Below are 115,343 nucleotides of genomic sequence, written 5' to 3'. Positions count from 1 at the left end.
CGAGCACCACGAAGTCGAGGTCCCGCCTCGCGAGGAGGCCGACCAGGCGATCGGGGCCGACGCCGCGCGCGCGGAGCGCGTGCGCCACGCGGTCGGTGATGCGGTCGAGCTCGGCGTAGGAGAGCCGCCGCCCGGCGCACACGACCGCCGGCCGATCCGGCGTCCTCGCGGCCTGCTCCCGGAAGAGGTCGTGGAAGCAGACGCCCGCCGGGACGGGGGCCGCGGTGTCGTTGCAGCCCTCGAGCAGGAAGCGCTCCTCCTCGGGCGGGAGCAGCGGGAGCTCGTCGATCGGGCGGTCGGGCTGCTCCGCGGCGGCGCCGAGGAGCACGGTGAGGTGGCCCGCCATGCGCTCGATCTCGTCGCGCGCGAAGCGGCCCTCGCGGTACTCGAGCGCGGCGGTGAGCTCGCCCGGGAGGCGGGCCACGCTGAGCCCCAGGTCGAACTTCGCCGTGCCCTCGACCGCGCCGTCGGGGGACCAGAGCACCGGCCGCCACGGCGCCCCGTCGACGTCCGACGGCGGCTCCGAGAGGCTCTCCAGCACGAAGCTCGCCTGGATCAGCCCGCCCCGATCGCCCTCCCGCCCGGCGCCGGCCTCGCGCGCCACCTCGTCGAACGGCAGCTCGGCGCGCTCCATCGCCTCGGCCATCGCGCCGCGCACGCGGCGGAGGAGCTCGCGGTACGTGGGCCTCCCGCCGAGGTCGACGCGGAGGACGACCGTGTTCGCGAAGAAGCCGACGATCCCCTGGTGCTCGGGCCGGCTCCGGTTGGCGACGACGACGCCGATGCCGAGGTCGTCCTGCCCGGTGTGGCGGTGGAGCAGCGCCGCGTAGAGCGACGCGAGGGCGACGAAGAGCGTCGCGTTCTCCGCCCGCGCGGCGGCGAGCGCCGCGTCGACGTGCCGCGACGGCAGCGAGAACCGGACGGTCCCGCCCGCGAAGGGCGACGCCGCGGCGCGCCCGCGCCCGGCGCCCAGGTCGAGCGGCGGCAGCCCCTCGAGCTTCGCCTTCCAGTAGGCCCGCTGCGCGTCCATCCGGTCGAGCGCGGCCCGCTGCGCGCGCGCGTAGTCGGCGTACCCGAGGCGCGGGCCGGGCGACGCGCCGGGGCGCCCGGCGTAGCTCGCCCCGAGATCGCGCACGAGCACCTCGATCGAGCGGCCGTCGGTCACGAGGTGGTGCTGCGCGAAGAGCAGGACGTGGTGGCGCTCCTCGAGGGAGACCAGGCACACGCGGAGCAGGGGGCCCTCCTCGAGCGCGAACGGCCGCCGCCCCCACTCCATGGCGAGCGCGCGCAGGCGCGCCTCGCGCTCCTCCGCGCTCTCCCCCTCGACGCGCGCGCGGGCGAGGGGCACCGTCACCTCCGGGAGCACGATCTGCCGGGGCTCCCCGGCGATCTCGCGGAACACGGTGCGCAGCGCCGGGTGCCGCCGCACGACGGCCGCGAGGCTCGCCTCGAGCTTCGCCTCGTCGATCGCCCCGAGGATCCGCGCGCCGAACACCACGTGGTAGAGCGGGCTCTCCGGCGCGAACCGGCAGAAGAACCACAGGCGGAGCTGGTGGGAGGAGAGCTCGACGGGCTCGCCCTCCGGCGCCGCGCCGCCCGCGGGGGCCGGCTCGGGCGCCGGCGCGTCGAGCGCCGCCGCGAGCGCGCGGGAGAGCTCCTCGACCGTCGACGCCTGCCAGAGCAGCGCCGCCGGCACCGCGACGCCGAGCAGCTCCTCGAAGCGCGCCTGCAGCTCGACGCTCGCCAGCGAGTCGAGCCCCAGCGCCATGAGCTTCGAGCCCGGCGCGACGCTCCGGACGTCCACCCGCGCGAGGCGGGCGAGCTCCTCGCGCACCACCTCGACGAGCAGGCCCGGCCGCGCGGCGGCGGGCACGGCGCGCAGCGCGAGCCGCAGCACCCGGGCCGCGTCGCCCGCCGGATCGGCCGCCGCGCCCGCCCCTGCCGCGCCCGCGCCCGCCGGCCCCTGTGCCTCCGCGGCCACGGACGCCTCCAGCACCTCGAGCGTCCCGTCGCGGAACCCCTTCGCGCACGCGTGCCGCTGGATCTTGCCGCTCGATGTCTTCGGGATCGTGCGCGGGCGGAGCAGCAGCACCGCGTGCGGCTGCACGTCGTGCTCCCGGGCTACCGCCGAGCGCAGCGCCTCCACGACGTCCTGTGGCGCGTCGTTCCCCTGCCGCGTGTCGAGCTCGGCCGCGACGCCGAGCCGCTCCTCCCCGCCGACCTCGATCGAGAACGCCGCGCAGCAGCCGCGGCGAACGCGCGGGTGGGCCGCCTCCAGCGTCCGCTCGATGTCGTCCGGGTACAGGTTGCGCCCGCGGAGGATGATGAGGTCGCGGATGCGCCCGGTGACGAACAGCTCTCCGCCCGAGAGGAAGCCGAGGTCCCCGGTCCGCAGGTAGGGCGTGGCGTCGCCCGGCAGGCGCGCGCCGAACGTGCGCGCGGTCTCCTCGGGCCTGCCCCAGTAGCCGCCCGCGACGCTCGGCCCGGCGACCCAGATCTCGCCGATCTGGCCCTCGGCGCACCGCGCGCCCCCCTCGGGCGACGCGATGACGACGCGCTCCCGGGGCGCCCCGGAGGACACGAGCCGCCGCGCCCCCGCGGCGGCCGGGTCCACCGCGCGCCACACCCCGCGCTCGAGCGCGCCGGCGTCGACGCTCGCGCGCGCGGGCGGCGCGTCGCGGAGGCCGCCGGCGACGAACAGCGTCGCCTCCGCGAGCCCGTAGCACGGGTAGAACGCCTCGCGGCGGAAGCCGCACGGCGCGAACGCGTCCGCGAACCGGTCCAGCGTGTCGGCGCGGACCGGCTCCGCGCCGTTGAACGCCACCGTCCACGAGCGGAGATCGAGCTGCGCCCGGTCCTCGCGCGTCGCCTTGCGCGCGCAGAGGTCGTACGCGAAGTTCGGCCCGCCGCTCGTCGTGGCGCGGAAGTGGGAGATCGCCCGGAGCCACCGGATCGGCCTCTCCAGGAACGCGAGCGGCGACATCAGCGTGCAGGGGAAGCCGACGAAGATCGGCTGGAGCACCTTGCCGATGAGCCCCATGTCGTGGAACAGCGGCAGCCACCCGACGCCGGACGAGCCCGCGTCGTGCTCGAAGCCCGCGAGGATGGCGCGCTCGTTGGCGAGCACGTTTTCGTGGCTCACCATCACGCCCTTGGGGCTCCCGGTCGACCCCGACGTGTACTGGAGGAACGCGAGCGTCTCGCCGGAGATCGCCGGCGCGCGCCACGCGGACGCGGCGCCCTCGTCGATCGAATCGGTGGCGATCCAGCGGAGCTCGGCCAGCTCGGGCGCCTGCTGCCGGAGCGCCTCCGCCATGGAGGCGATGAGCCCGGTGGTCAGCACGAAGCGGGCGCCGGCGTCGCGGGCGATGGCGCGGAGCCGCGGCAGGGTGCGCTCCATCTGCGCGGGGTTCGGCGGGTAGGTCGGGACCGCGACGGCGCCGGCGTAGACGCAGCCCATGAACGCCGCGATGAAGTCGAGCCCGGGCGCGTAGAGGAGCAGCGCCCGCTCGCCGGCGCCGCCGCTGGCCTGCAGCGCCGCGGCGATCCCCATCGCGCGGAGGTGGAGATCTCGATACGTCCACTCCTCGGCGCCGCCGTCCACGTCGCCGGTCGTCAGGAATCGAAACGCGAGGGCGCCGCCCTGGGCCTCCGCGCGCGTCCGGAGGACGTCGACCAGGGTCGCGCAGCGATCCAGCTCACCCAACAAGGCACCGTTCATCGAATAAAGCTCCACCGCTCCGTCGCGCTCTCCGCGAGCGCGAACGCCGTCCGCCGAACCCGTGTCACCGCGTCAGCGCGTCATGTCGAAGAAGTCGTCGATCCACACCACGTCGCCCGCCGCCTCGGCGCGCGCGTAAACCCACCTCGCCACGGCGAGATCGAGCGTCCCCATCCCGAACGGCGAGAACACGATGGTCTTCGTCCGCGGCACGGCGCATTTCCCGAGCAGCACCTCGGCGAGCGTCCCGGTGACGAACTCGCGATGACCGGACTCCTGCTCTGCGAGGTGGAGCGACGTCCCGGCGCTCATCACGTGCTCCACGCTGTCCACCACGTTGAACGACGCGCGCACGACGCTCGGCGACAGGTCGCGCAGCGACAGGTGCAGCACGACCGGCGCGTGGGAGAACCAGCCCGGGTCGTGGACGTGCGGCGCGCCGGCCGAGGTCGTGAAGACGAGGAGATCGCTCCGCCGCACCACGGCCTCGAGGTCCTCGGCCACGCGGATCGCGCGGTGCCGGGCCGGGTCGCAGAAGGCCGACCGGAACCGCTCGGCCTCGGCGGGGTTCGCGTCGAACAGCAGCACCTCCGGGATCTCCCAGCCGAGCCGCGTCAGGAACGAGACCACGTACCGGGCGATGAGCCCCGTCCCCACGACGCCCAGCGTCCTCGCGGCCCGACGCCCCGAGAGCGCCGCCGCGGCCGAGGCCGCCGAGGCCGCGGTGCGCGCCGCCGAGATGATCGAGCCCTCGAGGCACGCATACGGGTACCCGTCGTCCGCGCGGTTGAGGACGATCACCGCCGAGGCCCGGGGGATCCCTCGCTGGATGTTCGCCGGGTAGCTGGCGATCCACTTGATGCCCGACACGGGGTCATCGCCGCCGAGGTGAGCGGGGAGCGCGATGATCCGCGCGTCCGGCCGGTCTGGGAAGCGGAGGAAATAGCTGTTCGGACAGACCACCTCTCCGCGGTGGCCGGCGAGGTACACGTCCTCGACCGTCCTGACGCACGTCTCGGGATCACCTTCGATGAGGCGACGGATCACGCCGCCGGAAACCACGCCAAACCGCATCGTTCATCCCTCGGCGTGCCGAGACGCCCAGTCGGGGTTGTAGATAGTGTCCAGATAAGGGAGGCCGCGGTCCGCGCAGAGGAACAGGACCTTCGGCCGCGCGAGGCCGGTCGCCCGGCCGAAGTAACGCTGGATCGCCGCGTAGACGGTCCCCGTGGAGCCGCCGGCGAGCAGCCGGTGGCGGTCGAGGAGGGCGCGGCACGCGGCGATCGACTCGACCTCTGGCACGATCACGACATCGTCGATCAGCGCCTCCCGGAGCAGGTCGGGCACCACGCCCGCGCCGATGCCCGGGATGCGCCGCGGCCGCGGGGGGCCGCCGAAGATGACCGAGCCCTCGGCGTCCACCGCGACGATCTTGATCCCGCGGAAGTGCTCCTTGAGCCGCCGCGAGAGCCCCGCGACCGTCCCCGCCGAGCTCACGCCGACGAACACGAAATCGAGCTCCGTGAACGCCCGGCAGATCTCGTGTCCCGTCGTGTGGAAGTGCGCCATCATCCCGTCGGGGTTCCTGTACTGGTTGGGCCAGTAGGACCTCGGGAGGCGGGCGCAGATCGACTGCACGCGGGCGAGCCGCGTCTTGAGGAAACCCCCGGTGTCGTCCCGCTCTTCCACCTTGACCACCCGGGCGCAGAGCGAGCGGAGCACGTGCTCGTTCACCGTGGAGACGTGGGGATCGATCACGGGGATGAAGTCGAGCCCGAGGAGCCCCGCGTACGCGGCGAGCGCGATGGCGAAGTTCCCCGAGGACGACTCCACCACCGTGGTGCCGGGCTCGATCTCGCCGCGCTCGATCGCCCTCTTCAGGATGAAGAGCGCGGGGCGGTCCTTGATGCTCCCGACGGCGTTGCAGTACTCGAGCTTGACGAACAGATCGACGTGCTCGTGCTCGAGCCTCACGACCGGCGTCTCGCGGAGCATGCTGACGAGCGTCTCCGCCCGCGCCCGGAGGTCCTGTTCTTTACCCATGCGAGATCCGCCACCGCGAAAGCAAGCGCCAAGCGTCCACCCGTCACATCTCCAGCGGCGGCAGCGACACGAGCCGCTGCGACCAGCGCCCGTCGCCCTCCGCGGCCGCCCGCGGCGCCCCGAGCGGGCGCAGGGACACGAGCCGCTGCGACCAGAGCCCCTCGATCTCCTCCACCGCCTTCCGCGCGCGCGCGGGCTCGTCCGCGCCGGCCTCCGCGAGCAGCGCGCGGATCGAGCGCGAGCCGTCCGCGCGCATCAGCGCCTCGCCCACGTCCGGGGACACGCTCACCCGCAGGCCGGCGTCATACGTGTTGCGGAGCTCGAAGACCGTGGCGGCGCGGTCCATCGCGACGAAGCGGCGGATCTGGTCCACGCGGACGTACTTCGGGATGTGGAGCGCGAGCGTGGCGACGTCCTCCCAGGTGAAGTCGCGCTTCGTTGCGATGTAGTCGCCGATCGCGAGGTGATGGAGCCCCGTCGTCAGGAAGCTCGTCACCACGTCATGCGCGGAGTCGACGATCGGCTCCACGTTGTTGTTGAACGAGGTGTTGAGCAGCGCCGGGACGCCCGTCCTGTCCTTGAACGCCTTGAGCAGGCCGTGAAACCGCGGGTTCGCCTGCTGCGACACCGTGTGGACGCGGGCCGTGCCGTCGACGTGCGTCGTCGCCCCGAGGACGCCCCGCCGGTCCTCGCGCACCTTCAGCACGAAGATCATGAACGGGAAGCCGTCCTGCCCGGGCGGGAGCTCGAAATACTCGCGCGCGTCCTCCTCGAGGACGGACGGGGCGAACGGCCGGTACGCCTCGCGCTTCTTGACCATCGCGTTGATGAGGTCCTTGTTCGCGGCCGGCCGCGGATCGGCCAGGATGCTGCGGTGTCCGAGCGCGCGGGGGCCGAACTCGGACGCCCCCTGCGCCCAGCCGACCGCGGCCCCGGAGGCCAGGATGTCGGCGACGCGCCCGGGGAGATCCTCGACGCGCTCGTGGCTCAGGAAGCGGGACCAGGCGGAGAGCTCGGCCTCGATCTCGGCGTCCTCGCCCACGTCGCTGCCCCAGAACACGTGCGTGAGCCGCCGCCGCGACCCGAGCGCGCCCTCGGCGAGGCAGACGTGCAGCGCGGCCCCGAGCGCGCAGCCGGCGTCGTGCGCCGCCGGCTGCACGAACACGCCCTCGAACAGGCCCGAATACGCGATCTTCCCGTTCATCGTGCAGTTGTGCGCGACCCCCCCGGCGAGGCAGAGCCGGCTCTTCCCGGTCACCTCGCGCTGGTGGCGGAGCACGTGCATCACGATCGTCTCGAGCGCCTCCTGGAGCGACGCCGCGACGTCGCGGTGCTGCTGGGTGAAGGGGCCGCCCCTCCGGCGCACCTCGATCCCCTGCGCGAGCGCGCCCACGCGGTCGCGGTGGATCTCGTAGTCGCCGCCCGGCAAGAGCGTGTAGAGCGCGCTCATCTGCGCGCGGTACCGCGCGGGATCGCCGTAGGGCGCGAGCCCCATCACCTTGTACTCGTCGAACACGCCGTAGCCGAGCAGGGAGATGACCGCGACGTAGAAGTTGCCGAGCGACTTCGCCTCGGGGAACGTGGAGAGGACCTCGATCCTGTCGCCCGTGCCCACGGCCACGAGCCCGGACAGGAAGTCTCCGGACCCGTCGATCGCGACGATCAGGCTGTCGTCATAGCCCGACAGGAGGTACGTGCTCGCCGCGTGCGCCTGGTGGTGCGGGACGAAGACGATCCGGTCGCGGTCGATCCGGCGCCCCAGCCCCTCGCCGAGCTTCGCCGCGAGCAGCGTGCGCGCGTCGACCCGGGGGAGCGCGCCCCCGGTCAGGAGCCGCACCCGCCCGAGCAGGGCATTGCAGTACTCCTCGCTCGCGTAGTACGCGATGCGGTCCACCTGGTCGATGTCGACCCCGCGCCGGGCGAGGCAGAAGCGCGTCGCCTCGATCGGGAACTTGTTCGAGTGCTTGATGCGGTTCAGCCGCTCTTCCTCGACGCCCGCGACGACCTCCCCGTCCTCGACGAGCACGGCCGCGCCGTCGTGCGTGAAGTTCTTCGGGATGTCGTACATCTCCTCGTGGGCGAAGCTCAACCCGCCGGAAAGCCCGAGCGTCAGCATGTCTCCTCCTTGCCGGTCGCGCCGGTCGCGCCGATCGCGCCGTCGAGCCACGGCGACGACGCCGCGCCCTCGAACACGCCCTCTCCGAGCGCTCGCCGCCCGTGGGCGCGCTCGATGGCGGCGTTCACCTCCGGCCCGAGCGGGCCGAAGACGACCTCCTTGCTCAGGCGCTCAATCGGGTTGTCGCCCGCGAACGCGCGCGCGCCGACGATGCCGCGCGCCGCCGCGACGGTCTCCTCGGCGCACCGCGTCCCCACGTATTTCGCGGCCCCGGCGAGCTCGAAGAGCCGGGGGAGCCGCTCCGCGCGGTCCCGCGCGCTCCGGATGGTCCCCATCGCCTCGCCCGCCTCGCGGACCGCCGCGCTCGCGGCGCGATACCGGATCACGAGGCGCCCGACGTCGACGATCATGCCGTCGAGCTCGGCGAGCGGCGCGCCTTCCCGCGCGCGCACCGCGCGCAGAAACCGCCGCGCCTCCTCGATCGCCGCGGCCGCCGCCCCGAGGTAGAGCGCGGGGATCAGCGCCTGGTGCCACACCATCTCGAACAGGAGGAGCTCCATCACGCTCGGGCTCTGCCCGCCGAGCAGGAGGTCCTCCTCCGGGACGAAGAGGTCGTGGAACACGATGCGCCGCGTGTCGGAGTCGATCATCGCGTCCGGGAACAGGTAGTCTCCGATCTCCACGGCCGGGTTGCCCCGCGGCCGCGTCAGGAAGACCGCGGGCGCGCCCTCCTCGAGCGCGGTCGTGAAGATCAGGAGATCTCCCTCGGTCGCGAGCGACGTGTACGACGCGGCGCCGCTCACCACGTACCCGCCGGCGGTCTTGCGGGCCCTCGTCCCCACCGCGCCCACGCGGTCGGTGTGGACCCGGGAGTTCGTGTTGGCGACGAGCAGGCGCCCCTCGACGAGCTCGGCGAGCAGGGCCCGGCGCCGCGCGTCGAGCCGCGCGTCGTCGCCGATGGGGAACGTGGCGATCGCCGAGCTCACGTAGAAGTGGTTCTCGACCGCGAGCGCGACGGCCGGGGAGAGGCCCCCGAGCCGGTGCAGCACGTGCGCGCACGCGCGGAACAGCCCGGCCGCGTCTCCCTCGTAGACGAGCCCGAGGAACGGCAGATCCGTCGACCGGAACGCCCGGTAGAAGGCCGGGAGATCCCGCGCCGCGAGCGCCTCCTTCAGCGCGCCGGCCGCGAGCTCCGTTTGCCGATCGAGGTCGAGCCCGGGGCGCCTCTGGCGCCCGGCGCTCCTTTTCAGTTCATCCGAGCTCACCGCGCTCTTCTCCTCTCCTCATCCCTCGTGTCGTTCGCCCGCGCGGCCGCGCGGATCCGTCCGGGTGGCGGGCGCGCCTCACGGCCGCTCGGCGGGCCAGAGCCGCACGAGCCGCTCGGTCCAGAGCGCCCAGAGCTCGTCCGCGACGTCGGCCCCGGCGCCGCCGCAGAGCGCCGCGATCGAGCGCGCGCCGTCGGCCTGCGCCAGCACGTCGTACGCGGCGCCGGAGATCTTGCGGCGGAGCCCGCGATCGTGGCTCGTCCGCAGCTCCCACGCGTCGCCGACCCGCGCGCCGTCGATCCACCCGCGCGCGCGGCACACCTGGGTCGAGCGCGGGAGCTCGACCGCCATCCGGAGCCGGTCCTCGAGCGACGCGCTCCGCTTGCGGACGAGCACGTCGCCCACGAACGCGACCTCGAGGTCGCTCGTGAGCAGCAGCGCGACCACGTCGTCGACGGTCTCGGCGGGCGGCTCCGCGCCGTGATCGAGCGACGTCGTGAGCAGCGCGCCGACCCCGGTGAGCGCCTTGAACGCGGAGAGCAGCGCGAACAGCCGGGGATCCGCCTGCTCCAGCACGACCCGCGCGCGCACCGTGCCGTCCGCGTGCAGCGCCGCCGCGAGCGCCTCGCGCCGCTCCCGCCGGGCGCGGAGCGCGAAGCTCTTCCAGCGGAGCTGCTCGGCCGGGCAGGGCAGCACCAGGAGCTCCCTCGCGTCCTCCGCGAGCATCGCGACCGAGAGCGGCCGGTGCGGCGCGCGCCGCTTCAGCGCGTTCAGCGCCGCGCGCCGCCGCTCGTCCCGCGGATCCGCGACGATCACGCGGCGCCCGAGCGCGACGAGCCCCAGCTCCGAGCGCCCGTTGGCCCACCCCACGGCGGACCCCGCCGCGACGAGCCCGGCCGCCTCCCGGGCCGGCTCCGCCGACCGCTCCGCGGCCACGAACGCGCCCCAGCGCCGGAGCGCCGGGAGCACGGTGTCGGCGGTGCCGAGGTCGGTCCCGAAGGCCACGTGATCGAGCGGCGCGCGGCGCGGCGGCGCGTCGCTCGCGTGGAGCGCGGCGCCGAGCGCGCAGCCGGCGTCGTGCGCCGCGGGCTGGACGAACACCTCGTCGAACAGGCCGCTCGCGAGGATCCGCGAGTTGACGGCGCAGATCTGCGCGCCCCCGCCCGCGAGGCACAGCCGCCGGAGCCCGCTCCTCGTGCGGTGGTGGCGCAGGACGTGCAGCACGATCTCGGAGATCGCCTCTTCCAGCGCGGCGATCACGTCCCTGTGCGCCTGCTCCACCGGCTCGCCGCGCAGCCTGCCCGGCACCCCGGAGAGCGCGCCCGCGAGGTTCTGGAAGGCGAGCTCGTAGTCGCCGTCGGGGAGGAGCGTGTACACCCCGCGCATCGCGTCGCGGCGCGCGGCCGGATCGCCGTGGGGGGCGAGCTCCATCGCCTCGGCCTCCTCGAAGGGGCTGTATCCGAGGGCCCGGATCGTGCGATGACACAGCTCGCCGAGCGACTTCTCCGGTGAGAGCTCCGCGCGCGGCGTGAGGCACGACCGGCACCCCTCGTCGGAGGTCGCCGTGAAGACCCCGCCCTCGTTGTCGATCACGTAGACGAGCGCCTGCTCGAAGCCCGACATCGCGGCGGCGCTCACGGCGTGCGTCACGCCGTGCGGCACGAAGACGATCCGCGCCGGATCGAGCTCGCACCGCATCTCCCGCTGGATGGCCGCGCGCAGGAGGCCGCGCGCGTCCGGGATGCCGGCGAGCTCCGGGAACGCCTGGCGGAGGCGCCCGACGAGCAGATTGGCCACCTCCTCGCCCGAGTAATAGGCGATGCGGTCCACGTCCCCGAGCGAGACGCCCCGCTGCCTCAGGCAGGCGCGCAACGCGTCGAACGGGAACTTGTTCGTCCGGCGGACGCGGTTCAACCGCTCTTCCTCGATCGCGGCCACGACCTGCCCGTCCTCGACCAGCACGGCCGCCGCGTCATACGTGAAGTATTGCGGCGCGTCGTAACGGCAGTCGTAGACAGGATCCAAGCCTCCGGCGAGGCCCAGAGTCAGCATGCGCTCCCTCCATCCTTCCTATCGGGGACGACGGCCGTCCCGCGGCGCGCGACCGCAATCGCAAGCGCCGTTCCATCGAACGGGCGAAGTCAATCCGCCCGCGACGTTGAACGGAGGGTGATCGTTTTCTTAGGATTCGTTTAAAATCTGGAGAAACATGGAGCGATGAGGGGCCAGTGACGCGCGAATTTTCGCCGAGGCGCTCTCGATGATGTCGGATCTCTGGAGGTCCTTCGGCTTGATGCCGAGCTTTGCGAGGCGGCTGTAGACGTACGGCAACGACCGGTTCATTCGCCGCGACAGCTCGCGCGCGCTCCTCGTCTCCCTGACGCACCGCAGGAACAGGAGGTCGTCGAGGCTCTCGAGCGCCTGCGCGTCGTCCTGGAAGCGGGCCTCGGAGCCCTGGCCGCGGAGGCCTTGCTGCGCGAGCAGGTCGAGCGCGCACGCGGCCTTCCAGCTCTCCTCGACGGTCCGATCCGGACTCCGCACCAGGAAATATCGCTCCACGGCATTGCGGAGCTCGCGGACGTTGCCCCGGTAAACGGTGTTGCTCGCCAGCTCGCCGAGGTCGCTCGCCTCGCGCGCGGCGATCGGCGCCCGGTAGCGCTCGGCGATCTCCAGGGCGAGCACCCGCGCGAGGCTGCGCAGATCCTCCCGCGTGGGCGGCGGCACGACGATCGTGAGCACGCTCAGCCGGAAGAACAGGTCGGCCCGAAACGTCCTGTCGAGCCCCGCGGCGAGATCGCGGTTCGTGGCGGCGAGGATGCGGACGTCGGCGCTCTTCTCCTGGCTGCCGCCCACGGGCCAGAACGAGCCGTCCGCGAGGAAGCGCAGGAGCTTCGCCTGCGCCTCGGCCGGGAGCTCCCCGATCTCGTCGAGGAACAGGCTGCCGCCGGCGGCGAGCTCCACGAATCCGGGCCTCGAGGCGGTCGCGCCCGTGTAGGCGCCGCGCACGTGGCCGAACAGCTCGCTCTCGAACAGCGTCGGCGTCAGGGCCGCGCAGTTGACCGTGAGGACCCGCTGCTTCGCGCGCCTGCTGTGCTGGTGAATGTCGCGCGCGAGGATGTCCTTGCCCGCGCCGGTCGGCCCGACGATCAGCACGGAGCAGTCCGCGGCCGCGGCCTTCTTCGCGAGCTCGAGCGCCCTGCAACGGGCCTCGGAGCGCGCGATGAACCTCCAAGAAGTGTCCATCGAATGGTTCTCCTGATCATGAATCGCGAAAGCGTTGTCTGCCTCCGCCCGCCCGGGCGGGGCCGCAGCCACGATATCGCCTTCACCCGAGGCGCCGCCGGCCGCTCAAGGGTGAATATGAGCGCCTATCAAGTGCGATGAAGGAGGATGGCAAGATGGCAGAGGAGGGCGGGCGGTCCGGGCCGGGCGCCCGCCAGGGGAAGGCCGCTTGCGCGCCGCGATCGCGATCGCGATCGCGGCGCCGCGCTCCTCCTCGATCGCGATCTCGCTCACGCGCGCTCACGCAGGGCCGCTCGCGCGCCCCCGCGCCGGCCCTCCTCCGCGCTCGGCCCAGCTCCCCGCCGCGATCCCCTCCGCGCTTCAGGATATTTCTTCAAATCACGCTCGGGAGCGGCCGGAAGCGCCGAGGCTCCTGGCGGATCCTTTCCTGGTCGGCGCCGTGTTCGAAGTAGATTCTGCCGCGGAGGGACGCGAGGGATGACCGGAACGTCGGACGAACATCAGAAGACAGGCGGCCAGGCGGACGCCGCCGGCCAGCGGGCGACGGCGGCGCGGCTCGTCGAGGCCGCGTGCAGCGGCGCTTCGCCGCGGCTGCCGCGCGCCACGTACCGCGTGCAGCTCAACCGGGAGTTCACCTTCGAGCAGGCGCGGCGCGTGGTCGGCTACCTCGACGCGCTCGGCGTCAGCGACCTGTACACGTCGCCCTTCTTCAAGGCGCACCCCGAGAGCATGCACGGCTACGATCTCGTGGACCACAACGCGCTGAACCCCGCGATCGGCGCCCGCGAGGATCTCGACCGGCTCACGGGCGAGCTCGCGCAGCACGGCATGGGCCTCCTGCTCGACTTCGTGCCCAACCACATGGGCGTCGGCACCGCCGAGAACCTGTGGTGGAGCGACGTCCTCGAGAACGGCCCGAGCTCGCTCCACGCGCCGTACTTCGACATCGACTGGACGCCCCTCAAGACGGAGCTCCGGCACAAGGTGCTGCTCCCGGTGCTCGGCGATCACTACGGGCGCGTGCTCGAGCGCGGCGAGCTCAGGATCGAGCTCGAGAACGGCGCCTTCGTCCTCCGCTACTTCGACCATAGCTTCCCGGTGAACCCGCGGACGTACGGGATGATCATCGGTCCGCTCGTGCCCGTGCTCGTCGCCGAGCTCGGCGACGAGCACGACGCGCTCCTCGAGCTGCAGAGCATCCTGACCGGGCTCCGCAACCTGCCGCCGCGGACGGAGACGCAGCGGGCCAAGGTGATCGAGCGCCGGCGCGAGAAGCAGATCCTGAAGCGGCGCCTCGCCGCGCTCGTCCAGGACGCGCCCGAGATCGCGGCCGCGGTGGCCGAGGGGGTCGAGCGCATCAACGGCAAGGTGGGCGAGCCGCGGAGCTTCGACGCGCTCGAGGCGCTGCTCGAGGAGCAGGCCTACCGCCTGAGCTTCTGGCGCACGGCCGCCGAGGAGATCAACTACCGCAGGTTCTTCGACATCAACGACCTCGCGGCCATCCGGATGGAGCACCGGCCGGTGTTCAGCGAGGCGCACCGGCTCGTCTTCGAGCTCTGCGAGCGGGGCCAGGTCACGGGGCTGCGCATCGATCACCCCGACGGCCTCTGGGACCCGATCGGCTACTTCGAGGAGCTCCAGCGGGGCTACCTCGTCGAGCGCTGCCGCCAGCGCTTCCTCGCGGAGGCCGCCGGCGAGCAGGAGCCGCCGATCAGCGCGCGCGAGGCGCGGAGGCGCCCGTCGCTGGCCGCCCGCTTCGCCAAGCTGGAGCCGGCGATCCGCGCGGCGATCGCGGAGCGCGCGGCCGAGCCGGGCTCGCCGCTCGCGCGGCCGCTCTACGTGGTCGTCGAGAAGATCCTCGCCCGCGGCGAGACGCTGCCCGAGGTGTGGCCCATCCACGGCACGAGCGGCTACGACTTCGCCGCCGCGGTGGGCGAGCTCCTCGTCGACCCCTCGAGCGAGGGGGCGATGACCGAGATCTACGAGCGCTTCACCGGCGGCCGGATGGATTTCGAGGCGCTGGTCTACGAGAAGAAGAAGGTGATCCTGCGGACGTCCCTGGCGAGCGAGCTCAACGTGCTCACGCACGCCCTGAACCGCCTGACCGAGCGCGACCGCCGCTTCCGCGACTTCACGCTCGGCTCGCTCAACGACGCCCTGCGCGAGGTCATCGCCTGCTTCCCTGTTTACCGCACGTACATCAACGAGCGGACGCCCGACATCTCGGATCACGACCGGGTCGCGATCGGCCGCGCCGTGGCCCTCGCGCGCCGGCGCAACCCGACGATGGAGGCGTCGATCTTCACGTTCGTGCGCTCGGTCCTGATGCTCGACGGCGCGGATCTCTTCCGCGAGGAGGACCGGCACCACTTCTGCGAGTTCGTGATGAAGTTCCAGCAGCTCACCGGGCCGGTGATGGCCAAGGGGCTCGAGGACACGTCGTTTTACATCTACAACCGGCTCGTGTCGCTGAACGAGGTCGGGGGCGAGCCCGAGCGCTACGGCGCGAGCGCGCTCGCGTTCCACCGCGGCAACGTGCTGCGGCACAAGACGTGGCCGTACTCGATGCTCGCGACGTCGACGCACGACACGAAGCGGAGCGAGGACGTGCGGGCGCGGATCAGCGTGCTCTCGGAGCTGCCGTCGGCCTGGGAGGAGGCGCTCCGCCGCGCGGCCGCCGCGGCGGCGCCGCTCAAGGTCGAGGTGGAGGGCCGCCTCGCGCCGGACCCCAACGAGGAGTACTTCTTCTACCAGACGCTGCTCGGCAGCCTGCCGATCGAGTCGCTGCTGGGTCCGCCCGTCCCCCGCGCGCCCGACGGCGACGCGCTCGCGGCCTACACGGGCCGCCTCGTGGACTACATGCGCAAGGCCACGAAGGAGGCGAAGGTGAACACCTCCTGGGTCGACGCCCAGCCCGAGTACGACGCCGCGGTCGAGGCGTTCGTGCGCAAGGCGCTCGCGTCCGCGGAGGTCCTGGGGGCGCTCCTGCCGCTCGCGCGCGTGGTCGCGCACCACGGCATGTGGGCCTCGCTCTCGCAGACGCTGCTGAAGCTCACGTCGCCGGGCGTGCCCGACATCTACCAGGGCAACGAGGTGTGGGACTTCAGCCTGGTCGACCCCGACAACCGCCGCGCCGTCGACTTCGCGGCGCGCGAGGAGGCGCTCACGGCGCTCCGCGCGCGGTGGAGCGGCGGCGACGCCGCGCTCGCGCGCGAGCTCTGCGCCGGGGCACCGGACGGCCGCATCAAGCTCCTCGTCACGCACGTGGCGCTCGAGCTACGCCGGCGGCACCCGGCGCTCTTCGGGGTCGACGGCGCCTACGTGCCGCTCCGCGTGGTCGGCGAGCGCGAGGCCCACGCGGTCGCCTTCGCGCGCCGCGGCCAGGCGGACGGCCGCTCGGTCGTCGTGGTCGCGCCCCGGCTCACCGCGCGGCTGCTCGGCGGCGCCTGCGCCCCGCCGGTCGGGCGGGTGTGGGCGGGCAGCGCCGTCGAGGTGGAGCCCGGCCTCTACACGGATCTCTTCACCGGCGCGAAGATCGAGGCGGCGCCCGCGCCGCGCGGCGCGGCAGACGAGCAGGCGGAGGGAGCGCTGCTCCCGCTCGACCGCGTGCTCGTCGATTTCCCGGTCGCCCTGCTGCTCGGGGCGCCAAAGCGAGGTCAGTGACATGAGCGCGTTTCGCAGGATGGGCGCGTGGATCGAGGGCGGCGCGGTCCGCTTCCGCGTCTGGGCGCCCGATCACGAGCGGGTGGAGATCGTCACCTACGGCGAGGACGGACAGGCGATCACGGGCGCGATCGAGGCGCGCCCCGAGGGCGGCGGCTACTTCGAGGCGACCGCGCCGGGCCTCGGCGCCGGCGCGCTCTACAAGGTGCGGCTCGACGGCGAGGGGCCGTTCCCGGACCCGTACTCCCGCGCGCAGCCGCGCGGCGTCCACGGCCCGTCGGCGGTCGACGACCCATCGTTCGCGTGGACCGACGCGGGGTGGGGGGGCGTCGCGCTCGAGGACCTCGTGATCTACGAGGTGCACGTGGGCACGGCGACCCCGGAGGGGACGTTCGACGCGCTCATCGGGCGGCTCGGCGAGCTCCGGGCGCTCGGCGTCACGGCGATCGAGCTCATGCCGGTCGCGAGCTTCCCGGGCGCGCGCGGGTGGGGGTACGACGGCGTCGACCTCTTCGCGCCCGCCGCGAGCTACGGCGGCCCGGCGGGCCTCCGCCGCCTGGTCGACGCGGCCCACGGCGCGGGCCTCGGCGTGATCCTCGACTGCGTTTACAACCACCTCGGCCCCGACGGGAACTACCTCCGCGCCTACGCGAGGCGCTACTTCACCGAGCGGCACACGACGCCGTGGGGCGAGGCGGTGAACTACGACGGCGAGGGCGCCGAGCAGGTGCGCGCGCTCGCCATCACGAACGCCGAGATGTGGATCCGCGACTACCACATCGACGGCCTGCGCCTCGACGCGACCCACGCGATCCTCGACGACACCGAGCCGCACATCCTCCGGGAGATCGCCGAGCGCGCGCGCGCGGCCGGCGCGGGCCGGCGCGTCGTGGTGATCGCGGAGGACAGCCAGAACGACGCGCGCCTCGTGACGCCGGTGGAGCAGGGCGGGCACGGCCTCGACGCCGTGTGGGCCGACGATTTCCACCACGAGCTGCGCGTCTGCTTCGCCGGGGATCGCGACGGCTACTTCGAGGATCACCGGGGCACGGCCGAGGACATCGCGGCGACGATCCGCAAGGGGTGGCTCTACGAGGGGCAGGTCTCCCGGCACGCGGGCAAGCCGCGCGGGACGCCGGCCGAGCCGGTGCCGCCGCCGCGCTTCGTGCACTGCATCCAGAACCACGACCAGATCGGCAACCGCGCGCTCGGCGACCGGCTCGGCGAGCGGGTGAGCCCGGCGGCCTTCCGCGCGATGTCGGCGCTCCTGCTGGTCACGCCGTACACGCCGCTCCTGTTCATGGGCCAGGAGTGGAACGCGCGGACGCCGTTCCAGTACTTCACGGATCATCACCCCGAGCTCGGCCGGCTGGTGACCGAGGGCCGCCGCCGGGAGTTCCGGTACTTCACGTCATTCGGCGGCGCGGAGGTGCCGGATCCGCAGGACCCGGCCACCTTCCAGCGCTCGAAGCTCTCCTTTGGCGAGCGGGAGCGGCCGGAGCACGCCGGCGTGCTCGCGTGGTACCGCGCGCTGCTCGCCCTGCGCGCCGCGCACCCGGCGATGAAGGGCCGCGCGCGCCGCGATTTCTCGGTCGAGGCGCTCTCGCCCGACGCGATCCGCATCGAGCGCCGCGGCGGCGAGGCCGCGGTGGTCGTGCTCGTCGCGCTCCGGGGCGCGCTCTCCCTGGACCTCGGCGGCGCGGACGCGCGGGTGCTCGCGTTCAGCGAGGAGCCGCGGTTCGGCGGCGCGGCGTCGTCGGCCGGCGCGCCGCTCGAGCGCGGCCGCGTGGACATCGAGGGCCCGGCGGCGCTGATCCTCGAGGTGCGCCGCGCGTGACGCGCGCTATCCTGCGCGCGCTCACGCACCCGCTCTCCTTTCCTCCCTGTCCTCGCCGCTCTGTATCTGTTCTGTTCTTTTTCGAGTTCCGGCGCGATGCTGAAGCCCGTCACGTTCACGCCCATCGGCGTGGTGCGCACCCCGTTCCCCGACCGGGTGAGCGCGCCGCGCCAGCCGCACGCCGCGGCCGGCGCGGAGGGCACGATCGAGCTCGTCCCCGGCCGCGGGCTGGAGCACGCGCTCTGCGACATCGAGGGGTGGGACTACCTCTGGGTGGTCTTCTGGTTCCACCTCAACGAGGGCTGGCGCCCGAAGGTGCTGCCGCCCCGCAGCGCCGGCAAGCGGCGCGGCGTGCTGTCGACGCGCTCGCCGCACCGCCCGAACCCGATCGGCCTCAGCGTGGTCAAGCTCCTCGCGGTGGACGGGCTCTCGTTGCGCGTCGGCGGCGTGGACATGATCGACGGGACCCCGGTGCTCGATCTGAAGCCGTACGTGCCGTACGCGGACGCCTACCCGCACGCGCGCACGGGCTGGGTCGCGCCGCTCGCGCCGGGCGAGGCGCCGGCGGATCCGGAGCCCGGCTTCGAGGTGGTCTGGGCCGAGCGGGCCGCCGAGCAGGCCGCGTGGCTCCTCTCGGCGCACGGCGTCGCGCTGCGGGAGCGGGTGGACCAGGTGCTCGCGCTCGGGCCGCAGCCGCACCCCTACCGGCGCATCCGGCCCGACGGCGACGCCATGCGCCTCGCCGTGACCTCGTGGCGGGTGCGGTTCCGGGCCGACGGACGGCGCATCGAGGTGCTCTCCGTGGCGACCGGCTACCGCGAGAAGGAGCTGTGGAGCGGAGAGGGGCCCGAGCTCGCAGCGCACCGGTCGTTCGTGGAGAAGTTCGGCCGCGGCTAGCACGACTGCGGGAGGTCGCCCCGGATCAGGAGAAGAACCGCCATGGCGCCAGCGACGCCAAGAGAGAGGGGAACGGTTGTCCCTCCATCTTCCCCTTCTACTTCCCTGGTTTCTTGGCGCCCTTGGCGTCATGGCGGTTCGCCTCTCGGCCCGACTTCCGTGGGGAAGGCCATCACCGGGCGGACCCGGCGGCGCCGTCCGGTGCGAGCGCTGAGCTTTCGTGGTAAGCGCGATGGACGTGACCTGCTCGATCTGCGGATGTGACGCGGGGGAGCGCGGGATGGATCCGCAGTTCCACCGGCTCGCCGAGAGCATCCCCCAGCTGGTCTGGACCGCCCGCGGCGACGGCGCGTGCGATTACGTCAACGGCCGCTTTCGCGAGTACACCGGCCTCACGGCGGAGCAGGTGGGCGCGGGCCTCACCGCGGTCCTGCACCCGGACGACGCGGATCGTCACGCCGCGGCGTGGCGGGCCGCCCTCGAGGCGGGCGCGGCGTTCGAGCTGGAGGTCCGCCTGCGGCGGCATGACGGCGTCTACCGCTGGTTCCTCGGCAGGGCGGAGCCCATCCGGGACGGCGGCGGCCAGACGGTCCGCTGGCTCGGCACGACCACCGACATCGACGACCGGAAGCGGGCCGAGGAGGGGGCGCGGTGGCTGGGCGAGGACGTGCAGCGCTGGAAGAACGCGCTCCTGGAGCAGGTCAGCGAGGCGGCGTTCGCGTGGGAGTTCGGGGGCGGGATCGTCTATTTCAGCACCTCCGCGCAGCGGCTCTATGGCTTCTCGGAGCAGGAGGCCCTCGGGCGACGGAGCCATGAGCTCCTGTCCACGGTCTTCCCGGAGCCGCTCGCGGAGGTCCGGGCGACGCTCGAGCGCGACGGGTGCTGGGAGGGCGAGCTCTTGCACACGGCCCGCGACGGCCGGACGCTCGCCATCGAGTCCCGGATGCAGCTCGTCGAGGGGGTCGAGCCCCGGCGGCTGGTCCTGCAGACCGCGCGCGACGTCACCGTCCGCAAGCGCACCGAGGAGAGCCTCCGCCAGAGCGAGGAGCGCTTCCGCCGCGCCGTGATGGCGACGCCGTTCCCCATCATGATCCACGCCGACGACGGCGAGGTCATCAGCGTCAACCACGCGTGGACGGAGCTCAGCGGCTACACCCGCGACGAGATCCCCACGATCGCGGCGTGGCTCGACCGGGCGCACGGGGCGCAGCGGGATGCCGTCCGCCCGGGGGTGGAGTCCCTCTTTGCGCTGGAGGGCGCCTCGAGCGAGACCGAGCACGCGGTCACCACGGCGCGCGGCGAGCTCCGCACGTGGCTCTTCCGCGCGGCGCCGCTGGGAAAGGACGCGTCGGGCCGGCGGCTCGTCATCAGCATCGCCCACGACATCACCGAGAGGAAGCGCGTCGACGACGCGCTCCGCGAGAGCGAGGCGAATTTCCGGCAGCTCGCGGACGCCATGCCGCAGATCGTCTGGACGGCCCGCCCGGACGGCGCCGTCGATTACTACAACCGCAGGTGGTACGAGCTCGCCGGCGCGAAGGAGGGCGAGACGACCGGCGATGGCTGGCTCGCCTTCCTGCACGAGGACGATCTCCAGCGGGCCGCGGACGCGTGGCGCCGCTCGGTCGCGACCGGCGAGCCCTACGAGAGCGAGCACCGCTTCGGGTTCCCCGCCGCCCGCGGGCACCGCTGGTACCTGTGCCGCGCGCTGCCGGTCCGCGGGCCGTCGGGGCAGATCGTGCGGTGGTACGGCACGTGCACGGACATCCATGATCAGAAGTGCGCGGAGGCGACGCTGAAGGAGGCGGACCAGCGCAAGGACGAGTTCCTGGCGATGCTCGCCCACGAGCTGCGCAACCCGCTCGGGCCCATCTGCAACGCGGTCGAGATCCTGCAGCTCCTCGGGGCGCAGCAGCCGTCGCTCACGCGGGCGTGCGGCGTGATCGAGCGGCAGGTCTCGCACATGGCGCGGCTGGTGGACGATCTGCTCGACGTTTCCCGGGTCGCCCGCGGCCGGATCCAGCTCCGCAAGGAGCGCTGCGACCTCGCGCAGCTCGTCCGGCAGACGGCCGAGGACTACCGCAGCACGCTGGAGGCGAGCGGGATCGGGCTCGAGGTCGCGCTCCCGGACGAGCCGCTGTGGGTCCACGGCGATCCCACGCGCCTGTCGCAGGTCATCAGCAACGTGCTGCACAACGCCAACAAGTTCACCGACGCCGGCGGCCGGGTGGCGGTCAGCCTGTCGGCGACCCCGGAGGGGTCCGCCGTGATCCGCGTCCGCGACACGGGCATCGGCATGGATCCGGCGATGCTGACGCGCGTGTTCGAGCCGTTCAGCCAGGCCGATCGCAGCCTGGAGCGCAGCCGGGGCGGGCTCGGGCTGGGCCTCTCGCTCGTGAAGGGCCTCGTCGAGCTCCACGGCGGCGCGGTCTCGGCCGAGAGCGCGGGCGTCGGCCACGGGACCGAGGTGCGCCTCCACCTGCCGCTGACGCGCGGGATCGAGCCGTCGACCGGGCGCCCGGCGGCGCCCGCGTGCCCGAGGGAGCGGTCGCTGCGCATCCTGATCATCGAGGACAACGAGGACGCCGCGGAGAGCCTGCAGGCGCTGCTCACCATGCACGGTTACCGGGTACAGGTGGCCCTGTCCGGGGCCGCTGGGGTGGAGGCGGCCTGCTCGTTCCGGCCGGAGGTCATCCTGTGTGACATCGGCCTCCCCGGCGGGATGGATGGATATGGCGTGGCGCGCGCCCTGAAGGGGAATCTGGGGCTCTCCCCGTCGCTCATGATCGCCTTGACCGGTTACGGCCAGGAGGAGGATCAGCGCCGGGTGCGGGAGGCCGGCTTCGACATGCATTTCATCAAGCCCATCGATCCGCGCTCGCTCCAGAAGCTCCTCGCCTCGTTCACGACACGGGCGTGAGGCGAGCGGGGCCCGTTCCAGCAGCTCTCCTCCTTCAGCACGCTTGCAGAACGGCTGAACGCAGACAAAGCGTCCGTTGTGTCTCGCCGACAGCGCCGGGCGAGACCATCGACGTGAATGGACGTGATCTCTTCCAAGCACCGCCGTGACGAGCGGCGCCGCATCGATCCGCAGCTCCGTCAGCTCGCCGAGGCCATCCCGCAGATGGTGTGGGTCGCCGGGAGCGGCGGTTCGTGCGATTACGTCAATGGCCGCTTCCGCGAGTACACCGGCCTGACGGTGGAGCAGGCGATGGACCTCGGGCTCTCCGCCGTCGTTCACCCGGACGACGCGGCCCGCGGCGCCGCCGCGTGGCGGGCCGCCGTCGAGGGGCGCACGGCGCTCGAGCTGGAGGTTCGCCTGCGTCGGCATGACGGCGCATACCGCTGGTTCCTGGGCAGGGCCGAGCCGCTCGCGGGCGGCGGCGGCCGGGCGGCCCGCTGGCTCGGCACGGCCACGGAGCTCGGCGAGGAGAGGCGGGTCGCGGAGAGCCTGCGCGCGAGCGAGGCGCGGCTGCGGCTGGCCCTCGCGGGCGGCCAGCTCGGCATCTGGGAGTGGGATCTGGCGAGCGGGCGCGTCCTCTGGTCGCCCGAGAGCTCCGAGAACGTGGGCATCGGCGAGCAGGAGCTCGGCAGCTCGCTGGACGATTTCATGGGGCTCGTGCACCCCGATGACAGGCGGGTCGTCTGGGGGCAGGTCGAGCGCGCGCTCCGCGGGGAGGGGACCTACTACACCGAGTATCGCATCCTCGACGCCCACGGGCGGGTGCGCTGGCTCTTCGGCCGCGCGCTGGTGCAGCGCGACCGCGACGGGCGGCCGCTGCGGATGGCGGGCGTGATCGGCGACATCACCGCGCGGAAGGTCTCCGAGCTGGCCCTCCGGGAGAGTGAGGCGCGCTTCCGCAACATGGCCGAACAGTCGCCCGTCATGATCTGGGTCACGGGTCCCGACGGGCGCTGCACGTACGGGAACCGGTGCTGGTTCGAGTTCTCGGGCCAGATCCTGGAGACCGCCGTCGGCCTCGGCTGGCTCGACGTGGTGCACCCCGAGGATCGCTCGGCCACGCTGGACGCGTTCCGGCGGGCCGAGGCGCGGCGCGCGTCGTTCAAGCTGGATTACCGGCTGCGCCGGGTCGACGGGGTGTACCGCTGGTGCATCGCCTCGGGCTCCCCGCGGCTCGGCCCGGACGGCGAGTTCCTCGGCTATGTCGGCTCGGTCATCGACATCACCGAGCGCAAGGAGGCGGAGCTCCTCTTGCGGGAGAGCGAGGAGCGATTCCGTCGCGCCGTGATGGCGATCCCGTTCCCCGTCATGATTCACGCCGACGACGGCCAGGTCGTCGCCGTCAACCCCGCGTGGACGGACATCACCGGTTACACCGCCCAGGAGCTCCCCACCATCGAGGCATGGCTCGACAGGGCGCACTGGGCTGAGAAGGACATGGTCCGCGCCAGGATCAACGCCCTGTACGCGCTGGAGGAGGGCACCGCCAGGGGCGAGATCGAGGCCACGATCACCACGGCGAGCGGCGAGCACCGTACATGGTTGTTCCGCGGGGCGCCGCTCGGAAAGGACGCGGCGGGCCGGCGGCTCGTCATCAGCATCGCCCACGACATGACCGAGAGGAAGCGCGTCGACGACGCGCTCCGCGAGAGCGAGGCGAGGTTCCGGATGCTCGCCGACTCGATGCCGCTGATCGTCTGGACCGCTCGCCCGGACGGACTCATCGATTATTACAACCGCAGGTGGTACGAGCTCACCGGCGTCCAGGAGGGAGCGGCGACCGGCGAGAGCTGGATCGCCTTCCTGCACGACGACGACCGCCAGCGGTGCGTGGGGCTCTGGCGCCATTCGGTCGCGACCGGCGAGCCCTTCGACATCAAATACCGCTTCTGGGATCTCGGCGCCCGCGCTCACCGCTGGTATCTGTGCCGCGCGCTGGCCGTCCGCGGGCCCGCGGGCGAGATCGTGCGGTGGTACGGCACCTGCACGGATATCCACGATCAGCAGTGCGCGGAGGCGACGCTGAAGGAAGCGGACCAGCGCAAGGACGAGTTCCTGGCGATGCTCGGCCACGAGCTGCGCAACCCGCTCGGGCCCATCCGCAACGCGGTCGAGATCCTGCAGCGGAACGGGCTGCCGCATTCGCTCCTCTCGCGGGCGTGCGGCGTGATCGAGCGGCAGGTCTCGCACATGGCGCGGCTGGTGGACGATCTGCTCGACGTCTCGCGCGTCGCCAGCGGCCGGATCCAGCTCCGCAAGGAGCGTTGCGATCTGACGCAGCTCGTCCGGCAGACCGCCGAGGACTACCGCGCCACGCTGGAGGCGAACGGCCTCACGCTCGTCGTGGAGGCCCCGGCCGAGCCGCTCTGGGTCCACGGCGACCACACCCGCCTGTCGCAGGCCCTCAGCAACGTGCTGCACAACGCCGGCAAGTTCACCGATCCCGGCGGGCGGGTGACGGTCAGCCTGTCGGCGGCGTCGGAGGGCTCCGCCGTGATCCGCGTCCGCGACACGGGCATCGGCGTGGATCCGGCGATGCTGTCGCGCATGTTCGAGCCGTTCAGCCAGGCCGATCGCAGCCTGGAGCGCAGCCGGGGCGGGCTCGGGCTGGGCCTCGCGCTCGTGAAGGGCCTCGTCGAGCTCCACGGCGGCGCGGCCTCGGCCGAGAGCGCGGGCGTCGGCCACGGGACCGAGGTGCGCCTCAGCCTGCCGCTCTCGCGAGGGCTCGAGCCGTCTCCCGACCGCGCTGCGCCGCCGTCGGCCGTCGACGCGAGGCCGCTGCGCGTCCTGATCATCGAGGACAACGCCGACGCCGCCGAGAGCCTGCAGATGCTCCTCGCGATGGATGGCTATCAGGTCGAGGTGGCCCTGTCCGGGCCTGCCGGCGTGGAGGCGGCCCGCTCGTTCCGGCCGGAGGTCATCCTGTGCGATATCGGCCTCCCCGGCGGGATGGATGGATATGGCGTGGCGCGGGCCCTGAAGGGGAGTCTGGGCTTCGCCCCCTCGCTCATGATCGCCCTCACCGGCCACGGCCGGGAGGAGGACCGGCGCCGGTCCCGGGAGGCTGGCTTCGACATGCACATCATCAAGCCGATCGATCCGAGCTCCCTGCAGGACGTGCTGGCCTCCGTCGCCACACGGACGTGAGGCGGGCGGGGCGAGGCCCCTCTCCACCCCGCCGGCTCGCCGGGGCGATGTGGTCCGCTCGCACACCGGTGCTGGCTCGACCTTTGAAGGCACCCCGGGCCCAGCGCGGAGGATCATGGAGCGATCGGGCACGAGCTCAGCGGGGCGGGAGGGCAGGGGGCGGCGCCGCGGCGACCCCGCGCGGTGGCTCCGCCGCGCGGCCTCACGCGACCCGCACGGGCGGCCCGCCAGGATCGCGCGGATGCGCCTGGAGGTGGCCGGCCTCTTCGGCGACCCCGCGCGCGCGGCGCGCATCGAGCGGGACCTCGCCGCGATCCCCGGCGTCCTCTCGGCGCGGGCGAGCGCCCGGACCGGGCGGGTGCTCGTGCGGCTGCCCGAGTGCGCGGCGGAGGCGGCGCGCGCTGTGCTCCGCGCGCACGCCGTGCCCGGCGCCCCGCCGCCGCCCTCCGCGCGCCGCCTCGCGCTGACCGTGGCCCAGGGCGTGCGCGGCCTCCTCCGCGGCGCGCGCCGCCGCGCGGCCCCCGCGGGCGCGGCGCGTGACGAGCGCCCCGCGCGGCAGGCGCTGGCCGGGGGGCGTGCGGGGAGAGCCCACGCCGCCGCTCCCGCGCGCGTGCGGGGGGGACGCGCGGAACGCGTGGAAGAGACGGCCCACGCCGCCGAGGCGCCCGAGGTCGCCCGCTCGCTCGACGTGGACCCGGCCGTCGGCCTCGGCGCCGCCGAGGCTGAGCGTCGCCTCCGCGAGGTCGGCCCCAACGTGCTCGCGGGCGTCGCGAGCCGCTCGTCGCTCGAGATCCTCGCCGGCCAGATCGTCACGGTCCCGACCGCGCTGCTCCTCGGCGCCGCGGGCCTGTCGCTCGCGCTCGGCGACCTGCTCGACGCGAGCGCCGTTCTCCTGGTCATCGGCGCGAACGCCGCGATCGGGACCTACACCGAGTCGCGCGCCGAGGAGCTCCTGCACGCCTGGGGCGACCTCCGGGTGGAGTGGGCGCGCGTCGTGCGCGACGGGCGCGAGCAGCGGCTCGCGGCGTCGGAGATCGTGCCGGGCGACGTGCTCGCGCTCCGGGCCGGCGAGCCGATCGCCGCGGACGCGCGCGTCGTCCGGGCGCGCGACCTCGCCGCCGATGAGAGCACGCTGACCGGCGAGAGCGAGCCCGTCGAGAAGAGCCCGGCCCCGGTCGACGAGGGCGCGCCGCTCGCCGAGCGCCGCAGCATGGTGTACGCGGGCACCGTCGTCGCCTCGGGCGAGGGCGCGGCCGTGGTGGTCGCGACCGGCGGGCGGACCGAGCTCGGCGACATCCAGCGCGCCCTGTCCCGCGAGGGGGAGCGCACCCCGCCGCTCGAGCGGGAGCTCGCCTGGATCGGCCGCCGCCTCGCGGCCTTCGCGCTCGCGAGCTCGTCCGCGGTCGTGGCGGTCGGCCTCGCGCGGCGGAGGCCGCTCCGCGTCCTCGCGCGGAGCGCCGTCGCCCTCGGCGTCGCGGCCATCCCCGAGGGGTTCCCCGCCGTGGGCACCACCGCGCTGGCGCTCGCGAGCCGGCGCCTGCGGGGCCGCGGCATCGTCATCCGGCGGCTCGCCGCGGCCGAGACGCTCGGCGCGGTGACCGTCGTGTGCGCCGACAAGACCGGCACGCTCACCGAGAACCGGATGCGCGTCGCGGAGATCTTCCTCCCCGGCGAGGGGGTGCTGCGGGTCGACCGCGCCCCCGGCGGCGGCGCCGGGCCGGGGCGCGGCGTCGCGCTGCTCGGCGAGGACGGCCGCGCGGTCGAGGCCGGCGCCCCGCGCGTGCAGGCCCTCGCGCGCATCGCCGCGCTCAACGCCGACGTCGAGCTGAGCGACGTGGGCAAGGTCGTCCAGGGCAGCGGCACCGAGCGCGCGCTCGTCGAGTTCGCCCTCGCCGCCGGCTATCCCGTCTCGGCGCGGCGCGTGTCGGCGCGGCGCCTCAGCGAGGAGCGCCGCTCGGCCGAGCGGGCGTTCATGGTGACGGTCCACGACCACCCCGAGCTCGGGCACATCGAGCTCGTGAAGGGGGCGCCGGAGCAGGTGGTCGCGCGCTGCGATCTGCCCGAGGAGGCGCGGCGCGACGCGCTCTCGCTCAACGAGGCGATGGCCTCGCGCGGCCTGCGCGTCCTCGCCCTCGCGTGGCGGCGGAACGGCCGGCCCGGCAACGACGCGCCGCTCGTGCTCGCCGGGCTCGTGGGGCTGCGCGACCCGCCGCGCGCCGGCGTGAAGGCGGCGCTCGCCGCGCTCTCCCGGGCGGGCATCCGGACGCTGATGCTCACCGGCGACCAGGAGCGGACCGCGCGCGCGATCGGCGCCGAGCTCGGCATCCCGCCGGACGCGGTGCACAGCCGGGTCACGCCCGAGGCCAAGCTCGACATCGTGCGGGCGCTCCAGCGGCGCGGCGAGATCGTGGCGATGACGGGCGACGGCGTGAACGACGGGCCGGCGCTGAAGGCCGCCGACGTGGGCGTGGCCATGGGCGGGGCCGCGCGGGAGCGGCGCGGGACCGACATCGCGCGGGCGGTGGCCGACGTGGTCCTCTCGGACGACGACCTGCCGAGCCTGACCGAGGCGGTCTGCGAGGGCCGGCGGCTGCACGACAACGTCCGCCGCGCCATCGCGTACTTCGTCGCGACGAACGCGAGCGAGGTGCTCACGATGCTGGCCGGCGCCGTGGCCGGCGCCTCGCCGCTCACGCCGCTGCAGCTGCTCTGGATCAACCTGCTCACCGACGTCGCGCCCGCGCTCGCGCTCGCGCTCGAGCCGGCCGAGCCCGGCGTCATGCGTCGCCCCCCGCGCGACCCCGCCGAACGGCTGCTGAGCCCGCGCGACCACCGCGCCCTGGCCGTGGACGCGGCGCTGATGTCCGGCGCGTCGCTCACGGCGTACGCGCTGGGCGGCCGGGCCACGGCGGGGACACGGGCGTTCACCGCGCTGGTCACCGCGCAGCTGCTCCACCTCCGCGCCTGCCGCGCCTGCGCCGGCGACGACGAGCGCGCCCCGCTGCCGTCGCCGCGCGAGGACAACCCGCACGTCGTCCGCGCGCTCGCCGCGACCTCCGCGCTCCAGGCGCTCGCGCTCGGCGTCCGGCCGCTCGGCCGCCTGCTCGGGGCCGAGCGCCTCCGCGCCGGCGAGATCGCGCTCGCCGTGGCCGCGGGCGCGCTGCCCTCGCTGCTGCGCGGCCCGGGGGGGCTCTTCGAGGGGCCGGGCCGCGACATCGTGATCGTCAAGGCGACGCGCGCGGAGCACGCCGCGCGCGCTGTTCCCACGGTTTCCACGCGCAAGGGAGGCACGCCATGATGAGGTTCCACCCGCCGTCGTTCGCCCTGGGGGTCGGCTGCGCCGTCGTCCTGATGGGCCAGAAGCAGCACCTCCGCCCGGTGGTCGTCGAGATCGCGGCGCTCGGGCTCCACCTGGGCAAGCTCGGCCTGGCGCTCGTCGAGCGCCAGCGCGAGCACGTCGAGGATCTCTGGGCCGAGATCGGCGAGCGCGTCCGGCAGCGGGCGCAGCGCGAGGCCCGGCCGGCGCCGCGCACGAGCAACGGCGCCGCCGATCTCCACAGCGAGCCGCCGTCATGAGGGCGCTCCCGGTGCTCGTCGCCCACGCCCTCGAGCGGCGCGTCCGCCTGCGCGCGCCCGTGCTGGCCGGCCACCGGCGCGCGTGCGAGCGGGTGGCCGAGCAGCTCGCGGCCGAGCCGGGCTGCGACGTCGTGACGGTCCGGCCGGCCACCGGCTCGGTGATCGTCGAGCGCGACGAGGGCGGGCTCGATCCGGAGCGGCTCCGCGGCCGGCTCGCGGAGCTCGTCAGCGCCTCGCGCGACGAGGACGGCCGCCCGCTCACGGCGCCGCGCCCGGGCTGCGAGCCCGGCCCGACGCGGATCGCGCGCGCCGTGGCGCACGCCTTCGTCGCGATCAACGCCGAGGTGCGGGAGGCGATGGATCATCGCGCGGATCTCGGCACGCTCCTGCCGGTCTTCTTCGCGACGGCGGGGCTGACCGAGATCGGCGTGACGCGCCGCCTGCCTGTGCCGGCGTGGTTCAACCTGCTCTGGTGGTCGCTGCGGTCGTTCATGACGTTCAACCCGGCGGCGCTCTCGGAGGAGCAACGGAACGCGGGCGCCGGCGGGGCGGGAGAGCCGGCCGGCGGGGCGGGTGAGGCGGGAGAGCCGGCGGCCGGGGCGGGTCGGACGGCGGCCGGGGCCGGCGGGGCGAGCGAGGCGGGGCAGCCGGCCGGAGGGGCCGGCGGGGCGGGCGCGCCGCGGCGTGGGCCGTAGCGCTACTGCGGGGAGTCGGGCCGAGAGGCGAACCGCCATGACGCCAAGGGCGCCAAGAAACCAGGGAAGTAGAAGGGGAAAATGGAGGGACAACCCTTCCCCTCTCTTCTTGGCGTCGTTGGCGCCATGGCGGTTCTTCTGCTGATCCAGGGCAACTTCCCGCAGGAGTGATAGCCGCGCGGCGGGGGCAGCGAGGCTGCCTCAGATCCATCGCGCTAGAAAAGCACGCTGTCTCCGTCCGGGCGCCTCGGCTCAGGGCGGCTCGCCGCCCCGCGCCTGGCTCGACGCTCCGCCGGTCCTTGCCGGACAGGCCCCTTGCGCTTTCGGTGCTCCCGTTGGAGGTGACGTGACGAGGAGCGGCGCTGCTTCTCGCAAAGACCCGGGAAGCGATTGAACCTCGCTGGCAGCGCGCGTACTTTTGTTCCAGGATCGTCGGCCCCGGATGCAGAGGGGGGACCCGTTGATGGCGCGATGGCAATCTCTTGTGTGGCTTGGCCTGGCCGTGGCGTCGTTCGCGGTGTCGCCTGGATGTAGCTGCGGGGATGGCGGCGCCTACGTCGGGTGGAGCGTGGCGGGCGACGGCGGCGCTGGCGGAGCCTCGGGCAGCGGCGGCGAGGGGGGCGACCCTCATGGGGCCGGTGGCAGCGGGGTCGGGGGCGGGGGGCAAGGCGGGACCACGGCCCAGGGCGTCACTGCGAGCGACGTGGTCAGCGCGGGCCGGGTGGTGAAGAGCCCGAGCTATCGCATGGTGTTCACGCTCGGCCAGCCGACGCAGAACCAGGGAAAGACGACCTCACCGAGCTACCGCATGCAGGGCGGCCTGGTCGGGGCGAACGGGAGCTTGCCATGAACGGGATGGGACCGCGCGTCCTTGCGATCTGTGTCCTCCTCGCCGCCTCCGCCGGTCTCGCGCGCAGCGCGGCCGCCGCGGTGCCGACGAGGATTGCGCACCAGGGGCGGCTCTTCAGCAGTGACGGCACGCCGGTCAATGACGTGCTCGAGGTCAAGTTCACCCTCTACGACGCCGAGGACGCCGAGGACCCGATCTGGAGCGAGTCGTACGCGCTCTCGTTCGAGGACGGTTATTTCTCCACGGTGCTCGCGTTCGACGCCGACGTCGCCGAGGAGGTCTTCAACGGCTCCATTCGCTATCTCGGGATCACGGTCGGGGCCGATCCGGAGATGGAGCCTCGCGCCGCGATCGGGAGCGTCCCCTACGCGCTGGTCTCGAACAACGCTGTCGGCGACATCACGCCGACCTCCGTGACGATCGGCGACCGGATCGTCATCGACAAGGACGGCAACTGGGTGGGCAGCCCGAGCGGGATCGCGGGTCCAGCGGGGCCGCAAGGGCCGGCTGGCCCGGCGGGGCCGCAGGGAGACCAGGGTCCGCAGGGAGACCAGGGTCCGCAGGGGCCGATGGGTCCGCAGGGGCCGATGGGTCCGCAGGGGCCGATGGGTCCGCAGGGCGAGCAAGGACCGCAGGGCGAACAGGGGCCGCAGGGCGAACAGGGGCCGCAGGGCGAGCAGGGTCCGCAGGGCGAGCAGGGGCCGATGGGGCCGCAAGGGCCGTCGGGCGTCGTCCTGACGCTGGAGGTGGTGGGCAACGTCGCCCCCACCATCACCGGCAACCGCTCCGAGTTTGTCTTCGTCGGTCCATCTGGGTCGGTGACCATCACCGGGGAGCGCCAGCGCGTGACCGGATCGGCCTCCGCTCCGCTCGGCCTGGTGTCGAGCGCCCCGGACCCTCAGACAGCCGGGGTCGGCCTCTGCTACCAGCGGGCGGGGGAGGTCCCGGGCCCTCTCGTCAACTTCTTCGGAGCCGGCTTCGCGAACCACTACTTCACGACGACCCGCGTGACCTACTCGGTCTCCGGCACGACGGTGCTCTCCGAGGGCACGTGGAACGTCGGCATGTGCGTCCTGAACAACGGCCCCAGCGCGATCGCCGGCAGGCACGCGACGGCCGGCGGTAGCATCGTGAACGGCTGGTTCATCGTGACGAGGGACGACTGAGGGCGCAGGCCATCGGCCAGCGCCGCGGATCGTCTCCGCCGTTCATGACGTGGGCTCGACCGCGCGGATCGCGCCGCGCGCCCGCGCGCCCCGAGCGGGGGCGCGCGGGCCGCGCCGTCAGCGCAGCGCCACCGGGCTCCGCGCGAGGTACTCGTCGTACGAGAGGGTGCGCAGGTCCTCGATCCGCTTCGCGCGCATCGCCGCGATGACGGCGCGCGCGAGCTGGAGGTCCGTGATGAGCGGGATGCTGGCGTCGACCGCGCGCCGCCGGATCAGGTACCCGTCCGGCCGGCCGAGCTGATCGTACTCGCGGGGGATGTTGATCACGAGGTCGACCTTCCCCTCCTCGATGGCGCTCATCGCCGTCTCCCCGTCATCGGGCCGCTTCGCGAGGCTCGTGCACTCGACCCCGATCGCCCGGAGCGCCTCGGCCGTGCCCGGCGTCGCGAAGATGGGCAGCTTCAGGTGCTCGGAGATGATGCGCGCCTCGTCCGCGAACCAGTACTTGTCCTCGAGCGGGCCGAGCGACAGGAGCACGCCCTTCCTGGGGAACCGGAAGCCGGTCGCGAGCAGCGCGTGGAGGAGCGCCTCGTGCATGTCGTCGCCGAAGCAGCCCACCTCCCCGGTGCTCGCCATCTCCACGCCGAGCATCGGATCGGCCCCGACGAGGCGCGAGAAGGAGAACATCGGCGCCTTCACGCCGACGTAATCGAGGTCGAGCCCGCGGTTCTCGACCGGCTGCGACACGCCGAGCATCCTGCGCATCGCCTCGCGGACGAAGTTGTTCCCCGTCACCTTGGAGACGAAAGGGAAGCTCCGCGACGCGCGCAGGTTGCACTCGATCACCTTCACCATGTTGTGCTTGGCCAGAAACTGCATGTTGAACGGCCCGGTGATCGAGAGCGCGCGCGCCACCTGCTGGGCGATCTGCTTGATCCTGCGGATCGTGCCGATGTAGAGCGACTGCGGGGGCAGGACGAGCGTCGCGTCGCCGCTGTGGACGCCCGCGTTCTCGACGTGCTCGCTGATCGCCCAGAGGACGAGCTCCCCGCCGTCGGCGACCGCGTCGATCTCCACCTCGCGGGCGTGGCTCTCGAACTTCGACACGACCACGGGGTAGACGGGGGAGACCGCCTTGGCCCGCGCGAGGATGCGCGCGAGCTCGTTGGGCTCGTGCGCCACGCTCATGGCCGCGCCGCTCAGCACGTAGCTCGGGCGCACGAGGACGGGGAACCCGCCGAGCTTGTTCACGATCTCGCCCGCCTCGGCCGCGTCGGTGACGTGGGCCCACCGGGGCTGATCGACGTCCAGCCGGTCGAGCAGATCGCTGAACTTCTTCCGGTCCTCGGCCGCGTCGATGCTCCCCGCGCTCGTGCCGAGGATCCGCGCCCCGGCCTGGTGCAGCCGGAGCGCCAGGTTGTTCGGGACCTGCCCGCCCATGCTGACCACGATGCCGTACGGCTGCTCCCGCTCGTAGATATCGAGCACCGTCTCGAAGCTGATCTCGTCGAAGACCAGCTTGTCGCAGGTGTCGTAGTCGGTGCTGACCGTCTCCGGGTTGTAGTTCAGCATCATGGTCTCGTAGCCGAGCTCCGCGGCCGCGCGGATCGCGTTCACGCAGCACCAGTCGAACTCGACGCTCGAGCCGATGCGGTACGCGCCGGAGCCGAGCACCATGATCTTCTTCCGCCAGGACGGCGCGACGTCCGTGGCCGACGCGTGGTAGCTCGCGTAGAGGTAGTTGGTCTCGGCGGGGAACTCGGCCGCGAGCGTGTCGATCTGGGCGAGGTGCGGGACGACGCCGTACCGCTTCCTGAGCTCGCGGATCGACCCCCGCGGCGCGCTCGTCAGCGTGCCGATCATCCGGTCGCTGAACCCGAGCTGCTTCGCCTCCCGGAGCGTCGCCTCGTCGAGCGCGGGCTTCTGCGCGGCCGCGGGCCTGTCCGGCTGCGCCGGGGCGCCGACGCTGAACGTCCCGAGCTCGCGGTGCATCCGCACGATCGGCTCGATCTGGTGCAGGAACCACCGGTCGATCTTGGTGAGGTCGTGGATCTCGTCGACCGACATCCCCTCCTTGAGCGCGCGGGCGACGGCGAAGATCCGGAGCGGCGTCGCGTTCGTCAGCTCGTCGCGGAGGTCGTCGAACTTGAACGCGTCGGGGTCGAGCCCCTTCACCCCGATGTCGAGCATCCGGAGCGCCTTCTGGATGACCTCGGGGAACGTCCTGCCGATGGCCATGACCTCGCCGACGCTCTTCATCTCGCTGCCGATCCGCATCGAGGCGCCGCGGAACTTGCCGAGGTCCCAGCGCGGGACCTTGCAGACGATGTAGTCGAGCGCCGGCTCGAAGAACGCGGTCGTCCTGCGGGTGATCGCGTTGGCGATCTCCGGCATCGTGTAGCCGACGGCGATCTTCGCGGCGACGTAGGCGAGCGGGTAGCCCGTCGCCTTGCTGGCGAGGGCGCTCGACCGGGAGAGGCGCGCGTTCACCTCGATGACCCGGTAGTCGCAGCTGTGCGGGTCGAGCGCGTACTGGATGTTGCACTCGCCCACGATGCCGAGGTGGCGGATGGTCTTCAGCGCGACGGAGCGGAGGAGCTGGTACTCCTCGTCGTTCAGCGTCTGCGACGGGGCGACGACGATCGACTCCCCGGTGTGGATCCCCATCGGATCGAGGTTCTCCATGTTGCAGACGGTGATGCAGTTGTCGCGCCCGTCGCGGACGATCTCGTACTCGATCTCCTTCCAGCCGCGGAGGCACTCCTCGACGAGCACCTGGGGCACGCCGCCGTCGAAGCCGCGCCGCACGGCCTCCTCGAGGTCGCGCTCGCTCTCGACGATGCCGCTGCCCTTGCCGCCGAGCGCGTAGCCGCCGCGGAGCATCACGGGGAAGCCGATCTCGCGCGCCGCGGCGATCGCCTCGGCCGGCGTGCGGCAGGCGCGGCTCCGCGCGGTCTTCACGCCGATCTCGTCGAGCCGGTCGATGAAGAGCCGCCGGTCCTCGGTGTCGCGGATGGCCTTGATCGGCGTGCCGAGCACCCGCACGCCGTACTTGTCGAGGATCCCGGCGTCGTGGAGCTCGAGCCCGCAGTTGAGCGCGGTCTGCCCGCCGAAGGAGAGGGCGATCGCGTCGACCTCCTCCTTGACGATGATCCGCTCGACGAACTCCGGGGTGACCGCGCAGAGGTGGATGCGGTCGGCGAGCCCCTCGCTCGTCTGGATGGTGGCGATGTTGGGGTTCACGAGGACGGTGGCGATGCCCTCTTCCTTGAGGGCCTTGATCGCCTGCGACCCCGAGTAGTCGAACTCGCCTGCCTGGCCGATCTGGAGCGCGCCGGAGCCGAGCACGAGCACGCGCCGAGGTTTCTTGGGGAGATAGGCGCCGTACATGACTCAGCTCCTTCCTGTGGACGTGGTGCGGAGGTCCGCGGTCGCGGTCCCTGCCTGCGTGGACCGGGGGTTGGCGGGGCCCTTCATCGCGCCGCAGAGGCGCAAGAAGTCGTCGAAGAGGTACGCGGCGTCCTGGGGCCCGGGCGTGGCCTCGGGGTGGAACTGGACGCTGAAGAAGGGGCGCAGCCGCGAGCGGATGCCCTCGTTGGTGCCGTCGTTGATGTTGACGAACCAGGGCTCCCACTCCGCGGGCAGCGACTCGTGCCTCACCGCGTAGCCGTGGTTCTGGCTGGTCACGTAGCAGCGGCGGCTCAGGAGGTCCTGCACCGGCTGGTTCACGCCGCGGTGGCCGTACGGCAGCTTGTAGGTGTCGCCGCCGGCGGCGAGCGCGAGGATCTGGTTGCCGAGGCAGATGCCGAAGATCGGCTTGTTGTACGTGCCGAGCAGGCCGCGCACCGCGGCGACCAGCGGGCCGAGGTCCTTGGGGTCGCCGGGGCCGTTGCCGATGAGGATGCCGTCGGCGGCCTCGGCGAGCTCGGGGATGCGCGCGTGCGCGTGGTAGGGGACGCGGATGACGGAGACCCCGCGCGAGAGGAGCGAGCGGACGATGTGGTCCTTCGCGCCCGCGTCGAGCAGCAGCACCTTGAGCGGGCCGCCCTCGTACGTGATCACCTCGCGGGGCGCGACGAGGCGGAACACCTCCTCGCGCATGTCCACGGCCTCCGCCGAGCGCTTGACCCGCTCGAGGTCCATCTCGGCCGGGAACAGCCAGCCCTTCATGGTGCCGGCCTCGCGGAGCCGCCGCGTCAGCGTCCGGGTGTCGATCCCCGTGATGGCCGGGATGCCCTCGCTCGCGAGCCAGGCGCCGAGCGAGCGGACCGCGGCGTGGTGGCTGTAGCGCTCCACGTAGCTCTGGACGACGAGCCCCTGCACCTGGATCCGATCGGCCTCGTAGGGCCCGTCGATGCTGCCGGTCGGTCTCGGCGCGGGGACGCCGTAGTTGCCCACGAGCGGGTACGTCAGCGTGAGGATCTGGCCTCTGTACGAGGGATCCGTCAGCGTCTCGACATATCCCGTCATTCCGGTGTTGAAGACGACCTCGCCGCTCACCGCGCGAGGGGCGCCGAAGCACCGGCCCATCATGGTCGTGCCGTCTTCCAGTACGAGCTTCATCCGATTCGCATCCATCCTCTTTGACCGCCTGGGCCGCCGCGGCGCGGACCCTTACGCAGGAGGGGCCGTGAGCGCAGAAGACAGCGCTCTGGGCCCGTGGGGTACCAGGTCCGCGCGCGCACGCCGCGCGGCGGGGCGGCATCATGCTCGAGGCATGGCGTCCAGGCACCCCCAGATGCCAGAGCCGCTTGCTCCGGCATCCCCGTCGGCGTGGGCAGGGCGCCCGCCGTCCCGTTCTTCCACATGGTCGGGGACGCCCATTTGCCGTCCCCTCGCTCCACGTCAACCAGGAACTTGCTCCCGGAGCGCGCCGACCGCTTTTCGGTGCTGCAGCACGCAGAAGATCGGCCGACCCCGAGCGGGCTCAGCCGGGGCGGCCAGCGGGCTCAGGGGGCCGCCGCGCCGCCCGCGTCGTGCCCGGGGACCCGCCCTCGCTCGAGATAGGCCTGCTCGAGCACGAGCACGTCCATCTTCGTCCGGAGGAAGCAGTCGAGCGCTTCCTTGGGGGTGCACACGATCGGCTCGCTCGCGTTGAACGAGGTGTTGAGGAGCACGGGCGTGCCGGTCAGCCGGCCGAACTCCAGCAGGAGCGCGTGGAAGCGCGGGTTCTCCCGGGCGGTGACCGTCTGGACGCGGCCGGTGCCGTCGACGTGGATCACGGCCGGGATCTCGGCGCGGCGCTCGGGCCTGATCCGGGAGACCTTGACCATGAACGGGTCGGGCGCGGGCTGCTCGACGTAGTCGCCCATGCGCTCCAGCGGGAGCGCGGGCGCGAAGGGGCGGAACATCTCGCGGCGCTTGATCCGCTCGTTCATGATGTCCTTGATGTCCGGCCGCCGCGGATCGCAGAGGATGCTGCGGTTGCCGAGCGCGCGGGGGCCCCACTCCATCCGCCCCTGGAACCAGCCGACGATCTTGCCCTCGCCGATCGCCCGGGCGACGCGGGAGATCAGGTCCTCGTCGGCGAGCGTCTCGAACGGGACCTGCTCCCGCCGGAGCAGCGCCTCGATCGCGTCCTGCGAGAACGCCGGGCCGAAGTAGCTGTGCGTCTGGTGGAAGCGGCGCGGCCTGTCGAGCTCGTGGTGGTAGACGTAGAGCGCCGCGCCGACGGCCGTGCCCGCGTCGCCGGCCGCGGGCTGGATGAACACGTCCTCGAACAGCCCTTTCGGCTGGATCTTGCCGGCGGCCAGGCTGTTGTATGCGCAGCCGCCGGCGAGGGCGAGGCGCGACGCGCCGGTGAGGTGCTTCGCGGTCGCGAGCACCTCGAAGAAGACCTCCTCGAAGGCCGCCTGCGTCGAGGCGGCGATCGCGGTGAAGCGGTCCTCCATGCGGCTCTTCGGGCTGCGGGCGGGGCCGAGCAGGTCGACCAGGAGCCCGGAGTGGATGGCGCCGTAGCGGGGCTCGCCCTCCCAGGTCATGGAGATGCCCTTCGTGTGGTGCTGGAAGTACTCGAGCCCGAGCTCGAACGCCCCGTCCTTGACGCGCACCACCTGCCGGAGCTTGTCGAGCAGCTCCGGCTGACCGTGGGCCGCGAGCCCCATGACCTTGTACTCGTCGCCGAACTTGGGGAAGCCGAGGTACTGCGTCATCCCCGAGTAGAACAGCCCGAGCGAGTGGGGGAAGCCGACGCGCCGGAGGATCTCCAGCTTGTTGCCGCGGCCGCGGGCCCACATCGTGCTGACGAAATCGCCGAAGGCGTCGATCGACACGACGGCCGCCTCGTCGAAGCCCGAGGGGAAGAACGCGGACGCGAGGTGCGCCCGGTGGTGCTCGACGTTGTGCGACACGGCGCGGAGGCGCTTCGGATCGACGCCGAGCGCGGCGCCGAGGTGCACCTTCGGGTCGCGCGCGCCGAGCGCGCCCTTGAGGAGCCCGGCGGGGGATCGCCGCGTCATCGCGTAGAGGAGCCTGTCGCCGAGGTGCGCCCTCGGGTCGCGCCCGAGCGCGATGTGATCGATGTCCTCGACGCGCGCGCCGGCGGCCTCGAGGCAGTACTCGACCGCGAGGCGCGGGAAGCCCGCGCAGTGCTTGATCCTGCTGAACCGCTCTTCCTCCGCCGCCGCGACGAGCTGCCCGTCGACGAGCAGCGCGGCCGACGCATCCCCGTGATAGGCGTTGATCCCCAGGATGAGCATTCCAGGGCCATCTTCCGGCGCCCCCGCGCGAGGGTCAAGGCGAGCCCTCGGCGTGATCGTGAGGCAAAAACGCGCGCCGCGCCGTAATGCGCGGCCGCGGGCGGCGCGCCTGCGTAGGCGCGTGCGCACGCGCGCCGCGACCTCAGATCTCCGCGAGCCGGATGGCCTCGAGGCGATCGCCCTCGTCGACGCGGTCGCGATCGGCCGGCACGATGACGAGCGCGTCGGCCTCGGCGAAGCTCGTGACCGCGCCCGAGGCCTGGTTCGGGGCGATGCGCGCGACGAGCTCGCCGCTCGAGATCTCGAGCCGGGCGCGGAGGAACTCGGCGCGCCCGGTCTGCCGCCGCAGCGCGCCGGCGGCGCGGACGATCACGCGCGGCGGCAGCGGGGCCGCGTCGCCCTGGAGCGCGCGGAGCAGCGGCACGCCGAAGAGGGCGAAGGTGAGCGACGCCGAGGCGGGGTTGCCCGGCAGCCCGAGCACGTGCACCGCGCCGCCCCTCGCGAGCTCGGCGCGGCCGACGGCGAGCGGCTTGCCCGGCTTGATCGCGACGCGCCAGAAGTCGAGCGTCACGCCCGCGGCCTCGAGCGCGGGGCGGACCACGTCGCGGTCCCCGACGCTCACGCCCCCGACGGTCACCACGAGATCCGACCCGCGCAGCGCGGTCGCCACCGCGCCCGTGGCGCGCGCGGCGTCGTCGGGCACGAACGGCGCGACGCGCACCGCCGCGCCCGCGGCGCGCGCGGTCGCGGCGACGAAGTAGCCGTTCGACTCCGGGACCGAGCCGGCGGGCCCGGGCGAGCCGGGCGGGCGCAGCTCGTCGCCGGAGCACAGCACCGTGACCACGGGCCGGCGCGCGACGAACAGGCTCGGGCGATCGAGCGCCGCCGCGAGCGCGACCCTCCCCGGCGAGAGGCGCGCGCCCCGCCGCAGCGCGACGGCGCCCTCCGCGAGGTCGGCGCCCCGGCGCCGCACCCAGGCCCCCGCGCGCGGCGCCTCGCGCAGGGTGATCTCGTCGCCGCTCCGCGGCGCGTCCTCCTGCGGCACGATCGCGTCGGATCCGGGCGGGAGCCGCGCGCCGGTGAAGATGCGGCACGCGGTGCCCGGCTCCAGCGTCGGCAGCGGGCCGCCGGCCGCGCTCTCGCCGCGCACGGGCAGCGTGAAGGGCCCGCCGCCGGTGAGCTCGGCCGACGCGACGGCGTAGCCGTCCATCGCGCTGTAGTCGAAGGCGGGCATCGGCTCGGCCGCCACGAGGTCCTCGGCGAGCACGCGCCCGGCCGCTTCCTCGAGCGGCACCCGCTCCGGGCCGACGGGGACCGCGGTCGCGAGCAGCCGCGCGAGCGCTTCCTCGAACGGGATCATCCGCGCCGCCCCTCGCGGCCGTCGCCGCTGCGCCGCGCGTGATCGTGGTGGTGGCCGCCCTTGCCGGACGCGAGCGCGACCGCGTGCCCGAGGACGGGGCCGATGAGCTGCGCGACGGCGAGCTCCACCGCCTTCGGGCTGCCCGGGAGCGCGATCACCACGAGCCCGCGCACGACGCCCGCGGCGGCGCGCGACAGGATCGCGTTCGGGCCGATGGCGTCCCAGCTCAGGCGCCGGAACGCCTCGCCGAAGCCGTCGAGCGTCTTGTCGAACAGCGGCGCGAGCGCCTCGATGGTCCTGTCGCGCGGCGCGATCCCGGTCCCGCCGGTGGTGACGATCGCGTCGGCCGACGCCGCGCTCGCGATCTGCTCGATCGCGGCCCGCAGGAGCTCGGGCTCCTCGCGGACGACGGCGTGGGACGTCACGGTGAAGCCGGCGCGCTCCAGGAGCTCGCCGAGGAGCTTGCCGCCCTCGTCGTCGTCGAGGGTGCGGGTGTCACTGAGCGTCAGCGTGGCGACGCGCACGGGGGAGCGGCTCATGCGGCAGATTTACGCCGCCCGCCGGCGGTTGGCGAACTCTTGACGGTGGCCCCGCGGGGCCGCGGCCTCCTCCATCCCCCATCCCCGCGCGCGAGGGCCGCGGCCGCCCGGGTGCGAGGTCGGTCGCGCCGCGGGGCGCCCGCGCGACGCGCGGCCTCCGAGGCGCCGCGCCGGTGTCATCGAGGGCCGATGGCTTTCGCATCGCGGCTGCGCTAGGGGAGCGACGTGTCCGGCCCCCTGATCCCCTACATCCAGCTCCCGGAGATCCCGCTCTCGTTCCTGGAGCACATCCCGCTCCTGGGTCAGCTCATCGATCCGGCCAAGCCGCCCTCCATCAAGCCGTTCGGCGCGCTGGTGGCGCTCGGCGTCTACATCGGCTCGGTGGTCGCCACGCGGCACGCGCGCGAGCGGCGCCTCGACGAGAAGAAGATGAGCGAGTTCATCTTCTGGGTCGTGGCGGCCGGCTTCATCGGCGGGCATGTCTTCGACGCGCTCTTCTACCACCCGCAGCGGGTCGCCCGCGATCCCCTCTACCTCTTCGCGCTCTGGGATGGCCTCTCGAGCTTCGGCGGCTTCACCGGCGCCCTGCTGGGCGCGGCCGCCTGGCGCTATACCCGGCGCGAGAAGATCCTGCCCTATTGCGAGGTCGTGAACAGCGCGTTCCCGCTCGCGTGGGTGTTCGGCCGCGCCGGCTGCGCGTCGGTCCACGATCACCCGGGCCACGTCTCCGACGCGTGGTTCGCGGTCCGCTATCCGCTCGGCGACGGCACCATCGGCCGCTACGATCTCGGCCTTTACGAGTGCGTGCTGACGATCCCGCTCGCGATCGCCTTCGCCGTGCTCTGGCGCAGGAATCCGTACCGGCCGCTCGGCTTCTACACGGGGGTCATGTGCACCGCGTACGCCCCGGTGCGGTTCGGGCTCGACTTCCTGCGCGAGCGCCAGGGCACGGTCCTGGGCGGTGATCCCCGCTACGGTGGCCTCACCCCGGCGCAGTGGGCCTGCATCGGCCTGCTCGCGCTGGGCCTTTATTTCCTGCGGATGGCCGCGCGGGGCGAGCCGTCGAGCGCCGGGGTGGGCACGCTGGGCGGCGCCTCGCGCGTCGCGGACGACGACGACCCGTCCGAGGACGACGGGGCCGAGGACGACGAGGCCGAGGAGCCGCGGGCGCGTCGCGCCCGGGCCGATCGCTGAGCGTCCTGGGCTGCTCGTCGTGGGCCCGGTCGTGCGGCGCCGGCCGGCGGCGAAGGACCGATCGCGCTGACCGGGATGCCCCCGTGAACCGGTCAATGCTAGACTGCCCGGGCACCCCGAGCGCCGGCCTCGCGCCGCCGCCTGTGACGGAGCCCGGGCGCCGCGGCCGTCTCCACCGCGGATTTTCGCTCAGGCGCGGCGCCCGGGGCACGTGGACGGGGCACATGGCGGGGCAGAGGGGCGGGGGAGCAGGGGCGGGGCGCAGAGCGAAGAGCAGGGAGAGAACAGCAGGGAGTCGAGGCGTCCTCCGGCGGGCCTTCTTTTGGCTCGCCCGCCCGCGGCGGGTCACTTGACGCGCCAGGGGCGCTAGATATCGTGGGGTGGAGTTTGCACCAGAGGGTCGGCCCGCCGACCTTCGCTCGATTGAGCTCGGTTGCCCCTCCGCCGATCGGGGGGGGTCATCGAGGCGCGCTCGCGATAGGCTCCGCATCATCGATCACGGAGCGAGTGGACCAAATAAGAGGGAACGCAGGGGCCAACCCCAGGTTTTTCTACAATGGCTGAAGATTCGCGTAAGTTGTTCGTGGCGGGCTTGCCCGATTCCATCACCGAAGACGTTTTGCGGCAGCTCTTCGAGGCCACCGGCGGCAACGTCGTCGAGGTCAGTCTTCCGAAGGATCGCGCGACGGGTCGCCCGCGCGGGTTCGGCTTCGTCACGCTCTCGACGACCAGCGAAGCCAACGCTGCGCGCGAGTCGCTTGACGGTTCATTTCAGGGCGGCAAGTCGATCTCGGTCCGGCCCTTCCAGGCCGAGCCGCCGCGTCGCGAGGGGCGCCCGATGGGCCCCGGCGGTGGTGGCGCGGGTGGCCCGGGGGGCGGGGGCGGCGGGGGCGCCGGAGCGGCCGCGGCGCCGGATCGGACCCTCTACGTCGGCAACTTGCCCTATGACGCGAGCGTCGAGGAGGTCGAGGGGCTGATCGGCTCGACGGGTGCAGGGCCGGTGGTGCGGGTCCACCTGCCGATGGACCCCGACGGTCGCAAGCGCGGGTTCGGCTTCGTGACCATGGCCAGCGCGGAGGCGGCGCGCGCCGCGATCGATGCGCTCCGCGGCGTGGACGTGCGGGGTCGCCGGCTGGTTGTCAACCTCGCGCACCCGAAGGGCGAGCGTCCGGCGCGCGAGGACCGCCCGGGCGGCTTCGGGGGCGGTGGCTTCGGCGGCGGCGGCGGCGGCTTCGGCGGCGGTGGCGGTGGCGGCTTCGGCGGTGGTGGCGGCTTCGGCGGCGGCGGCGGCGGCGCGCCCCCGCCGCCCGCGCGCAAAACCTTCGACGACCGTCGGCGGCGGGGCGGCCACGACGGCGACGGCCCTCCTGGGGGCGGTGGCGGCGGCGGCGGTGGCGGCCGTCGCAACAACAAGAACTGGGATCGCGGCCGGGGTGGTGACGACTGGGATGACGAATGAGCTCTCCCGGTTGACAACTGTGTCATTTCCCGTAGGGTAGGCGCCCTCCAGACGGGCGGTCGGGCGTCGCTGGCCCGGCAATCTCTGGTGCTCCCGCCGGTTGCGGTGCCAGCGTTCCCGTGCTGACCGTACCTAGGTTCAACCAGGGCCGCGTGTGCGGCCCTGTCTTCGGAGATCTCCGATGCGCGACATCATCAAGCTCACGTGTGGCAACTGCGGCCGCGCGAACTATCACACGACGAAGAACAAGCGGACGATGACGGAGAAGTTCGTCATCAAGAAGTTCTGCCCGGCCGAGCGCAAGCACACCGAGCACAAAGAGGGCAAGATCTCGAAGGGCTAGGCCACGCCGTGCGGCTGGTCGCTGCCGCCGGGGCTCGCGCATGCGGGCCTCGGGTCAGGTTCATGTGCCCTCGCAGCGCTCGGCTTAACCTTACTCCTCTCTAGGCGATGCGATGATCTTCGACTGGCTCTACGGCCTGTTCTCGAACGATCTCGCGATCGACCTCGGCACCGCCACCACGCTCATCTACGTGAAGGGCAAGGGGATCGTGTCCTGCGAGCCCTCGGTGGTCGCCGTCCAGCGTGATGCTCGCGGCGGTAAGAAGGTGCTCGCCGTCGGCCGCGAGGCGAAGGAGATGCTCGGACGAACCCCGGGCAACATCCAGGCGGTGCGGCCGCTGCGCGACGGCGTCATCGCCGACTTCGAGATCACGGAGGCGATGCTCCGGTTCTTCATCGCGCGCGCGCACAACCGCCGCACGCTCGTCAAGCCGCGCATCATCATCTGCGTCCCGTTCGGCATCACCGAGGTCGAGAAGCGCGCCGTGAAGGAAAGCGCCGAGGGCGCCGGCGCGCGCGAGGTCTACCTGATCGAGGAGCCCATGGCGGCGGCGATCGGTGCCGGGCTGCCGATCACCGAGCCGAGCGGCAACATGGTCGTCGACATCGGCGGCGGCACGACCGAGGTCGCCGTGATCTCCCTCGCCGGCATCGTCTACTCGCAGAGCGTGCGCGTCGGCGGCGACAAGATGGACGAGTCGATCATCGCCTACATGAAGCGCAAGTACAACATGGCCATCGGCGAGCAGACGGCGGAGCGCATCAAGATCACGGTCGGCAACGCGTACCCGCTCGAGCAGCAGCTCACGATGGAGGTGAAGGGGCGCGACATGGTCGCGGGGATCCCCAAGACGGTCATCGTCAACTCCGACGAGATCCGCGACTCCCTGAGCGAGCCGACGAACGCCATCGTCGACACGGTGCTGATCGCCCTGGAGCGCACGCCGCCGGAGCTCGCGGCCGACATCGTCGACAAGGGCATCGTGCTCACCGGGGGCGGCTCGCTCCTCAAGAACCTCGACGTGCTCCTCCGCGAGGAGACGGGGCTGCCGGTCATGGTGTGCGACGACCCGATCAGCGCCGTGGTGCTCGGCAGCGGCAAGGCGCTGGACCACCTCGAGCTCCTGAAAGAGGTCACGATCAGCTGAGCGCTCGTGTCGTCCCCCGCTCGTGAGCTGGCCGGCGGGGCTCCTCGGCGGCGCGTGGCAACAGGACAGGGGTCCGCGGCCGCCGCATCAAGCTTGACAGGGGTGGCCTCGCGGCGCGCCTCGTACTACCTGGTCCGGGAGCCACCGTGAACCTGAAACGCTACCGCGACTTCGTGATCGTGCTGCTGGCGCTCGCGGTGCCGTTCTGGTTCCTGCGCGCCAGCATGCGCGACCCCAAGCAGAACACGGGGGCCGACCGGGTGATCATCGGCCTCGCGGCGCCGATCCAGTACGCGGCCGCGACGCTTGCGCGCGGCCTCTCGAACCTCTGGGGCGATTACATCTACCTGGTCGACGTCAAGGAGGACAACGCCAAGCAGGCCTCCCAGATCGCGCGCCTCAGGGAGCGGGTGAGGAAGCTGGAGGCGCTCGAGGAGGAGAACCGGCGCCTGCGCAGGCTGCTCGACCTGCGCCAGAGCCTCCGCACTGACGTCGTGAGCGCGCAGGTCATCGGCAAGAGCACCAACGACTTCTTCCGCGTCGTGCGCGTCACCCTCGATCGCGAGGCGCGGGACATCGGCCCCAACCTGCCGGTCCTCTCCGCGGACGGCGTCGTCGGCACGACGCTGAAGAGCGCGGGGGACACGGTCGACGTGCGGCTCGTCGTCGACGCGGGCAGCGGCGTCGACGTGGTCGTCGAGCGCACGGGCGCGCGCGGCTTCGTGCGCGGCACGGGCGACGAGGGCAAGTACTCCTGCAGCGTGGAGTACGTGCAGCGCACCGACGAGATCGAGGTCGGCGACCTCCTCGTCACGAGCGGCGTCGGCCGGCGCTTCCCGAAGGGGATCCCGGTCGGGACCGTGACGCAGGTCATCCGCCGCGACTTCGGCATCTACCAGCAGGTGTACGTCGCGCCGTCCGTGGACTTCTCCCGGCTCGAGGAGGTCCTCATCGTGATGACGGCGACGCCGGAGGAGGCGCCACCGCCGGCGCAGCGGAGGTGACGGGATGAGGAACTCCGCGTTCCTGGCGATGGGCGCCGGCCTCTTGATCCTGCAGTCGAACCTGTTCCGGATCATCGGCAAGCTGAACATCCCGGGCTCGACGCCGAGCCTGCTCCTGCCGCTGGTCGTGTTCATGGGGGTGCACGAGTACTCGATCGCCCGCGGGGCCGCGCTCTCGTTCCTGCTCGGCTACCTGCTCGATCTCTTCGCCGGCGCGCCCGTCGGCCTGTTCACCTTCATCACCGTCGCGACCTTCGTCGTGTCGAGGGCGGCCGGCGTGCGGCTCGCCGCGCAGACGCTCCTCACGAAGATCGCGCTGGCCTTTGTCTTCGGCCTCGTCGAGGGGGTGCTCATCGTGATCCTCACCGCCATCTTCGGGGGCGACGCGGCGCGCCCGCGCGCGCTCGCCTTGCTCGTGGCGCCGCACGCGGTCTCGACGGCGCTCTTCGCGCCGCTCGTCTTCCGGCTGGCCGAGCGCGTGCACCAGGCGACGATCAACATCCCGCGGCCCGGGGAGAGCCCGCGATGAGCCTCCTCGTCCAGCGCTCCGACGTGAGCGAGTTCCGCCGGCGCTTCCGGTGGATCGCGCTCGGCATGCTCCTCGTCTTCGTCGCGCTCATCGGGCGCCTGTTCTACCTCCAGGTCCTCGAGGCCGACGAGAACAAGGCCATCGCCCGGGAGAACATCGTGCGGCGGGTGACGCTCGCGACCACGCGCGGCATCATCCGGGACCGCAACGGCAAGGTGCTGGCCGCGAGCCGGCCGTCGTACAACGTGTACGTCGTCCCGCGGCGCCTCGACATGGAGACGACCTGGCCGAAGCTCATGGAGTACCTCGGCGTCGGGATCGAGGAGCGCGCCCGGCTGGAGGCGCACATCACCGCGATCCGCGCCGACGACGGCCCGCGCAAGAACCAGCAGATCCTGCTGAAGGAAGACATCTCGCGCGACGTCGTGGCGACCCTGGCCACGCACGACGCCGAGCTGCCGGGGGTCGAGGTGGTGCCGGTCCCGGTGCGCTACTACCCCTACGCCGAGGTCGGCTCGCACGTCATCGGCTACATGGCCGAGGTGGACGCCGAGCGGCTCGCGTCGCTCCGGAGCGTCGGCTACATCGAGGGCGACCGCATCGGCGTCACCGGGATCGAGCGCGCCTGGGAGAGCTACCTCCGCGGCACGCGCGGGTGGGAGAAGGTGCTCGTCGACGCCCGGGGACGGCGCCGGAGCGGCCAGGAGCACATCATCGAGGAGCCGCGGCGCGTCGACCCGATCCCCGGGCGCGACCTCCGGCTGACGCTCGACGCCGACATCCAGAAGGCGATCGACAAGGCGATGCGCGGCGAGCTCGCCGGCGGCGTGGCGGTCATCGACGTGCGCACCGGGAGGATCCTCGGGCTCTACTCGAAGCCCGGCTACGACCCCAACGCCCTCTCGGGCGGCTCGGGCAAGCAGGTCATCCGCGACGCCTTCCGGCGGCTCTACTCCGATCCCCTCAAGCCCGCGCTCGACAAGACGCTCTCCGGGGCGTACCCGCCGGGCTCGACGTTCAAGCCGTTCACCGCGCTGGCGGCGCTCGAGAAGGGGCTCATCGACGCCCGCCAGTCCACGCGGTGCCGGGGCGCCCTGACGTTCGGCAAGCGCACCTTCCGGTGCACCCACGTCCACGGGGCGGTCGCGCTGCAGAAGGCGATCGCCGAGTCGTGCAACGTCTACTTCTACAAGCTCGCGGCCGAGTACGGCGTCGGCATGGACGTCATCGCCGACATGGGCCAGCGCTACGGGCTCGGCGCGCGGACGGGGCTCGGCATCAACGCCGAGGCGGCCGGCAGGATGCCGACCAAGGCGTGGATGACGCTCCGGAACAAGGGCCAGTACCGCCTCGGGTTCGGCCTCAACGCGGCGATCGGCCAGGGCGCCACGACGGTCACCGTGCTCCAGCTCGCGCTCGCCTACGCGGCGCTCGCGAACGGGGGCACGCTGTACCAGCCCCAGATCGTGCGGGCCGTCGAGACGAGCGCCGGCACGGTCGTCCAGGAGTTCACGCCGCGCGTGCGCCGCCAGATCGACATCCGCCCCGAGAACCTCAGCCTCGTGCACAGGGCGATGGTCGCCGGCGTGAACGAGGCGGGCGGCACCGCGTTCAAGGCGCGCGTCGCCGGCGTCGAGATGGCGGGCAAGACCGGGACGGCGCAGGTCTCGCACCGGCTCACCCGCGGCGTCGAGGCCGAGCGGGTCTGGTATTTCAACCGCGAGCACGCCTGGTTCGCCGGCTATGCGCCGACGCGCTCGCCCGAGGTCGCCGTGGTCGTGCTCGTCGAGCACGGCGGCGCCGGCGGCAAGCACGCGGCGCCGGTGGCCTTCGAGGTGGTCCGCGCCTACCAGGAGCTCGAGAAGGAGCGGCGCGCCGGCTCGAACGAGCGATCGCGCGCGGGCATCAAGGGCGCGGGCCGCGCGTCCGCCACGACGGGGCGTACTCCATGATCCGGGGCGATTCTCTCTCGCGCGATCGCGATCATTTCGACTGGCCGCTCTTCATCGCCGCGGTCGCCGTCGCCGTGCTCGGCGTCGTCAACCTCTACAGCGCGACGAGCGTCTACTCCGGGTCGCGCGCGGAGCTCTACATCAGCCAGCTCTACTGGCTGTTCATGGGCGGCATCCTGGGCGGGATGCTGGTCGCGATCGACTACCGGCACCTGGAGCGCCTCGGCTACGTGCTCTACACGTTCGGCGTCTTCTCGCTGGCGGTCGTCTTCGTGCTCGCGCGCGACGTGCGCGGCTCCGCGCGGTGGATCGAGTTCGGCGCGTTCCGCTTCCAGCCCAGCGAGTTCATGAAGATCTTCCTGGTCATCGCGCTGGCGAAGTACCTGCACGACGACCCGCGCAACGAGGGGCGCACGCTCCGCGATCTGGCCATCCCCGCGGCGCTGACCGCGGTGCCCGCGCTCCTCGTGCTGAAGCAGCCCGATCTCGGGACGGCGACGATCATCACGCTCGTCTTCCTGACGATCGCGGCGCTCACGCGCGTGCGGTGGCGGAGCGCCGCGCTGTTCATCGTGTCGGTCGTCGTGTCGGTGCCGATCCTCTGGAGGTACGTCCTGCTCGACTACCAGCGCGCCCGCGTCGAGGTGTTCCTCCACCCCGAGGAGGACATCCTGCATCGCGGCTGGCACGCTCACCACTCGCGCGTGGCGATCGGCAACGGCGGCCTGTTCGGCAACGGCTACCTCGAGGGGACCCAGAACCAGTTCCTGTTCTTGCCGGACCAGTTCACCGACTTCCCGTTCCCGGTCTTCGCCGAGGAGTGGGGGTTCGTCGGGAGCGTGGTGCTCGTGTGCCTGTACGCGTTCCTGGCCCTGTGGGGGGTCCGCATCGCGTCGCAGGCCAAGGATCGCTTCGGCGCGGTGCTCGGCGTCGGCTGCGCGGCCATCATCTTCTGGCACGCGGTCATCAACCTCGGCATGACGTCGGGCGTGCTGCCCGTCGTCGGCGTCACGCTGCCCCTGTTCTCCTACGGCGGCTCGAGCGTCACCACGGTGATGGTCGCGATCTCGCTGCTCATGAGCGTGTCGATGCGCCGCTACTCCGGCGTCGCCTCGCTCGATCGCCTGTGACGAGCGCGCCGTCCGCGCGCCGTGCAGCTCAGAGCGCCATCTCGGCGAGGCGCGCGTCGATCGCGAAGGCGAACGCCCTGAGCGTGTCGCGCTCCGTGACCTCGCCCCCCTCGCGCGCCCTCCGGACCACGGCGCGAAACCCGAGGTAGCGGCGCCCGTCCAGGCCGAGCAGCGCCGGCACCGTCAGCGGATCGCGCGACGCTCCAGTCGCGCCCGCGAGATCCGCCGCCTTCGCGAGGATCCCTGTGACGAGCGCGTCGCAGCGCTCGAGCGCCACGGCGTACCGCTCCGCCGCGATCGCCGCCTCGATCTCCGCGACGGCCTCGCGCTCGGCGGTCGGCCACAGCGCCACGAACGAGAGGCCCGGCTGGGCGAGGTGCCTCGTCGCCGCGGACGGGTCGTCCGCGCGCGCGGTGGCCGGGGCCTCCGCGGGCGCGTTCCCTCGGCGGGCGGCGAGCCGCTGCGGCGGCGCCTCGCGGCTCTCCGGGGCCGTGGCGGCCGCGCTCGCCGGCGCGGCCGCCGCGGGGCCCGGCGGCGCTGACGCGCCGGGCGCGTCCCCTCCCTCGACGAGCGGTCCCTCGCTCGGATCGCCGAGCGTCGAGTTCGGCGGCATGGTGGGCCACGGCTTGCTGGGCGGGGCGAGCCGCGAGATCACCGCGTCGAGCGGCGCCGACGGCGGCGGCGAGGCGTCGCGGAGGGCGGTGACGAGCCCACCCTCGATGGCGTCGAAGCCGCCGAGCCCGCCGCCCCTCGCCGCGTCGGGGAGCCGGCTCTCGAAGGCGCGCAGGACGAGGGCGCTTATCTCCTCGAGCCCCTCGTAAATGCCGAGCCCGGTCCTCGCCGAGGTGGCCACCGAGAAGGCGCGCGACGGGTTCAGCATCGCGTCGAGCTCCTCGAGCGGGAGGAGATCGGGCAGATCCCGCTTGTTGTGCTGGAAAATGAGGGGGACCTGCTGGAGCTGCCGCCCCTGCTCCGCGAGGTTGTCGCGCAGGTTTTCGAGGCTTTCCACGTTGGCGTCCGCGCGGACGGCCTGCGAGTCGCTGACGAACACGATCCCGTCGGCGCCCGTGAGCACCAGCTTGCGGGTCGCGTTGAAGTAGACCTGCCCCGGCACCGTGAAGAGCTGAAGCCGCACGTTCATCCCCCGCATCTGCGGGAGCCGGACCGGCAGGAAATCGAAGTAGAGCGTCCGGTCGACCGGGGTCGCGAGGGAGACCAGCTTGCCGCGGTGCTCCGGCTTCGCCGTGGCGTGCAGGTACTCGAGCGTGGTCGTCTTGCCGCCCAGACCGGGCCCGTAATAGACGATCTTGAAGACGAGCTCGCGCGACAGTGGGTTCACCGACGCCATGGGCGTGGGGACGATACACGAAAAGGGGTCGGGGGGCGCCGGCGTGCGCGGCTGGAGGGCTCGAGCCCGCGCTCCGGAGGGCGCGCGCCGCCCGTCAGCGGCTGCCGACGAGCGGCTCGAGCTTGCCTTTCTGGCCCATGAGGACGATGAGCGCGACCGTGCCCCGCTGGGCCTGGAAGTAGTCGAGCCGCAGCCGGTGCATGCCCTCGGACAGCCGGGCCTCTCCGTCCGCGCTCTTCGCGGTGTGGACGCCGTCGTTCGTGACCACGCGCTTGTCGTCGATGTAGAGGATCGCCCCGTCGTCCGAGGTGAGCCGGAACTGGAACACGCCCTCGCTCGGCACCTTGAACTCGCCCTCGAAGCGGATCGCGAACCAGTCGTTCTGCATCAGCGCGCCCGGGAAGCCGCCCGAGAACTCCTGCGGCTTGACCTCGAACTTGTCCGTGTACAGCGCCGCGAACGGCACCAGGCCGTCGAAGCTCGGCAGCTTCTTGCTGCCCTCGGGGATCACGTACGCGAGCCCCCGGAAGGCGCCGCCCTTGCCGTTGCCGAACGCGTTCGGGGCGGTGATGCGCGGCGCGTTGCTCGCGGGCAGGCGCCACTTCGGGGGCTTGCGGGTCACAGGCTTCTCGTCGGGCTTCGCCGGCTTGCGCGTCGGGGAGGCGGTCTTCGCCGGGGGAGGTGGGGGCGGCGGCGCGGCCTCCTGGGGGGTGCTACCGCTCTGGATGGTGACGCGGCAGCCGCTGAGGAGCGACGCGGCGAGCACGCACGAGGCGAGGTGCGATGTGGTTCGGACCATGACGTCTCCTGAGAGGGAACGGACGGCGGGCCCGCCCCCCACGTGAAAGCGAGGTTGGCGCTCTTAGACGTGCCGCCGGGGCGCGGCAATCAAGGTCGCGTCACGGGCCTGCCGGGACCAGCGCTCCTTCCGGCCCCGGCCGGAGCGCCCCGGCGTCCGGGTGTGAGAGCGCCTCCAGGCGCTCCTCGCGGGCCGGCGCGTGCAGCCGCGAGCGCCCCTCGAGCGACTCGGCCGCGCGCCAGAGCGGCGAGCGCTGCGCGAGGACGAGCGCGGCGACGCAGGCGAGGACGCCGGCGAGCGCGCCGGCGTTCGCCACCCCCTCGTACCGGTGGGACCGGCCCGCGTAGAGCACCCCGAACAGCACACCGCTGAGCAGGCCCCCGATGTGCGCGGCGTTGTTGATGCGGAAGCCCGCGTTCGACGCGTTCACGACGAAGCCGAACAGGACGATGTAGAAGGCCGCCTGGAGCGCGAGGTCCTTCCAGCGCGGATCGCGGCGGCGGAGCAGCCAGCCGAGCAGGAGGCCCATCACGCCGAACACCGCGCCGCTCGCGCCCGCGGTGCACACGACCTCGGGCTGCACGAGGACGTTCCACGCGGCGCTCGTGGCGAAGCCGACCAGGCCCGTGATGACGTAGGCGATCGCGAACCGCGCCGAGCCGACGGCGGGCTCGGCGGCGCGGGCGAGCAGGCCGAGCGTCATCATGTTCATGCCGAAGTGGAGCACGCCCATGTGGACGAAGACCGCGGAGAGCAGGCGGAAGAGCTCGAACGGCTCGCCGGGCAGCAGGAGCAGCGCGCCGAAGCGGAGGTAGTTCGACATGCCCCACGGCGAGAACGGGCCGACGTCGGCGGCGTGGGCGGCCAGGATCTGCCCCACGAACACGAACGACGTGAGCCCGCCCAGGATCTTGGTCGCCAGCAGGCTCCGCCCGTCGAGGCCCGCCCTCGGGCGCTCGGCGGGGAGCGCCGCCCGCGCGAGCAGCAAGCCGCAGCGGATGCAGCGGTTGAAATCGGTGCTGTTGAGGGCGCCGCAGCGCGCGCAGTGCAGCGCGCGCCCCCGCTCGCCGGCCGGCCTCGCCATCACTGGGCGGCCCCGTGGCGCTGCCCGGCGCCGAGGGGTGCGCGGGACCTGAACGTTGTATCGCGGGTCACGGAGGGCTCCTTTCGAGGCGGACGCACGCCGTCGAGGCCAGCACAATGTGGCGGCTTTTCGCTGTAAGGTCCACGGCTTTGGCCCGTTGTCGAGGTGTGGATGCGGCAGCCCTCCCGCGCTCGGCCCTCTCTACCGCGTGGCGCCCTCCGCCGCCGCGCGCGAGCCCGTCGCCGCGGTCCCCTGGGTGTGTCACAGGCGGCGCGCCCCGTCCCGCCGCGGGCGCAGGGAGGACAGCGGTGCGATTCCTCCGACGTCCGGGTATCGTCGCCCGGGTGACGGCGGTGGCAGCGGCGAGGCCCGACCTGGAGGCGGAGCGTCTGCAGTGCGAGCGCGCGGCGCAGGGGGACCGCCTCGCGCTGGGGCAGCTGCTCCGCAAGTACGGGCCCTCGCTGTACCGGTCGGTGCTGCTGCCCCGCCTCGGCTCCGAGGCGATCGCGCAGGACGCGCTGGCCGAGACGTACGCGCGCGTGATCGAGCGGTTCTCCCAGTTCCAGTGGCAGAGCTGCGGCATCTATCCGTGGCTCCGGGTGATCGCGCTGCGCATCGCGCTCGACATGCTCCGCGCGCGCCGCCGCGAGGCGCTCTTCGAGCCCGCGGATCTGCAGCGCGAGATCGACGCCGCGGAGACGGACCTCACCGCGCACGGGGAGGTCGCGCTCTGCGAGAAGCGCGATCTGGCGGACGCGAGGGCGCGCGTCGAGGACGCGCTCGGGCGGCTCAACCCGCGCTACGCGGAGGCGATCCGGCTCCGGGTCCTCGAGGAGCGGCCCCGCGACGAGGTGGCCAGCGCGCTCGGGGTCAGCGTGGCGACGTTCGATGTCGTCCTGCACCGCGCCATGACCGCGCTGAAGAAGGCGCTCGCCGCGGGGGCCGCCGCGCCGCGGGTGGAGCCCAGGGGATGGGCGCGATGAAGCCGCGGCTCCCGGGCCAGCGCACCTCGCCGGCCGGAGACGAGGCGCCGCCGCGCCGCAGCGGACCGGATCGCGGCCCGCGGCTCGTGCCCGTCGCGCCCGTCGCGCCCGAGGTGGAGCCCGACGCGCCGGCGTCTGATGACGAGCTCCGCGCCGCGCGCGCGCTCGCCGAGGCGCTCGAGCGGGGCGAGGTCCCGCTCGCGGCCGCGCTCAGGGCGGCGGCCCGGCCTTCCGGGCTCGACCTGGCGGATCACGAGGCGCTGCTCGCGCGCGCGCTCGGCGACGAGGAGGCGCCGCCGACGAAGGCCGAGCAGCGCGCCGCCGAGCGCCTGCGGGAGGCGCTCGAGGGCCGGGCCGCGGAGCAGGGCGAGCCGGCGCGGGAGGGGGGCGCGGGCGGCGAGGGGGCGCTCGGCCAGCGCGAGGAGCTCGCCGATCTCGCGATCGCGCTCCGGGCCGCGTGGCGCCCCCGGCCGCTCGCGGAGCTCCGGGGCCGCGCGCTCGTCGAGCAGGCCCTCCGCGCCTCGTCCGGCCAGCGCGGCCGGCGCACCGCGCCGGTCACCATGGCGGCGCTCTCGGCGCTCGCCGCGGTCGCCGCGGTCGCCGCGGGCGTGGCGTTGCTCGTGGGCGAGGTGAGGGAAGAGCTCCCCTCCGCCGCGCGCGCGCCGGCGGCGCCCGCCGCGGAGGGCGCGCCGCTCCCCTCGCCGATCGCGGCGCGCTCGACCGCGGCGCTCTTCGATCCGGCCGCGCCGTTCCCCAGGGAGGGCGGTCAGACGGCGCGCATCGATCGCATCGCCGCCGCGCGCGCGGCCGACCTGCGTCAGAACCGCTACGCGGCGTGGGGGGTGCGCTGATGCGGAGCGCGCGCCTCGCCGCCGCGTGCCTCGCGCTCGTCGCGGCGGCGCACCTCGGTTGCGCCCGGGGCGATGAGCAGGGGCGCGGCGCCGGGGCCCCGGGGGATCTGGCGTGCGCCTGCGCTCCGGCGCCGGTCGTCGATCCGACGCTACTCGCGTTTCTCTCGAGGGCGCGCGCCGCGCACCACGCCGCCGACCTGGCGATCGGCGCGGGCGATCGCGCCGCAGCCGTCCGCGCGCTCGAGGGGATCATCACCGCGCCGAGGCCGCCGGGAGAGCCGCCGGAGGTCGCCGAGGTGACAGCGGACACCCACGCCCGGCTGGCGGAGCTCCGGAGCGAGGGCGGCGAGTTCGACGCCGCGGGCCGCGATATCGAGGCGGGCCTCAGGCTGGCGCCTGCGCCCTCTCATTACCAGGGGCACCTCTACGAGGTGGCGGGGGTCGTGGAGGAGCGCCGCGCGAAGGCGCTCGAAGCGCGGGGGGACCGCGAGGCCGCGGCGCGCGCCCGGAGGCGCGCGGTCGACCTGCTGGAGCGCGCGATCGCGATCCAGGATCAGGTGATCACCGAGGCCCTGAGGGGCGCCCGGCAAGGGCCGCGCTGATGCGGGCGCCCGCCGCTGGTCTGCAATTGCGACCGGCGCGCGTTCCTCGCTAGACTCGCCGGGAGGGGGCCGCTGCCCGACCCGATGACGCTCCGTGTCCCAAGGCCGAAACCCGGGTACGATCTCCGGTCGCTCCCGCTGAAACCCGCCGAGGCGTTCCTCCTCTCCCGGATCGATGGCGTCCTGACGGAGCGGGAGCTGTCCCTGGTCACCGGCATGTCGCACAGCGACACCGTCGAGGTGCTGCGCAAGCTGCACGGCTTCGGCGCGATCATCCTGGACGGAGAGCCCTCGGGCCCGCCCCCGCCGCGGGGCGCGGCCGACGCGGCTCGGCGTGGGGCCGCGCCGGAGGTGGAGAGGCCGCTGCCGCCCGGCGGCGAGCCCGTCCCGCTCGGCCGGGGCGCGCTGCAGCCGGTCGACTCCCCCCCGCTCTACGACCCCGCCGAGCTCGACGAGCCGGTCGAGCTCGCCCCGGACCGCAAGCGGCGGATCCTCGATCTCTATTACCGGCTCGAGGATCTCACCTACTACGAGCTGCTCGGCGTCTCGGACCAGGCGGACAAGAAGCAGATCAAGAGCGCCTACTACCAGCTCGCGCCGGAGTTTCACCCGGACAGCTACTTTCGCAAGCAGCTCGGCTCGTACAAGCAGAAGATCGAGGCCGTCTTCACGCGCATCACGCTGGCGCACGACACGCTGACGTCGAGGCAGCGCCGCGCCGAGTACGACGCGTACCTCGAGCAGACCCACAAGAACCGGGCGATGGCGGCGCTGATCGAGCAGACGCCCCGGGACATCGTCACGGTCTCCTCGGCGGTCGACGCCTCGGTGCGCGCCGCCGTCGCCGAGCCGCGCGACGCGGTCGCGTCGCCTGGACGCTACTCCTCGGAGCGCCCGCCGCTCGAGGCGCGGGAGCGCGCGCCCACGCCCGCGGAGCAGGCCGCGGCCTCCTCCCGGGGAGCTGCGGCGGCGCCGCGTTCGTCCCACGAAGACGGCGCGCTCGGCCACCGTTCGTCCCACGAAGACGGCGCGCTCGGCCACCGTTCGTCCCACGAAGACGGCGCGCTCGGTCACGGGGGAGCGCCGCAGCCCTCGCCGGCGTGGTCCGCGGGCGCGGGCGGTCCCGTCGCCCCCGCGGCCAGCGCCAAGGATCGGCGAGAGACGCTCGCGCGCAAGCTCACCGCGGGCCTCAGGCGTCCGCCGACGAGCGCGTCTCCGGCGGCCCCCCCGACGGCGCCCGCCGGCGCGGCCGCGGTGGCCGCGCCGAGGGCTCCGTCCGGCGTCCGCTCGCCGGACGCGACGAGGGCGGTCGAGGTGCTGAAGGCGCGGTACGACTCGGCGCGCGGCGAGGCCGTCCGGGGGCAGATCGCGCGGTACTCCGAGGCGGGCCGGATCGCGCTCCAGCGGAAGGACTACGCGAGCGCGGCCAACGCCTACCGGATCGCCGCGTCGCTCGCCCCGGAGGACGCCGAGATCCAGAAGGCGTCGGCCGAGGTGCAGCGCCTCGCGGCGGCGGCGCTGGCGGACGGTTACCTCAAGCAGGCCGACTACGAGGCGCAGAACGGGCGCTGGGTCGAGGCGGCGCTGAGCTATGCGAAGGTGTGCAGCGGCCGGCCCGACGACGCGGCCGCGCACGAGCGGGTCGCGCACGCGACGCTGCAAGCCAGGGAGAACACGCGGCGGGCGGTCGAGTTCGCGCGGCGGGCGGTCGAGCTCGCGCCCACGTCGGTGGAGTACCGGCTCACGCTCGCGCGCGCGTACGCCGCGGCGGGGCTCGAGAAGAGCGCGGCGGGCGAGTTCGACCGCGCCGCTGAGCTCGCGGGGAACGACGGCAGGCTGCGCGCCCTCGTCGCGCAGGCGCGCGAGCAGGCCAAAAAAATGGGGAAGCAAGTCTAGCGCCGCGGCCGGGCCTCGGCCCCCGCCGGGCGGGGCGCGGCCCCTTCGCAGGGGCCGCGCACGATTGGTCCGCTCGGCTCCGCGAAACGGTCTAGCATCGTGATCTCAGCGGCCGTTTGGGCCAGAGACAAGAAGAGGAGCAGCGGCATCGATGGAGCGTGTCATCGGCATTGACCTTGGCACCACGAACTCGTGTGTTGCCATCGTCGAGGAGGGCGTCCCGACCGTCATCCCGAATCGCGGTGGCTACAAGACGACGCCGTCCATGGTCGCGATCACGGAAGCCGGCAAGCGGCTCTGTGGGCACATCGCGAAGCGGCAGGCGATCACCAACGCCGAGAACACGGTCTACGCCGCGAAGCGGCTGATCGGCCGGAAGTGGTCGTCTCCGCAGGTGAAGAACGCGATCCTGACCGCCTCGTACAAGATCGTCGAGGGGCCGCACGGCGACGTCCGCATCCAGCTGCGCGACAGGACGTACTCGGTCCCCGAGATCAGCGCGATGGTCCTCCAGGAGATGAAGCTCTTCGCCGAGGACTACCTCAACGAGCCGATCTCGAAGGCGGTGATCACCGTCCCCGCCTACTTCAACGACAACCAGCGGCAGGCGACGAAGGACGCGGGCCAGATCGCGGGGCTCGACGTCATCCGCATCGTCAACGAGCCGACGGCGGCGGCGCTCGCGTACGGGTTCGGCAAGAACTTCGAGAAGACGATCGCCGTGTTCGACCTCGGCGGCGGCACGTTCGACATCTCGGTGCTCGAGATCGGCGCGGGCGGCGTCTTCAAGGTCATCGCCACCGCGGGCGACACGTTCCTCGGGGGCGAGGACTTCGACGCGCGGGTCATCGACTGGCTGGTGCAGGGGTTCAAGGAGCAGCACGACGTCGACCTGCGGCAGGACAGGATGGCGCTCCAGCGCCTGAAGGACGCGGCGGAGAAGGCGAAGTGCGAGCTGTCCAGCGTGCTCGAGACCGAGATCAACCTGCCGTTCATCATCTCCAGCGCGCGAAACGAGGCGCTCCACCTCCAGCGCACGCTCTCGCGGGAGACGCTGGAGGCCCTGTGCGAGGATCTCGTCGAGCGGTGCATCGAGATCTGCAGCCAGACGCTCGAGGACGCGCGGCTCGATCGCGACGAGATCGAGGACGTCGTGCTCGTCGGCGGCATGACGCGCATGCCGCGCGTGCAGGAGGCCGTGCGCGACTTCTTCGAACGCGAGCCGTGCAAGGGGGTGCACCCCGACGAGGTGGTCGCGCTCGGCGCGGCGGTGCAGGGCGCCGCGCTCGTTGACGAGACCAAGCAGATGATCCTGCTCGACGTCACGCCGCACGCGCTCGGCATCATGACCTTCGGCTCCATCTTCGAGGAGCTCATCCCGCAGAACACCACCGTGCCCACGAGCCGGTCGAAGATCTTCACCACCAGCCGCGACAACCAGACGGCGGTGAAGATCCTGGTCATGCAGGGCGAGCACCAGCGGGCGACCGACAACGAGCTGCTCGGCGAGTTCATCCTCACGGGCCTGCGCCGCGCCCCGAAGGGGCAGGTCGAGATCGAGGTCACGTTCGAGATCAACAGCGACGGCATCGTCTCGGTGAGCGCCAAGGATCTGGAGACGGGCCAGCTGCAGTCGATTCAGGTCACCGCGTCGAGCGGCCTCACGAAGGAGGAGGTCGGCGAGATGATGGAGGCGGCGAAGGAGTACCTCGTCGATCGCCGCGCGAGCGACCTCTTCGAGGGCGTCCGGCAGGAGGCCGAGAAGCTCATCGCCGAGATCGAGCGCATGTTCCCGCAGGTCGAGCAGATCGTGGCGTCCAGCGATTTCGGCCGCGACGCCATCGGCAAGGCCCGGGGCATCGTGGACCGCTCCCGTCAGGCCATCGGGCGCCGCGACGCGGCGGCGGTCAAGGAGCAGATGGAGGCGCTCGCGCGCACCCACCGGATGTTCAAGGGTGTCGTAGCCAGGCCGCAGGGGTGAAGGGTGGCCGCGAGGAGGGAAGACGATGCGGTCGGTGCCGCCTGACTCCAAGTCCCTGGACGCCTCCTGGGGGAGCGAGGAAGCGGATCTCGACGCGACCCAGCCGGTCGATGCGCAGGAGCTCCTCGCGCGCGCGGGGCTCCTGCGCGAGGAGCAGGGCGCGGCGGTGGACACCCCGTCTTTAAGCATCCCCCCTCCGCCGGACTCCGAGGGCAAGATCACCCTTCCGCCGCCGATCCCCGTCAGCGACTACGTGGCAAAGATGATGACCCGTCGCTCCCACTCGAGCTCCGAGATCGCCGCCCAGCGGCGCCCCCCCGAGGCGCCTCCGGAGGGGTACCCGCCCGCGCCGACGCGCCGGACCATCCCGTGGGAGCCGCCGCCTGCCGGCGGCTCCAGGCACGGCGCCTCCCCCCGGGAGACCGCGCGGCTCGGCCTCGAGTGCGACGAGCCGGGCGTCCCGTCGCGGCCCGGCGAGCGCATGGGCCTCGGAGCGCTCCTCGATCCCGAGCTCGATCTCGGGACCGAGCTCGACGAGGATCTCCTGCGCGCGCCGAGCCAGCCGTACCCACGCGGCTTCGGCGAGATCGACGTCTTCGGCAGCGCCGAGCTGGACGCGCCGGGCGCGAGCGCCCCCGCGAGCGCGCGGGGGCGCTCGCCCGGTCCGGACGCCGGCGAGCGGCTGGGCATCGATTTCCGCCTCGATCTCGGGCTCGGCCACGAGGAGCCCGCCTTCCCCATGGAAGAGCAGCCGATCACGCCGCCGCCCGGCACGCTCCGGTACGGCCTGATCGTCGAGGAGGACGAGCCCGCCTTCCGCGGCGGGACGGGCGCCCTCGCCGGCTCCACCTCGTACAGGGTCTCGGCCGGCTCGCAGGGCGCCGAGCGCGCCCCCCGGCCGTCCGGCTCGGAGCGCGCGCCCCGGCCGTCCGACTCGGAGCGCGCCCCCGCGTCCGCCGCGAGGGCCGGCGGGGGAATCCATTCCCGCGCGACCGAGCCCCAGATGAGCATCCAGGGGCCGCGGGAGCAGATGCAGCACCGCTTCGATCTGGGCGACTTCGGCGGAGCGCTCGTCATCGCGGAGGGCCTGCTCGAGGAGAACCCGAAGGACTGGATGGCGCGGCAGTACGCGGACAGCTGCGTCGAGATGCTGCGCCAGATGTACCAGGCGCGCCTCGGCGACGGCTCGCGCGTGCTCCGCCTCGCGGTGCCCCCGGACCAGATCCGCTCGCTGAGCCTCGATCACCGGGCGGGCTTTTTGCTCTCGTGCATCGACGGCTCCAGCTCGATCGACGAGATCCTCGACGTATCCGGCATGCAGACGCTCGAGGCCCTGCGGATCCTGTACGAGCTCGTGCAGGAAGGGATCGTCTGCGGCGTCTAGATCGTCTGCGGCGTCCAGAGGACCGCGGCGCGCCTTCCCGCGGCGGCTCTGCCTCGCTAGGTTGCACGGGTGCGCACGGCTCTCCAGGCCGCCCTCGGTCTCCTGCTCGCGCTGCTCGCCGGCCACGCGGGGGCGTCCCTCCTCGCGGCGGTCGAGCCCGGCGCGCCCGCCCCGCCGCCCCCCGCCGCCGCGGGCCCAAGCGAGGCGGCGCGCGCCGCGGCGGCGGTCGCGCCGCCTCAGGACGCCGAGCTCGCGGCGCACGCCGACCCGATCGCGAGCTACACGCTGCGGGTGCGCCTCGACCCGGCGCAGCACACGCTGCGCGGCGAGGGGACGCTGGTCTGGCGGAACGCGTCGCGCGCGCCGCAGCGCGAGCTCTTCGTCCACCTCTACCTGAACGGCTTCAAGAACGAGCGCACCGCCTTCCTCCGCGCGTCGATCGCGGGGTTTCGCGGCGGCGAGATCCTCTCCGATTTCGGGCACATCCAGGTGACGCGCTTCGCCGTGCGCGAGATGGGGGGCGAGGACGTGTGGCCCGGGGGGAGGCCGACGACGCCCGGCGATCCCGACGACGAGACCGACATCCGCGTGGAGCTGCCGCGGCCCGTCGCGCCCGGCGACGCGATCACCATCGACCTCGCGTGGGACGCCGACCTGCCGTCGCTCGCGCTCAGGACGGGCCACCACGGGAGCTTCCACATGGTGGGGCAGTGGTTCCCGAAGGTGGCTCGCCTCGAGCCCGACGGGACCTGGGCGCATTTCCCCTTCCATCGGCTCTCGGAGTTCTACGCCGACTTCGGGGCGTACGACGTGACCGTCGACGCCCCGGAGGGCTTCACGGTCGGGGCCACCGGCCGGCTCGTGGAGGAGGCGCGGCGGGGCGGGCGGGCGGTCCGCCGGTTCGTGCAGGAGGACGTGCACGACTTCGCGTTCGCCGCGTGGGACCGCTTCCGCGAGCTGCGCGCGACGACCGAGGACGGCGTCGCGATCCGGTGCCTGTTCCCCGAGGGGAGCGAGCGCGAGGCGGCGCTCGAGATCGACGTGGCCCGGCGCGGCCTCGCGCGCTTCGGCGCGGCGTTCGGCCGGTACCCCTACGGCACGCTGACGATCGTGCACCCGCCGGAGGGCGCCGAGGAGGCCGGCGGGATGGAGTACCCGACGCTCATCACGACCGGCGGCAGCTGGCTCTGGCCCGCGCTGGGCGTGCGCTTCGTCGAGGCGGTCACGATGCACGAGCTCGCGCACCAGTGGTTCTATGGCCTGGTCGCCACGAACGAGCACCGCCATCCGTTCCTCGACGAGGGCCTCACCACCTACGCCGAGATCGACGGGATGCGCGCGCTCTACGGCGACGGCTCGGCCGCGCGGCTGCTCGGCCTCGAGATCGATTCCGTCGCGCAGTACCGCCTCGGCGCGATCGCGTCGGGCCACGACGGCGCCGTCGCGCAGCCGGCGTCGGCGTTCGTCGACGGCCAGGACTACGCCGGGCTCGCGTACCTCCGGCCGGCGATGCTCCTCGAGACCCTCGCCGGCGTGTACGGCGAGGATCCCGTGCGCCGGGCCGTCGGCCGCTACGCGCGCGAGAACCGGTTCCGGCACCCCGGCCCCGAGGCGCTCATCGAGGCGGTGCGGCGCGAGGTCGGCGACGACGCGGCCGAGGCGCTCCGCCTCGGCCTCTTCGAGCGCGCGTGGGTCGACTACGCCGTCGCGAGCTTCCACGCGTGGCCCGCGGACGGCGAGGAGGCCGCGCGGGGCGCCGGCGGCGAGGAGGCCGCGGCCTACCGCGGTCAGGCCGTGGTGCGGCGCCGCGGCTCGCTCGCGCTCCCCGTCGACGTCGAGCTGCACAGCGAGGGCGGCGCCGTGCAGCGGGTGCGGTGGCCTGCGCGCGAGAGCGTCGCCAGGATCCCTTACGCCGGCGCGTCGCCGCTCGTCGCCGTGGTGATCGACCCCGAGCGCCGGGTGCCGCTCGACGAGGACCTCACGAACAACGCGCAGCGCAAGGACCGGGATCTGCTCGCGCCCCGCGTGCTCTCGCGGGCGAGCTTCGCCGCCGGGGTCGCGCTCACGCTCCTCGCCCCGTGAGGGAATCGATGGACGAGGGCGCGATCGAACCGAGATCGTCGACCGGCGCCGGGATCGATCCGGCGCGCGCGCGGCGCCCCGCCGTGCGGGAGCGGCTCGGCGCGGTCGCCCTCTACTTCGGCTACCGCGCCCTCGCCTCGCTCCTGCTCGCGGCCCCGCCGTCCGTCCTCGCGGCCCGGATCGTCGGCGAAGACCCGCGCGGCGACGCGCTCCTCTTCGAGCCTGGCGGGCTGATGCTCCTCGAGGCCGGGCGCGCCGCCGCGATCGCCGCCGCGCCCCTCGCGGCGCAGCTCGGCGTGGGCGCCCTGCTCGTCGCCGCGGTCGGGCTGATCCCGCTCGCGGCGCTCATCGACGCGCTGAGCCGCGCGGCGCCGGCGTCGGTACAGGCCACCTCCGGGCGCGTCGCTCGCGCCCTCGGGCCGCTCGCGCTGCTCTGGGGCGCCGCGCTCGCGGCGGAGGTCGCGGCCGCCGCGCTCGTCCTGCTCCCCGGGATGAAGCTCTGCGCGTCGCTCGCGCTCACGCCGCGCGGCCGCGACCTCGCGGCCCTCGGCGTCGCCGCGGCCGCGCTCGTGCCGGTCGCGGCCCTCGGCGTCCTCCACGATCTCGCGCGGGTTGCGGCCGTGGCCGAGCAGCGCGGCCTCCACGCCGCCGTGACGAGGGGGCTCGCCGCGCTGCTCGCGTCGCCGCTCGCGGCGGCCTGGGCGTACGCCTGGCGGGGCGCCCTCGTGGTCGTCGCGCTCGCCTGCGGGGCGTGGGGAATGCACGTCGCCGGCGTGAGCACGGGCCCGCGCGTCGCCGTCGCGTTCGGCGCAGGGCTCGCGGCGCTCGCCGTGGCGGCGCTCCTGCGCGCCTCATGGCTCGCGGCCGCCGTGCGGCTGCTCGATCGCGTCGCGCCCGCCGAGGACGCAGGCAACGACGGACGGCCCACGGCCGGGGAGGACGCCGCCCGATGACCGGCGGAGCCGCCGCGCGTTGCGACGCCCCCCCCGCACGGCGCGCGATCCCTCTGGACGCTCGAGATCCGGGGCGGACGAAAGAGGCCGCTACAGAATGGCTTGACATGGCTCAGGATCCGCGTAACGTAGCCCGCCCGTGACGAGCTCCGGCGCAGTCGCGGGGCCCGTAGCAAGCCCAGGTAGCTCAGTTGGTAGAGCAGAGGATTGAAAATCCTCGTGTGGGCGGTTCGATTCCGTCCCTGGGCACTATTCTTTCTTTTTTCCTGTCGGTGAGCAGGTGCTCGCGCTCCGTCCTCAGCGCCCCTGCGTGAACCGCTGCCTCTCGCACAACGCCGTTGTTGCCGGTGTTCCCGTGGTCCGGCGAATGCGGGGAAGCTCTGCGTCTTCCAGCAAGGCGGTCTCAACCGTTGTCGCAACGGGTCGAGCGGGCGCAACGGGTCGAGCGGGCGCAACGGGCGCAAGGACGCAGACACCGAGCGGTAGACCGTTCCGGACTGTGTTCGCGGGTTTGGCCACATGGGATGACAGTGGAACTTGGTTCCTGTGCGGTAGCGATCCTGATAAGGTGGCGGGGGGACCACTCGTTGCAACCTGAACACTCCGGAGGCGCCCCCAGGAAACGGCGCTTCCTCATGGAGGCTCCCTCATGACCGATCGTCGTGTCGACTCCTCGCGAAAGAGCTCTCCGGAAACGGCCTCCGCTTCCGACTCGGCGCCGCGGGGCCGGCCGACCGCGCAAGGTCATCAGGCGAGCACGGGGCCACGAAAAAAGAAGATCCTCGTCGTCGACGACTCGATGACTTCGCTGCTGTCGCAGCAGTTGACGCTCGGCGTCGACACCTACGACATCCTCATCGCGCGCAATGGCAAGGAGGCCATCGCGAAGGCGGTGGCGGAGCGCCCCGACCTCATCCTGATGGACGTCGTGATGCCCGCCATGGACGGCTTTCAGGCGTGCCGATGGCTACGCGCGTTCGACGCGACGAAGACCGTGCCGATCATCATGATGACCACGCGGAGCGATCAGACGAGCATCAAGGTCGGTTTTGCCAACGGGTGCACCGACTACCTCGTCAAGCCGTTCGACAGCGACACGCTGCTCAAGAAGGTCCGCACCCATCTCGGGGAATAGGCGCTCTCGACCGCATCGGCGCGCCTCGGGGCGCGCGACGGCGGCGCTCCCCCGCACACGAGGGGCCGTGTCACGCTGGCCGCGGGGGCGCCGCGCGTCATACCGGGCGGCGCGCGTGGCGCCCCGCGCGCCGGGCTGGGCTCAGGGAAAGAGGGCGGCCCAGAGGGTGATGCGGACGTCGAGGCCCGCGCAGCTGCCCAGGTTCTCCAGCGGTCGGCTGCATCCGTCGACGTCGATCGATCTACCGCGGCACTCGAACTCGTCGTCCATGCAGGCGATGGCCTCGTCGAACTGATCCTCGCAGCCCTCCTCGATTGCGGCCCTCTCGGCGTCCTCGAGGTTGTCGATGCAGTCGTCCTCGTCGTCCGGGCTGCAGGCTCCCGTGCAATCGCACTTGTCCTCGCACAACCCGGTGAGCGTGGACCCGCAGCCTGGAAGCATGGCGAGCGCGACGGCGAGCGTGAACGGGTAAGCGAGCTTCAAGGGTGTATCCTCCCAACCTTGTCGCGCAGCGCGCGAGCTACGATGTGTCGACCGTCGTAACGCGTCCGCGAAGGAGGTACAAGCCGCACGTGCGCCGCGCGCCGCGCGAGCCGTCGCCGGTCGAGCGCTGCGCGGCGCTCGCTCGCTCTCGCTCCGGTGCGCTCGGCCGCGCGCTGGCGCGTTCAATTCTGCTCAATTCCGCTCGGTGTCGGCGGCGCGCGCAGGCCAGAGTCGGCGGAAGCCGACGCCGAGGAGCGTTCCGTCGTCGCGCCGGACCAGGCCGCCGAAGCGGCACTTCTCGACCAGCGTGCCCTCCGAGAGATCGCCGCCGTCCTGGAACCGGATGCGCTGGCCCTCGAGGAGGGCGCCGAAGACGCACGCGTCGGTCGCGACCGCGCCGAGCGAGTCCGGCGCAGGGCCGTGCATCGGGGTGATGTCCGCCCGGTGCGCGCGGTGAACCAGGCCTCGACCAGCGCCATGGGAAACATCCGTGTCCTTGGAGGAAATGTGTGCCTCGGAGGTGTCAATCCACACGTCGACCACGTCGCCGCGTCGGAACAGAACCACGCCGGCCAGCGCCTTGCCCGCCGCGGTGGTGAGCGTGACGAACTCGCCGGCGCCCGGCTCGGTCGACGCGCGCCCGCCGAGGCGCTCCCGCACCGCGTCGATGGTGGGCTTCGTCACGGCGCGGGCCGAGGCGGGGGTTCCTTGATCCAGGTTGAGCAGGGGGAGCGAGAGCTTGCGCGCCATCGGACCCAGCCATTCTACGCGAACCGACGTTCGAACGCCTACTGTACCACGGTGAGCCGTTGCATGGGCTGTGCCGTCGCGAGGGGGCCTGTGCCGCAGCTCGCGCGGGCCCGCGCCTACGTCCCGGCGGGACGGCGGTCACGACCAACCGGCCGGCCCGCGCTTGCATCCCGCCGGGACGGCGTTCACGACCATCCCGGCGGGACGGCGGTCACGACAGCGACTGGATGAACCGGTGGACCTCTTCGTTGAACCGGTCCGGCTCTTCGAGGAAAGGGCAGTGGCCGCTCTCCTCGAAGACGAGGAGCCGCGCGTCGGGGAGGCGGCGAGCGAGGTACTCGCCGGCCGCGACCGGGACCAGCTTCTCGTCCCGGCCCACGACCACGAGCGACGGGACGGTGAGCCGGCCGAGGAGCGGGCGATAATCCTGCAGCGTCTGATTGAAGAGGATCGAGCCGGCGATCGACTCCTGCACGCGGGTGATCTCATCGAAGATCCACTGTCGCTCGGCGTCGCCCGGCGGACGCTTGAACATGAGAGAGATGAAGTCGCGCGCGAAGGCGTCGCGATCCGTCTGGAGCCGCGCCATCGCCTCCGCGAGCGCCGGGAGATCGAAGGCGCCGAGCGGCCAGTCAGGCCACCTGAAGTCGGAGGGCGACTGCTCGATGAGCACGGCCGCGGCCAGGCGCCCGTCCCCGAACTGCTTCACGTAATCCCAGATCACCATGCAGCCCATCGACCAGCCGACGAGCACCACCCCCTCGAGCTCGAGCCGCTCGAGGAACACGCGGAGATCGCGGGCATACGTGGCGATGGTGTGACCGGACGGCACCTCGGTCGAGCGGCCGTGCGCCCTCAGGTCGAGCGCGATCGCGCGGTACGAGGCGGAGAGATACGGAAGCTGGCGGCGGAAGAACCGCCCGCTCATCCAGACGCCGTGGAGAAACACGACCGGGCGACCCCGCCCGCGCTCCTCGAAGTAGAGCTCACAACCGCCGAGATCGAAGCGTGCCATCGAGCACCTCCCGGAGGGCCGGTTCCAGGCTTTCCGGGCGCGACGATCCCGGCGAGCGCCGGCGCCACGAGCGCAGCGCTCGCTGCGGCTAGAGGCCGATGGCGCCGCGGTACACCCATCCCGTCTTCCCCCGGAGCTCGATCTTGTACCAATCGTTCTGTCGGCCAACGAGCTTGACGCGGGTTCCACGTACGAGGCGCATCACCACCTTGCCCTCCTTGGGCTCGCCGCGGACGAGCGCGGTATCCCAGCTGACCGCGGCCAGGCCGCTCACCGCGGTCTCGCTCGTGGTGGTGCCGGCCGCCTGCTCCTGCTCGTCCTTGCCTTCCCCGGCCTTCGCGTCGGGCTCGATCTGCGCGCCCGGAGGGTAGAAGGTCGCGGTGTAAACGAGGGAATAACGGTGGTACTTGTGAGGGACGTCCTCGAGGGAGACGTTCGAGAACTCGCGCGCGGCGCACTGGAGAATGCCGCTCACCGCCGAGGCGGGCACGGTCGCCTTCCTTCCCTTGACGACCTGGACCTCTTTCTTCCCGAAGTTGAGCTCGAAGCCGATCGGGAGCTTGCCGTCGAGCCCGAGCGCCGCAGGGCACTTGGCGAGCTCCTTCAGCCGCGGCAGCGCGACCGGATCGAACTGGAGCTCTCCGCAGTCCTCGACCCGCTTGCCCTTCTTGTCCGAGCAGCGCGTGATCCGGCCAGGCCCGACCACGACCTGCTGCGCGTCCTTCGCGGCGGGCTCCGACGGCTTGGCCTCGGGCGCCGCGCTCGCGGGCGCCGCGCTCGCGGGCGGCGCCGCCGTGGCCACGGCGGTGGCCTTCTCCTTGTTATCCCCGGGGACGCTCGGGCCGATGCGCACGCCCGCGAGCCTGGGCCAGGCAATGCCGACGACGAACCCCACGAGCGCGATCACCCCGACCCGCGACCAGACCGGCTGCTCATCGCCGGGGCGGGGGATGTCGACCGTCAGCGGGCGCTGCTTCTTCGCCATGTCCGCCTTCGCCATGTCCACCACGTCGCCTAGCACAGGTGGTCCGTAAGAACGAAATAGTCCGTTCGAACCGGGCCGTTCAGCGGACTGCCCCTTCGCCCCCGAGGCCCGCAGCGTCGAGGAGCGGCCGCACCCGGGACCGGGCGATGGCGTAGATCGCGTCCACGCCGTCACGCCGGGCATAGACGACGTTCGTGCCGCGGAAGGAGTCCCCCGCGCCGATCGCGATCCGGACGGACCCGTTCGCGGGGCGCGGCGGGCTCCCACCCGCGCGCGCCGGCACCGCCCGCGGCCGGGTGAGCTCGACGACGATCTGGAGCCGCGGCGGGCTCAGGCCGTGGTGCCTCTCCGGTCTGCCCAGGGCGACGGCGCCCTCGGCGCGCAGATCGGCGAGGGCATCCCGGACGCTCGCGGCCGTGGCGATGGCGTCCGCCGGGTCGGATGCGCCCGCGACGGTGAAGCCGCGCGCCGAGCTCTCGATCACCACCGGCGCCCCGCGCCCGTCGCCGCGCGAGAGCGTCACCCGCGCGATCTCCTGGGGGGCGATCACGAAGACGTCGCGGCGGAGGAGCAGGCGCCCGGCCGCGGCCTCGAGCGCCGCCGGCGCGACGAACACCGCGGCGCTGTCGCCGGTGCGCGCGAACGAGCCCGCGCCCGCCTTCGCGCCGAGCTGGATCCGGACCGCGCGCGCGGGCGCCTGCTCCTCCGCCGCGCGGCCGGGCCCCGTCGCGGCGGCGAGCTCGGCGTCGATCGTGAGCCGAGGAGCGCCGAGCCCGTAGCTCTGGCCCGCGTCCGCGGCGACCCAGCGCTCGGCCTTGAGGTTGCCCAGCACGTCGGCGAGCTCCTCCGCGAGCCCATCGTCGACCTCGAGCCCCTCGCCGCTCGGCGCGACGAGCTGCCAGGCGCTGTCGCCCGTCCGGCGGAGCCGCTGGACCAGGCCGGCGCGCTCGATCCGCAGCGCGGTCACCCGATCGGGCTCGAAATCGAACACCTCCATCGAGCGCAGCGACACCTCGGACGGCAGGAGCGCCTCCGCGCTCGCGGCCGAGACCTCGGCGATCGCGCCGTCCTCGAGCCGGCGGACGCGCACGACGCCGCCCCGCTCGGCGCCGATCTCGAGCGTCTCGATCCGCTCCCGCGGCGCGCCGTCGCCGGGCCCCTCCGGCGGCGTCGAGAGGACACGGAGGGTGGCCCGGGGCGGGGCGAGGCCGAGCGCGACGAGGTCGCTCGCCGCGGGGAGGAGGCGCGTCGCGCGGACGTCGAGGATCGCCTGGACCAGGGCGCGGCCCGTCTCGGTCGGGACGGGGCGGTCCTCCGGCGCGCGCAGGTGCCACTCGGCGCCGGCGCGCGCGAGCTCGAGCGAGCGCTCGCCGGCCGCGAGCTTCACCTCCGCGACCTCGTCGAGCGGCGCGCCGACGAGGGCCAGGTCGATGAAGCGCGACGCCTCCACGGTGAGCGGCTCGAGCGCGCTCGCGGGCACGCAGGCGGCCGCGCGCGTGGGCTCGCGCCGCACCGCGACGACGTGGTCGGGCTTGCCCGGGCAGGGGCCGCCGAGGTCGATCACGCCGCGCTCCGCCGACGGCTCGCCCGGCAGGAGCGTCAGCGTGACCTGGGGGCCGCCGGCGGCCGCGGCCTGCTGCGCCTCCTCCTCGGTGAGGAACGCCTCGGCCTGCATCCGGCCGAGCGCCGAGAGCACGCGGTCGAGCTCCGGCGCGCTGACCCGGAGGCCGCTGCCCTCGGGCGAGCCGTCGGCGAAGCGGAAGCCGGCGCCGCGGCCGCCGCCCCAGGGGGCGCGCTCGAACCGCCGCGCGCCGCCCTCGCCGTCGAGCCAGAGCCCGGAGAGCTCGGCCGCGGGGTAGGGGACGAAGCTCCGGGAGCGGAAGCGATCGGGCGGCACGTCGAGGGCCGCGGCGAGCTGCTTCGTGACGACGAAGACGCCCCGGCCGGCGACCTCGGCGTAGACCGCGCCGGGCGGGGTCGGCGCGCTGCCGCCGAGCAGCAGCCGCTCGCGGCGCGGGCCCATCGCGAGCGCGATCGAGAGCCGGGGCGAGGCCAGGCCGAGGGCCGCCGGATCGCTCGCCTCCGCGGAGACGCGGCGCTCGGCCGTCGCGAACTCGAGCGTGCCGAGGAGCCGGTCGACCGTGGGCTCGTCGGCCGGGTGGCGCTCGCCGTCGATCTCGACGCTCCAGGGGCGCTGGCCCGCGTCGTCGACCTCGCCGCGGGTGATGCGCGCCGTCCGCCGCGCCCCGGGCGGGGCCCCCGGCTCGGCCATCGTCACGGTGATCTCGGTGATCTCGTCGGCCCGGAAGGCCTCGAGCAGGTGCTTCTTGCGGCGCTCCGCCTCGTCGGTGGACACCGCGCCGCGATCGAGCACGAAGAGCACGACGGCCGCCGCGGCGGCGAGCGCGACCAGGATCAGCGTGGTCGCGTGCCGGCGCACCGCCCTCATCGCGGCGCCTCCCCGCGCTCGGCCTCGCCCGGGCCCCGTCCGGCCGCCGCGCCGGGGCCGCCCTTCGCGGGGGGCCGGCGCTCCGTGCTGCGCCGCGAGAGGTGCACGGCCAGGCCGAGGAAGGCCGCGGCGAGCGGCATGTACACGACGACGTAGCGGAAGATCCCGGCGAGCGCGTCCTCGCTGAGGCGGAGGCCCGCGGTGAACGCGGGCTTGTCGGGGATGTCGAGCATGGGCGGGCTCGCGGCGAGCCAGGAGAGCGCGCTCTCGACGAACACGGCCGTCCCCCGGAGCTCGGGGCTCTGCCAGTTCGCGCCGTAGAGCGCGCTCGGAGAGCTGATCACCACCACGCGCGGCCCGTGCGCGGCGGTGGAGCCGCCGGGCTTCGGCAGCTCCGCGGCGTACGCGATCGTGAGCGGCCCCGGGTGGTCGCCCTCCCGCGGCCTGGGCTCGGACGGATCCCGGGCCCAGCCGAAGAAGTCGACCATGCCGAAGGCCTGGTCGCTCGTGACGAGGAGCGGCACCGGGGCCACCGGTCCGCGCCTCGTGGGCGCGAGCGAGCTCGCCACCGTGAGCACGGGGCCGAGCCCCTGGTCGGCGGCGCGGACGAGCCCCTCGGTGATCGGGTGCGGCCTCACGACGGGCGAGAAGGTCTCGCCGAAGCCCTGCGTCGAGCGGAGCCTCGGGTCGAGCTCGAACACGAAGTCCGACCGGACGTCGACCCCGGCCACGGCGAGCAGGCCGGAGAGCCCGAGGTCGACGTACCGCTGGTCGCTCTCGTCCGGCACCGGACCGAGCGCGATCAGCGCGCTGCCGCCCTCCTCGACGAACGCGCGGTAGCGGGCCACGTCGTCGGGGGGCACCGGCTGGCTCGGCTCGGCGAGGACGAGCACCCGGCAGCGGTCGAGATCGGCCTCCGGCGCGGCAGCCTGCGGCGCGGCGTCGCCCTCGCCGTGGTCGTGGTCGTGGCCGCCTCCGAGCTCCACGGCCTCGTAGTTGTTCTTGTGGAGCCGGTCCCTGAGCGCCGCGAGCCCGTCGGCGCCGCCGGCCTCGATCGATTTCTCGCCGTGGCCGCTCGCGAAGCAGACCCTGGGCCGCTCGCTGCGGAGGACGCTGCGGATGGCGCCCGTCAGGGCCTGCTCGAGCCGGGGGCGCGACCGCAGGTCGTCCTCGTCCTCGACCTCGACCAGGTCGCTCGCGGTCAGGAAATGGGGCCGGTCGCCGCGCGCGACGATGATCGCCGCGTCCGTGACGATCCGCCCGTCCTCCGTCTTGCCGGCCACGACGCCGTAGCGCTGCTGCACGGCGAGGAACTCCGCGGGGCGCCGGTCGGGGTCGGTCACCTCGACCTCGATCCGCGTCGTCTCGGCCCGGTACGCGTCGAGCAGGTGCCGCACCGAGAGCGTCAGGGGGTCGTCGGAAGAGAGCAGGACGTAGACGCGGATCGGCTCCTCGAGCGATCGCAGGGTCGACAGCGTCGCGTCGCTCAGCGTGTACAGGCCGCCCTGCGTCCAGTCCCAGCGCTTGTAGTGGCGGGCGACGAGCACGTTCACGAGCACCGCGAGCACCATCGCCGCGATGATCCCGACGCTGGCCGAGAGCTTGTCGCCGAGCGACGTGCCCGGAGGCGGCGTCCCGACCTGCGTCGACGGAGCGACCCGCGTCGACGGAGCGGCCCGCGGGGGATCGGCGTCGGCCATCAGCCCCACCTCCACGCGTCGACCGCGCGCACGGTCACGAACAGCGGCAGCGCGATCACCGTGCCGTCGAACACGAGCCGGCGTAAGTCAACGATCCCACGAGAGAAATCGTTCATCTGCGTCCACACCGAGACATGCGCGCAGAGGTCGCGCGCCGGGCCCTCCGGGAGGATGAACTCCCCGATGCCGAGCATGAACAGGCCGATCACCGCCATCGCGCTGAGGACCGCCGCCATGAGCTGGCTCTTCGTGAGCGCGCTCGTCATCGTGCCGATCGCGAGGTAGCCGGCGCCGATCGCGACGATGGCGAGGTAGCTCGACCCCACCACCCGCCAGTCGAGCTCGCCGGTCCTGCTGATCAGGACCACGTAGAGCAGCGTCGGCGCCCACATCGCCACATACGTCACGAGCGCCGCGGCGTACTTCGCCAGCACGACGCCGGCCGATCCGACGGGCGCCGTGAGGAGCGCCTCGATGGTGCCGCTCCTGCGCTCCTCCGCGAAGAGCCGCATCGTGAGCAGGGGGCACACGAAGAGCAGCGGCAGGTAGATCAGGATCGTCTGCCCGAAGAACACCTGCACCGGGCCCGCGTCGGCCGAGAGCTCCACCTCCCCGGCGAACTGGGTCGCGATCAGGAAGAAGTGCACGCCCTGCACGACGAGGAACGTGGTGATCAGCACCCACGCGAGCGGCGTCACGAACAGCGAGAACAGCTCGCGCTTGAAGATCGGCCAGAAGCCCCTCATCGCCGCTCCCTGGCCGCGCCGCGGCGCCCCGCGCTGCCCTGCTTCCGGGCCGCCCGCGCGGGCGGCTCGCCCTCCGGCGCGGGCGCGGCCGGCTCTCCTCCGCCGGCGCCCTGCTCCACGTCGTCGCCGCCCGTGCCCGTCAGCTCGGAGAAGACCTGCTCGAGCGACGGCGTGTGGGGGACGATCTCGCGCACCCCGAGGCCTCCGCCGACCAGGGCGCGCACGAGGCGCTCGGTGGCCTCGCCGACGTCGGCGCCGGCGTCGAACTCGACCGTGAGCCGCGTCATGTCGCCGGCCGCCTCCGCCCCGGCCGCGCGGACCTGCGCCGCGCCGCGCGCCAGGGCGAGCGCCGCGTCCGCCGCGCCGCGCACCGCGACGCGCACGCCCGACGAGCGGCGCATCGCGCGGATCTCGTCGATCGAGCCCTCCGCCACGAGCCGCCCGCGGGCGATGACGAGCGCCCGCGTGCAGGTCGCCTCGACCTCGGAGAGGATGTGCGTCGAGAGGAGCACGGTGCGGTCGCGCCCGAGCCGGCGCACGAGCGCGCGCACCTCGCGGATCTGGTTCGGGTCGAGGCCCGCCGTCGGCTCGTCGAGGATGAGCAGCGGCGGATCGCTCACGAGCGCGTCCGCGAGGCCGACCCGTTGCCGGTAGCCCTTGGAGAGGTGGCCGATCATGACGCTCGCCACGTCCTCGATGCGCGCGTCGCTGAGCGCGCGCGCGACCGCCTCGCGGCGCGCGCGCCGCGGCACGAGCTTCAGCTCGGCGCGGAAGGCGAGGTACTCCGAGACGCGCATCTCCGGGTAGAGCGGCGAGGTCTCGGGCATGTACCCGAGCGAGGCGCGCGCGCGCATCGGCTCCTCGGCGAGGTCGTACCCGGCGACCCGCACGCGGCCGGAGGTCGCGCCGAGGAACCCCGCGAGGACGCGGAGCGTGGTGCTCTTGCCCGCCCCGTTCGGCCCGAGGAAGCCGACGATCTCGCCCTGGCTCACCCGGAAGGAGAGGTCGCTCACCGCGAGGTGCGGGCCGTAGGACTTGGACAGGTGCTCGACCTCGATCATCGTGGCATCGGGGACGCGGGGGGCTCGGGGCCGTCGGTGCGGCGCGGGATGCGCTCGTCGACGGCGCGAACGCTTAGCGCACGGGAGGGGGCAGGGAAAGCGAGCGCCGCCCGGGTCCCGGGCCGCCCGCCGCGGCGGGCCCCCGGGCCGCCCCGCCGCGCGCCAGCGGGCGCCGCCGCGATGTCGTCGAGTAGCCAGGACCGCGCGTCTCTGGTAACCCTCCGCCGTCGCGCCCGGCGGCCGGGCGCGCAGGCCACGGGCCCATTCCGCAAAGAGCGACGCGCCCGGGGCACCGAGCGCCGCCGCCTCCACACCACCGCTTCACGATGGACCAGACGCTTCTCCGGTCGTATTTCTCGACCATCTACGAGTTTCCCACGGCGGCTGGGACGCTCCGCGCCTCGCTGGATGGTGAGATCGTCCAGGATCAGGCCGGGCTCCCCGACCTCCTGACCCGCAAGTTCGCCGTGCTCACCGCCTACAACCCGCGCTCGATGCTCATTCCCCGCCGGGTGAACGAGCAGCGCCACCACGTCCTCCGCGATCTCTTGATCCTCGGCTGTTACCGGGTGGAGCCGTGCGTCGGATCCGAGGCGGAGCCGGAGGGCATCTGGCGCGAGCCGGCGTGGCTCGTCCACGGGATGGACCGCGATGAGGCGATCGCGTTCGGCCGCGTCTTCCGCCAGAACACGATCGTCTTCGCGCAGGGCGGCCGGCCGGAGCTCATCATCACGGACCCGACAGCCGACGACATTGGCCGAACTTTCCAGGGCAACTGGCGGGTTCGCGCCTGACCCCTGCCGCGCCCGCGGGCGCGGGCGGCCGATTCCATGTTGAAACATACCCGCAAAATGTGGGTTCATGCCTCGGCGTTCCGGATGGGCGAACCGGCCTCGCCCACCACACCAGGAGACACAGCAGAATGCGCACTCAGGTCACCCTCGCAGCGTTCGTCGCCGCTCTCGGGCTCGTCGTCGGCGCTGGCGGCTGCGGCCAGAACAAGGTCTCGGAGTGCAACGCGCTCATCGAGGTCATCAACAAGGGCGTGCAGAGCATCGAGAAGGGTACGAAGGCTGGCACCGAGCAGGGCGGGTCGGGCGAGCTGAAGGCGATGGCCGATGCGATGGACAAGGTGGCGGCCGACGCGGCGCAGGTGAAGCTGACCACCCCGGAGCTGCAGAAGTACTCGGGCGAGTACCAGGCGATGGCGAAGGACGTCGCCAAGGCGGCGCGCGATCTCGCCGCGGCCGCGGACGCGAACGACCCGGAGAAGAGCAACTCCGCCCAGGCCGCGATCGAGAAGGCGATCAAGCAGGAAGACCCCCTGGTCGACAACATCAACAAGTTCTGTCAGGCGCCCTGAAGGGCGACCCCGGCCGGGGGGCGCCGGGCGGGCTGGCCGCCCGCGCCGCCGGATCGAGCGGGCCGCGTGGCCTGCGATCAGGGGACGAAGCGATAGCCGACGCCGCGCACGGTCAGGAGGTGGCGGGGGGCGGTCGCGTCGTGCTCCAGCTTGTTGCGGAGCTGGAGGATGAAGTTGTCGATGGTGCGCGGGGTGCCGTGGTGCGCCGGGCCCCACACCTTGGCCTGGATCTGCTCCCTGGACAGGACCCGGCCGCCCGCCTCGGCGAGGCAGAGCAGCACGTCGAACTCGGTCGCCGTGAGCTCGATCAGGGCGTCGCCCCGGCGCACCTCGCGCGTCGCCGGGTTGATCACGATGTCGCCCGCGCGCAGCTGGGAGCCGTCCGCGCGCGCGATCGCGTCGCGGCGGAGGACCGCCTTCACCCGGGCGAGCAGCTCGGCGAGGCTGAACGGCTTCGTGATGTAGTCCTCGGCGCCGAGCTCGAGCCCCATCACCTTGTCCATCTCGGCGCCGCGCGCCGACAGCATGATCACCGGCAAGGTGTGGCGCTCGCTCCGGAGGATGCGCAGGAGCTCGAAGCCGTTCAGGCGGGGGAGCATCACGTCGATGATGATGAGGTCGATCCCGCCGGCGCGGGCGAGCGCGAGGCCGCGCTCGCCGTCCTCGGCCACCTCGACGCGGTAGCCCTCGGCGGTCAGGTTCATCTCGAGACCCATCGCGATGCTGGGATCGTCCTCGACGAGCAGGACGGTTCGCGCTGGTGCTTGAGGGTTCCGGGTCATGCTGGGGACGTCCTCTACCATGTTCATGTCCCGACGGAGGGCGCCGCGTCCAGGCGCGGCCCACACCCGCGCGAGTACTGCGTCGCCGAAGGTCGTCCCGGGGTCGTCGCGGAGGGGCCGGAGCGCAGGCCCCGTGAGCGACGACCCCGGGACGAACCTCGGTGACAACGTTCTAGGGCCTCGCGCTCGCCTCGACGTCGCGCTCCGCGGCCCGAGGCTCCGCCGCGGGGACGGAGGGCGGGGCGTCCGGCGGCGGCTCGGCGGCGAGGTGCGCCCTGGGCGCGCCCCGGAGCGGGAGGACGAGCGTGAACGTGCTGCCCTTCCCGGGCTCGCTGTCCACGAGGATCTTGCCCCGGTGCGCCCGGATGACGTGCTTGACGATCGACAGCCCGAGCCCGGAGCCCTCCTGCTGCCGCGCCAGGAGGTCGTCCACCCGGTAGAACTTCTCGAAGATCCGCTTGTGCTCCTTGCGGGCGATGCCCTTGCCGTTGTCGCGGACCGTGATCTGCGCCGAGCGGTTGGCGACGCTGGCGCGGACGGTGATCTTCCGGCGCTGGCCGCCGTACTTGTAGGCGTTCGAGAGGAGGTTCACGATGGCGTCGACGAGCGCGCTGCGATCGCAGAGCACGGGCGGGAGGTCCTCGGCCACCGCGACGTCGAGCTCGACGTTGCGCTTGGCGCGGGTCGGCTCGAAGGCGTGGATCGCCTCCTCGATGACGTCGCCGAGGTGGTGCTCCGAGAGCGCGTAGACGCGCCGGCCGCTCTCCATCCGCCCCCAGTCGAGGAGCCGATCGATGAGGTGCTGGAGGCGGGCGCTCTCCTTGGCGAGCGCCTCGATGCAGCGATCCTCGCTCACGGCGTCGCCGCGCCGGAGCTTGAGGGTCTCGGTGAACATCCGGATCGACGTGAGCGGGGTGCGCAGCTCGTGCGAGACCTTGGACACGAAATCGGCCTGCAGCTCGGAGAGGTTGCGCTCGCGCCGGAGGAAGACCCACACGAGGATGACCCCGGTCGCGAGCGTCCCGCAGAACGTGAGCACCAGGATCCCCATGATGAGGTTGTACTGGGCCTCGCCGAGGACGAGCAGCAGGAAGCCGACGCCCGACAGGAGCACGCCGGGCACGATGACCAGGTAGACGAGGAGCTGGATGATGCGCCGGTAACCCAGCGTGGTGAGATCGCGCGTCGGGGGCCGCATGGTCGAGAGCTTAAGGTGCCGGCGCGCCGCCCGCGAGCGGCCTCGGCGCGGGCGGAGGGGCACCCGCTGGGGCACCTGGGGGCTCACCTCCGGGGCTTGCGTTTCGGCGAGCCCCTTTCGTGGCTCGCCGTAACGAAGGCCCCTCCGGTGAGCCCCCAGGTGCCCCAGCGGGTGCCCCTCCGTCCGGGTACGGTTACGGGGCGCTATGGGGCGATCCGCTCCAGCACGAGCGCGGGGGGCTCGGACGGCGCCGGGCCGAGCTGGAAGGCGGCGCGCACGCGAGCGGCCACGGCGCCCGCGTCGTCCGCCCGGCGGGCGTGGATGCGGGCGAGGGGCGCCCCGCGGCCCACGCGGTCGCCGCGCACGGCGGCGAGCTCGATCCCCACCGCTGGGTCCACGCGCTGGTCGGCGCGCGTCCGGCCGGCGCCGAGCGCCACGGCCGAGAGCCCGATCTCCAGCGGGTCCACGGCGGTGACGTACCCCTCGTCCTCGGCCGCGACCTCGACCACGACGGGGGCGCTGGGCAGCCGGCCTGGGTCGTGCACCACGGCCGGATCGCCCTTCTGCGCGGCGATCATCCGCGCGAGGACCTCGGCCGCCGCGCCGCCCGCGATGGCGGCCTCGAGCTTCGCCCGCGCCTCGGCGGCGCTCGCCGCGGCGCCGCCGGCGAGCAGCATCTCCTCCCCGAGGGCGAGCGTGCACGCGACGAGGTCGGCGGGGCCGCCGCCGCGCAGCACCTCGATCGCCTCGCGGGTCTCGATGGCGTTGCCCACGGCGCGCCCGAGCGGGGCGCTCATGTCGGTGAGCAGCGCGGAGACGCGCTTCCCGGCCGCGGTCCCGACGCGCACGAGCGCGCCGGCGAGCGCGCGGGCGTCGTCCGGGGTCTTCATGAACGCGCCCCGCCCGACCTTGACGTCGAGCACGAGCGCGTCGATGCCCTCGGCGAGCTTCTTCGACAGGATGCTGGCGACGATGAGCGGGATCGACTCGACCGTGGCGGTCACGTCGCGCAGCGCGTAGATGCGCTTGTCGGCGGGCGCGATCCGCGCGGTCTGCCCGATCATGCACGTCCCCACGTCGCGCACGATGCGCGCGAACGTCCCGACGTCGAGCGCGACGTCGAACCCCGGGATGGCCTCGAGCTTGTCGAGGGTGCCGCCCGTGTGGCCGAGGCCGCGGCCGGACACCATCGGCACGGGGACGCCGCAGGCGGCGACGAGCGGGGCGAGGCAGATCGAGACCTTGTCGCCGACGCCGCCGGTCGAGTGCTTGTCGACCTTGATCCCGGGCACGTCGGACAGGTCGAGGACGTCCCCCGAGTGGAGCATCGCCCGCGTGAGCGCCACGGTCTCGGCGTCGTCCATGCCGCGGAAGAAGATCGCCATGAGCAGCGCGCTCATCTGGTAATCCGCGAGCTCGCCGTCGCCGAGGGCGCGGATGAGCCGCGCGATCTCGTCGTCGGACAGCCGCCCGCCGTCGCGCTTCTTCGCGACGAGCTCGACAAGGGTCTGCATCGGCGCCGAGCTTAGCCGGTCTCGACCCCATTTGTCCTTCGCGAGAGAGTCCCTATGGTCGGCTGAGAGCGCGCGCGCCGGCCCGCGAGGGGGCGGGCGAGGCCGGCCGCGGGCGCTCTGCGGGAAGGGAGCCGAATGGACAGCCTCCTCTATGCCAGGGCCCAGATGGGCATGTCGCTGGCCTTTCACATGATCTTCGCCGCGGCCGGGGTGGCGCTGCCGCTCATCATGGTCGTCGCGGACGCGCTCTGGCAGCGCACGGGCGATCGCGACTACCTCGAGTTCTCGAAGCGGATGGCGAAGGGGACGGCGATCCTGTTCGCCGTGGGCGCGGTCTCGGGGACGGTGCTCTCGTTCGAGCTCGGCCTGCTCTGGCCGAGCTTCATGGGGACGTTCGGCGAGGTGATCGGGCTCCCGTTCTCGCTCGAGGGGTTCGCGTTCTTCACGGAGGCGATCTTCCTCGGCATCTATCTCTACGGGCGCGACAAGCTCCCGCCCAGGCTGCACCTGCTCTCGGGCGCGCTGGTGGCGCTGAGCGGCGCGATGTCGGCGTTCTTCGTGATCCTGGTGAACGCCTGCATGAACGATCCGGTCGGGTTCACCATGGTCGACGGCCGCCCGGCGGACATCGATCCGATCGCGGCGATGTTCAGCCCGCCCTGGAAGCACCAGACGCTGCACGGCATCCTCTCGTGCTACCAGGCGACCGCGTTCGTGATGACGGGGATCCACGCGCTGGTGCTGCTGCGGCACCCGGGGAGCACGCTGTTCCGGAAGGCGTTCGCGGTGACGCTCGTCCTCGCCGGGGTGACGGCGCTGGCGCAGCCGTTCGTCGGCCACTACGCGGCGCAGGAGGTCGGGGCGAGGCAGCCCGCGAAGCTCGCGGCGATGGAGGCGCACTTCGAGACGTCGGCGCGCGCGCCGCTGCTCATCGGCGGGCTGCCCGACGTGGAGCGGGGCGAGATCGACCATGCGATCGAGATCCCGGCGGGCCTGTCGGTGCTGCTGCACGGCGACCCGGACGCGGTGGTGCCGGGCCTCGACAGCGTCCCGCGCGACGCGTGGCCGCCGGTGACGGCGACGCACCTCGCGTTCCAGGTGATGGTGGCGGCGGGCTCGGCGATGGCGCTGCTCGCGGTGGTGGGGGCGGTGCTCGCGTGGCGGCGCCGGGGGATCCCGGACCAGCGGGCGTTCCTGTGGGCGGCGGTGCTGGCGAGCCCGCTCGGGATCGTGGCGATGGAGGCGGGCTGGTTCGTGACGGAGCTCGGGCGCCAGCCGTGGATCGTGCGGGGCGCGATGCGCACGCGGGACGCGGTGACCCCGTTCCCGCACCTCGCGGCGCCCTTCTGGATGTTCACGGCGCTGTATATCTTCCTCGGGGTGGTGGTGGTTTACCTGCTCGTCCGGCAGCTCCGCGCGGCGCCGCTCGGGGTGACGGGGGCGCCCGGCGGGGCGCGCGCGGTCGGGGGAGGGGCGGCCGATGCACCCTGAGTGGCTCGTCGGCGGGGTGATGGTGGCGGCGCTCGTCCTGTACGCGCTGCTCGGCGGGGCCGATTTCGGCGGCGGCGTCTGGGATCTCCTGGCGTCCGGCCCGCGGAAGCGGGAGCAGCGGGCGCTCATCGAGCGGGTGATGGGCCCGATCTGGGAGGCCAACCACGTGTGGCTGATCCTGGCCGTGGTGCTGCTGTTCACCGCGTTTCCGCCGGCGTTCGCGGCGATCTCGGTCGCGCTGCACGTCCCCCTCACGCTGTTCCTGCTGGGCGTCGTCTTCCGCGGCTCGGCGTTCAGCTTCCGCAGCTACGACGCGCGGGGGGATCGGCAGCAGAAGCGCTGGGGGTTCGTCTTCTCGCTCGCGAGCGTGATCGCGCCGTTGCTGCTCGGCATGATCGTGGGAGCGGTGGCGTCGGGTCGGATCCGGGTGGCCTCGGGGGTCGTGACGAGCGGCTTCTTCGCGCCGTGGCTGTCGCCGTTTCCGGTCGTGGTCGGGCTGTTCGCGCTCTCGCTGTTCGCGTATCTGGCGGCGGTGTATCTGACGAACGAGGCGACGGACCCTGCGCTCGTCGACGATTTCCGGCGGCGCGCGCTGGTCTCGGGCTGCGTGGTGGCGGGGCTCGCGCTGGCGTCGTTCGCGGCGTCGTTCGAGGGCGCGCCGCTCATCCGCGAGGGCCTGACGGATCACCCGATCACGTGGCCGCTGCACGTCACGACGGGCCTCGCGGCGACGGCGGCGTTCGTCGGGCTGTGGACCCGCCGCTATGGCCTCGCGCGCGTCGCGGCGGCCGCGCAGGTCGCGTTGATCATTCTCGGCTGGGCGGCCTCGCAGTATCCTTACCTGGTGGTTCCTGACGTGACGGTCGAGGGGGCGGCGGCGAACCCGGTGACGCTGCGACTGGTGCTCTGGGCGCTCGGCGCCGGATCTTTGCTGCTGTTCCCATCGCTCTACGTGCTCTTCCGCGTCTTCGGGAGCGGCCGGGCGGGGGCTGCCTCGGCGGGCGCCGGCGATCATGAGCGAGAGTAGGGACGGCGCGCGTACCACGTGCGAGGTATGTGGACCTCGCAATGCGCGATGGATGCACCACCTCGTCCCACCCGCTGGCGGTACGAGGGTAGGGCGATGGCGGTGCGCTGACAGGGCGTGAGTCCGTCCGGGCGCCAGACGGCCGATAGCGTGGGGGGCGAGGCGCCGGGGCATTGCATTCCTGAAAGCCGCAAGGCTCTCTCGGGCGCCCGTCGAAAAAACGCGAGCGCTTTCGCGGGCCTCCCCAGGGCGAGGGAACCGTGTTAGGCTCGCTGTCTCGGAGTTTCAGGATGCTTGTGGGGGAAGGAGTCCTGTAGAGATGGCGAACATGGCTAGATACCGCCGACACACGATACTGGGTCTCATAGCAGCGACAGCGGGTGTGATGGGCTCGCTCGCCGCGTGCGCGGACTCGTACCGCAGCGAGGCCACTGGCAGCGGCACGGGACCTGGCGGCGCGAGCGGCAGCGGCACCGGCGGCGTCGGCGGCGGCACCGGCGGCTCGGGCGGCGACGATCTGAGCACGGGGAGCTTCGGTGAGGGGGGGACCTGCGAATACACGTGCTCCAACGATCTGAAGAAGGTCATCAGCTGCAACGGCGTGCCGATCCAGACGTGCGGCCCGGACGAGGGCTGCGTGAACGCCGAGTGCGTGCCGGGGCCGTGCGAGGCGGCGAAGCGGTCGAAGAGCTCGTACGGGTGCGATTACTGGGCGTTGAAGCCTGCTCTCCTCACCGAGTCAAGCGGAGCGTGCTTCGCCGCCTTTATCGCCAATACCTGGGAAAAGCCGGTTCATATCAAGGTGGAGCGAGATGGTGTTGAGCTCCCGATCGCCAGCTTCGCAGGCATCCCGTCCGGGCAGGGGCAGGTGGAATTCGAGCCATATGACGAGGTGAATGGGCTTGGCGTGGGTCAGATAGCCATGCTGTTCCTGTCCCGGCGTAACATCGCAGGAGCAGGCCTGCCCGCCTGTCCGTTGCCGCCCGCTTTCTCCGGTGCCACCGGGGAGACAGGGGTTGCTGGCACGGGAATCGGCTCCGCGTTCCACATCACGACAGACTATCCGGTGGTCGCCTACCAGATCGTTCCTTACGGTGGGTCAGAGTCCGCTGTTACGTCGGCGTCTCTCCTCCTGCCGACGAGCGCATGGGACACGAACTACATCGCGGTGAACGCATACAAGACATCAGAGCCGCTGGTCCCGGGAGGAAATCCATCGCTCAACATTCTTGCGAATCAAGATGGAACCGAAGTGACAATCCTGCCGAAGGTGGATATAATCGGAAGTGCTGATGTCGCCGCCGCTCCCAAGGATACTCCGGTTACTTATACCCTGGATGCCGGCCAATTCCTTCAGATCGTGCAGCCCGAAGAGCTGACGGGGAGCCCGATTCTATCCAACAAGCCCATTGGCGTGTTCGGTGGTTCGCCGTGTATGATGGTGCCCAGCGATGAGCTGGATTGCGACTCGGCACACCAGCAGCTTGCGCCTGTCAAGGCTCTGGGGAGCGAATATGCTGCGGTGCGGCACCGCAATAGGGGGAACGAAGAGGAATCTCCTCCCTGGCGTCTCGTGGGCGCTGTGGACGGCACAAAGCTTGAGTGGACGCCTGAGAAGCCTGCCGGTGCCCCGGACGAGCTCAATCTCGGTGAGGTGATTGAATTTAATAGCCCGGGCCCATTCGTTGTTCGTAGCCAGGGCGCCAATCATCCGTTCTATTTGGGCTCGTACATGACTGGTGGCTTCTCCTACGATAGGATCGGAGATCCTGATTGGGTCAATGTGATTCCTCCGTCGCAGTTCTTGGACTACTATGTCCTCTTTGCCGATCCTACTTACCCTGAGACAAGTTTGGTTGTCATTCGCACCAAGTCCCAGGTCGATCAGAAGTTTGCCGATGTGATGCTCGATTGCCTTGGCGACTCTCCGGAGGGTGGCCCGATCACCGGCTGGGAGGCCTTCGGCGATTACGAGTACGCTCGCGTCGATCTTGTGAAGGGAAATTTCGAGAATCAGGGGAGGTGTGCCAATGGCCGGCATGTCATGTCCAGCAAGCTGCCATTCGGGGTTACAGTCTGGGGCTGGGGAGCGCATGACCCTCACTTGCAGGTTTCCTATGCGTATCCTGCTGGCGCCGGCTTCCAGCCGATCAACGAGGTAGTCGTGCCACCGACGCCTCGCTAGCCCCGATCTTCGCGGCACAAGGCTCCATGTCTCCCGAGCGGGCAGTCTTTCCCCGGCTCTCGCGGCGCAGGACGTTGCGCCGAGGCAGGGCGAGCGGCGATCGCTCCCGACTTCGTCGTTCACGTCGTCAGAGACGCCCGTCGTCGGAGAGGCCGCGCACCCTTCACGAAGCCGTCAGCGCGCTCTCGCCGGCCGCAAGCGGGGCAGCGGGCCGACGCTCGTGACCGCCTGATCGCCGAGCTCGGGAGATATGACACGCGGCTCCCGGAGAAGCTCGCGCTCGCGGACAGCTCCTCCTCCCGTCGTCGTGCGATCGCCAAATTCGTCGATGATCTCAATGGTCAGAGCCGGGCCTGCCCCCGCTCTTCCCATCTGCGTTCATCGTTGCGGAGCGCCGGAAGTGTATTGTGTCGAGCTATGCCAGTGGCTCGACTCAGGGGACGATGCCTGGATCCTTGACACTTGTGGTGTGGCATGATTTTCTCGAGCTCATGGAAGCTGATTGGCCGAGAGCAATCTTTGAGGCCGTGATGGCATCGGTGGTTGCCATCGGTTTACTCGCGGGCTGCGGCAACATCCTCGGCCTCGACGAGTTCGTCGACGCTCCTGGTGGCGCCGGTGCCGATGGCGGCGCGGGCGGAGACGGCGGCGCGGGCGGCGGGGGCGGGGCGGAAGCGTCCGGTGAGGGCGGCGGTTCGGGGGAGCCGCCGACCGTACCTGTCCTGCGGCTCCCGATGAACGATGCCTATCTCGGTGCCCAAAGGAAGACCGGCTCGAATCGTCCCAGGTTCGTGTGGGAAGCGTCGACATCGCCCTCCGGTGCGTCCATCGTGTACGAGCTGCAGTACAGCGCTGAGCCGGACTTGATGAATGCTGTTTCGGTCACTACCGAGCGAACCGAGTACCAGCCGGAATCGGATCTCGCGATAGCACTGCTGCCGCCCGTCGGGCGGCGATATTTTTGGCGAGTACGCGCCTGTGCGGCGGGGATCTGTTCGGCATTCTCACGGACGCGGTGGATCAATTTGGGTCGGGTCAAGTGCGATTATAACTCTGATGGATATGATGATGTTGCAATCAGTGCTTACGAGCTCGGTCCTGGTGGCGGGGCGCTCTATTTCTACTATGGAGGTTCCGATGTGCAGTTTGGCGTGAGGGATGACGGTGTTGTGTTCAGCCCTTCAGGTTCCAACGATGGATTCGGGATCTCTCTGTCATGTGCAGGCGATGTTGACGGCGATGGCTTTGCTGATGCGCTGGTCGGGGCACCCTACGGAGACAAGGCGTTCGTCTATCGTGGCAGCAGCAGCGACCGGTTCGCGTCGGATTACATCACGCTCAAGGGGCCTTCAGCGGTGGGCGAGCTGGGGCCATACGTGGCCTCTGCTGGCGACGTCAACGGCGACGGGTTCGGCGATGTCATCGTCGGAACCTCCAGCCGCCCCATGTTGACCGCCTACCTGTACCTCGGGGGATCGGCCGAGCTCGACGCGCCGATCGCGCTCGAGCTGGGCGAGAACGTCGACGACCTGGGAAACGCGATCGCGCGGGCCTCCTCTGCTGGCGACGTCAACGGCGACGGGTTCTCCGATGTGATCGTGGTGTATCATACGGCCGAACAGGATGTTGTGCGGGTCTATCGCGGAAACCCGGGCCGGGGGTTCGAAGTCACGCCGATGGTGAGTCTTGTCGCCCCTGACGGTCACCCCAGGTTTGTCAGCTCGTTCGATGCTGCTGGCGATGTCAATGGAGACGGTTTTGGTGACGTTGTTGTTGGTGATGCGAGCGGCAGTCGTGTGTATATTTATGCGGGCAAGTCTGAAGGTTTAGAATCAAGCCCGAGCCTGATCCTTGAGGGGAATGACTCGTTTGGCGTGACGGTCGCCGCGGTTGGTGATGTCAATGGTGATGGATTCGATGATATCGCGGTTGCTGACCGATCTCCGAAGGTTCTCTTGTATCTGGGCGCCGAAGGCTCGGCAATGGATGAGCCGGATGCTGTCGTTTACAGAGACGCTATCGAGGATAGGACGGGGCAGCGCCTGGGTTCGCCTGGGGATATAGATGGTGACGGCTACTCGGATTTTGCGATTGCCGTGGCAGAGGATAGTGTTGTCTACTTCTATTACGGTCGCTCTGTGGTTGCGAGTCCTCTGGTCGAGGATGCTTCGGTGTCGCAGGTCGCAGGCGATAGGGAGTTTGGTTTCGCTGTTGCGCACCGGTGATGTAGATATGTTTCATTTGTTGCCTCCTCTCTTGTGGTGAGTTGGTGGCGTGAATGGTTCGTCTGTGGCGTGGTGGTGTCCTCGTGCTTCTTTGTTGTAGACCGGCGCCTCCTGGCTGCAGGGTCGCTGAGGAATCCACTCCCCATCTGCGCACTGCCGTGGCGTGTCACCGACGCAATCGCGCTCACCGTGCGCGCAGCCCTCGGCATCCGAGCTCGCGGCGCCGTTGCCATCCGAGTTCGCGCCGCCGTCACCGCCTCCGCCGGCGCTTGCTGAAGGCGCATCCTCGAAATCGTCTAGCCCCAGCAGCAGGCCGCAGCTCACCTGCCCGGCCGTCATGGCGGTCAGTGCCATCCAGGTGCCCGTCCGGGAGCCCCTCAGCCCTCGTTCCCGCCTCATTCCCGCCTCATTCCCGCCTCTCGCCCGCCTCACCACGTGCGACTCGCCACACGCCTCCCCAGCGGCACGAGAGCCCCGCCGTCCCTCGCCCGCCCCTCGCCTCGCGACCGCTCCCGGCTCCCCGCCCGCCTCCTCGCCCGCGCGCCCAGGACGCAGCCGCCCCGCGGTGGCGCGTCTCGCACCTCGTGGTTCGACCCTGGAGACTTCGTCCCCCGGCCCGAGTAGTCTCCGGCCCGGACGCCGGCCCGCATGCGGCGGAGCGCTCGCGTCCGCCCCGTTTTTGTCGAGCGTTGCTTGGAGGACAGCTCACCGTGATGGATCGAAGACACCTGCCGGGCGGAAAGCCGCGACCCAGGTCGCGCTTTCGCGGCCCGTTGGCCGCAGCGGCCCTCGCCGGGCTCGCGCCCTCCACCGCCCTCGCGCAGGACCAGACCTTCTACCTCGATCGCCTCAGGATGGCCGGCGCCCCCGAAGACGGGATCGGGGTCTGGCGCCCGCACCTCGGCGAAGAGACGCGCTTCTTCGGGCAGCTCGGGCTGGGCGTCTCGGTCCACCCCCTCCGCAACGACAACTACGTGGACGACCTCCGGAAGGAGGAGCAGATCGACGGCGAAGGGCCCGTCACCTCGCAGCTCATCACGTACCTCGACGTGGGCGTCGAGATCCTCGAGCGCGCCGCCCTGCAGGTCTCGTTCCCCATCATCCTGTTCCAGGACGGCAACCAGACCTACTACCGCGAGCTCGGCATCGACCAGAGCGTCGACCTCAAGACCGCCGCCCCCATGGACCTCCGGCTCGACGCCCGCTTCGTCGCCCTGGAGCTCGACGAGCGCCGCTTCAAGCTCGGCGTCACGGGCGCGGTCTTCGTGCCCATCGGCAACACGTACGCCTTCGCCGGCGACCGGAAGCTGAGCAGCTCGTTCGGCCTCGGCGCCGAGTACGACTTCCAGAAGTTCTTCGTCACGCTGAACGCCGGCGTCGCCCTCCGGCCGCACGTGCGGCTCCACGAGCTCCACGTCGGCAGCGAGCTCACGTACGGCGTCGGCGGCTATGTCCCGCTCAGCGACGGCATGGTCCGCCTCGGCGCCGAGATCTTCGGGTCCTTCGGCCTCCACAAGGAGACGCTCGGGGAGCTCGACGCCTCGCCGATCGAGTGGCTCGCGAACGGCAAGGTGTTCCTCACCAAGGACAGGGGCCTCTACGCCGGCGCCGGCGTCGGCACCCGGCTCAGCGGCGGCTACGCCCCCGATTTCCGGGGGGTCGCGGTCGTCGGCGGCGCCTTCCAGGTCTCCGACTCCGACGTCCGCTCGCCCGGCTTCAACTTCGTGATCGAGCAGGAGAAGGACACCGACGGCGACGGCTACCCCGACGTCATCGACCTCTGCCCGGAAGACCCCGAGGACGGCAAGCAGCCCAAGCCGAGCGACGGGTGCCCGGACATGCCCGATCGCGACGGCGATGGCATCCCCGACATCGTCGACAAGTGCCCGGACGACCCGGAGGACAAGGACGGCATCGACGACCGCGACGGCTGCCCGGAGGAGGACGCGGACCAGGACGGCATCCCCGACGGGGTCGACAAGTGCCCGAAGGAGCCAGGGCAGGTCGTCACCGAGGATCCGGAGAAGAACGGCTGCCCGTACTACATCCGCAGGATCACCGGCTCTGCCGAGATCGAAATCATGAAGCAGGTCGAGTTCGAATTCGACAGCTCCAGGATCCTCCCGCAGAGCTATCCGATCCTCGACGAGGTCGTGCGGCTGCTCAAGGCGAACCCCGAGATCAAGCTGCTCAGCATCGAGGGGCACACCGACAACCAGGGCACCATCGACTACAACGACAGGCTCGCGCAGGCCCGCGCCAACGCGGTGAGGTTCTACCTCATCAACAAGGGCATCCAGGGCGAGCGACTCACCTCCGTCGGCTACGGCTCCCGCCGGCCGCTCGTCTCGAACGACACGGAGCAAGGCCGGCAGCGCAACCGCCGCGTCGAGTTCCACATCAAGTCGCAGACGATCGAGGGCCGGTAAGCTCCCCCCGGCGCCGGGCGCCCCGTCCGCCGCCGCCGCGCCGGCCGGCGCGGGGCGCCCCATCCGCCGCCGCGCTGGCCGGCGCGGGCCGCGAGCGGCGCTGTATCCCGTGGTAAGGCTCCGTGAGGCCGCGCGCGGCGCACCCGCTCCGCGCGCGGCAGGCGGAGGGCAGGGGAGGCCCACCCTCTCGTGGATATGCCCAGCTCGACACCGCCCGACCGCGAGCTCTCACCGGCGACCCGAGCGCCCGGATCCGTTGCCTCGGGCCCGCGCGCCGGGGCCGCGGAGCCCGACGCCGGGGGAGGAGGGCCGCGGCGCTGGACGCACGACAGGCTATTCGTCGCGACCTTCGCGCTCCTCGCGGCCGCGGCCGTCGTGCCGATATGGCGCGTGCGGTTCCTGCCCCTGCTCGACCTGCCGAACCACCTCGCCGCCGTCCACATCTGGCACAACTTCGATGCGCCATGGGCCCGTGCGAAGGAGTTTTACGAGCTCAGCCTCACCCCGGCTCCGTATGGCGCCTATCACATCCTGACCCACGTCATCGCCCACGGCGTCGGCCTCGAGGACGCGAACCGGATCGTGCTCTCGAGCTACGTGCTCGCCATCCCCGCCGCGGCGCTCGGCTGGGCGCTCCGGACGCGGCGCAGCCCGTGGCTCTCCATCCTCACGTTCCCGCTCGCCTTCAGCCTGTCGTGGGCGTGCGGCTTCCTGCCCTTCCTCGTCGGCGTGGCCCTGCTGCTCCTCGGCGTCGTCGCGCTCGATGCCCAGCTCGAGCGGCCGAGCCGCGCGCGCGCCGCGGCCGTGGCGCTGCTCAGCGTCGGTTGCGGCCTCAGCCACCCGCTGATCCTCTTCGCGTACTACGTCTGCGTGGCCGCGCTGATGCTCTGCCATGCGCCCCGGTGGTCGCGGATCGCCCGAGCGCTGCCGCCCTTCGTGCCCGCCGTCGCGCTCCTCGTGTGGCAGCTCGTCGCGTTCGAGAGCCCCATGGTCGATCTGCGGAGCGGCCCGCGGTTCCAGGGGGCCTGGGTGCCCTGGCACGAGATGCTCCGATCGTTCCCGGAGTACACGCTCGACTCGGTGTCGGGCGATCTCGATACCCAGCTCTTCTGGGTGCTGCTCGCGACGGCGTCGCTGCTGCTCCTCGGGGAGCTCGCCCGGCGCTCTCGCGCGCGCGCGAACGGCGCGCCCGCCGGCTCGCTCCTCGACCGGCTGCACGATCATCGCTCCCTCGTCCTCTTCGCGGCGATGGTGGTCTGCTATTTCCTCGTGCCGCTGCACCTGGCTCGGCCGTTCGACTGGTGGTTCGTGAGCGGGCGCTTCGCGCCGTTCATCTGCTTCTTCGGCTCCCTCGCGCTGACGGCGCCGCTCCGGGGGCTCTCTCGCCTCCTGATGGCCCCCGCCGCGGCGGCCGCGCTCGTGCTCCCGCTCCACCTCTCGGAGAAATACGAGCGCTTCGACGAGCGTCTCAGGCCGTTCGCCCGCATGGTGGAGCGGATCCCGCCCGGCGCCGAGGTGCTGTTTCTGACGCTGCCCCCGCGCACCGATGAGTCCCTGATCATCGAGGGCACGAACCACTTCTCCTCGTGGGTGCAGATCATGCGGGGAGGCTTCAGCGCCGACGGCTGGCACAACGTGGGCTTCCCCTTCAGGCTGAAGCGCAGCCTCCCCGCGCCGCCGCCGAACCGCGGGGAGTGGTTCAACCCGGATGTCCACGGCGTCGCGTACGATTACGTGATCATCCGGAACGAGCGGCCGGACAGGCCGATGTTCACGGCGGCGCACGCCGCCTGGCGTCGGATCGATCAGGAGGGCGCCTTCACGATGTACGAGCGCTCGCGCTGAGCGGCACGAGCGCACGCGCTGAGCGGCACGAGCGCACGCGCTGAGCGGCACGAGCGCACGCGCTGAGCGGCACGAGCGCTCGCGCTGAGCGGCACGAGCGCACGCGCTGAGCGGCACGAGCGCACGCGCTGAGCGGCACGAGCGCACGCGCTGTGCAGCATCCCTGCCGCATTTCGCAGCGTCCCTGTCGCATTTCGCGCCCGGCGCAGTCACCTGTGTCGCGCCGCGCACGCGGCACGGACGGACGGCGGCGCGGCGTCGCCCAGCGCGCGCCCCGGTTCTCCCGCGAGGTACCGTGCAGCATCTCTGCGCCGATCGCCCGTTGCTCGCGCCGGTGGAGGAGTATCGTAGAGATCCTGGCGACCGGGCACCCTCGGGTGCGCCACGTCGCCGAGGGGGAGCAGCTCGTCGATGTCACCCAGAAATCGCGCTGTCCGTCGCCATCCGCTGGCCTGGACCGGAGCGCTGGCCGCCCTGGCAGGGTTCGCGCTCGCGGCCGGGACGATGCCGTCCTGCGCCCGCGGCACGGATGGTTCCGGCGACGGGGGCCAGGGCGACGGAGGGCACGGCGGCGGAGGCCAGGGCGGCGGCGGGGAGGGCGCCGCCGGCTGCGCCACCGACTGTTCCGCGGATCCGGGCGCTCCGCTGTGCGATCGGGCAACGGGTCGCTGCGTGGCGTGCCTCCCCGGCGCTGGCGCGTGCCCTGCCGGTCAGTACTGCGACCCCGGCGCGAAGCGCTGCGTGCCAGGATGCGGATCTCCGGCCGACTGCCCGGCTCCGCTCGCCTGCGATCTCGCGAAGCACACGTGCGTGGGCTGCGCTTCCGACGTCGAGTGTCCCCCCGGCGCCTCGTGCACGGAGGAGGGCGAGTGCGCGGAGGGCTGCTCGGCCGAGCGTCCGTGTCAGGCCGGCGCCACCTGCTGTGACGGCATCTGTCGGGACCTCGCGACGGACGCGCGGAGCTGCGGGCTGTGCGGTCGAGCGTGCCCCGCGGTGCCGCACGGCGAGAGCGCGTGCATCTCCGGGTCGTGCGCGCTCGCCGCCTGCGACAGCGGGTTCGCCGACTGCAACCGGGACCCGGTGGACGGGTGCGAGCACGACGCCGCCGCGCGCGGGCCGTGCTCGTGCGCTCCCGGCGAGACGAAGGCCTGTTACCAGGGGCCGCCGGGCACCGAGGGCGTCGGCCCCTGCGCCCCCGGGATCTCCACGTGCAGGGCGAGCGGCCTCTCGTGGGGGCCGTGCCTCGGCCAGGTGCTCCCGGAGCTCGACACGTGCGCCGATGACGTCGACAACGACTGCGACGGCGCGGCCGACAATCCCCCCGACCAGGACGGCGACGGGTGGACGATCTGCGAGGGAGATTGCTGCGACTCGCCGTCGGACGGGTGCACCACGCCCGTCCTCGTGAACCGCGGCGCCTTCGAGGTCGCGGACAACCGGATCGACGACGATTGCGACGGCGCCGTCGACGACATCGCGCTGTGCGACGCGGGCCTCGCGAGCGACTCCTCCTCTGCGCTCGATCACGCGAGGGCGATGGATCTCTGCGCCACCACGACGGCGGACCCGCCCTCGCGCGCGCAGCGCACGTGGGGGGTCATCTCCGCGAGCTTCCACCGGGCCGACGGCTCCGGCGCGCCGGTGGCGAGCCAGCGCTCGATCCGCCGGGGCTTCGGCTCGGGCATCGCGCCGCTCCGGGGCGCGCGGCTCGCGGTGCTCTCGACCGGCGTGGCCGCTGCCCAGGCGACGCCGAACAACACGAGGCCGAGCTTCGCGCCGTTCCAGGGCGGCCAGAACATGGGCACGTCGAGCGGCGTGCCCGCGGACTGGCTCGACGCGAACGGCGGCGACTTCCCGAACGCGCCCGGCTGTCCGGAGCCGCAGGACGGCGCGAGGGCCTACGATCCCGTGATGTTGAAGCTGCGCCTGCGCGCGCCGACGAACGCGAGCTCGTTCCGCGTCTCGACCTTCTTCCTCTCGTCCGAGTACCCGGAGGCGGTGTGCAGCCGGTTCAACGACTTCTTCCTCGCCCTGCTCGACTCGACCTTCACGCCGCTCCCGGGCGAGGCGCCGAACCCGGCGGACGGGAACCTCGCCTTCCATGACCCTCCGCCCGCCGGGGGCCCCGTCTACCCGCTCGGCGTGAACCTCGCATTCGGCAACACAGGGCTCTTCACCCGGTGCGTGAACGGGCCGACCGGCTGCAGCGACGGCGCGACGGCGGGCTCCACGACCACCTGCACGGGCATCGAGCAGCTCCTCGGCACGGGCTTCGACATCACGCGGCCGCCCGCCCAGTTCCCCGGCGATCCGGGCTGGTGCGGAGCGAGCGACCGCGCCGGCGGCGGGACAGGGTGGCTTGTCATGAACGGCAATGTCAGCCCGGGAGAGATCCTGGAGCTGCGCTTCGTGCTCTGGGACACGGGCGATCCCTGGAACGACTCGGTCGCCCTCCTCGACGACTTCCAGTGGTCGAGCTTCGCCGCGATGCCCGGCACGCGGGAGTGAGGTGCGGAGAGGTGCGGTCCTCTCGCCCGCCGCGGCGCGAGCGCCCGCAGGTCGCGGGTGGGGGCACCCTGGCGCCCGGGCGCTGGAGGAACGCGCGAACGCAGCGGACGGACCTCGACCCGATTACACTGCGCGGCGAGTTCGGGACCGCGCCGCGTGTCCCTCGGCTCCGCGCTCCAGGGAGCGCTCCGGTTCATGACCAAGGAGACTGCATGAGGAGAACGATCACGCCGCTCGCGCTGTTGCTCGCGAGCCTGTCTTTCGCCGCGCTCGGGTGCGGCGGCAAGGAGAGCGACGCGACGGCCGCGGGGGCGGTGGCCGAAGGGGCACCGGCCGAGAGCGCCGCCCCGACGGCGGCGCCGACGACGGTCCCGGCCGCGGTTGCCGCCGAGCCGACCGCCGCCGCGACCGCGGCGCCCGCCGCGCCGACCGAGACGGCGGCCGCAGCCGCCGCGCCGGCCGAGACGGCGGCGGCGGCGGCGCCGAAGGCGAGCAGCGCCGCGGCCGCGGCGCCGGCGGCGACCGGCGCGGCGCAGGGCGGCGAGAAGAAGTTCGCGTGCGGCGCGAAGGGGCAGAAGCTCTGTCCGATGCAGGCCTGGATGAAGAGCACGATGGCCTCGGCGACCTCGAGCGGCGATGGCGCCAAGATCGCGAAGGCGCTGCTGTACGTGGCGGGCAAGCCGCCGCCCGGCATGGGCAGCTGGGCCTCGATCTCGCGGGCCGGCGCGGCCAAGGCAAAGGCCGGCGACATCGACGGCGCGAAGGCGAGCTGCAAGCAATGCCACGACCTCTACAAGGACAAGTACAAGAAGACGATGCGCGATCGCCCCTGGTGAGCCGATCGCCGCGCGCGGCCGGTCGCGCACCCGTGCGCCTCGCGGCGCGCCCGTGCGCCTCGCGGCGCGCCCGTGCGCCTCGCGGCGCGCCAATGCGTGTGAGCTTGCATACGTCGAGGGCCATCTCCTGCGCGGAGGCGCCCTCGCGAGCGCCCCGCGCGCTGGGCCCCCGCGCGCGCCGCTCGACCGGGGCGGAGCGGGACAAACCTCTTGGACGAGCGGGGGTGATGCGATAGAGCGCTGAGCTGATGCCTCGCGCTGTTCGCACAGGCTCTGGAAGTGCGCCTGCGTCGGCCGCTTCGCCCGCCCGAGCGCGGGGCGCCGGCGAGGCGAGCGGGACCGTGAGCGCGTCCCGCCGGACATCGGCGGATCCGTTCGCGAGCAGCGCGGCGCCGCCGCCGAAGCCGCGCTCGGGCGCGGCGCCGCGGCTCACCGCCGACGCCGGGGCCGACGTCAAGGCGCGCCCGGCCGCCGCCTCCTCGCCGAGCGTGCGGCCTCCGGCGGCGCCGGGGCGGCTCGACGCGAGCGCTGCTCCGCCTGCCTCGAAGAGGCCTCCTCCGCCGGAGGCCGAGGCCGAGGCCAAGGGCGGCTCGCCGCGCGGCCGGCCGCGTGGCCCGTTCACGCAGCACCGCAGGCTCGATTCGCTGCGCAGCTTGCTGCAGAAGCACCCGGCCGGCCTGACGATCTACGACCTCGCGCGCGAGCTCAACGTCACGCCTCGCTCGCTCCGGCGTTATCTCGTCGAGGTCAAGCGGGAGCTCGATCTCGTCTCGGTCGCCACGCGTCCGGGCGGCCCTCGCCTCTGGCGGCTCTCCCCGAGCGAGGCGCCCCGGCGCGTCGAGGTGCGGCGGACGCAGGCGTACGCCCTGCTCGCCGCGCGCAGGCTCTTCGAGCCGATGCGCGGCTCGACGCTCTTCGAGGAGATCGACCTCGCGGCGCAGCGCCTGCTCGGCGTCGCGCGCAGGCCGGGGCGCGGCCCGAACGCCGGCGTCGCCGACGCGCGGCTGGAGGAGCGGTTCCTTTACCTCCCGTTCGCCCCGAAGGACTACGCCGCGCGGACCGAGGAGCTCGACGACCTGTTCCAGGCCGTCGCCGACCTGCGCCCGCTCAGGTGCCGTTACCGCCGCGGTCGGGACGGGCGCGAGGAGCGGGTGCTCATTCACCCCTACGCGCTCGTCCTCTACAAGGATGCGATCTACTGCGTGGGCCTCCATGTGGGCCGCGGCGAGGTGCGCACGTTCCTGCTCGACCGGATGCGCGACACGGAGTGTGCGGTCACCGAGCGCTTCGAGCTGCCCCCGGACTTCTCCATCGACGACCACTTCCAGGGCCAGTTCGGCATCTGGCGCGGGGGCGAGCCCCGGCGTGTCGTGATTGACTTCGACCAGCGCGTGACCGAGTTCGTGAGGACGCGCAAGGTGCACCCGTCCCAGGAGATCACGCCGCTGCCCGGCGGCGGCGTGCGGCTCACGATGCACATCGGGGACATGACGGAGCTCGCGACGTGGGTGCTCGGCTTCGGCGAGACGGCGCGGGTGGTCGAGCCGCCCGATCTGGTGGACCGCGTGAAGCGTGAGCTGTCCGGGGCGCTCGCGCGCTATGCGGAAGAGCCGCCGGCCGAGGGCTAGCCGCGCATCGCGAGGCCCGTCCCGGGCGCCGCGCGGCCCTCTATGGGCCCTTCGGGGCTCGGCACACCCCGGAACCTCGGCATACCTCGGAACCTCGGTAGGCCCCCGGAGAGGGGGTTCGCCGCGCGCGCTGGGGACGGGCCGTGTCTGAGCCCGGTTGACCTCTCTCCTCCGGCTCTGCCGGAGGAAAGAGGTCTCAGGCGAGCTCGGCGGGGCCCCAGCGCGCGCGGCGAACCCCCTCTCCGGGGGCCGGGCAGCTCGCCAGGGTCTCTCTTCTCTTCCTCGGCGTACGCCGCTCGGCGGGCCCCCCGCTACCTCCAGGATCTGCTCAGCGCGACGCGCCGCGCAGCGCCTCGTCGATCATCTTCTGGTGCTCCGCCGGATCGGCCCAGCGGGCGCGCCCCTCGGGCGGGAGCTGATCGATCGGATCGAAGTACGTGTACCGCTGCCCCGGCTTGACGCTCGGCGCCTCGAACACCGAGATCCCGGTCGTGCGATCGTAGTGCTCGTACGAATGCGCGTCCCGCTTGCCCCCGCCGCCGGGCGCGTCGACGACGAACGTCGGCGTGTTGAACCCCGCGGTCGAGCCGCGCACGTGCTTCTCGATCATGAGCCCGGTCGCGAGCGTGGTCCGGAGGTCCTCCACGCCGCGGACGAGATCGTGGATGTAGACGTAGTACGGGTGCACGTGGACGTGCCCGAGGCGCTTCACGAGCAGCTTCATCGTCTCGGGCGTGTCGTTCACCCCGCGCTGCAGCACCGACTGGTTCCTGACCGTGATCCCGCGCTCGAACAGCTTGTTCATCGCGTCGCGCGTGATGCCCGTGATCTCGTTCGGGTGGTTGAAATGGGTGTGGATCACGACCTCCTTGTGCAGCTTCCGGCCGAGCTCCACGGTGCGCGTGACCGCGTCGATCCACTCGTGGTCGGTGAGGATCTTCTGCGGCATCACGGCCGGCCCCTTGGTCGCGAGCCGGATGCGCTGGATGTTCGGCATCCGGAGGAGCGCCTCGCCGATCGCGCCGATCTGCTCCGGCCGCAGGTTGTACGCGTCGCCGCCGGAGACCACGATGTCCTCCAGCTCCGGGCGCGACGCGATGTACGCATACGCGCGCTGCCACCGCTCCTCGTCGACCTTGAAGTGGGTCTTCTCGACCTCCTCGGTGTCGATGCCGACCGCGTAGCTGCGCGTGCAGAAGCGGCAGTAGACGGGGCAGGTGTCGAGCGGGAGGAAGAGCGCCTTGTCCGCGTAGCGGTGCGTCAGCCCGGGGACCGGCGCGTCGGCGCGCTCGTGCAGCGAGTCGAGCCCGAGCTTCGGATGGTCCGGCAGGAAGCGCGACGCGAGCGGGATGAACTGCGTCCGGAGCGGATCGCCGTACGGGTTGTCCCAGTCGATCAGCGAGAGCATGTACGGCGAGACCCGGACGCTCATCGGCGCGTGGGCGAAGCCCTTGGTCGCGTCACGGATGAACTCCTCCGAGACCATGCCGCGCAGCGTGTCGAGCAGCTTGTCCGGGCGGGTGATCGACTTCTTCGCTTGCCAGCGATGATCCAGGAACTGCTCGTCGGTCACGTCGGCGTACGCCGGGATCCTCCGGAAGTCGGGCATCTCGATGAGATTCGCGTGCTGGAGCGACGCCGGATCGACCGGCGGCTTGAGGGGCACGATGTCGTGGATTCGCTTGGTGAGTTCGATGAGGCTCGAGGTGGTCGTCATGAGTGGACCCTTGCCCGCGCAGAGGAAAGAGAGCGTCAGGTGATGGTCGCCTGCTTGCGCCTGCACCTCTCGGGGCCCGCCCGGGAGAGGCAGCGGCAGACGTCTCCCGGATCGTAGCACCGCGGCCCCCCGTCGGGGGCGGTGTGCGCCTGGCCGCGGTACGACGCCGTCGCGCTCGCCGTGGCGAGCGGAGGGGCTCCTCCGGAGCGCGCGCCCTCAGGGCTCGATGGATGCCACGGCCACGTCTCGGGTGGTGCGGTAGCGCGCGTAATAGGTCCGAACGCGCGTGACGTACGCCTGCGTCTCCTCGTAGGGCGGAATCCCGCCATACCGCATGACCGCCCCCTCGCCGGCGTTGTACCCGGCGATGGTGAGATCGAGATCTCCGTTGAAGAGGTTGGCCAGGACGCGCAGATACCGCGTTCCACCGAAGATGTTCTCGCGCGCGTCGAACGGATCGCGCACCTGCATGCGGAGGGCGGTCTCGGGCATGAGCTGCATCAGCCCCTGCGCGCCCACGGGCGAGACGGCCCGCGGGTCGTAGTCGCTCTCGCACTTGATGACGGCCCGGACGAGCTCCTCGGGGATCTGGTACAGCGTCGCGGCCTGCCGGATCCACGCGTCGTAGCGGCTGAAGCGATCGAGGGATTTGTCGCTCGGGGCGACCGGGACCACGCCCTTGCGCCTGGGAGAGCGGCCCCCATCGCCCTTGATGTACACCTTGAAGCGCGGGTCGCCGTTCGGGCGGTTCGTGAAGTGGATCTCCCCGTTCTCGTCGGTGTAGGTGAAGATGTCGGCGAGGGCGCGGCCCGGGTGCAGCGCGAGGGCGGCGAGCCCGAGGGCCGCGCCGAGGGTCCGGAGGACGGCGCGGGGGGAGGAGCCGGAGGTCGCTTGGACGGGCATCTCTCGTCTCAGCATAGGTTGGGAACGCCCGCTCGAGCAATCGCGCCGCGGCGGCGGAGGGAACGCCACGGGCCGGAGCTTCATTCCACCGGTGTCCCGGCGCGGCGTCGCGTGGCCGCCCCGCACGTCGCGGCCTCCGCCTCCGGAGGAGGTGGTGGGACACGTCGGGGGCTCACCTCCTGGGCTTGCGTTCCGGCGAGCCCTTTTTGTGGCTCGCCTGCACTTCAGCCCCTCCGGTGAGCGCCCGCCGTGCCCCACCACCCCCCGCGGCGGGGGCTACGTCCCCCAGAACGATCGCGGCAGCGCGCCCCGATGCGACAGCGCGAGGAGGTCCATGAGCAGCGCGATCGTGACGTGAACCAGGAAGCCCGAGTAGATGCTCTTCGTGCGCATCGCGAGCGAGCCGAGCGCGATGCCCGCGACCACGGCGCCGGCGGCCTCCAGGTACGGCTTGCCGAAGTGGATCATGCAGTAAGGGACGACCATCGCGAAGATCGCGCCTGACCCCAGGGTGTGCCGCAGGCCGGCGAGCCAGAAGCCCCGGAAGAAGATCTCCAGCGCGAAGAACTGGGCGAAGTACATCGCCTCCCAGGCGATGAGGTCGAACCAGGAGCGCGAGGACTGCTTGTAGAAGGGGTAATACGTCCCGAAGTCGGGCGAGCTCGCGACGATGAACACCGCCGGGACGACGACCGTGAGGCAGAGCAGGTAGATCCACGCGTGCTTGGCGAGCCCCCGGACGCGCAGCCCCATGTCGAGCAGGCTGTCCTTCGGGAAGAAGAGCTTCCACGCGGCCATCGGGATGGCCACGTAGCCGAAGACGCGGGTGAACGACCACCAGACATAGCTGTAGAGCTCGTCGTAGCGGCGGAGCGAGATGGGCAGCAGGGGTCCGGTCGGCGAGAGCGCCTGCGCGAGCTCGACCTCGCGCAGCCAGGGCCGGATGTGCTCGTCGTAGACGGCCCGACCGCCGTAGTACTGCTGCAGCATGAGCACGAGCGCCGTGATGGTGAAGAGGACGGCCGGGCGGCGGTCGTAGCCGCCGGCGGCGAGGGTGCGCCGCTGGTGCTCGTGGGCCTCGACGTCGAGCTCCCGCCAGGTGCGCCGGAAGAAGAGCCAGAGGACGGGCGCGAGCGCGAGGTACGCGGCGACCGGAAACAGGGCCTTGAAGAGCGTGCTCATCGCGGCGGACGACGAGGCGTCGGCGAAGCGGGCACCCACATCCGGGAGCGGCCGCACCCGGTCCACGTGCGCCACGACCCAGCTCCCGAGGTTGAGCATCGGCGCGCCCTCTACCATGATCCGCGGCCCAGCACAGCGGCAGCGCGCGGGCGCCCGCGGGCTGCCTCGCCGGGCCGTCGCGCCCCGACGCGCCGCGGCCGGCGCGCCCTGACGCGCCGCGGCCGTCGCGCCCCGACGCGCTGCGGCCGGCGTGGATCGCCTGGCGTGTGCCCTTGCGGTGACCCGGGCCGCTCTGCTAAATGCCCGTCCCTCATTTTCATGCCGCGCGAGTCATCTCGCGCATTTCCGGCGCAGGCTGCGCCTGCCCGTGGGAGTTCAGCAATGGCCAGCAAGAATCCGCTCGCGATCGTGAAGGAGCGCTTCGGCGACAAGGCGAAGCTCGTCGAGGCTGTGAAGGGGTTTGCCACCGAGGATCTCTGGCTCGGTCGCGTCAGCTCGGATCGGGGCGGATCGAAGGGGCTCGAGCACGTCTCGAACGCCAAGCTCCTCCGCCTTCACGCGACCTTCAGCGAGGTGAAGGAGAAGTTCGGGACCCGGGCGAAGCTCATCGACGAGACGCTGGTCGTCCTGAACCGGACGAAGGACCAGGGCTTCAAGAAGCGCCTCGAAGCGTATCCGGTCCCGCGCCTCTACGATCTCTACAAGTCGGCCTCGAAGCGGGCGAAGGCAGCGTCCGCGGCCCCGAAGGCCCAGGCCTAGACCTCGCACCTGAGCGCGCTTGTCGATGCCGGACCTGACCGGGCCGCCTGCCCTTGAAGGTCTGGCTTTCCTATCGTAATTGAGCCGCGTCGCCAGCGCGCGGCGCCCAGCCGTCCTGCGTCGGACCGACGATCTGACGTCCCCCCTGATGAGCCCGTGATGCCCTATGTGGGCCCTCCCAGAACGTGGGGTCGCCCCGGCGAACCCCGCCAAGGAGAACGACTGTGAGCAGCGCGCACGAGACCGAGACCGACGTCTGGACCACGGAAGACGCGAAGTCGTTGTACATGATCGACCGCTGGGGCCGCGGCTACTTCGATGTCAGCCCGGACGGCAGCCTCACGGTGGCGCCGCTCCAGGAGCGCGGCCGCAAGATCGCGATCCGCGACGTCGTCGACGCGGCGCTCGAGCAGGGGCTCCGCACGCCGCTCCTCATCCGCTTCCAGGACCTGCTCCACCACCGGGTGCGGTCGCTCAACGAGGCCTTCAACAAGGCGATCGCCGAGAGCAAGTTCCGCGGCACGTACCGCGGCGTGTTCCCGATCAAGGTGAACCAGCTCCGGGAGGTCGTGGAGGAGATCCTCGACGCGGGCAGGACCTACCACTACGGCGTCGAGGTCGGCTCCAAGCCGGAGGTCTTCGCCGGCCTGTCGGTCCACAGCGACCCCGAGTCGCTGATCGTGTGCAACGGCTACAAGGACGAGAACTTCATCCGGACGGCGCTCATCGGGCGCAAGCTCGGCAAGAAGGTGATCCTCATCGCGGAGAAGCTCTCCGAGGTGCGGATGATCACCCGCGTCGCCAAGGAGATGAACGTCGAGCCGATGATCGGGCTCAGGGTCCGGCTCGTGACCGAGGGGGCGGGCAAGTGGAAGACCTCGGGCGGCGAGAACGCGAAGTTCGGGCTCTCCACCGCCGAGATCCTGGCGGCGATCAGGATCATGGAGGAGGCCGGGATGAGCGCCGCGTTCAAGCTCATCCACTTCCACATCGGCTCGCAGGTGCCGGACATCCTGATCATCAAGCGCGCGGTGCGCGAGGCGACGCGCTACTACGCGAAGCTCCGCAAGATGGGGCAGCGCGTCGAGTACATCGACGTCGGCGGCGGGCTCGCCATCGACTACGACGGCTCGCGCTCGACCTTCCACTCCTCGATGAACTACTCGGTCGAGGAGTACGCGCGCGACATCGTGCACAACATCGCCGACATTTGCGACGAGGAGCGGGTGCCCCACCCGAACATCGTCTCCGAGTCCGGCCGCGCGATCGTCGCGCACCACTCGGTGCTGGTCGTCCAGGCCTTCGGCTCGATCGAGAAGACGCCGATGTCGTCGCCGATCGACATCCAGACCGAGGAGCACAAGCTCATCCAGAACCTCCTCTACATCAAGGACAACATCTCGGGGCCGAACCTCGGCGAGTCGTGGCACGACCTGCTCCAGATCAAGGAGGAGGCGCAGAAGATGTTCGAGCTCGGCCTGCTCAACCTCGACGTGAAGGCCCGGGTCGAGATCCTGTTCTGGGAGATCGCCGAGAGCATGCAGAAGATCGCCTCGGAGCTCGAGCCGGAGGAGGTGCCGGACGATCTCGGCGAGCTCCGCAAGCAGCTCGCCGATCAGTACATCTGCAACTTCTCGGTGTTCCAGTCGCTGCTCGATCACTGGGCGCTCGGCGCGCTCTTCCCGATCGTGCCGATCCACCGGCTGAACGAGCGCCCCGCGGCCGACAGCACGCTCGTCGACATCACGTGCGACTCCGACGGCAAGGTCAGCAAGTTCATCGATCTCAACGACGTGAAGGACACGCTGCCGCTGCACCCGATCCGGGGCGACGAGCCGTACTACGTCGGCATCTTCCTGACCGGCGCGTACCAGGACATCATGGGCGACATCCACAACCTCTTCGGCCGGGTCAACGAGGTGCACGTCTTCCTCGATGACGACGAGGAGAGCGGGTACTACATCGAGGAGACGATCGCCGGGAACAAGATCCACGAGGTGCTGGCGCTGACCCAGTACGACAACCGCGATCTCGTGGGGAAGGTGAAGGCCCAGGTCGACGGCGCGATCAAGCAGGACCTCCTCAAGCCGACGGAGGGCATGCGGCTCCTCGCCGACTACGAGCGCGGGCTCAAGGATCAGACCTACCTGAGCCTCTGAGCCGCGACGTGCTCTCCGAGCAGCCGATCACGGCGACCGCGCGCCGGCCGCCCCTCCGCCGGCGCGGCCCTCCCGGCTGGGCGCGCCAGGCGGCGCTCGTCGCCCGGAAGGATCTCGCGATCGAGCTCGCCACGGGCGAGATCGTCACGACGAGCGGGTTCTTCGCGGTGCTCGTCGCCGTGATCGCGTCGCTCGCGTTCTACGCGGGGCAGGACGCGGCCGAGCGGGTCGCGCCCGGCGTCATCTGGGTGAGCGTCGCGTTCGCGTCGGTGCTCGCGCTGAGCCGCACGTGGCAGCGGGAGCGCGAGGACGGCGCGCTCGCGGGCCTGCTCGTCCTGCCGATCTCGCGGAGCGCCCTCTTCGCCGGCAAGGCGCTCGGGCTGTGCCTGTTCGTCGCCGCGGTCGAGCTCATCATCATCCCCGTGGCGGCGCTGCTCTTCTCGGTGGATCTCGCGGAGACCGGCGCGGGGCTCGCGCTCCTCTGCCTCGCGGCGACGCCGGGCATCGCCGCGAGCGGCACCCTCTTCGGGGCCATGACCGTGCGCACGCGCGCCCGCGATCTCGTGCTCGCGAGCGTGCTCTTCCCGCTGCTCGCGCCCACCCTGCTCGCCGCGGTCGCCGGCACGCGCGAGCTCTTTGGCGGCGCGGCGGTCGGCGAGCTCACCGACTACATGGCGCTGATGGCCGTGTTCGACGTCGTGTTCATCGCGGGCGGGATCGGGCTCTTCGATCTCATGATCGAGGGCTGATCTCCCGCGCCGCGCCCGCGCGCGCTCACGGGGCCGCGCCGGGCGCCCACGGGGCCGCGCCGCGCGCTCACGGGGCCGCGCCGCGCGTCGAGAGCACGTCGTCGGCGATGATCTCCGCCGCCCGCGTGATGCCGGCGAGATCGAGCGCGGCGCCGGTGCACTCGCCGAGCGCCCACACGCCGTCGCCGGCCCGGCCGCGCGCGTCGACCTTCACGGCGTACCCGGCGCGCGGATCCGGCTCGACGCCTGCGCCGGCCTGCGCGGCGATCTCGAACGCGGGCGCCGCCGGCGCCTCCACGGCGACCGCCACGACCTTCACGTCGCGCGTCGGGCTGTCGGGGCCGAACGGCGCCTCGCGCAGGCTCACGCTCTTCACCTGCGAGATCCCGTGCACCGCGGCGAGCGCGGCGAGCGGGACGCGCGCCGCGATGCAGTCGCCGAGGGCGCCCGCCAGCTCGTCGGCCCAGAAGCCCTCGCCGGCGAGCGCGACGGGGCCGGTCGGCTCGACCCCGTGGGCGAGCAGCCGGCAGAGCGCGCGCGCGGAGAAGACGCCGGGCAGATCGTTGTTCGGGACCGCCGCGACGCCGTCGTGCGCCCCGGTGGCGAAGATCTTGGCGGGCGCCGTGATCACGGTCGCGCCGGCGTCCCCGGCGACCAGGATCTCGCCGAGGTAGACCCCGGCGGCAACGCGCCGTGAGAGCACGCGCACGCCGTCGAGCGGGTGCTGCGCGAGGAGCTCGGCCGCGCGCCGCGGCGCCCCGGCGAGCGAGCCGGACGGCGCGAGCCCGTCGTCGATCAGCGCGACGCGGAGGCCCCGCGCCGAGAGCGCGGACGCCGCCGCCACGCCGGCGGGCCCTCCGCCGATCACCGCGGCGTCGACCTCGAGCCGCGCGGCGGGCTCGGGCGGGAGCGCCGCGCTCGGCAGCCGACCGAGCCCCGCGAGCTTGCGCGCGATCGACTGCATGACCCGCGACAGGCCGGGGACGCCGGCCATCAGGTGGTGGTGATCGATCCCCTGCGGGAAGAACCAGTCGGTGACCCGGAGCAGGTCCGCCTCCCGCGAGCCCACGACGTTCTGCGCCTCGATGCGCTCGCCGCCCGCCGCCGGGCGGAGGCAGGTCATCACGTTGGGCACCCCGTCGACGCGCGCGAGGCAGCCGTCGCAGCCGCCGCGCAGGCAGGTCGGCGCGCGGGGGCGGTGCAGCTTCGGGCTGCGCGCGAGCGTCACGCGGCCGGACGCGACCAGCGCCACGGCGAGCGGCTCCCCCCGCTCCGCCGGGACGGCCGCTCCGTCGAGGGTGATGGTGACCGGATCCTGAAGCGCGCGGCTCCGCCGAAACATGGGCGGACGCTAGCAGACACGCGCCGGAGCGGTCGCTTGGAGATCGTGGAGAAGGTGTCCTCCGCTTCGCGCGCTGATCTATGCTGTGCTCGATGCGCCTCGGCGTCCTCGGCCCTGCACAGGGTGATCTGCCCGCGCTCGCTCGCGGCGCGCAGCGTCTGCTCGACGAGGGGCACGCCGAGCGGGTCCTCTACGTCGCCGAGGACGACGCGCTCGACCGGGTCGTCGAGGGCTGGGCGCAGCGCCTGGTCGGCGCGGACCCCACGGAGGGCGCCGTCTTCGAGCGGGCCCTGCGGTGCGTGGCCGCGACGCCGGCGGAGATCGACGCGTTCGTGGCGTCCGAGCGGGCGCGGCTGCGCCTCAGGCTGCTGAGGAGCCTCCCGCCGGGCCAGCGCACGATCGAGATCCTGGACGGGCGCGTGGCGCTGTTCGTGTTCGACAAGGCGGCGCTCGACGAGGAGGACGTCGTGGCGGCGTCCCTCCTCGTCTTCGGCAAGAGCTCGGAGCCGCTCATCCAGCGGGTCGGCGCGCGGACGTTCTTCTCTCCCGGGCCGATCGGCCCCGAGGGCGGCGCGGCGCTCCTCGACGACGGGCAGGGCGGGGTGCGGATCGAGGTGATGAACGCGCGCGGCGCGGTGACCGCGCGCGAGATCGTCGGCCCGGCTGCGGCGGGCCCCGGGGTGAGGGTTCAAGGTGGCTCGCACGGCTGAGGATCACGCGGGCGCGCCGCGCGGGCGCGCGCCGGACGCGCGCCGCGTCGCCGTCTTCGGCGGCAGCTTCAACCCGCCCCACGTGGCGCACGTGCTCGCGGCGACGTACGCGCTCTCCGTCGCGCCGATCGACGAGGTGCTCGTCGTCCCCGTCTACCGCCACCCCTTCTCCAAGGAGCTCGTGCCGTTCGAGCATCGCCTGGCGATGTGCCAGCTCGCGCTCGGCTGGCTCCCGCGCGTATCGGTGTCGGCGGTCGAGCGCGATCTGGGCGGGGAGAGCCTCACGCTGCGCACGCTGGAGCACCTCGCCGCGGCGCACCCGCGCTGGGCGATGCGGCTGCTCGTCGGCGCCGACGTGCTCCCCGATCTGCCGAGGTGGCACCGCTTCGATCGCATCGCGCAGCTCGCGCCGCCGATCGTCCTGGGGCGCTCCGGCTTCGCCGCGTCGGCCGCGGAGGATCTCGAGGGGGCCGGCGCGTACGCCAGCCCCGGCCTGCGCGCCGCGGACGTGCGGCTCCCGCAGATCTCGAGCAGCGACATCCGCCGGGCGTTCGCGGCGGGCGATCTGGACGCCGTGCGCCAGCGCGTGCCGAGCGCCGTGCTCGACTACGTGCTCGCGCGCGGCCTGTACGGGAGCGGCCGGTGAGCGCGCGGGCGAGCGCGCGCCGGCCGCGAGCGCGCCGCGAGGGCGGCGCCGGGCTCGACGTGTTCATCTACGGCGGCGGCAAGGTGGGCCGCGGGCTCGCGCGCGCGATCCGCGACGCGGGGCTGTCCGTCACCCTCAGGGCCGCGCGGGACGGGCTGCCCGAGGAGCGCATCGACGCGGATCTCGTGATCCTCGCGGTGCGCGATCGCGACATCGCGCCGTGCGCCGAGGCGCTGCGCGACCGAGCGCTCGTCGGCCACCGGGACGCCGCGGTGGTGCACTGCGCGGGCGCGCTCGGGCCGGAGGCGCTCGAGGCGGTGCGGAGCGACCGCGTCGCGGTCGCGCAGATGCACCCGATGATCTCGTTCGCCTCGCCCTCGTTCGCGCCCTCGCTCGCGCGCGGTCAGCTGCACGTCGACGGCGATCCCGCCGCCGTGCGCGCCGCGCGCTCGCTCGGCGCGCGCCTCGGGATGACCCCGCGCACGCTCCCCGGCCTCGACCGGGTCGCTTACCACGCCGCGGCGGGCCTCGTCGCCAACGGCGCCGCCGCGCTCGCCGCCGGCGGGATCGATCTGCTCGAGCGCGCGGGCGTCGATCGAGCGACCGCCGCCCAGATGCTCGGCCCGCTGCTCCGCACGGTCGCGGACAACGTCGAGGCGCTCGGCGTGCCCGAGGCGCTCACCGGGCCGGTGCGGCGCGGCGACGCGACCGCCGTCGCGCGGCACCTCGAGACGCTCCGCCGGCTCGCGCCGCACCTCGTGCCCTTCTACGTGGCCGCCAGCGCGACGCAGCTCCCGCTGGCCCGCGCCCTGGGCGAAGCACCCCCGGCCGCGTTCGACGCCATCCAGCAGTTGCTGGACGGAATCAAGCATCGTGGTTGAAAATTTCTTGTGACGCCGCATGCGGCGGCGTGATGAGCCCGGGGGGGCGACGGCGGGATCCGTTGATGCGAGGTTCAGCGCAGAGGTACGCTTCTCGTGCCTTGGGATCGGTTGCCGCAGCCTGCGCTTCTTCTGCCACGACGAGCGAGGCCGGAAGTTTCCGGGAGCTCGATGAGCGCGTCCGTGAAGCCGCGTCGCGTGGGGTGTTCCACGTCCATGGACGGCGGCAGGTCCTGGACGCCGTTTGCTCCCACCTCGCGCGGCGCGCGCGGGGTGTGGGGCGCTCGCTGATCTCGGCCGCGCACGCCGCGGATCGGGATCCCTGGCGCGAGCTCGCCCTGCGCTGCGGGGTCGCCTCCGCGGATCCGACGGCGGCCGCGCAGGGGATCAGCGCCGTCGCGCAGGGCGCGATCCTGCTCGTCTCCGAGGGAGAGCCGGCGGCCTGGGGCAGCCTCGTGCTGGAGGAGCTCTCGCGCCTCATCGCGGAGGGCTCGTGCGCCGCGCTCGTCGTCGTGTGCAGCGACGTGGCGGTGCGGCCGTGGACGCGCGCGCTCACGATCGACGCGGTGGCCTCGCCGGAGGACCTGCACCTCTTCTGGGAGGCGGCCGCCGCGGACGCGGAGCGCCGGGTGGTCGCGAGGCTCGAGCGGCTCGACGCGCTCGAGGGCTGGTGCGCCGCCGCGCTGTCGACGCCGTCCGAGCCGCGCCCCGCGCGGCCGCCGCCGAGCCGCGCGGCCAGGCGGCTGCTCGATCGGCTCGCGCTGAGCCAGCGGCCCTGGCCGTCGGCGCAGGTCGATCTCCTGCTCTCGTGGGGGGCGGCGCAGGAGCTCGAGGCGATCGCGGGCAAGGGCGCGCTCGACGAGCTCTCCGGGCTCGGGTTGATCGAGGTCGATGATCGCGGGTGGGTGGCGGCGCGGCGCGCGGCGGTCGACCCGGCCGGCGTCGATCCCGAGGACGCGCGCGCGGTCGCGGAGGCGCTCGAGGAGCTGTCGACCGATCCGTGGAGCGCCTCGCGCGCGAGCGAGCTCTTCGCCTCGCTGGGTCAGGCGGACCGCGCCGAGGCGGCGGCGATGCGGGCGATCTCCTCGGTCGGCGAGCCCTCGGCGCGCGCCGATTTCTGGCAGCGCTGGGCCCGATCGATGCGCGCGCTGCCCGGCGCGCCCTCGGGCGAGCGGCAGCTCCGCGCCGCGGAGCTCGCGCTCCGGCTCGGCGACGTCGAGTTCGCGATCGACTTCTCCTCCTCGGCGCTGCGGGAGCGGGAGTCGTTCGCCGCGCTCCTCGTGCACGGCCGCGCGACGAGCGCGCGCGGCGATCTGACGACGGCCGCGATGGTGCTCTCGCGCGCGCTCTCGCTCGCGGGCGCGCCCGCGGAGCGGTCGCGCGGCGCCGTCGAGATGGCGGAGCTCTGCTGCAAGACGGGCGATCTCGCGGCGGCGAGGGAGCACGCGGAGGCGGGCCTCGCCTGCGCGGGCGAGCTCGCGACGCGCCTCCTGGCCCGCAACGTCCTCGGCAAGCTGCTCCTCTCGCGGCAGGCGTGGTCCGAGGCGGAGCGGCACTTCGCGGCCGACGCGTGGGAGGCGGCGCGCGGCGGCGAGCTCGTGAGCGAGCTGCGCGCCCGCCTGAACCGCGCGATCGCGCTGCTCTCCAGCGGCCGGCTCGACGAGGCGCGCTCGATGCTCGAGGGGGTGCTCGAGGACGGCGAGCGGCGCGGCGAGCGCGCGGCGACCGGCTACGCGCTCACGAACCTCGCGGTGATCGCGCACCTGAAGCACGAGTACCCGGAGGCCCTGCGGCTCTTCGAGCGCTCGATCGACATCTTCCGCAAGATCGGGGACAAGGTCACCCTCGTCAACCTCATCGCGAACCTCGCGGAGCTCCGCCTGCAGCTCGGGTTGATCGAGGAGGCCGAGCAGGCGCTCGCGTTCGCGCGGAAGGTCTGCGGTCCGGTCGTCCCCGGCGTGTGGATCTCGCACGTGGCCTACGTCGCGGCGCAGATCCACCTCGAGTGCGGCCGCACCCACGACGCCTGGTCCGAGCTCAGCGCCGCCTTCGCGCACGGCGCCGGCCCGAAGCGCGGCGAGTGCTGCGCCCTCGCCGCGCGCATCGCGCTGGAGGACGGCGATCTCTTCCAGGCCGCGCAGATGCTCGAGAAGGCCCGCGCCGAGGCGAGATCGGATCGGCACCGCGCCGAGGTCGCCCTCCTCGAGGCGATGCGCGCTCGCGCCGCCGGCGAGCCGTTCGGGCCGATCGCCGCGGAGGCGCTCGCGCTGGCGCGGCAGGCCCACGCGCGCGAGCGCGCCCTGGAGGCGCACGTCCTGCTCCACCACGCGCCCTCCTCCGGGGAGCGGCCGCCGCGCGCGCCGGAGGACGACCCGGGGGCGGCGAGCTCGCACCTCGAGGCGGCGATCGCGCTGCGGGATCGCATCGCCGCGTCGCTCCCTCCCGAGATCGCGCGCAGGTTCCTCTCGCGCCGGAGCTTCGCGGAGCTCGCGCGGCTGGAGGCGTGCGCGCGCGGGGCCGTCGAGGCGGATCCGAGGGGCTGCGCGCTCTGCGGGGCGAGCGCGTGCGCGGGGTGCGCGAGGGCGTCGGTCCGCCCCCTCAGGACGTCCGTCGCGGCCCCGGCGCTCGAGCGGATGGTGGGGACGGCCCCCGCGCTGCTCAGCCTCATCCATCAGATCGAGAAGGTCGGCGCGAGCGACGCGACCGTGCTGATCCACGGCGAGAGCGGGACCGGGAAGGAGCTCGTCGCCGAGGCGATCCACGAGGTGAGCGCGCGGCGGATGGGCCCGCTGGTCAAGGTCAACTGCGCCGCCCTGGTCGAGACGCTGCTGCTCTCGGAGCTGTTCGGGCACGAGAAGGGGGCGTTCACCGGGGCGGCGTCGCGCCGTCGCGGGCGCTTCGAGCTCGCCGAGGGCGGGACGCTCTTCCTCGATGAGATCGGGGACATCTCGCCGCGCACGCAGGTCGCGCTGCTCCGCGTCCTGCAGGACAGGACCTTCGAGCGGGTCGGGGGGATCACCCCGCTGCGCGCGAACGTCCGCATCCTCTGCGCCACCCATCGCGACCTGCGCGCGATGGTCTCCCGGGGCGAGTTCCGGGAGGATCTCTACTATCGCCTCCGGCAGGTCGTCCTGGAGGTCCCTGCGCTCCGGCAGCGGCCGCGCGATCTGCCGGTGATCGCGGCCTCGATCCTGGAGCGGATCGCCGCGGAGCGCGGCGCGCCGCCGAAGCGCCTGTCCAGCAGGGCGGTCGCGGCCCTGTCGCAGCACACCTGGCCGGGCAACGTGCGCGAGCTCGAGAACGCGCTGCGCGCCGCGGCGATCTTCGCGGACGGCGAGGTGATCGATCTCGAGGACCTCACGACGAACGTGGAGGGCCTGCGCGGCCTCGACGCCGCGGGACCGTCGAGCGCCCCGGCCACGCCGAGGGCGGGCGCGTCGCCTGGTCCCGAGCTCGCCAGCATGGCTCGCGCCCCGGCGCCCGAGCGGCCGGCGCTGGAGGGGCAGCCCGCGCCGGCGCTCGCGGATCGCACGCCGCTGGAGCTCGCGTATGCGCATGTCCGAGGAGGCGTCAGCCTGAGCGACATGAAGCGCGAGCTCGAGCGCGAGTGCATCTCCAGGGCGCTGGACGAAAGTCGTGGCAACATCACGCGCGCCGCCACTCTCCTGGGCATGAAGCGGCCGCGCCTCTCTCAGCTTGTGAAGCAGTATGGCTTTGGTGGGACGTCGGAGGATTGAGTGATGCGAGGTTGCTGGAGGACATGGCGGTTCGGGGGCCTCACGCTTGCGCTGTCGGCGCCTCTGCTGCTCGCGGGGTGTGCGATCGCGTCGGGGGAGCTCGACGAGCAGGGCGACGAGGCGTGGAGCGACCTCGATCCGATGGCCTCCGAGGCGGCGCCCGGGTGGGACGCTGACGTGGGCGACGTCGGGCACGACGTCGACGCCTCCGCCCGCGAGCTCGCCGAGCCTGCGCCGCTCGATCTGCGCGACGCGGTGCGCCCCTCGAGCGACGACGAGCGCGCGAGGACGGAGATCTACGCGCGCTCGGAGGACGGGCAGATGCCGGAGCCGCTCCCCTGGCGCCCCCACGGGTCTGCGCAGGGTCGCGATCAGACCCCGTCCGAGGGCGACGGAGCGCGCTGATTCGAGGGCGACGGGGCGCGCTGAGCCAGGCGACGGGGCGCGCTGAGCCAGGCGACGGGGCGCGCTCGGCGGGGAGCGGCGAAGCGCGCTGAGCCGTCGTCCCGGCGCGGCGCGGCGCCGCGGCCCCGACGCGTTTTGCCGCAGCGGCGCGGTGCTCCGCGGTAGCCTTCGGGCGTGGAGCCGCTCGGGATCGATCTCCGCACCCGGACGACCCTGGTCTGCGGGGCCCTCGCGCTCGCCATCGCGGCCTCGACCCTGCTCCGTGGTCGCGTCCGCCGCGTTCACCTCTTCTTCGCGGCGTTCGCGGCGGACGTCGGGCTCTGGTACCTCTCCCAGTCGCTCTTCGGCTTCTTCCAGGCGTCCATCTGGGAGCGCTTCACGGCGATCCTCGCGGTGCTGCTCCCGCAGTTCGCATTGCACCTGTTCGAGGCGATGATCCCCCACGACGGGGATCGGCGCTCGCGGCTGCTCCGCTTCGCGGGGGCGCTCGTCATCCCGCTCTTCGTCCTCGTGCTGGTGAGCCGGGAGCCGGGCTCCTGGCTCGACTGGCTCACGCGCGGCTGCATCTTCCTCTACGTCTTCGCGCTGCTCACCGCGGGGCTGTACACGCTCGGCCAGCGCGGCAAGCAGAGCTCGTCGCGCGCGACGCAGCGGCGGGTGCGGTTCCTCGTGGTGATCGGCGCGCTCGCCGGGCTCGCCAGCGTCGCCGACTTCGCCTGGTTCCTCGGCGCGGAGCCGCCGCCCGTCGGCGCGGCGCTCTCGATCGTGTTCCTGTTCGTCCTCGCCCAGGCGCTCCGGCACGAGCGGCTCCTCGACGCCTACGAGATGCTCGCGCGCCTGCTCGTCGCCACGGCCGTCGCGTTCCTGATCGCGCTGATCTTCTATCTCCTGCTCACGTTCATCGGCGGCTTCAACACGATGTACCTGAACGCGGTGCTCGCCGCGATCGTGATCCTGGTGCTCTTCGATCCGCTCCGGGAGCGCGTCGAGGAGCAGATCCAGCGCCTGTTCTTGCGGGAGCGGTTCGATCTCGATCGCTCGCTCGCGGAGGCCCGGCGGCGCCTCGTGCACACGCTCGAGGTCGAGGAGATGGGCTCGATCGTGATGAGCGCGCTCGAGCAGTCGCGCCGGGTGACCGGCGCGGCGCTCTACCTGCGCGATCAGGACGGCACCGGCTTCGACCGGCTCGCCTCGCTCGGGCCGCGCGTCCCGGAGCGGATCGAGGTGGCGACCGCGAGGGCGCTGCTCGATCGCCTCGATCGCGGCCCGCTCGCGATGGAGGAGCTGGAGCGCGAGGCCCGCGAGCGGCGGGCGCGGCGCAGCCACAGCGACGCGAGCGAGGACGGCAACTTCGCGAGGCGGACCGAGGTGCGCCCGCAGGTCCCCGAGGACGCCGTGCTCGCCGCGGCCGAGGTGCTCGGCAGCCTCTGCTCGGGCGTCGTGCTCTGCGCGCGCGACGAGCGGGGCGAGCCGATCGGGCTCCTCGTGGTGGCGGACGCGCGCGTGCGCGACGCGTTCTCGCCCGAGGAGCTGACGCTGCTCGAGACGCTCGCCGCGCAGATCGGCGTCGTCGTGGAGAACTCGCGCCTGTACGCGCAGATGAAGGAGCGGGACCGGCTCGCGCTCCTCGGCCAGATGGCGGCCGGGCTCGCGCACGAGATCAGGAACCCGCTCGGCGCGATCAAGGGAGCGGCGCAGCTGCTCGCCGATCCCGTGCCGGAGGCGCAGATCGATCCGGCGTCGCGCGAGTTCATCGGGATCATCCTCGAGGAGGTCGACCGGCTCGACCGCGTCGTGGGCTCGGTGCTCGATCTCGCGCGGCCCGCGCAGGGCTCGGTCGTCCCGACCGACGTGAACGCGATCGTGCGCCGCACGTTGCAGGTGCTCTCGATCGAGCGGAGGAGCGATCAGCTCGAGGTCGAGCTCACGCTCGACCCCGAGCTCCCCCGGGTCGCCATCGATCCCGAGCAGCTCCGGCAGGTGCTGATGAACCTGTTCCGCAACGCCGTCCAGGCGATGAAGGGCCGGGGGAAGGTGGTGATCGCCACGCGCGTCCGCTTCGGCCGCGGGACGAGGCCGGGCTCCGGCTCGGACGAGCCGTTCGTCGAGCTCAGCGTCACCGACAACGGCCCGGGCATCTCCCAGAAGGTGCTCGCCAACATCTTCCTGCCGTTCTTCACCACGAAGGACAAGGGCACGGGGCTCGGGCTGTCGATCAGCCAGCGCATCGCGCAGAGCGCGGGCGGCCGCATCGAGGTCCGCTCCTACGAGGGGAAGGGGAGCACCTTCGCCGTGATCCTCCCGGCCGGGGTCGACAAGCTGGGCGCGTCGGCGTCGCCGCCGCGCAGCGCTCAGCCGTAGCGCGACGCGAGGAGCTCCGCGAGGGGGGCGCGCTCGCGCACCAGCGCGAGCGTGTGCTCGGCGTGGCCGTGCGCGTAGCCGTTGCCGATGTAGAGATCGACGTCCTTGCCGATCCCCTCGGCGCCGAGGGCGGCGGCGGTGAAGCTCGTGCTCATCGCGAAGAAGTACGCCTTTCCGCGGTCGCGCGTGGCGACGATCGCGCTGAGCTCCACGCCGGGGACGTTCACGCAGGAGAGCGTGAGATCCGCGCCCGCGTCGCCCGTGAGCGGCAGCACGGCGTCGCGCACCGCGATCGGATCGCGCGCGTCGGCGACGACGACGTGGTCGCAGAGCGCGAGCGCGCGCAGGTCGGCGGCGAACTCCGGGGACGCCTCGATCCCGATCACGCGCCCGGAGCGACCGACGCGGCGCCGCGCCTCGGCCGCGCAGAGCAGCCCCGATTTCCCGCCCGCGCCGAGCACCGCCACGCTGTCGCCAGGGCCGGCGAGGCGCGCCACCTGGGGCGCGGCGCCGGCGACGTCGAGCAGCGCGAGGGCGAGCCGCTCGGGCATGTCGGCCGGCATCCGGGCGAGCGGCGCCGACGCGAAGACGATCGCGGTGCCCTCGACGTCGAGCTGCGCGGACGCGGGCCGCACGGCGACGATCCGGCGGAGCGAGAGCGGCGTGAGCGAGAGCGACGCGAGCGTCGCGATGCGGTCGCCGACGCCGACGCCGCGGCGCTCGACGAGCGAGCCGACCCTGCGCACCACGCCGAGCAGCATGCCGCCCGAGCCGGTGACCGGGTTGTGCTGCTTGCCCCGGCGCGCCACCGTCTCGAGGACGAGCCGCGCCACGCCCTCCGGGCTGCCGCCCGACGCCTCTTCCATCTGGCGGAAGCTCGCGGCGTCGATGTTCAGGGTCTCGACGTCGACGACGATCTCGGTCTCGAAGCGGCGCGAGGGGTCGGCGTCGAGCCGCTCCGCCGGTTGGGGCAGCGCCCCCGGTGGATCGAGCACGCGGTGCGTGCCCAGCGGATCGCCAGCGGTGGAGGTGCGTCGCGTCGCGTCGGTGCTCACCCCGAGCCCGTTGAACATGCCGAGCCCGAAAGCAAGGGCAATGCGCAGAGGGCGCGCGAACGCCCTCGTCGGAGGCGCCCGGCGGTCCCCCGGGAGGCCCGGGCGAGCGCCGCCCCGGCAGGGCCGGCGGGACCCTTCTCCGAGGATTCTGCGCATTTGCGGTCGATTCCGGAGCGGTTCGGGGCGCTTTTCGGGTAGGAATGGAGAGCGATGCGCGGCGCGCTGCGTCGAGGGAGCCGGGCCGGCTCGTGCGAAAGAACGGACCGGATCGCTTGACCATCTTTGCTCCGTGAAACTAGACTTTGCCCCCTGCTGGCGCTCGCGTAGCGCAACGAAGGTTTTTACTCCCTGCGATGGACAACCACGCTCCCAAGGTGTCGGCGACGCGGCAACTAGCGTTGCGCTTCATCTCCGGGAAGTACCAAGGCGGCGAATTTCCCCTCGGGGAGCAGCAGGAGATCGTTGTCGGTCGCTCCAGCGACCTCGACATGGTCCTCGTCGAGGACATGGTCTCCCGGCGCCATGCCCGGATTGCCTGCACCGATCAGCAGATCGTGATCGAGGATCTCGGCTCGACGAACGGCACGTTCGTCAACGGCGAGAAGATCAAGAAGACGACCTTGAAGGAGGGCGATCGGGTGCTCATTGGCACCAGCATCCTCAAGGTCGTCTCCACCGACCCCGGTGCGCCCCCGGCGCGCCGTCGGATGGATGAGCCCTCGCTGCGGAGCGGTCAGACCCGGTCGATGTCCGGGTCGATCGACGAGATCCCGCTCCCTGATCTGCTTCAGCTCTTCGGCACATCGAAGAAGAGCGGGGTCCTCGTCGTCCGCTCGGACGACGACGTCGGCAAGATCTATCTGCGCAAGGGCATCGTGACCTTCGCGACCATCAACGATCTCACCGACGTCCCGCCGCTCAAGAGCGTCTACCGCATCCTCACGTGGGTCGGCGGGACGTTCGATCTGGAGCCGGCGGAGGAGCGGGTCATGACCGGCGAGATCAGCGCGACGGTGCAGGAGCTCCTCATGGAGGGCCTCCGGCAGATCGACGAGCTGAACAACATCCGTCACCAGCTCCCGGATCTGTCGGCGCGGCTCGTCATCCCCCAGCCGCTCAAGCCGTTGCTCCGCGATCTCACGCCGGTGGACCTGGACGTCCTCCAGATCGCGTACAACCACGGGCACCTCGCGATGGTCCTCAACAAGAGCCCCGCGACGGATCTCGAGACCGCGCAGTCTGTGCTGAAGCTGCTCCACGCGGGCTATCTGCGCGCGGAGTGATCCCGGGTCGAGGCGGCGAGGCGACGTGAGGCTGCGCGATGCGTCGCGCAGCCTCGGCGCGCGCTCCGGCGTTCGCCGCGAGGGAGGCCGGCGCTGCTGGACGTCCGGCGCGCGCAGGGGTGAGGCGCCGCGCGCGAGGCCGGCGCTGCTGGCCGTCCGGCGCGCGCAGGGGTAAGGCGCCGCGCTCGCAGGCCGAGCGCGGCGCGCTTACCGGACGGCGTGGGCTGTCAGGATCTCGACGGGTCGCGCTTCGCCGCCGGAGCGAGCGCGAGGCTCGAGAGGCGCAGCGTCACGGCGCGGGCGTGGGCCTGCAAGCCCTCCGCGAGCGCGAGCTTCTCGATGGCCGGCCCCTGCGCCCGCAGCGCCGCGTCGCTGTAGCGGATGACGCTCGCGCGGGTCACGAAGTCGTAGATCCCGAGCGGCGAGCCGAAGCGGGCCGAGCCGCCGGTCGGGAGCACGTGCGAGGGCCCCGCGAAGTAGTCGCCCGCGGCGACCGGGGTGAGCCTGCCGAGCAGCGCCGCGCCCAGCGTGCCGATCTCGGCGAGCAGCGCCTCGGCGTCGTTGACGTGGAAGGCCACGTGCTCGACCGCGAGCTGATCGGCGACCTCGGCGAGGCGCGCGCGCGAGCCGACGACCAGGGCCGCCGCGTGCGTCGAGAGCGAGGACTCCACGATGCCGCGGCGCGTGAGCTCGGGCAGCGCGGCGTCGAGCTCGCGCGCGACCGCCTCCGCCAGCCTGGCCGACGTCGTCACGAGCAGCGCGTAGGAGTCCTCGCCGTGCTCGGCCTGCGAGAGCATGTCGGCCGCGACGAGCCGCGGATCCGCGGCGTCGTCGGCGATCGCGAGGATCTCGCTCGGCCCCGTGATGCCGTCGATCGACACATCGCCGAAGACGAGCCGCTTCGCGCAGGCGACGTAGGCGTTGCCCGGCCCCACGATCTTGTCGACCGGCGCGAGCTCCGGGAGCCCGTAGGCCATGGCCGCGATGGCGTGCGCGCCGCCCGAGTCGAGCAGCGTCGTCACGCCGGAGAGGTGCGCCGCGGCGAGGGTGACGTCGTCGGGCGAGGGGCTCGCGAGGACGATCTCGCGCACGCCGGCGATGCGCGCCGGGATGGCCGACATCAGCACGCTCGACGGGTAGCGCGCCTTGCCGCCCGGCGCGTAGACGCCCACGCGGCGCAGGGGGCGCACGCGCATGCCCAGGAGGACGCCGTCCTCCTCGTAGCTGAAGCCGGCCTGCAGCGCGGGCCCGCCCGGCGCCACGTCCGCCGCCCCGAGATCGCCCGCGTCGCGCTGCCGCTCGTGGTACCGCGCGATCCTCGCGGCCGCGGTCTCGAGCGCCGCGCGGATCTCCGGCGCGAGCCGCTCGAGCGCCTCGGCCCCGCCGAAGCCGCCCTCCGCCTCGGGGCCGGCGTGGCGGACGAGCGCCTTCGGCGTCCTCCGCTCGAACGCCTCGATGTAACCGAGCACGGCGGACGTGCCCGCGCGCCGTACGTTGTTGATGATCTCGGTCACCGCCGGCGTGACGTTCGCGAGATCGCCCGTGCCGCGGATGCGCAGGGCAGACAGGGTGGACTCGAACTCGGGCGTACCTTCGATGT

General features: G+C 72.7%; 80 protein-coding genes and 1 tRNA gene (2 of these 81 running past the window's edge). 49 read left to right on the top strand and 32 right to left on the bottom strand.

Annotation, left to right across the window (positions count from 1 at the left end; all coding sequences use genetic code 11):
* The 7 genes from WMF31_RS26290 to WMF31_RS26260 form a co-directional block, all read right to left on the bottom strand.
* Window positions 1–3,721 carry the 5' end (the start) of an amino acid adenylation domain-containing protein gene (locus WMF31_RS26290; RefSeq protein WP_436604574.1) on the bottom strand. Its footprint begins 8,876 nt before the window's first position, so 3,721 of the gene's 12,597 nt are visible here — the first part of the coding sequence; the start codon lies at window positions 3,719–3,721; its stop codon lies off the left edge, out of view.
* A gap of 72 nt (window positions 3,722–3,793) precedes the next feature.
* Window positions 3,794–4,795 carry a 2,3-diaminopropionate biosynthesis protein SbnB gene (sbnB, locus tag WMF31_RS26285; RefSeq protein ID WP_436604573.1) on the bottom strand — a complete coding sequence of 334 codons (1,002 nt, stop codon included), beginning with the start codon at window positions 4,793–4,795 and terminating at the stop codon, window positions 3,794–3,796.
* 3 nt (window positions 4,796–4,798) lie between these two features.
* Window positions 4,799–5,764 carry a 2,3-diaminopropionate biosynthesis protein SbnA gene (sbnA, locus tag WMF31_RS26280; RefSeq protein WP_436604572.1) on the bottom strand — a complete coding sequence of 322 codons (966 nt, stop codon included), beginning with the start codon at window positions 5,762–5,764 and terminating at the stop codon, window positions 4,799–4,801.
* Between the two features lie 43 nt (window positions 5,765–5,807).
* Window positions 5,808–7,880 (bottom strand): carbamoyltransferase family protein, encoded by a 2,073-nt coding sequence (locus WMF31_RS26275; protein WP_436604571.1) that lies wholly within the window; start codon window positions 7,878–7,880, stop codon window positions 5,808–5,810.
* The gene (locus WMF31_RS26270; protein ID WP_436604570.1) at window positions 7,874–9,145 is read right to left on the bottom strand and encodes an acyl-CoA dehydrogenase family protein; all 1,272 of its coding nucleotides are present in this window, start codon (window positions 9,143–9,145) and stop codon (window positions 7,874–7,876) included. Before WMF31_RS26270 ends, WMF31_RS26275 begins: the two co-directional genes overlap by 7 nt.
* Window positions 9,146–9,223: 78 nt before the next feature.
* Window positions 9,224–11,197 (bottom strand): carbamoyltransferase C-terminal domain-containing protein, encoded by a 1,974-nt coding sequence (locus tag WMF31_RS26265; RefSeq protein WP_436604569.1) that lies wholly within the window; start codon window positions 11,195–11,197, stop codon window positions 9,224–9,226.
* A gap of 129 nt (window positions 11,198–11,326) precedes the next feature.
* Window positions 11,327–12,388 carry a sigma 54-interacting transcriptional regulator gene (locus WMF31_RS26260; RefSeq protein WP_436604568.1) on the bottom strand — a complete coding sequence of 354 codons (1,062 nt, stop codon included), beginning with the start codon at window positions 12,386–12,388 and terminating at the stop codon, window positions 11,327–11,329.
* A 477-nt stretch (window positions 12,389–12,865) separates the two neighbouring features.
* Between WMF31_RS26260 and treY the strand changes: the two genes are divergently transcribed.
* The 10 genes from treY to WMF31_RS26210 all read left to right on the top strand — a co-directional run bounded on the left by treY (window position 12,866) and on the right by WMF31_RS26210 (window position 31,181).
* The gene (gene treY, locus WMF31_RS26255) at window positions 12,866–16,051 is read left to right on the top strand and encodes a malto-oligosyltrehalose synthase (RefSeq protein WP_436604567.1); all 3,186 of its coding nucleotides are present in this window, start codon (window positions 12,866–12,868) and stop codon (window positions 16,049–16,051) included.
* A 1-nt stretch (window position 16,052) separates the two neighbouring features.
* Complete coding sequence (treZ, locus tag WMF31_RS26250; RefSeq protein WP_436604566.1) at window positions 16,053–17,888, top strand: malto-oligosyltrehalose trehalohydrolase; 1,836 nt, start codon at window positions 16,053–16,055, stop codon at window positions 17,886–17,888.
* A 96-nt stretch (window positions 17,889–17,984) separates the two neighbouring features.
* Window positions 17,985–18,785, top strand: coding sequence for a tRNA (N6-threonylcarbamoyladenosine(37)-N6)-methyltransferase TrmO (tsaA, locus tag WMF31_RS26245; protein ID WP_436604565.1), 801 nt, complete (start codon window positions 17,985–17,987; stop codon window positions 18,783–18,785).
* Between the two features lie 232 nt (window positions 18,786–19,017).
* Complete coding sequence (locus WMF31_RS26240) at window positions 19,018–21,705, top strand: hybrid sensor histidine kinase/response regulator (RefSeq protein WP_436604564.1); 2,688 nt, start codon at window positions 19,018–19,020, stop codon at window positions 21,703–21,705.
* Between the two features lie 117 nt (window positions 21,706–21,822).
* Complete coding sequence (locus WMF31_RS26235; protein ID WP_436604563.1) at window positions 21,823–24,894, top strand: PAS domain-containing hybrid sensor histidine kinase/response regulator; 3,072 nt, start codon at window positions 21,823–21,825, stop codon at window positions 24,892–24,894.
* A 241-nt stretch (window positions 24,895–25,135) separates the two neighbouring features.
* Window positions 25,136–28,192 (top strand): cation-translocating P-type ATPase, encoded by a 3,057-nt coding sequence (locus tag WMF31_RS26230; protein ID WP_436604562.1) that lies wholly within the window; start codon window positions 25,136–25,138, stop codon window positions 28,190–28,192.
* A complete protein-coding gene (locus tag WMF31_RS26225) occupies window positions 28,189–28,470 on the top strand; it encodes a hypothetical protein (RefSeq protein WP_242516087.1) in 282 nt (93 codons plus the stop codon). Before WMF31_RS26230 ends, WMF31_RS26225 begins: the two co-directional genes overlap by 4 nt.
* Window positions 28,467–29,165, top strand: a complete 699-nt coding sequence (locus WMF31_RS26220; RefSeq protein WP_436604561.1) for an HMA2 domain-containing protein — start codon at window positions 28,467–28,469, stop codon at window positions 29,163–29,165. Before WMF31_RS26225 ends, WMF31_RS26220 begins: the two co-directional genes overlap by 4 nt.
* A 484-nt stretch (window positions 29,166–29,649) precedes the next feature.
* Entirely contained in the window at window positions 29,650–30,015 is a 366-nt protein-coding gene (locus WMF31_RS26215) for a hypothetical protein (protein WP_436604560.1), read from the top strand.
* Window positions 30,012–31,181 carry a collagen-like protein gene (locus tag WMF31_RS26210; protein WP_436604559.1) on the top strand — a complete coding sequence of 390 codons (1,170 nt, stop codon included), beginning with the start codon at window positions 30,012–30,014 and terminating at the stop codon, window positions 31,179–31,181. Before WMF31_RS26215 ends, WMF31_RS26210 begins: the two co-directional genes overlap by 4 nt.
* Before the next feature lie 117 nt (window positions 31,182–31,298).
* On the opposite strand, the gene carB is transcribed toward WMF31_RS26210, so the two are convergent.
* The 5 genes from carB to WMF31_RS26185 all read right to left on the bottom strand — a co-directional run bounded on the left by carB (window position 31,299) and on the right by WMF31_RS26185 (window position 39,778).
* A complete protein-coding gene (carB, locus tag WMF31_RS26205) occupies window positions 31,299–34,571 on the bottom strand; it encodes a carbamoyl-phosphate synthase (glutamine-hydrolyzing) large subunit (protein ID WP_436604558.1) in 3,273 nt (1,090 codons plus the stop codon).
* 3 nt (window positions 34,572–34,574) lie between these two features.
* Entirely contained in the window at window positions 34,575–35,744 is a 1,170-nt protein-coding gene (carA, locus tag WMF31_RS26200) for a glutamine-hydrolyzing carbamoyl-phosphate synthase small subunit (RefSeq protein WP_436604557.1), read from the bottom strand.
* 386 nt (window positions 35,745–36,130) lie between these two features.
* Window positions 36,131–37,879: a carbamoyltransferase family protein gene (locus WMF31_RS26195; protein ID WP_436604556.1), complete on the bottom strand. Its 1,749-nt coding sequence runs from the start codon at window positions 37,877–37,879 to the stop codon at window positions 36,131–36,133.
* Window positions 37,880–38,021: 142 nt separating this feature from the next.
* On the bottom strand, window positions 38,022–39,239 hold the full coding sequence (locus WMF31_RS26190; protein WP_436604555.1) for a molybdopterin molybdotransferase MoeA: 1,218 nt from the start codon (window positions 39,237–39,239) through the stop codon (window positions 38,022–38,024).
* On the bottom strand, window positions 39,236–39,778 hold the full coding sequence (locus tag WMF31_RS26185) for a MogA/MoaB family molybdenum cofactor biosynthesis protein (protein ID WP_436604554.1): 543 nt from the start codon (window positions 39,776–39,778) through the stop codon (window positions 39,236–39,238). The genes WMF31_RS26190 and WMF31_RS26185 overlap by 4 nt, the downstream gene beginning before the upstream one ends.
* 225 nt (window positions 39,779–40,003) lie before the next feature.
* Between WMF31_RS26185 and WMF31_RS26180 the strand changes: the two genes are divergently transcribed.
* The 8 genes from WMF31_RS26180 (at window position 40,004) to rodA (ending at window position 48,536) form a co-directional block, all read left to right on the top strand.
* A complete protein-coding gene (locus WMF31_RS26180; protein WP_436604553.1) occupies window positions 40,004–40,972 on the top strand; it encodes a prolipoprotein diacylglyceryl transferase in 969 nt (322 codons plus the stop codon).
* A gap of 556 nt (window positions 40,973–41,528) precedes the next feature.
* Complete coding sequence (locus tag WMF31_RS26175; RefSeq protein ID WP_436604552.1) at window positions 41,529–42,431, top strand: RNA recognition motif domain-containing protein; 903 nt, start codon at window positions 41,529–41,531, stop codon at window positions 42,429–42,431.
* Between the two features lie 181 nt (window positions 42,432–42,612).
* Window positions 42,613–42,774, top strand: a complete 162-nt coding sequence (gene rpmG / locus WMF31_RS26170) for a 50S ribosomal protein L33 (RefSeq protein WP_050431768.1) — start codon at window positions 42,613–42,615, stop codon at window positions 42,772–42,774.
* 112 nt (window positions 42,775–42,886) lie between these two features.
* Window positions 42,887–43,921, top strand: coding sequence for a rod shape-determining protein (locus tag WMF31_RS26165; protein ID WP_436604551.1), 1,035 nt, complete (start codon window positions 42,887–42,889; stop codon window positions 43,919–43,921).
* A gap of 146 nt (window positions 43,922–44,067) precedes the next feature.
* Complete coding sequence (mreC, locus tag WMF31_RS26160; RefSeq protein WP_129346935.1) at window positions 44,068–44,925, top strand: rod shape-determining protein MreC; 858 nt, start codon at window positions 44,068–44,070, stop codon at window positions 44,923–44,925.
* Between the two features lie 4 nt (window positions 44,926–44,929).
* Window positions 44,930–45,454 (top strand): hypothetical protein, encoded by a 525-nt coding sequence (locus WMF31_RS26155; protein ID WP_436604550.1) that lies wholly within the window; start codon window positions 44,930–44,932, stop codon window positions 45,452–45,454.
* On the top strand, window positions 45,451–47,406 hold the full coding sequence (mrdA, locus tag WMF31_RS26150) for a penicillin-binding protein 2 (protein WP_436604549.1): 1,956 nt from the start codon (window positions 45,451–45,453) through the stop codon (window positions 47,404–47,406). Before WMF31_RS26155 ends, mrdA begins: the two co-directional genes overlap by 4 nt.
* Entirely contained in the window at window positions 47,403–48,536 is a 1,134-nt protein-coding gene (rodA, locus tag WMF31_RS26145; RefSeq protein WP_436604548.1) for a rod shape-determining protein RodA, read from the top strand. The genes mrdA and rodA overlap by 4 nt, the downstream gene beginning before the upstream one ends.
* 28 nt (window positions 48,537–48,564) lie before the next feature.
* Here rodA and WMF31_RS26140 read toward each other — a convergent pair whose 3' ends face one another.
* The 3 genes from WMF31_RS26140 to WMF31_RS26130 all read right to left on the bottom strand — a co-directional run bounded on the left by WMF31_RS26140 (window position 48,565) and on the right by WMF31_RS26130 (window position 51,767).
* Window positions 48,565–49,884 carry a GTP-binding protein gene (locus WMF31_RS26140; RefSeq protein ID WP_436604547.1) on the bottom strand — a complete coding sequence of 440 codons (1,320 nt, stop codon included), beginning with the start codon at window positions 49,882–49,884 and terminating at the stop codon, window positions 48,565–48,567.
* Between the two features lie 94 nt (window positions 49,885–49,978).
* Window positions 49,979–50,683 (bottom strand): PA14 domain-containing protein, encoded by a 705-nt coding sequence (locus WMF31_RS26135; RefSeq protein WP_436604546.1) that lies wholly within the window; start codon window positions 50,681–50,683, stop codon window positions 49,979–49,981.
* Window positions 50,684–50,783: 100 nt separating this feature from the next.
* On the bottom strand, window positions 50,784–51,767 hold the full coding sequence (locus tag WMF31_RS26130; RefSeq protein ID WP_436604545.1) for a rhomboid family intramembrane serine protease: 984 nt from the start codon (window positions 51,765–51,767) through the stop codon (window positions 50,784–50,786).
* Window positions 51,768–52,075: 308 nt separating this feature from the next.
* Between WMF31_RS26130 and WMF31_RS26125 the strand changes: the two genes are divergently transcribed.
* The 10 genes from WMF31_RS26125 to WMF31_RS26080 all read left to right on the top strand — a co-directional run bounded on the left by WMF31_RS26125 (window position 52,076) and on the right by WMF31_RS26080 (window position 63,634).
* Window positions 52,076–52,750, top strand: coding sequence for an RNA polymerase sigma factor (locus tag WMF31_RS26125; protein WP_436604544.1), 675 nt, complete (start codon window positions 52,076–52,078; stop codon window positions 52,748–52,750).
* Window positions 52,747–53,601 (top strand): hypothetical protein, encoded by an 855-nt coding sequence (locus WMF31_RS26120; protein ID WP_436604543.1) that lies wholly within the window; start codon window positions 52,747–52,749, stop codon window positions 53,599–53,601. The genes WMF31_RS26125 and WMF31_RS26120 overlap by 4 nt, the downstream gene beginning before the upstream one ends.
* The gene (locus WMF31_RS26115) at window positions 53,601–54,203 is read left to right on the top strand and encodes a hypothetical protein (RefSeq protein WP_436604542.1); all 603 of its coding nucleotides are present in this window, start codon (window positions 53,601–53,603) and stop codon (window positions 54,201–54,203) included. The genes WMF31_RS26120 and WMF31_RS26115 overlap by 1 nt, the downstream gene beginning before the upstream one ends.
* Window positions 54,204–54,287: 84 nt before the next feature.
* Window positions 54,288–56,099, top strand: coding sequence for a DnaJ domain-containing protein (locus WMF31_RS26110; RefSeq protein WP_436604541.1), 1,812 nt, complete (start codon window positions 54,288–54,290; stop codon window positions 56,097–56,099).
* A gap of 151 nt (window positions 56,100–56,250) precedes the next feature.
* The gene (gene dnaK, locus WMF31_RS26105) at window positions 56,251–58,080 is read left to right on the top strand and encodes a molecular chaperone DnaK (protein WP_436604540.1); all 1,830 of its coding nucleotides are present in this window, start codon (window positions 56,251–56,253) and stop codon (window positions 58,078–58,080) included.
* 25 nt (window positions 58,081–58,105) lie between these two features.
* A complete protein-coding gene (locus WMF31_RS26100; RefSeq protein WP_436604539.1) occupies window positions 58,106–59,464 on the top strand; it encodes a hypothetical protein in 1,359 nt (452 codons plus the stop codon).
* 69 nt (window positions 59,465–59,533) lie between these two features.
* Window positions 59,534–61,546 (top strand): M1 family metallopeptidase, encoded by a 2,013-nt coding sequence (locus WMF31_RS26095; RefSeq protein ID WP_436604538.1) that lies wholly within the window; start codon window positions 59,534–59,536, stop codon window positions 61,544–61,546.
* Entirely contained in the window at window positions 61,543–62,499 is a 957-nt protein-coding gene (locus tag WMF31_RS26090) for a hypothetical protein (protein ID WP_436604537.1), read from the top strand. The genes WMF31_RS26095 and WMF31_RS26090 overlap by 4 nt, the downstream gene beginning before the upstream one ends.
* A gap of 176 nt (window positions 62,500–62,675) precedes the next feature.
* Window positions 62,676–62,748 (top strand) — tRNA-Phe (locus WMF31_RS26085).
* Window positions 62,749–63,148: 400 nt separating this feature from the next.
* Window positions 63,149–63,634: a response regulator gene (locus tag WMF31_RS26080; protein ID WP_436604536.1), complete on the top strand. Its 486-nt coding sequence runs from the start codon at window positions 63,149–63,151 to the stop codon at window positions 63,632–63,634.
* A 141-nt stretch (window positions 63,635–63,775) separates the two neighbouring features.
* On the opposite strand, the gene WMF31_RS26075 is transcribed toward WMF31_RS26080, so the two are convergent.
* The 8 genes from WMF31_RS26075 to WMF31_RS26040 all read right to left on the bottom strand — a co-directional run bounded on the left by WMF31_RS26075 (window position 63,776) and on the right by WMF31_RS26040 (window position 72,823).
* Entirely contained in the window at window positions 63,776–64,117 is a 342-nt protein-coding gene (locus tag WMF31_RS26075; RefSeq protein WP_436604535.1) for a hypothetical protein, read from the bottom strand.
* 192 nt (window positions 64,118–64,309) lie between these two features.
* On the bottom strand, window positions 64,310–64,867 hold the full coding sequence (locus WMF31_RS26070; protein ID WP_436604534.1) for a hypothetical protein: 558 nt from the start codon (window positions 64,865–64,867) through the stop codon (window positions 64,310–64,312).
* Window positions 64,868–65,078: 211 nt separating this feature from the next.
* Window positions 65,079–65,882, bottom strand: a complete 804-nt coding sequence (locus WMF31_RS26065; RefSeq protein WP_436604533.1) for an alpha/beta fold hydrolase — start codon at window positions 65,880–65,882, stop codon at window positions 65,079–65,081.
* Between the two features lie 88 nt (window positions 65,883–65,970).
* Window positions 65,971–66,882: an SH3 domain-containing protein gene (locus tag WMF31_RS26060; protein ID WP_436604532.1), complete on the bottom strand. Its 912-nt coding sequence runs from the start codon at window positions 66,880–66,882 to the stop codon at window positions 65,971–65,973.
* Between the two features lie 64 nt (window positions 66,883–66,946).
* On the bottom strand, window positions 66,947–69,316 hold the full coding sequence (locus WMF31_RS26055; RefSeq protein ID WP_436604531.1) for a DUF4340 domain-containing protein: 2,370 nt from the start codon (window positions 69,314–69,316) through the stop codon (window positions 66,947–66,949).
* Entirely contained in the window at window positions 69,313–71,016 is a 1,704-nt protein-coding gene (locus WMF31_RS26050; RefSeq protein ID WP_436604530.1) for a GldG family protein, read from the bottom strand. The genes WMF31_RS26055 and WMF31_RS26050 overlap by 4 nt, the downstream gene beginning before the upstream one ends.
* Window positions 71,016–71,762: an ABC transporter permease gene (locus tag WMF31_RS26045; RefSeq protein ID WP_436604529.1), complete on the bottom strand. Its 747-nt coding sequence runs from the start codon at window positions 71,760–71,762 to the stop codon at window positions 71,016–71,018. The genes WMF31_RS26050 and WMF31_RS26045 overlap by 1 nt, the downstream gene beginning before the upstream one ends.
* Window positions 71,759–72,823 (bottom strand): ABC transporter ATP-binding protein, encoded by a 1,065-nt coding sequence (locus WMF31_RS26040; protein WP_436604528.1) that lies wholly within the window; start codon window positions 72,821–72,823, stop codon window positions 71,759–71,761. Before WMF31_RS26040 ends, WMF31_RS26045 begins: the two co-directional genes overlap by 4 nt.
* Window positions 72,824–73,149: 326 nt before the next feature.
* Here WMF31_RS26040 and WMF31_RS26035 point away from each other — a divergent pair, with 326 nt between their 5' ends.
* Window positions 73,150–73,617 carry a DUF3293 domain-containing protein gene (locus WMF31_RS26035; protein WP_129346958.1) on the top strand — a complete coding sequence of 156 codons (468 nt, stop codon included), beginning with the start codon at window positions 73,150–73,152 and terminating at the stop codon, window positions 73,615–73,617.
* Between the two features lie 128 nt (window positions 73,618–73,745).
* Window positions 73,746–74,186, top strand: a complete 441-nt coding sequence (locus WMF31_RS26030; protein WP_129346959.1) for a hypothetical protein — start codon at window positions 73,746–73,748, stop codon at window positions 74,184–74,186.
* A 77-nt stretch (window positions 74,187–74,263) separates the two neighbouring features.
* Here the strand turns inward: WMF31_RS26030 and WMF31_RS26025 are convergent, their stop codons facing one another.
* From WMF31_RS26025 to WMF31_RS26015, 3 genes are all read right to left on the bottom strand, one after another.
* The gene (locus WMF31_RS26025) at window positions 74,264–74,968 is read right to left on the bottom strand and encodes a response regulator transcription factor (protein ID WP_436604527.1); all 705 of its coding nucleotides are present in this window, start codon (window positions 74,966–74,968) and stop codon (window positions 74,264–74,266) included.
* Between the two features lie 172 nt (window positions 74,969–75,140).
* Window positions 75,141–76,166: a sensor histidine kinase gene (locus WMF31_RS26020; RefSeq protein ID WP_436604526.1), complete on the bottom strand. Its 1,026-nt coding sequence runs from the start codon at window positions 76,164–76,166 to the stop codon at window positions 75,141–75,143.
* Between the two features lie 203 nt (window positions 76,167–76,369).
* Window positions 76,370–77,680, bottom strand: a complete 1,311-nt coding sequence (locus WMF31_RS26015; RefSeq protein ID WP_436604525.1) for a thymidine phosphorylase — start codon at window positions 77,678–77,680, stop codon at window positions 76,370–76,372.
* Window positions 77,681–77,815: 135 nt separating this feature from the next.
* On the opposite strand from WMF31_RS26015, the gene WMF31_RS26010 reads away from it, so the two are divergent.
* The 9 genes from WMF31_RS26010 (at window position 77,816) to WMF31_RS25970 (ending at window position 93,854) form a co-directional block, all read left to right on the top strand.
* Window positions 77,816–79,171 carry a cytochrome ubiquinol oxidase subunit I gene (locus tag WMF31_RS26010; protein ID WP_436604524.1) on the top strand — a complete coding sequence of 452 codons (1,356 nt, stop codon included), beginning with the start codon at window positions 77,816–77,818 and terminating at the stop codon, window positions 79,169–79,171.
* Window positions 79,161–80,198 carry a cytochrome d ubiquinol oxidase subunit II gene (locus WMF31_RS26005; protein WP_436604523.1) on the top strand — a complete coding sequence of 346 codons (1,038 nt, stop codon included), beginning with the start codon at window positions 79,161–79,163 and terminating at the stop codon, window positions 80,196–80,198. The genes WMF31_RS26010 and WMF31_RS26005 overlap by 11 nt, the downstream gene beginning before the upstream one ends.
* 385 nt (window positions 80,199–80,583) lie before the next feature.
* On the top strand, window positions 80,584–82,383 hold the full coding sequence (locus WMF31_RS26000) for an IgGFc-binding protein (RefSeq protein ID WP_436606601.1): 1,800 nt from the start codon (window positions 80,584–80,586) through the stop codon (window positions 82,381–82,383).
* Between the two features lie 464 nt (window positions 82,384–82,847).
* The gene (locus WMF31_RS25995) at window positions 82,848–84,608 is read left to right on the top strand and encodes an FG-GAP repeat domain-containing protein (protein WP_436606600.1); all 1,761 of its coding nucleotides are present in this window, start codon (window positions 82,848–82,850) and stop codon (window positions 84,606–84,608) included.
* A gap of 773 nt (window positions 84,609–85,381) precedes the next feature.
* Complete coding sequence (locus WMF31_RS25990) at window positions 85,382–87,037, top strand: OmpA family protein (RefSeq protein ID WP_436604522.1); 1,656 nt, start codon at window positions 85,382–85,384, stop codon at window positions 87,035–87,037.
* 195 nt (window positions 87,038–87,232) lie between these two features.
* On the top strand, window positions 87,233–88,882 hold the full coding sequence (locus WMF31_RS25985) for a hypothetical protein (RefSeq protein ID WP_436604521.1): 1,650 nt from the start codon (window positions 87,233–87,235) through the stop codon (window positions 88,880–88,882).
* A 411-nt stretch (window positions 88,883–89,293) separates the two neighbouring features.
* The gene (locus tag WMF31_RS25980) at window positions 89,294–91,390 is read left to right on the top strand and encodes a hypothetical protein (protein WP_436604520.1); all 2,097 of its coding nucleotides are present in this window, start codon (window positions 89,294–89,296) and stop codon (window positions 91,388–91,390) included.
* A 212-nt stretch (window positions 91,391–91,602) separates the two neighbouring features.
* Complete coding sequence (locus WMF31_RS25975) at window positions 91,603–92,226, top strand: hypothetical protein (RefSeq protein ID WP_436604519.1); 624 nt, start codon at window positions 91,603–91,605, stop codon at window positions 92,224–92,226.
* A gap of 341 nt (window positions 92,227–92,567) precedes the next feature.
* Window positions 92,568–93,854: a WYL domain-containing protein gene (locus WMF31_RS25970; RefSeq protein WP_436604518.1), complete on the top strand. Its 1,287-nt coding sequence runs from the start codon at window positions 92,568–92,570 to the stop codon at window positions 93,852–93,854.
* A 328-nt stretch (window positions 93,855–94,182) separates the two neighbouring features.
* Here the strand turns inward: WMF31_RS25970 and WMF31_RS25965 are convergent, their stop codons facing one another.
* The 3 genes from WMF31_RS25965 to WMF31_RS25955 all read right to left on the bottom strand — a co-directional run bounded on the left by WMF31_RS25965 (window position 94,183) and on the right by WMF31_RS25955 (window position 97,755).
* Window positions 94,183–95,571: a KamA family radical SAM protein gene (locus WMF31_RS25965; protein ID WP_436604517.1), complete on the bottom strand. Its 1,389-nt coding sequence runs from the start codon at window positions 95,569–95,571 to the stop codon at window positions 94,183–94,185.
* A 216-nt stretch (window positions 95,572–95,787) separates the two neighbouring features.
* Entirely contained in the window at window positions 95,788–96,474 is a 687-nt protein-coding gene (locus WMF31_RS25960) for a transglycosylase SLT domain-containing protein (RefSeq protein WP_436604516.1), read from the bottom strand.
* Between the two features lie 276 nt (window positions 96,475–96,750).
* Window positions 96,751–97,755, bottom strand: a complete 1,005-nt coding sequence (locus tag WMF31_RS25955; protein WP_436604515.1) for a CPBP family glutamic-type intramembrane protease — start codon at window positions 97,753–97,755, stop codon at window positions 96,751–96,753.
* A gap of 282 nt (window positions 97,756–98,037) precedes the next feature.
* Between WMF31_RS25955 and WMF31_RS25950 the strand changes: the two genes are divergently transcribed.
* The 3 genes from WMF31_RS25950 (at window position 98,038) to WMF31_RS25940 (ending at window position 101,323) form a co-directional block, all read left to right on the top strand.
* Entirely contained in the window at window positions 98,038–98,415 is a 378-nt protein-coding gene (locus WMF31_RS25950; protein ID WP_436604514.1) for a hypothetical protein, read from the top strand.
* A gap of 224 nt (window positions 98,416–98,639) precedes the next feature.
* Window positions 98,640–100,574, top strand: a complete 1,935-nt coding sequence (gene speA, locus WMF31_RS25945) for a biosynthetic arginine decarboxylase (RefSeq protein ID WP_436604513.1) — start codon at window positions 98,640–98,642, stop codon at window positions 100,572–100,574.
* Between the two features lie 8 nt (window positions 100,575–100,582).
* Window positions 100,583–101,323, top strand: a complete 741-nt coding sequence (locus tag WMF31_RS25940) for a heme exporter protein CcmB (protein WP_436604512.1) — start codon at window positions 100,583–100,585, stop codon at window positions 101,321–101,323.
* Window positions 101,324–101,390: 67 nt separating this feature from the next.
* Here WMF31_RS25940 and WMF31_RS25935 read toward each other — a convergent pair whose 3' ends face one another.
* On the bottom strand, window positions 101,391–102,665 hold the full coding sequence (locus WMF31_RS25935) for a (2Fe-2S)-binding protein (RefSeq protein WP_436604511.1): 1,275 nt from the start codon (window positions 102,663–102,665) through the stop codon (window positions 101,391–101,393).
* Window positions 102,666–102,757: 92 nt separating this feature from the next.
* On the opposite strand from WMF31_RS25935, the gene WMF31_RS25930 reads away from it, so the two are divergent.
* The 6 genes from WMF31_RS25930 to WMF31_RS25905 all read left to right on the top strand — a co-directional run bounded on the left by WMF31_RS25930 (window position 102,758) and on the right by WMF31_RS25905 (window position 111,405).
* A complete protein-coding gene (locus WMF31_RS25930; RefSeq protein ID WP_436604510.1) occupies window positions 102,758–103,375 on the top strand; it encodes a hypothetical protein in 618 nt (205 codons plus the stop codon).
* Window positions 103,359–104,021 carry a nicotinate (nicotinamide) nucleotide adenylyltransferase gene (nadD, locus tag WMF31_RS25925; RefSeq protein ID WP_436604509.1) on the top strand — a complete coding sequence of 221 codons (663 nt, stop codon included), beginning with the start codon at window positions 103,359–103,361 and terminating at the stop codon, window positions 104,019–104,021. The genes WMF31_RS25930 and nadD overlap by 17 nt, the downstream gene beginning before the upstream one ends.
* Window positions 104,018–104,902, top strand: a complete 885-nt coding sequence (locus tag WMF31_RS25920) for a DUF2520 domain-containing protein (RefSeq protein WP_436604508.1) — start codon at window positions 104,018–104,020, stop codon at window positions 104,900–104,902. The genes nadD and WMF31_RS25920 overlap by 4 nt, the downstream gene beginning before the upstream one ends.
* A 275-nt stretch (window positions 104,903–105,177) precedes the next feature.
* Complete coding sequence (locus tag WMF31_RS25915) at window positions 105,178–108,639, top strand: sigma 54-interacting transcriptional regulator (protein WP_436604507.1); 3,462 nt, start codon at window positions 105,178–105,180, stop codon at window positions 108,637–108,639.
* 3 nt (window positions 108,640–108,642) lie between these two features.
* A complete protein-coding gene (locus tag WMF31_RS25910) occupies window positions 108,643–109,044 on the top strand; it encodes a hypothetical protein (RefSeq protein WP_436604506.1) in 402 nt (133 codons plus the stop codon).
* A gap of 174 nt (window positions 109,045–109,218) precedes the next feature.
* A complete protein-coding gene (locus WMF31_RS25905; protein WP_436604505.1) occupies window positions 109,219–111,405 on the top strand; it encodes an ATP-binding protein in 2,187 nt (728 codons plus the stop codon).
* Here the strand turns inward: WMF31_RS25905 and WMF31_RS25900 are convergent.
* Window positions 111,396–112,478: an L-erythro-3,5-diaminohexanoate dehydrogenase gene (locus tag WMF31_RS25900; protein WP_436604504.1), complete on the bottom strand. Its 1,083-nt coding sequence runs from the start codon at window positions 112,476–112,478 to the stop codon at window positions 111,396–111,398. The genes WMF31_RS25905 and WMF31_RS25900 overlap by 10 nt on opposite strands.
* 335 nt (window positions 112,479–112,813) lie before the next feature.
* On the opposite strand from WMF31_RS25900, the gene WMF31_RS25895 reads away from it, so the two are divergent.
* Window positions 112,814–113,743: a DUF4388 domain-containing protein gene (locus tag WMF31_RS25895; RefSeq protein WP_129346982.1), complete on the top strand. Its 930-nt coding sequence runs from the start codon at window positions 112,814–112,816 to the stop codon at window positions 113,741–113,743.
* Between the two features lie 227 nt (window positions 113,744–113,970).
* On the opposite strand, the gene hisD is transcribed toward WMF31_RS25895, so the two are convergent.
* A protein-coding gene (hisD, locus tag WMF31_RS25890; protein ID WP_436604503.1) for a histidinol dehydrogenase crosses the window boundary here: on the bottom strand, window positions 113,971–115,343 show its 3' portion. The gene runs 13 nt beyond the window's last position; only the last 1,373 of its 1,386 coding nucleotides appear in the window; its start codon lies beyond the right edge, outside the window; it ends in the stop codon at window positions 113,971–113,973.

Source organism: Sorangium sp. So ce1036, assembly GCF_051369805.1.
Classification (GTDB): Bacteria; Myxococcota_A; Polyangia; order Polyangiales; family Polyangiaceae; genus Sorangium; species Sorangium cellulosum_F.
Note: the sequence above shows the minus strand (reverse complement) of the source record. Positions and strands in the feature narration are given on the sequence as shown.

Coding starts and splice junctions, on each gene's coding strand:
- WMF31_RS26195 (WP_436604556.1), bottom strand. CDS start 37,879: ATGCTCATCCTGGGGATCAACGCCTATCACGGGGATGCGTCGGCCGCG.
- WMF31_RS26185 (WP_436604554.1), bottom strand. CDS start 39,778: ATGAGCCGCTCCCCCGTGCGCGTCGCCACGCTGACGCTCAGTGACACC.
- carA (WP_436604557.1), bottom strand. CDS start 35,744: ATGAAGCTCGTACTGGAAGACGGCACGACCATGATGGGCCGGTGCTTC.
- carB (WP_436604558.1), bottom strand. CDS start 34,571: ATGTACGGCGCCTATCTCCCCAAGAAACCTCGGCGCGTGCTCGTGCTC.
- WMF31_RS26020 (WP_436604526.1), bottom strand. CDS start 76,166: ATGCGGCCCCCGACGCGCGATCTCACCACGCTGGGTTACCGGCGCATC.
- WMF31_RS25955 (WP_436604515.1), bottom strand. CDS start 97,755: ATGCTCAACCTCGGGAGCTGGGTCGTGGCGCACGTGGACCGGGTGCGG.
- WMF31_RS26015 (WP_436604525.1), bottom strand. CDS start 77,680: ATGCAGACCCTTGTCGAGCTCGTCGCGAAGAAGCGCGACGGCGGGCGG.
- WMF31_RS25965 (WP_436604517.1), bottom strand. CDS start 95,571: ATGACGACCACCTCGAGCCTCATCGAACTCACCAAGCGAATCCACGAC.
- WMF31_RS26265 (WP_436604569.1), bottom strand. CDS start 11,197: ATGCTGACTCTGGGCCTCGCCGGAGGCTTGGATCCTGTCTACGACTGC.
- treZ (WP_436604566.1), top strand. CDS start 16,053: ATGAGCGCGTTTCGCAGGATGGGCGCGTGGATCGAGGGCGGCGCGGTC.
- WMF31_RS26115 (WP_436604542.1), top strand. CDS start 53,601: ATGCGGAGCGCGCGCCTCGCCGCCGCGTGCCTCGCGCTCGTCGCGGCG.
- WMF31_RS26140 (WP_436604547.1), bottom strand. CDS start 49,884: ATGGCGTCGGTGAACCCACTGTCGCGCGAGCTCGTCTTCAAGATCGTC.
- WMF31_RS26235 (WP_436604563.1), top strand. CDS start 21,823: ATGGACGTGATCTCTTCCAAGCACCGCCGTGACGAGCGGCGCCGCATC.
- WMF31_RS25895 (WP_129346982.1), top strand. CDS start 112,814: ATGGACAACCACGCTCCCAAGGTGTCGGCGACGCGGCAACTAGCGTTG.
- WMF31_RS26120 (WP_436604543.1), top strand. CDS start 52,747: ATGAAGCCGCGGCTCCCGGGCCAGCGCACCTCGCCGGCCGGAGACGAG.
- WMF31_RS26060 (WP_436604532.1), bottom strand. CDS start 66,882: ATGGCGAAGGCGGACATGGCGAAGAAGCAGCGCCCGCTGACGGTCGAC.
- tsaA (WP_436604565.1), top strand. CDS start 17,985: ATGCTGAAGCCCGTCACGTTCACGCCCATCGGCGTGGTGCGCACCCCG.
- WMF31_RS26110 (WP_436604541.1), top strand. CDS start 54,288: ATGACGCTCCGTGTCCCAAGGCCGAAACCCGGGTACGATCTCCGGTCG.
- WMF31_RS26220 (WP_436604561.1), top strand. CDS start 28,467: ATGAGGGCGCTCCCGGTGCTCGTCGCCCACGCCCTCGAGCGGCGCGTC.
- WMF31_RS25910 (WP_436604506.1), top strand. CDS start 108,643: ATGCGAGGTTGCTGGAGGACATGGCGGTTCGGGGGCCTCACGCTTGCG.
- WMF31_RS25975 (WP_436604519.1), top strand. CDS start 91,603: ATGAGGAGAACGATCACGCCGCTCGCGCTGTTGCTCGCGAGCCTGTCT.
- WMF31_RS25950 (WP_436604514.1), top strand. CDS start 98,038: ATGGCCAGCAAGAATCCGCTCGCGATCGTGAAGGAGCGCTTCGGCGAC.
- WMF31_RS26000 (WP_436606601.1), top strand. CDS start 80,584: ATGGGCTCGCTCGCCGCGTGCGCGGACTCGTACCGCAGCGAGGCCACT.
- sbnB (WP_436604573.1), bottom strand. CDS start 4,795: ATGCGGTTTGGCGTGGTTTCCGGCGGCGTGATCCGTCGCCTCATCGAA.
- WMF31_RS25960 (WP_436604516.1), bottom strand. CDS start 96,474: ATGCCCGTCCAAGCGACCTCCGGCTCCTCCCCCCGCGCCGTCCTCCGG.
- rodA (WP_436604548.1), top strand. CDS start 47,403: ATGATCCGGGGCGATTCTCTCTCGCGCGATCGCGATCATTTCGACTGG.
- WMF31_RS26260 (WP_436604568.1), bottom strand. CDS start 12,388: ATGGACACTTCTTGGAGGTTCATCGCGCGCTCCGAGGCCCGTTGCAGG.
- WMF31_RS26130 (WP_436604545.1), bottom strand. CDS start 51,767: ATGGCGAGGCCGGCCGGCGAGCGGGGGCGCGCGCTGCACTGCGCGCGC.
- WMF31_RS26230 (WP_436604562.1), top strand. CDS start 25,136: ATGCGCCTGGAGGTGGCCGGCCTCTTCGGCGACCCCGCGCGCGCGGCG.
- WMF31_RS26065 (WP_436604533.1), bottom strand. CDS start 65,882: ATGGCACGCTTCGATCTCGGCGGTTGTGAGCTCTACTTCGAGGAGCGC.
- WMF31_RS26135 (WP_436604546.1), bottom strand. CDS start 50,683: ATGGTCCGAACCACATCGCACCTCGCCTCGTGCGTGCTCGCCGCGTCG.
- WMF31_RS26030 (WP_129346959.1), top strand. CDS start 73,746: ATGCGCACTCAGGTCACCCTCGCAGCGTTCGTCGCCGCTCTCGGGCTC.
- WMF31_RS26035 (WP_129346958.1), top strand. CDS start 73,150: ATGGACCAGACGCTTCTCCGGTCGTATTTCTCGACCATCTACGAGTTT.
- WMF31_RS26050 (WP_436604530.1), bottom strand. CDS start 71,016: ATGGCCGACGCCGATCCCCCGCGGGCCGCTCCGTCGACGCGGGTCGCT.
- WMF31_RS26005 (WP_436604523.1), top strand. CDS start 79,161: ATGCACCCTGAGTGGCTCGTCGGCGGGGTGATGGTGGCGGCGCTCGTC.
- WMF31_RS26240 (WP_436604564.1), top strand. CDS start 19,018: ATGGACGTGACCTGCTCGATCTGCGGATGTGACGCGGGGGAGCGCGGG.
- WMF31_RS26080 (WP_436604536.1), top strand. CDS start 63,149: ATGACCGATCGTCGTGTCGACTCCTCGCGAAAGAGCTCTCCGGAAACG.
- WMF31_RS26190 (WP_436604555.1), bottom strand. CDS start 39,239: ATGATCCCGTTCGAGGAAGCGCTCGCGCGGCTGCTCGCGACCGCGGTC.
- WMF31_RS26025 (WP_436604527.1), bottom strand. CDS start 74,968: ATGACCCGGAACCCTCAAGCACCAGCGCGAACCGTCCTGCTCGTCGAG.
- WMF31_RS25935 (WP_436604511.1), bottom strand. CDS start 102,665: ATGTTTCGGCGGAGCCGCGCGCTTCAGGATCCGGTCACCATCACCCTC.
- WMF31_RS26100 (WP_436604539.1), top strand. CDS start 58,106: ATGCGGTCGGTGCCGCCTGACTCCAAGTCCCTGGACGCCTCCTGGGGG.
- treY (WP_436604567.1), top strand. CDS start 12,866: ATGACCGGAACGTCGGACGAACATCAGAAGACAGGCGGCCAGGCGGAC.
- WMF31_RS26210 (WP_436604559.1), top strand. CDS start 30,012: ATGAACGGGATGGGACCGCGCGTCCTTGCGATCTGTGTCCTCCTCGCC.
- WMF31_RS26040 (WP_436604528.1), bottom strand. CDS start 72,823: ATGATCGAGGTCGAGCACCTGTCCAAGTCCTACGGCCCGCACCTCGCG.
- rpmG (WP_050431768.1), top strand. CDS start 42,613: ATGCGCGACATCATCAAGCTCACGTGTGGCAACTGCGGCCGCGCGAAC.
- WMF31_RS26155 (WP_436604550.1), top strand. CDS start 44,930: ATGAGGAACTCCGCGTTCCTGGCGATGGGCGCCGGCCTCTTGATCCTG.
- WMF31_RS25900 (WP_436604504.1), bottom strand. CDS start 112,478: ATGTTCAACGGGCTCGGGGTGAGCACCGACGCGACGCGACGCACCTCC.
- WMF31_RS26275 (WP_436604571.1), bottom strand. CDS start 7,880: ATGCTGACGCTCGGGCTTTCCGGCGGGTTGAGCTTCGCCCACGAGGAG.
- mrdA (WP_436604549.1), top strand. CDS start 45,451: ATGAGCCTCCTCGTCCAGCGCTCCGACGTGAGCGAGTTCCGCCGGCGC.
- sbnA (WP_436604572.1), bottom strand. CDS start 5,764: ATGGGTAAAGAACAGGACCTCCGGGCGCGGGCGGAGACGCTCGTCAGC.
- WMF31_RS26055 (WP_436604531.1), bottom strand. CDS start 69,316: ATGAGGGCGGTGCGCCGGCACGCGACCACGCTGATCCTGGTCGCGCTC.
- dnaK (WP_436604540.1), top strand. CDS start 56,251: ATGGAGCGTGTCATCGGCATTGACCTTGGCACCACGAACTCGTGTGTT.
- WMF31_RS26010 (WP_436604524.1), top strand. CDS start 77,816: ATGGACAGCCTCCTCTATGCCAGGGCCCAGATGGGCATGTCGCTGGCC.
- WMF31_RS26045 (WP_436604529.1), bottom strand. CDS start 71,762: ATGAGGGGCTTCTGGCCGATCTTCAAGCGCGAGCTGTTCTCGCTGTTC.
- WMF31_RS26165 (WP_436604551.1), top strand. CDS start 42,887: ATGATCTTCGACTGGCTCTACGGCCTGTTCTCGAACGATCTCGCGATC.
- WMF31_RS25980 (WP_436604520.1), top strand. CDS start 89,294: ATGTCACCCAGAAATCGCGCTGTCCGTCGCCATCCGCTGGCCTGGACC.
- WMF31_RS25985 (WP_436604521.1), top strand. CDS start 87,233: ATGCCCAGCTCGACACCGCCCGACCGCGAGCTCTCACCGGCGACCCGA.
- WMF31_RS26225 (WP_242516087.1), top strand. CDS start 28,189: ATGATGAGGTTCCACCCGCCGTCGTTCGCCCTGGGGGTCGGCTGCGCC.
- WMF31_RS26175 (WP_436604552.1), top strand. CDS start 41,529: ATGGCTGAAGATTCGCGTAAGTTGTTCGTGGCGGGCTTGCCCGATTCC.
- WMF31_RS26070 (WP_436604534.1), bottom strand. CDS start 64,867: ATGGCGCGCAAGCTCTCGCTCCCCCTGCTCAACCTGGATCAAGGAACC.
- WMF31_RS25930 (WP_436604510.1), top strand. CDS start 102,758: ATGCGCCTCGGCGTCCTCGGCCCTGCACAGGGTGATCTGCCCGCGCTC.